This is a genomic window from Alkalihalobacterium alkalinitrilicum, assembly GCF_002019605.1.
Taxonomy (GTDB): domain Bacteria; phylum Bacillota; class Bacilli; order Bacillales; family Bacillaceae_F; genus Alkalihalobacterium; species Alkalihalobacterium alkalinitrilicum.
Map to the genome: position 1 here is coordinate 4,084,875 of NZ_KV917368.1, position 115,343 is coordinate 4,200,217.

Consider the following 115,343-nt stretch of genomic DNA (forward strand, 5'->3'; position numbering starts at 1 on the left):
ACGTATAAAATAGTTAAGAAAAATGGTCCATATGATGTAATACATTGTCATAATGAATTAGAAAGTGGTATTTGTAATTTGGCTGCCTATTTTGCTGGAATTAAAATCAGGATTGCACATGCTCATACAGCTGACGATAAATACTTAAAAAGTAATGTTATAAAGTATATCCTTAAGAAAGGTTTACAAAGCTTAATGAACCTTACAAGTAATATTAAAATTAGTTGTACTAAAAAAGCTTTAGTCAACCTTTTTGGAAAAAGATACTATGAAGATGATAATTCCTTTATTATTCCTAATCCAATTGATACAAAATGGTTCAAGAAAACAAATGATAAATCTATTCGGGAAAAAGGAATTAATATTATTCATATTGGGAGATATTGCCAAAATAAAAATCAAATGCTACTAGTTAATATTTTACCACTAATTGCAAACTCCTACCCTAATATAAGATTGCAACTTATTGGTTCTGGCGATGAGCATAAGGAACAGCTTCAGAATAAAGCAGAATCGTTGGGGGTAACATCTAGAGTGGAATTTTTGCCAGCAGATTCTAATGTTAAAGAAGTACTTGAAAATGCAAGTATATTTGTTTTCCCTTCTATTACAGAAGGTTTTGGTATTGCAGCACTTGAAGCTCAAGCTATGGAGGTCCCATGTTTGGTTTCTGATACAGTTCCTAAAGAGGTAGATTGTGGATTGTGTGAATTTTTACCCCTTTCAGAATCAAGAGAAGTTTGGGCGCAGGAAGTAGTTAATATTCTTAGAAATAACTACAGAATGAAGTTAAATTGGGATAAGCTGCATTCATTAGATATTGAATGTTATACCCAAAAAATAAAATCTATCTATGGAGGTTAAGCATCATGAGAATTGGAACACTTACTTATCACCAAGCAAATAATTACGGAGCGGTCTTACAAGCTTATGCACTGCAAAAGTTTCTAATTAATTCAGGTGTCGAGACTGAAGTTATTAATTATCGTCCTAATCCAAAAGCAAGTTCATTAAAACTACAACGAAGCTTTAGAGATAAAGTACTACATTACTTATTAAATCCGAAAGAGTTAGTTGAAAATAAGTTAAAGCAACATAGGTTTAGTACATTTAGAAAAAGACATCTTAACATTTCAGCTGAAATGTTTATTGGGGATGAGCAAATAAAAATTAATCCACCAAATTATGACTTGTATATTGTTGGTAGCGATCAAGTTTGGAATACTGATTTATCAAATAGTTCAAAGGCATACTTTCTAAATTTTGTTAAGAGTGGGCGTAGAATATCTTACGCTGCTAGCTTGGGGAAAGACAATTTTAATGAAGTTGAAAAAGAATATGTGAGTAAATATTTATCTAAATTTAATGCAATTTCAGTACGAGAAAATTTACTACAACAAAATTTAGAAAAAGATTTTTTAATTAAGGCTAAGCATGTATTAGATCCTATTTTTTTGCTAGATAAAAAGGGCTGGCTTAAAATAGCTAATAAAGTAACTTTACCTAAAAATTTTGTTTTATGTTATATGATGGAGTATTCAGTTGAGTTAATCGAGCATACTAAAAATGTTGCCTCTCAATTGAATTGTACTCCTATTTTTATTTCTCCATCACATTCCAATTTTAGTGGAAAAAAACTTAAAGGATTAGGACCCTCTGAGTTTATATATACATTGGCTAAAGCACGATATATTTGTACAAATTCATTCCATGGAACAGCGTTCTCAATTATTTTCAAGAAAGATTTTACGGTTGTAAAACATTCTAATTTGAACTCTCGAATTTCTAGTTTAATTAATTTAGTAGGGCTTAATAAAAGGACTTTAGACTCTGAAGATTTTTGTATAGATGAAATTAATTACTCTGAAATAGAAAAGAAGTTGAATGTCGAAATAGAGGTTTCTAAAAATTATTTAAATGAACAATTAATAAATTGATATTTTAGTTTAATAATAAAAAAAGAAAGTGGAAAGAAGCATATGCTTAAAAAGTTAAAGGGTAAATTAGCTATATCAAGTACTAGGAAAAATATATTAAAGTTATCATCAGGTACTGGTATAGGCTTTATTATATCACTAGTTACACTACCAATAATTACTAGAATTTATGGTGCAGAAATTATTGGTATATGGGCACTATTCACGTCAATGGCAATTATCATAAATGCACTTTCAGATTTAGGGTTAACGAATACAATTATGGTAGAAGATGAAGATGATGTCGAGAGAAATTACAAGATTATTACAACTATATCTGCAATTAGCAGTATAGTAATAAGCTCCTTAGTTACTTTGTTTTATTTCCTATACTTTAATAGTATAGATATGAATATTATTTTCTTCTATTTTACTCTAGTAATTATAGTTTTTACAACTCAGCAGATACAAATATGTTATACATGGTTAAATAGAAAAAATAATTATAACGTTTTAATGAAAAACCCGTTAATTAACAATTCATTAAATGGTTTATTATCTATTGTATTTGGCTTTTTTGGCTTTATAACCTATGGATATTTTATCGCTAATATGATTGGGCAAGTTGTTACTTTAATCCATATGAAACGTAATCTACCTAGAGGGATGTTTTCGTTTAACTATAAAGATTTTATAGAAGTGATTAATGTAAATAAGAAATTTGTTGTATATCAAACGCCAACAAATATATTAGGAACAATTAAAAGTCAGTTACCAATTTTACTAATCCAAATGTTTTGGGGTACCCAAATGGTAGGCTATTATTCTATATCAATTAGGTTGCTTCAAATGCCTAGTAGTTTGTTAGGATCTGCTATAGGACGAATTTTCTTTCAAACCACTTCGTCAATGAAAAGAGAAGATAAACCCATTGGGCAATACGTATATAATAATATACGTAGAATTATGAATATAGCAATACTGCCAATAGCAATGTTAATATCACTTGGTGATATTATAATTATTGTATTTTTAGGTCCAGAATGGGAAGTTGCGGGCAATTTAGTAAGAATTTTAGCATTATATTTCTTTTTTGGTTTTATCATAACTTCAACAAGAGGCCTAGCTATAACACTAGATAGACAAAATTATACAATGATTTTTACACTTGTACAGCTTTTTATAAGTGCTGTGAGTCTGTCAATGGGTAAGTTTATTTTTGATAATATCTATCATTCTTTCGTTTTAATGGCTATTTTATTTATATTGGTAACTATAATTTTCTTCTGTACACTTTTCAAGGTTATGAAAATATCATGGAAGAAATACGTAAGAAACGTTCTTTTTAATTTAATACTACTATTAATAATTGCAACTATTCTTAGAGTTAGTCTTAAAGTAATGGGTATAATAGACTTAATATATAAATATTAAGTCAGACTATTATAAACAAATTAATAGAAAAACAGGTGGGTATAAATGTATATAAGAGAAAGGATTACTATTTTAAAATCAGATACTCTATCCAAATATAGAACTTTTCACCATTTTGAAAATTATGGAGAAATTAAAACGGCAAAAGATTATATCTTTTACTTAGAATGGGCAAAACAAAATAATAAAGAAATATTTATCTTGGGAAATGGTTCTAATACACTTTTCACAAGAAAAAAAATAGAGACTCTAGTTTTAAAAAATATGATTAAACCTGAAATTACATGTATCTCAGAAGATGAAAACCTATATGAAATTTCAACTAGTGAAATGGCTTCTAAGGTATTAAACTATTGTTATAAAAAGTCATTAGATTCTTTTTACTATCTAGCTTCGGTACCAGCAACTATTGGTGGAGCTCTAGCTATGAATGCTGGAAAAGGTAGAAAAGATAACAAATCAATATATGATTTTGTTGAAAGTGTTACTTATGTTGATAGTGATGGTTCGATTAAAGTAATAAATCGTAGTGAAATGGATATAGGTTTTAGAAAAACAATGTTTACAGGATGTCAAGATAAATTTATATTAAGTGCAGTTTTCAAGTTTCCAAAAACAGAATTTAATAGTGAGAATCCAATTAAAAAAAGGGTTAAATGGTCTAAAGAACATCAAGATAACGTACTACCAAATTGTGGTTCTGTATTTAATACAGCATACGGTCCTATTATTTGGTTAGTAAGAGGTCTAAGAGTAGGTAAGGCGCATTTTTCTTCTAAAACATGGAACTGGATAAATAATCGCTCAAGAAGTCCAATACCGATATTATCACTGATATTAATTGTTAGGATAATTCATTTTGTTTTACTGAAAAAGTGCAAAATAGAGTTAATACGTGTGAAGTAAGGATACTAATTATATTTATAACACTTATTCAATAAATTAAAAGATGGGTGAAACTATGTATAAAATAGCAGTAGCGGGAACGGGATATGTTGGCTTAGTGGCTGGTGTTTGTTTTGCGGAAGTAGGTCACCGAGTAACCTGTGTCGATATCGATGAAGAAAAAGTGAAGCTAATGAAGGCTGGCATTTCTCCAATTTATGAAACGGATCTAGAAGAATTAATGAAAAAAAATTATTCTGCAGGACGTATTGATTATACAACTGATTATAGAAAAGCATACAAGGATGCTGATGCAGTTTTTATTGGTGTAGGGACTCCAGAACAACCTGATGGTTCTGCAAATCTATCATTTATAGCAACAGCTGCAAGACAAATCGCTGAATCAGTAGAAAAAGACTGTTTAGTTGTAGTAAAATCCACAGTTCCAGTAGGAACGAACGATAAAGTGGATCAGTTTATTCAGGATTTTTTAGTCGAAGATGTAAAAGTAGAAGTAGCATCAAACCCGGAATTCTTAGCACAAGGATCTGCCGTTCATGATACTCTTCATGCTGAAAGAATCATTATTGGGACGGAGAGTAAATGGGCTGAAGATTTGTTAACGAAAATTTATGAACCGTTTCAGTTGCCGATTGTTTCAGTAAATAGAAGATCGGCAGAAATGATAAAATATGCATCCAATGATTTTCTTGCATTAAAAATTTCTTATATGAATGATATAGCTAATCTTTGTGAATTGGTTGGGGCAGATATTCAGGATGTTGCAAAAGGAATGAGTTATGACGAGAGAATTGGAAGCAAGTTTTTAAATGCAGGAATTGGATTTGGTGGTTCATGTTTTCCAAAGGACACAAAAGCATTAGATTATATTGCTAAACAAAATGGATATGAACTTAAAACAGTTAAAGCTGCTATTGATGTCAATAAAGTACAGAAAACAACGTTATATAAGAAAGCTAGTAAAAGACTTATTACATTTAATGGCTTAAAGGTAGCTGTGCTAGGTTTGACTTTTAAACCCGGAACGGATGATTTAAGGGAAGCCGCATCTTTGGAGAATGTGCCTTTATTATTAGAACAAGGTGCAGATATTTATGCTTATGACCCTGTTGGAGTGGATAATTTTGCTAAATTATATCCAGAAGGTAAGAAAGGGAAAGGTAGTATCACGTATATCTCCAATGTTGAACAAGCGTTAGACGGAGCAAATGTTTGTTTTATTTTTACTGAATGGGGAGAAATTAAAGCAATAAAGCCAGAAGCTTATAAGAAGTTGATGAGAACCCCTTTAGTTTATGATGGTAGAAATATCTATAGAGTTGAAGAGATGCAAAAGGTAGATGTGGAGTATCATTCAATTGGAAGAAGACCTGCAACTAGAGAGACTATAAAGGAGTCGAAGAAACATGAACTACAAAACTCTCGATCATAGTAAAACATATCTTATTACTGGTGCAGCAGGTTTTATCGGTTTTTACTTATCAAAAAAATTACTAGAACAGGACTGTAGAGTTATTGGTATTGATAATATCAATGATTATTATGACGTAAACCTTAAATACACTCGCTTAAACCAACTTGAACCTTATGAAAAGTTCACTTTCATAAAAGGTGATATATCTGATAAAGAAATGATTATGAATACCTTTGAAAAATATAAGCCTAATGTCGTAATAAACCTGGCAGCTCAAGCAGGTGTTCGCTATTCGATAGAGAATCCAGATGTTTATATTCAAAGTAATATCATTGGTTTTTATAACATACTTGAGGCATGCAGGTATAATCCGGTGGAGCACTGTGTATATGCGTCTTCTAGTTCTGTTTATGGGGCAAATAAAAAGATTCCTTTTGAAGAAACAGATTTTGTTGATAATCCAGTTTCACTCTATGCTGCTTCAAAGAAATCAAACGAATTAATGGCACATACCTATAGTCACCTTTATAAAATACCAGCAACAGGTCTTCGCTTCTTTACAGTTTATGGTCCAATGGGGCGACCGGACATGGCTTACTTTGGGTTTACTGAAAAATATTTTGCTGGTGAGCCAATTAAAATATTCAATAACGGTGATTTTGAAAATGACCTTTATCGAGACTTTACTTATATTGATGACATCGTTGAAGGAATTGAACGATTATTAAGTAATCCACCTGAAGGCGATGTTCAACATAAAATATATAATATAGGGAATAACAGTCCAGAAAAGTTGATGCTATTTATCGAAACACTTGAAAAAGCATTGACTAATGCATTAGGGAAAGAAGTTCAATTTGAGAAGATTTTTGAGCCTATTAAACCAGGTGATGTACCGGCTACTTATGCTTCGACAGATTTGTTACAAAATGCTGTTGGTTTCAAACCTGAGACTTCGATAGAAGAAGGACTGCAAAAATTTGCTAATTGGTACGTAGATTATTATATGAAGAAGTAGAGAGTAAAAATTAAAAGTAATTAATTATAGATTAACTTCCTAAATGTGAGTGATGTTTAAACAAAATCACTCTTTTTTTATGAAATTTTTATATATAGTGAGGTGGAAATATTTATGTCGATATTAATCACTGGAGGAGCCGGCTACATCGGTTCCCATACAGTAAGGTTTTTTTTAGACCAGAATGAAGATGTTGTTGTTGTAGACAACTTGCAGAGCGGTCATAGAAACGCTGTTGATATAGATAATCTTTACCAAATTGACCTTAGGGATCAAGAGGCTTTAGATAGAATATTTAAAAGATATAACATAGAAGCCGTTATACATTTTGCAGCTAATTCTTTAGTTGGCGAAAGTATGGAAAATCCGTATGAATATTACAATAATAATGTATATGGTATGATGTGTCTTTTAAATGTAATGAAGGATAACAATGTTCGTAAAATAGTATTTTCTTCAACAGCAGCTACTTATGGTGAGCCCAAAAATATTCCCATATTGGAAGAGGATGAGACTAACCCAACTAATACCTATGGTGAAACTAAACTTGCAATGGAAAAGATGATGAAATGGTTTGAGCAAGGTTATGGTATTAAGTATGTTTCTCTTAGGTACTTTAATGCTGCTGGGGCACATGAGAGTGGAAAAATTGGTGAAGATCATAATCCAGAAACACATCTTATTCCATTAATTTTACAGGTTCCATTAGGTAAACGAGATAAGATTTTCATGTTTGGTGATGATTATTCAACAGAAGATGGGACTTGCGTTAGGGACTATATTCATGTGTTGGACCTTGCGTCAGCTCACTATTTATCATTAGAGTATTTAAGGAAAAATCATTCCAGTGATATTTTTAATTTAGGTAATGGAAATGGATACTCAGTTAAAGAAGTTATTGAAGTAGCAAGAAAGTTAACTAACCATCCAATTCCAGCTGAAGTAAAAGAAAGAAGAGCAGGAGACCCAGCAGTTTTAATTGCTTCATCAGAAAAAGCTAAAAATGTTTTAGGCTGGATTCCAAAGTATGATTCTTTAGAAAAAATTATAGGTGATGCATGGAATTGGCATGTAAATAACCCTACAGGATATAATAAAAAAATTCCAAAGGAGAGTGTTAGAGGTGCAAGTACGTAAGGCAATTATACCAGCTGCAGGTCTTGGAACTAGATTTCTACCAGCGACGAAAGCACAACCAAAGGAAATGTTACCAATAGTGGACAAGCCTACATTACAATATATTATTGAAGAAGCAGTAAAGTCCGGGATTGAAGAAATTCTCATTATTACTGGAAGAAATAAAAAAAGCATTGAGGACCATTTTGATAAGTCAGTAGAGTTAGAATTCGAATTAGAAGCAAAAGGAAAATATGAATTATTAGAAGAAGTTAGAAAGATCTCTGATTTAGTGAATATTCATTTCATACGTCAGAAGGAACCTAAAGGTTTAGGGCATGCTATTTACTGTGCAAAAAGTTTTATAGGAAATGAACCATTTGCTGTTATGTTAGGGGATGACATTGTTGAAAATAATAAACCTTGTCTTCAACAAATGACGGAAATGTATGAGCAATATAAGACTACTATTCTAGGAGTTCAAGAGATCCCGCTAGAAGATGTTAGTAAATATGGTGTAGTTGATGGAAAGCAAATAGAGGATACAGTATACAAGGTTAACGGGTTAGTAGAAAAACCTGCAGTAGAAGAAGCCCCATCTAATATAGCTATTCTTGGCAGATATGTAATCACTCCAGCAATTTTTGATATTTTAGAACAGACTGAGCCTGGAAAAGGTGGAGAGATTCAATTAACTGATGCTCTTAAAGTGCTAGCTCAAAGAGAAGCTATGTACGCCTATACTTTTGAAGGAAAAAGATATGATGTTGGGGACAAGCAAGGTTTCCTACAAGCAACAGTAGAGTTTGCACTTCGTAGAGAAGATTTACGAGAAGATTTCCTTAACTATTTAGTTAAAACAATTGAAAAAGAAACGAAGGAAGAAAGAGTAGAAGAACCTGTTGGTGTTTAAGTGAATAGGTTCATTGTTATTTTTGATATATATTCTCCGTTGAGCTTAAATGCTTGGCGGATTTTTTTTGTTTAATGACTATAGGTATGTGAATACCTAAAAAATATGTTGACGGGAAAATATAACAAGTGATATTATTAACTTAAGGTATTCACATACCTAACAAGGAGGTGTGTTATGTATAACTTGAATGATAAATATGAAGCCATAATTAATTCGTGTTTTGAAGAACTACGTGGAACTTTTAGTCAAGAGCAGTCATTTTATATCATACTAGGAGTCGCGACAATTTCATGGATAAATATGAATGAAGAATATAATTCATCAAATTTAAGGTATAGAAGGTTTCTAAATGAACACAGTTCATTTATGTTATTGCGAGATGAATTGAAATCGTTTGAGCACCAATTTGAAGAGTTTGATGGGATTTTAACTGGTTTGATGGACAAGGTGTTTATTTACAAAGATAAATCCGAAAATAAAAAACTTAAACATATCTTTCATATCATTGAAAACGTCGAAGAAGGGGAAATAAGAAAATTCATTAACAAACTAACGTCAACCGGAACTAAAATGAGTGGATTTACAGAAACACCAGAGAGTATAAAAGAAATTATCTTAGGAATAACTGATTTCCAAAGAATTAAAAGTTTTGCTGATTACTGTTCAGGTATGTCTGGAGTAGCAGTATATATATTTGAACATAAGGAATCAGAATACAATAGAATAGACAGAGATTTGCATTATTACGGGGAAGAAATAAACACATCTAATTACTTAATTTCAAAATTGCTCATGATCGTAAATGGAATTGAAAATTATGAAATTAACAATAAAGATGTGCTAAGTAGCGATGACGATAGAAACCGAGATTTGAAATTTGATTTTATTGTTTCAGATTTTCCACAAGTTATGAACTATGATATCAGCTTTAAAAGTAATGATTCAAGGTTTAAATATGGTGTGCCGTCCCGCAGCAGTGCAGATTGGGCATTTTGCCAAAATGTGATACACCATTTAAATGATAATGGTATAGGTGTTGTTGTTGGAACAAAAGGAACATTAGTTAGAAGTAATGAAGGTCATATTAGAAGAGGCGTTTTGGAAGATGATCTGATAGAAAGTATTATCACTTTGCCCGACAATCTTTACGAAAAATCGAGTATTGGGACTGAGTTGATAATATTTAATAAAAATAAAGATGAAAATCGAAAAAATAAAATTTTGTTCATAAACGCCAGTGAATACGGATATAGGCTAAATAAAAATCAACATGCCATTAGCTTAGATGGAATTAACAAGGTATTAGAATATTATCATCTTGGAGTTGAAGAGGATCATTTTAGTATTTTTGTCGACTTGGAAAAAATAAAAGAATATAACCACACATTAAATCCGAAAGAATATCTAGACTTCGACGTGTTAAAAAACACATTTGAACGATCTATACCATTAAAAGAAGTAGCTGATATTGTTAGAGGGGTTCAAGTGTCAAAAGGGGATTTAGAAAGATTATCACAAGATCCTACACACTTTCTTCTGAATGTTAAGGATATTGATGATGGAAGGATTTATTATGATGAGGCTTCTCTGCTTACTTATAAGAGACACGATTGGCTAGGTAGATATGATATAGAGCCAAATGATATCCTCCTTACTTCTAAAGGATCGACAGTTAAAGTTGCGATTGTGGAAGATGATTGTGCTCAAGCATTTATTAGTGGAAATTTAACAAGAATACGTGTCGACACTAGTAAATATGATCCTTATGTATTATATGAGTTCTTGCAAAGTGAGGTTGGAATTAAAATGATAGAGGGTCTACAAACGGGAACGACCATAAAACTATTAAATACATCTCAATTAGAAAGACTAGAAATACCAATGTTCGATATCAAGTACATGAATGATATTGGCAATGATATAAAAAGAAATAAGATGGAATATGAGAGAACCATTAGCGAAGCAACCATGAGGTTTGAGAACAATAGAGAGGAACTAATGGGGCGATTAGGGTGGTCCATTTCGAAGTAATAATCTAAAATACGGATGAAATCGAAAGGAGAAAAATATGAAAGAAAAATCGATTCTTACAAGAGTAAATTGTCCAGCATGCAGCAACAAACTAATAGATAAAGGAATAGGTGCAAAAGGTCCAGTACAGCCAAAGTGCTTTAAATGTAGAAGGGTATGGGAAGTAGATTTAGGCACAAATAAAATTAAGTTTATAAGTGGAAAACCTTTTATACCGAGACAAGAAGGAGCCTGAGTAGCTACCTTAAGGGCCGGATAACTGTTAGAAATGATCTAATGGTTATCCGGCTCTTTTTTTGTTTCTGTAAAAAATGGTTCGAAAGCAATTTTAGCATTGGCAAAGTTTTTTCACTTTTTAACACTATACAGAACATACGTTCTTATATAAAATGTAAATATGTAGTGGCAAATAAATTAACAGATGTATTTTTGAACATCACAGTTGGGAGGAAAATAAATGAATATTAAATCTAATATTCAACGAGTAGAATGCCCTGTCTGCAGTAATAGACTTTTAGATAAGGTTGAAGGAGCGAAAGGTCAAGTTCAATCCAAATGCCAAAGATGTAAAAGGGTATGGGAAGTAGATTTAGATAAAAATGAATTTAAGTTATTAAGTGTGATTATTGCAGAGAAAATGAGCCACTTATGCGGAGTTTTGAGCCAGTCATTGCGGCGTAAAGAGCCACCCTTTGCGGAATGCTGCGCCACTATAAATAGAATAAAGAAAAGCCTCCTGTATAATAACCTTGCATGCTAGCAAGCATGACATTATTATACAGGAGGCTTTTTATGGTTAATTACCGTAAGATTCTGGAACTTTATCTTGAAGAAGTTAGTCAAAGAACGATTAGTTCTAGCACTGGGCACTCAAGGAATACAGTTTCAGATGTTGTTCAACGTGCCAAAAAACTTGGTGTAGAAAGCTTGAATGACACCATGACCAATCCATGGCTAGAAGCGTTTCTCTTCCCAGAGAAACAGGCTGTTGAGAAAGGGTACTTCCCAATTGATTGGGAAAGAGTGCATAAGGAACTACAAAAGAAGAATGTAACCCTGTCCCTGTTACATCACGAGTATTCCACAGAGGCACGGGAAGGCGGCAAGATTCCCTATGCCTATCGTACATTTTGTGAAAACTATGGGAAATATGCGAAAAAGTATAAGTTAACTATGCCTATTCGTAGAAAGCCAGGTGAAGTCATGGAAGTAGATTGGGCTGGGACGACACTAAAGATAAATGATCGTTCTACAGGCGAAACGATTCCAGCGTATGTTTTTATTGCGACCTTACCTTATAGCCAGTTCAGTTATGTTGAAGCTTTTTTAGATATGAAATCAGCTAATTGGCTTATCGCTCATATTCATGCATTGGAGTATTTTGATGGAGTTCCTGAAACAATGGTTCCTGATAATTTGAAAACAGGGGTTACGAAAGCACATCGGGAAGAGCCTCTTCTAAATGAAGCCTATCGTGAAATGGCAGATTACTACCGTACTGTCATTGTTCCAAGCCGTGTTCGAAGGCCAAAAGATAAAGCGAGTGTCGAAGGCACTGTTGGATATATTTCCAGACAGATTATCGCTCCACTAAGAAACTATCAGTGTTTTCATCTTCAAGATTTAAACCAGAAAATCTTTGAAAAATTAGAAGAAATCAATACCACTGAATTTCAAAAGCGACCAGGTTCGCGTAAAAAGGTGTTTGAGGAAGAAGAGAAATCCTACCTTCAACAGCTTCCTCAAACAAGGTATAAACTTGCGGAATGGAAAACAGCAAAAGTTCAACTGAACTACCACATCCAAGTTGATCGAATGTATTATTCCGTTCCATATGATTATGTCCGAGAGAATGTCGATGTTCGACTGACTACGGATTTAATTGAAGTTTACTTCAAAGAAGTACGGATTGCATCCCATAAACGACAACATGGTGAAATTGGCCAGTTAGAGACCAATCCAGATCACATGCCTGACAATCACCGATTATATTTAGATCATAATCCAGAAAATAACCGGAAGTGGGCAGAAACAATTGGACCATCTATGACTCAATTTGTCTCTCATATCTTAGAAATGAATGTAGAGAAAAAAGCATTAAATAGCCTTAGCACACTGAGGAATATAGCTAAGAAATACCCAAATGAAGAAATAGAGAAAGCAACAGAAACCTTACTTGAAATTTCAACAAACCCAACGGTTTCTGTCTTTAAAAGTGTAGTAGAAAGAAATAAGAAGAAAAAACAAACTAAAAAAACGGATATTAACAGACCTCGCACTACATCTGACGACTATGGATTTGTCCGTGGAGCTAAATACTTTGGGAGGGATACAAAATAATGAACCAAGAAACTTTACGTAAACTAGTAGAAATGAAAATGGGTGCGATGGCGGAATTATATCAGCAGCAAAAGCAGAATAACGATTATAGGGACATGGATTTTGATGATAGGTTCAATCTCCTGGTAGATTATGAATATGATAGACGTAAATCGAATCGACTTGAACGACTAATTAAACAGGCTACACTCAGCGAACCAACAGCAGCTATTGAAGATATCGAATATCATCCGGATCGTAATTTGGATAAGAATCAAATATTAGAGTTAGCAACTGGGAATTACCTTCAAAATCACCATAACATCATTTTAATGGGCGCCTCTGGGAACGGAAAGACATGGATATCCAATGCCTTTGGGGTACATGCATGTCGCCAATTTTATAAAGTGAAATATATAAGGTTACCAGAATTACTAGATGAATTAGCTGTAGCAAAGTATGAAGCAGATGGCAGCTTCCGTAAGTTAATTCAGAAATACAAAAAGATTGATTTATTAATCCTGGATGAGTGGCTACTAACAGAGCTTTCAGAGGAAAATATACTGCATGTGTTGGAGATTATTGAAGCAAGGCTCAAAAGAGCCTCTACTATTTTCTGTTCCCAATTCTCACCTGAGGGATGGCATTCAAAACTAGGACAGGCACAAATAGCAGATGCGATTCTTGACAGAATCGTTCATGATTCATATAAGATTCTAGTTGATGGTGAAGTTTCGATGAGGGAACGTCATGGATTGAGGGTATCAAAATGATTCCACTAGAAGTTGAAAATCGTACAGCTGGATATTTTCTTCATAGGTATTTACCTGATGAGATACAGAAGGCTCTAGAGGCAACACTATTACCCTCCTGCATTTGGAACGACGAAGAGGATAGGATGAACTAGTTAGCCGGGCTATTGAGATTATTGATAAGGAATTAAGAGATAAGAGATAAGAGATTTAAATAATAATATAAACAGCCATTGGAGCAAGTGAAGTTCCAGTGGTTGTTTATATTATTAACTACTTTGATAAAAGTGGCTCTCGCCCCCACACTTAATGGCTCAGTTGACCGCAAATAGTGGCTCAAATCTCCGCACTAATGGCTCAATCTGTCCGCAATACTCAAAGTGGAAAAGCTATACCGAGACGATATGGAGCCAGTGAATAATAAAAGTCACCGAGCTACCTTAAGGGCCGGATACTATCGATTGTGATGATAGTATCCGGCCTTTTTTATGTTGATTTAAAAGTTCATACCACGATTATACCGAGCGAGGAATCAAAGGAATTACCCAGGCCGGATAGTCGCTTCTTTTTGAAGTGATTACCCGGTTTTTGTGTTCCTTGGATCTTAAATATTTTGTACCGAGCAACGGAGTCGTGGTGAACTACCTAATGGCCGGACAATGGTTAATCCTGAGATTTATTCAGGAAAGCTATTGTCCGGTTATTTTTTGTCTCTTTTTTCCTGACGGCTCCTTGCCGGTCAGGGAGGAAAAAGAGAATGAGTAAATTCATCTATATCGGCAAGGAGAAAGTGAAAGTAAGTGAAGAGATTTACAAAGAGTATTACAGAATGGATCGACGTGAACGTTACATGGAAAAGGATATTAAAGTAGGACGTATAGTTGTTAATCCAGAGGCGGAAAAGGTTGAATATATCCCAAGCAAAGAGGATTCAATCAATCGTTTGATGGATCAAGGTACAGATTTTAATGATGACCAAATAATCGAGGAAATTCTTTGTGATAAAGCAACTCTATTAATCTTGCAGGAAGCTGTTGCAGAGCTAGATCGTGAGGAACAAAAGTTGATTGAGGATCTTTACTATAAAAATTTAACTACAAGAGCAATTGGAAAAGAAATAGGCGTCTCACACATGGCAGTCGTAAAACGCCATAAAAAAATTTTAGACAAACTGAAAAAGTTTTTTTGAAAATTTGGTTTCCAAACAACCAACCCCGTTGGCTAATAAGTGAAGGGCAATATTCAATGTGAGGAGGTGAAGGGGATGACAACACAAGTGAAGCAACAAGGTGTTAATAAAGATATGCAGGAAGAAATGGTTGGTGTTCTTACGGCTATCAGTATTGTTTCTAAAAGGCTAGCTAATCGACTGAGCCAGCTTGATGAACAAAATGAGAAGAAAGGAGAAAAAGCAAATGAGTAAAACGAAACTTGCACTTGATGTAGTGACCGACTTACGAAATCTAGCAGGAAGTATTGAAACATTAGTATTTGCAATAGAAAACAATCAAACGGATTCCGCAGCCCCTGAAGAGAAAAAGGGAGCAAAGGAAAACAAGGAACCGAAGAAAACAACACAACCTCAAAAAGCTAAGCTGCCAACATTGGAAGATGTCAGGGCAAAACTTGCAGCACTTTCTCAAGATGGAAAACAGGCGCAAGTGAAAGAGCTAATTACAAGTTTTGGAGCAAAGAAATTAAGTGACATCCCAGTTGAAAAGTATCCAGAGCTTTTAGAAGAAGCGGGGAAACTTGGATGAAAAACACGGGAGTTGGATCTGTGAATCATTCAGAACGGGCCCATGCTAGTTTAGGGGCCTCTAAAGCAAGACAGTGGTTAGCTTGTACACCAAGCATTCGACTCGGTGAACAGTACGAGGAAGAAACGAGTGTTTATGCCAGAGAGGGGACTTTTATGCATGAGCTGTCGGAACTTTATTTGTCTTATGAATTAAAACAGATGACAAAAGCTCAGTTAAACAAAAAGCTGAAGCAGATGAAACAAAATGAATTTTATAACTCAGAAATCGAACAAGCTGTACAAATCTATGTGGATGTTGTTACTGAAAAAATGAATGAGGCTAGGGCAACAAGTAAGGACCCGCTCATCCTTATTGAGGAAAAAGTAGACTTTAGCCCGTGGGTTCCAGATGCTTTCGGTACCGGGGATGTAATTTTAATCTACGGAAATCGGCTAGAAGTTATTGACCTTAAAGGCGGCAAAGGGGTCAAGGTTTCTGCAGTGGAAAACCCACAAATGCGCCTGTACGCTTTGGGTGCAATAAACAACTTTGGTGTACTCTTCGATATCGATTCCATTTTGATGACGATTGTGCAACCGAGGTTAGACAATATCTCCACCGACGAAATGCAGGTGGACGAACTACTGGAATGGGCAGAAGAAGTGGTAAAGCCCAGAGCGGAGCTAGCTTTTAAGGGTGACGGAGATTTTATTGCTGGTGAGCATTGCCGTTTTTGTAAGGTGAAGGCCTCTTGCAGAGCGAGGGCAGAAGAAAATCTGAAAATTGCTTGTATGGATTTTCAGAAACCTCCGTTACTAACAGATGATGAAGTTGTAGAAGTGTTAACATCCATCGATCATCTGATGAGCTGGGCAAAAGATATACAAGAGTATGCATTTGTTATGGCGATGAATGAAAACAAGCAATGGCCAGGGATGAAACTGGTCGAGGGTAGAGGTAGCCGAAAATATAGTGATGAAAGTGCAGTGATTGAAGCACTTTCTGCTGCTGGATATGACAGTGAAGTGATCTTTAAGAAGTCACTTAACACGATAACAACACTGGAAAAGGAACTAGGTAAAAAAGCATTTCAAGAGTTGCTTGGGTCTCTAATTGCAAAAGCGCCGGGCAAGGTCAAGCTCGTGCCAGAAGAGGACAAGCGACCAGAAATAAAGGCTTCGCCTGAAGCAGATTTTCAATAATGAGGAGGAAATAAATTATGGTAAAAATAACGATTGGTACAAAGGAAAACCCAGTACGGTTCAGTTATGCGAATGTTCATCAAGCAGTCAGCGTTAATGGAAGTGATTTGAAGTATTCATTAAGTATCATTATCCCAAAATCAGATAAGAAAACCATCAAAAAAGTAAAAGATGCTATTCAAAAAGCCACTCAAGAAAACAAGGACAAGTTCGGTGGTAAGGTACCCTCCAACTTAAAAACACCATTACGTGACGGTGATGTAGACCGTGAAGATGATGAGGCGTATGCAGGTTCTTATTTCATTAATGCCAACAGCAAGGTTAAACCAGGAATTGTGGATGCTGATTTAAATCCAATCATGGAACAAAGTGATTTTTATTCAGGCTGTTATGGAAGAGTCAGCTTAACTTTTTATGGATTTAACGTAAATGGAAATCGTGGGATTGCCGCTGGACTTCAAAACATTATGAAGACGGATGATGGAGAACCACTTGGTGGTCGCAGTAGTGCCGAAGATGATTTTGCTGATGACAGTGGCGATGATGAAGATGACATCTTAGGTTGATGTCTATGAAACTATTATCCATTGATATAGAAACTTACAGTAGTGTAGACCTCATTAAATCTGGGGTCTATGCCTATTGTGAATCGTCTGATTTTGAAATTCTTCTATTTGCTTATGCCTTTAATGATGACGAAGAGGTGCATATTGTTGATTTAGCTTCAGGTGAGAAGGTACCAGCTGACATCATAAAGGCAATGACAGATCCAACAGTGTTAAAGACTGCTTACAATGCTAATTTTGAACGAACTTGTTTAGCTAAGCACTTTCGTAAATCAATGCCGCCGGATCAGTGGCGGTGTTCATCCGTTCATGCCTTAATGCTTGGCTTACCTGGAAATCTCGATGGGGTGGCTAAGTGCCTTAGGTTGAAAGTGCAGAAAATAAAAGAAGGAAAAGCCTTAATTCGTTACTTTTCGGTTCCTTGTAAACCTACCAAAGTGAATGAGGGAAGGACTCGTAATCTACCAGAACATGACTTAGATAAATGGGCCACTTTTAAGGATTATTGCAAACAGGACGTTGAGGTCGAGAGACAAATCCGAAAGAAGCTAGATGCCTTTCCAATTCCCAAAGTAGAACAGAAGCTTTGGGAGTTGGACCAAAAGATAAATGATGAAGGTGTCCTTATTGATAATAGCTTAGTCAATAATGCCATACAGGCAGATAAGGCATTTCAGGATAAGCTCTTTGAAGAAGCTGTGCGTTTAACAGGACTCGAAAACCCGAATAGTCCAGCGCAGCTAAAAGGTTGGTTATTAAAACAAGGGTTAGAAGTGGATAGCCTTGCAAAGAAAAATGTTGAAACACTGATGAGTGACGTGGAAAAACCTGAGGTAAAAAGGCTGTTGAAATTAAGACAAGCAATGTCCAAAACATCAGTGAAAAAGTATGAAGCAATGGAACGCTCGATCTGTCCTGACCAAAGGATTAGAGGGTTGTTGCAATTTTACGGGGCGAACCGCACTGGCCGCTGGGCTGGTAGACTTGTTCAAATTCATAACCTACCAAGAAACAGTTTGAAAGATTTACAAATTGCAAGAGAACTATTGGAGTCAGGAAAGTACGAAGCATTGGAGCTTCTATTTGAGAGTGTGTCGGACGTATTATCGCAGTTAATCCGAACGACGTTTATTCCATCAAAGGGCAACCGCTTTGTTGTAGCAGACTTTTCAGCAATAGAAGCAAGGGTGATTGCTTGGCTTGCAGGGGAGCGATGGCGGATGGATGTGTTTCAATCTCATGGGAAAATTTATGAAGCCTCTGCTGCACAGATGTTTAAAGTACCAATAGAAACGATTGATAAAGGTAGTCTGCTTAGGCAAAAAGGTAAAATTGCTGAATTGGCTCTTGGATACGGTGGCTCTAAAGGGGCGTTGATGCAGATGGGGGCTTTAGAAATGGGTTTGACCGAAGATGAACTTCCAGAGTTAGTTTCCGCTTGGCGAGAAGCAAATCCGAAAATCGTGAAACTTTGGTGGGGCATAGAAGCGGCAGCAATAAAAGCTGTAAAGGAAAAAGCGGTAGTGAAGATGCAGTATGGACTGACCTTTCATTACACGAAAGGAATTTTATTTATTACACTGCCATCTGGTCGTTCACTTGCTTATGTTAGACCGAAAATTGGGATAGACGAGCGTTTTGGAAAGGAACAACTCACTTATGAGGGAACGGAACAAGGCTCTAAGCAGTGGGGCAGGATTCCTACTTATGGTGGCAAACTTACGGAGAACATTATCCAGGCCATTGCTAGGGATTGTTTGATGACATTGGGTCTGACCCCCACTAGGGTAAAGCATTAACGCAGTGGGGGACAGACCTTGTTTCGGGATCAATCGTCGAAACAAATAGAAGCGTTAACACAACAACTTCAACACTTAACAAAGCTTTTATATGGCTCTAAGACTGAAAAGTCAAAGTATAATACGCCCGATGGACAACTGTCATTATTTGAAGATGATCCGTCTTTTAGTCATCCTGAGCAAACAGAAGAACAAAGCCAACAGACGATTTCTTATACTGTTGTACGAAAAATTCAAAAGAAAAGAAATAATTCCTTGCGTGATGATGTGGAGATAGAGGAAATTCACCATCACCCTGAAAAGACAGTCTGCGACTGTTGTCAAAATCAAATGATCGAAATCGGTAGTATCATTGCCCGTGAAGAGGCCAAATTTATTCCTGCAAAAATGATGAAAGTGCAACACATTGAACATGCTTATGAATGTAAAAATTGTAAAAGCGACTCATCACTGCCAGCGCAGATTAAACGTGGGAAAGCGCCACAACCAGCTATTCAACGTAGCATAGCAAGCCCTAGTGTACTTGCCAAAGTCATCTATGATAAATTTGCGCAATACTTACCACTTTACCGCCAAGTAAATGAATGGGGACGTTATGGACTGGATACGAATGATAAAAATCTTTCTAACTGGGTTATTCGAGCAGCACATGATTGGCTATTGCCAATTTACGACCGAATGAAAGCCAAGATGATGTCTAAATCTGTATTGCATGTCGATGAGACATATTCGAAGATTATCAATCGTTCGGATGGGAAATCTGGCCAATCGAATGCTTATAACTGGGTATACCGAAGTGTACCAAGCCAAGGCCCCACAATGATTCTATTTCAAAGCTCCTTATCACGAGCTCGATCTGTTCTTGAAAGTTTCACCGAAGGTTATACTGGAACAGTTATTTGTGATGGCTACTCTGCCTATAATAAAATTGGCGGCATCACCTTCGCAAACTGTTGGGCACATGTTCGTCGCTATTGGTTAAAAGCAGACAGCAAAAATGGCCAAACCGGTGTAAAGTATTGTGATGAGTTATATCAACTGGAAAGGAAATTTAAACATTTGTCTCCGAGCAAGCGCAGAAAAAAGCGCCAAAAATACTCGAAACCAATCGTGGAGAAATTCCTTAACTGGGTTGAAACATCACCATTCTTCGGAAAAAATGCACTCGCAAAGGCAGCTGAATACACATTAAACCGAGCAAATGGACTGAAAGCTTTCTTAACTGATGGTCGGATTGAAATCGATAATAATCCGGCAGAGAACGCCATTCGTCCTAATGTTTTGGGCCGAAAAAATTGGTTATTTTCGGTCAGCGAAGCTGGTGCAAAAGCCAACGCTATCTGCTTAAGTCTCGCGGAAACAGCCAAAAGTAATGGCGTGGATTTCTACGAATACATAAAGAAACTTTTGACGGATCTGCCGAACATCGACATCCATCAAAATCTTGAAATTTTAGATCAATACATGCCCTGGTCAAAAGGGATCCAAGCAGCATGTAGCAGAAAATAATATAGCCGTATTTTCGATAAAAAATCGAGATATACGGCTCTTTGTCATGCGTATCGGTAAGGTACGTTTATTTTTTTATAGTTCGGGCTTACCGAAAATCTAAAAAACGCCTACCTATGAAGTAGATAGACGTTTCCTAAGATGAGAAGAAGTTTCATTTAATTATCCTTCTTATTTTTAGTCAAAATTTGCTCCTTTTTGAACATGTTTTTCTCTACTTATATTGTTTTGGGCTTTCTATATCAATAGACTTAATTTTTCATAAAATTAGAAAAACCTACACTTATATATGGAAATAAAGCTATTATGATTATGTCTATTATTAAAACTAATAAAAAAGGAATAATAGATCTTAAAATAGATTCATATTTCACCTTACCGATTTTAGCAGCTACAAATAAACCTACACCTAAAGGCGGAGTGAGTAATCCAACAGACAAATTAACCACCATTAGTACACCGAAGTGAACTGGGTCCATACCAATTCCTAGAGCAATTGGGAATAGAATGGGGGTCGCAATAATTAACGCAGCAATCCCATCCATAAAAGTCCCTAATAGTAGTAAAAAAACACAGATTAATATCATGACTGTAAAAGGTGATAGATTTGCATTACCTAATGCTTCTGCTATATTGTGTGGAACCCTTTCTAAGGTTACCAATCTTCCAAAGTAGGATGCAGTAGCAATGATTAAACCAATAGAGGATGTAGTTAAAACTGTCGATAGAAGGATTTTTTTTAAAACATTATAAGTAATTTGCTTATAAATAAATACACCTACAAAAAATCCATAAACAACAGCGACAACTGATGCTTCCGTTGGAGTAAAAATCCCTGCATATATTCCTCCTAATATTATGAGTGGCATCAGTAAAGCCCAAAAACTTTCTTTTAAAGTTTTTATAATACTTTTATTAGATTGTGCTACATTTTCACCATATCCTTTTTTCAAAGAAACTAAATAAGCAACAAGCATTAATGAAAGTCCAATCAAAATACCAGGAATAATACCAGCAATAAATAAGTCTCCTACAGAAATTCCAGCTATAACGCCTATCAACACCATTGGAATACTTGGTGGTATAATCGACCCTGTTATCCCTCCTGCCGCTTGAATTGCTGAAGCAAAGTTTCTTTCATATCCCCTTTGGACCATATGTGGTATCATAATTGAACCAATCGCAACTATAGTTGCTACAGAAGAACCAGAAATAGCACCAAAAAACATACATGCGACAATGGAAACGTGTGCTAAGCCTCCTCTAATGTTCCCAACTAAACTACTAGCAAATTCAACAATCTTCTGAGACAATCCACCGTATTCCATCAATTTTCCAGCCAATATGAAAAATGGAACAGCCATTAAAGGAAAGGAATCAAGAGATGAAAACATCGACTGTATCAACCTTAAAAGATTTATATCTGAAATCCAAATACTAATTATCATCGTAGAAATGCCAATAGCAAAAGCAACAGGTACATTTATTAAAAAGAGTAATAACATTATAATTAAAAGCAACAATATCAATGTCTTATTCCTCCTGAATCTCCCCATTTTTCCAAAATTTAATTGTTACATCTATTATATTTAAGATTTGTAAAATACCAGCTAGAGGAATTACACTATATATATACCCCATTGGGATTCTTAAATTTGGAGATCGCTGTCCCAGCGTTAAACTTACTAATTCAAATCCTTTGATAATAATTACTATTAAAAAAATAATACATAGCATTGCTACAACCGTTTGAAAAATTTTTTTTGAAGGATTGGATAATCTATTTGACAATAAATCTATGCTAATGTGGCTCCCATATTGAAAAGCAAGGGATGCACCTAAGAATATGATAGCGATCATTAGGTACCTAGCTAGTTCATCAGTCCATACAAAAGATGTATTGAATAACAAACGCGTCATGATTTGTAAAAAAATAAGACAGACCATTGCAATTACAAATACCATCGTAATACTTTCAGTTAAACGATTTAAATTCATAAGAATCCTACTCCAAAATCCCATCTTCTTCACTCCATATAATTACAAGAAAGCAAGATTTCACTCTTGCTTTCTTGTATAATTAACAAAATACAAACTTTACTTTGTATCGTTTTAATAAGTAGCTACTATTTTATCTATGACTATCTACAATATCAATTAAATCTCTATATGTTTCACCATACTTATCGTATACTATCTTTGTTGCATTAATAAACGATTTAATATCCACTTCTTCTAAACCAATTACTTCCATTCCGTTCTCTTGAACATATTTTTCAGCAGCCTCTTCCAATTCTTTATTTAATTGACGTTGTAAGAGTGCATTTTTTTCTCCTATTTCTATTAATAATGCTTGTAATTCAGCGTCAAGTGAATTAAACGTGATCGGACTTATCATAAGTACTGCCCCACCATAGGACATTGGTACTTTAGTGATATAATCTTGAACCTCATACAGTTTAAATGATTGTGCTACACCAAAAGTATCTTGCCCTGCATTAATAACACCTTGTTGGAGTGAAGTAAACACTTCTGCAGCATCCATAGTTGTAGGGTCAGCCCCTAAGCTATTATAGGTATCTACAATAATCGGACTTTCCTGCGCTCTTATTTTCATTCCACGTATATCCTCTGCACTATATACCGGTTTTCCAGTTGTCACAAAATTCTTAAAACCAAAGTCAAGGAATCCTAGACTTTTTAGCCCTACTTCCTCCATTTTCTCTGAAAAAACTTCCCCTAAACCTCCATCTAGTGTACGATGCACATGATCTATATCTTCAAATAAAAAAGGTAAATCTAAAACAGATAACTCGTCCACAAAGTTTGTTACTGGCCCAGAGGATACTATTGCTAAATCTAATGTTCCAACTTGAACGCCTTCAATTAATTCTCTTTGCCCTCCTAATTGTCCAGAGTCGTACACTTCAATTATTAATCTTCCATTGGATGCTTCTTCAATCTCGTTGGCAAATCCTGTTGCAGTTAGTCCATATGAATGTTGTGGTGGTGATGGATGACCTAATTTTAATGTAATTGTTTCCTTTGTATCAGTTAATTTTTCATCTGATGTACCTGTAGACTGATTTGAATTACTACAAGCAGCCACTATTAAAATAAACATAACAAATAAAATTAACATTGATCTTTTTTTCACACTAATTCCTCCCAATGTTTATCTTTCTTACCTTTTTTCACTTTTGGTTAATAATTGAAATAAACATAGAGCAGCCTTACTAGAATGTTAACACTTTTACGGTACAGTAGATTTATTATACCTTTTTAGAAATAAGGAATTTCATAGCTTATAAATTCCATTGACAAATTAAATTTCACTGATTTTCTCTAATTTGTAAATTCCTTCAAGCCAAAATGCCACCTCTTCCACCAAGGCATTTAATATCACCTCACCTGCCTCTGGATTAGCACCAACAGGATTTCCAAAAACTCCACTGGGACTAATTGCTGGTACACCATTTTCCTGCATTATCTCCATCCATCCTGGTTCACCAGTAGTGTAGCCAGCCACTGCTTCAAAAGATCGCACTCGATGTTCTCCTAAAACATGAAGCACCAAACTCGTTTCTATTGCACCTGCATGACTATCTGTAGGTGCTAACTCAAGTCCTGTACTTAAACCAGCTTGATACATAATATTTAAAAATCTCTCAAAATCATCATAAGCCTCTATTTGAATTTCTGGGAAATCATCACCGCATTTTTTTGCATACTCTCCAAGAAAACTAAAATTCCCACCGTGAAAACTTAGCAAACAAATACGAGTTACACCCATATGCTTCAATGCAGTGATATAGGCCCTAATCTCTGCTGCTAATGTCACGGGATCAAGGGTTATAGTCCCTGGAAAATCTACGTGATGTTCTGATAATCCCGCAATAAGAGTAGGTGTTACAATGATAGGTTCCTGAAAACAATCAGAAACTTTAGCCGCCATCACTTCAACCAAAATAGAATCTGTAAATAGGGGCAGATGCGGCCCATGTTGTTCAAACGCCCCAACCGGGATTAAAGCGATTGCACTCTTATCTTGTGCAATTTCCCTAGATTCAGAAGATGTCAAGTATTTTAGATCTACAAAGCTCATAATAATTATTGTCTCCTTCTTCAGTGTTTCACTTCCAATTATAGGACGTAAAACGTTTTATAATTGGAAGTTCCAAAATACGTATTCATTTGTTTACTAATTGTTGATCATTTAAAGATTTAGATTTTTTACCAAGGATCCTACCAAGAATCCAATTTCTTATCACCTCCCATAATTAACTGGTCTGGTTCTTGAATTTTTGATTGTCTATTGCAATTTTTACTGTATTAATATTTCTTGATTATAGTTTAACAGCATGATAATTTCTAATCTGTTCATTAGTTACATATAACAAATAAATTTCAAAATAATTTTTCAATTCTGAATGAATGATAAGTAATTTTTAACTAATTGGTTTATACTAAATGACTATTTTAAGATAGTTAATCCATTTACTCTAACTTAATTTGATTAGTACTTAGCAGTGTTTTTTTATTTTAAATTAATCAAATTATTTGTTGTTGCTTTATTTAAATTAGATTATGATTAAATTATTAATGTTTCAATTTAGTAGAGTTGCGTTCTTACAGATATAATATTCTTAATTAAAAACTTGAATAGAACTTTAAATTACTCCATAATTAAATCGTTTACATTTGCGTGCCATGCAACCTAGATTACGAAGGAAGGAAGTGGTCTTATCCAATTGCCATACGTTGTTGAAGAAGCCTTTCATCCAAGTCATTTCGGGCAACTCCCGCCAGAGGTTAATGAACTTATCAAGCGTAAGTCCTACAAAAAAGGTAGTAATATCATTTTCCAAGGAGATCCCGCAAAAAACTTTTACTATGTACATAACGGCAAAGTAAAAGCAACAATCGTCCGCCCAGATGGTACTGAGAAAGTATTTGCCTTTTCTGAAAGTGGCCAATTTTTTGCTGATGTCCCTTTCTTCCAACAATCCAATCACTGGTATACAGTAGTAGCAATAGAGCTCACAACAGTAAGTGAATTTTCAAAAGACGACATGGAGACAATTATCCGAATTCATCCTGAATTTGTATTTTCCTTGATGCAATCAATTTCTCAAAAAGTTTGGATGCTAAGTAATCAAATGATGACTCTAACTTTCGACCCTACCGAAGTACGTTTAGCTCGTATTATAGTTGAAATTTTAAATCGTAAACCTGAAGGGATTCAATCGCTATCGATTACACATCAGGAGCTATCTTCTATATTAGGTACATCAAGAGTTATGGTTACGAAGATTTTAAATGATTGGCGAGTACGTGGAATTGTTGATTTGCGAAAAGGAGCTCTTTCCATCAATGACTTGCAAGCCCTTAAACAAATAACAGCTTTTAATTTGGAGTAGTAAATCTACTAATGAAAGTTGTACTGACTAGGAAAAAAGTATAAATGGGAAAACGAAGTGAGGTTTCTTCCTCACTTCGTTTTTTTACGTGTATAAAGGCCACCTGTTAAAGAAAATATTCTCTCTTATAAAAAAATGAATTAGCAACTCTTTTGTTAAATTACGTCTAATAAAGCTTCTAGATACGTTAAATACTACTTTCCTTTTACCGTAGAGGCTTCCAAGAAATAATTGCTCCATGAAAAGAATGTTCATATGTATACTTTCCATCTTTATATTGAACATACTCACTTATTGCACTTTCTACATCTGACGCTTTATCGGGGGGTGACAGGCACCATTTTCATGAAATAGATGAATACTACCCTGTTGCACACGAATTACTTGGGAATCTGAAATACTCTATTATTAAACAGATTGTATACTCTGAAGAGCTAACTTTCAAACCTAAAATAAAGATGAGACATTAAGACAAAACATTAAAAATGCTTATTATATTGACCAGCATGTTAGGCCCATAAGTGATTCAGGTGGGTTAAATCGTAAGCCCCCATTCAAACAACGCATATAAACAAGTAGCGCCTCCAGGTACGATATAAGTATCAAATATAGGAGGTGCTTTTCTTATGCCACAACAAAAGTTAACGATCGTCCCCGTTACACTACACTCCGAAAATAAAGCTCCCGATACACCAATTTCTCAAACACCTCTTTCAAATAGCGTTTGCACGATCAAAACGGCAACCGCTGAAATATCCTTCTTCAACGGCATAGATGAGCGAACCATCCAAACCGTAATGAAGGAGTTGAAACATCTATGAGACACGATTATACTAGCGTGAAAAATATCTATATCATTTGTGGCAAAACCGATATGCGGAAGGGCATTGACGGATTGGCCACACTGATTCAGGATTCTTTCAAGCTCGATCCGTATGGTGACTCGATATTCTTATTTTCTGGATGGAGTAAAGACCGCTATAAATGTCTATATTTCGACGGTGATGGCTTCGCCATGCTCTATAAGCGATTGGATAATGGGAAGCTCCAATGGCCAAAGAATGAAAATGAAGTACGCACTCTTTCACAAAAGCAAATTCGCTGGCTTCTCGAAGGGTTATCTATAGAGCAACCAAAAGCGATTCCACCATCTCCAAAAGGGGTGTTCTAAATTTAATAAATCTATTAATTTTATCTTTATTCCACTGTTCAAACTACTTATAATAGAAGGAACGAATCTGAACGAAAAGTGGTGAATGGTGTGGCGAATGTTTCTTCTAAAAATGAAAATCAAAACGAAAAATTAATTCGGCTGCTTGAGGAGCAATTGGCTCATACGAATCAGCAAAATCAAGAGCTATCAAAAAAATTGGATCAATCGTCGAAACAAATAGAAGCGTTAACACAACAACTTCAAACACTTAACAAGGCTACTGGGGTCTGTCCCCCACTCAGCTAAAGTTTAACGCGTTAAAGAGGTAGAGGATAACGAAGATACAAGAGTAGCAAATAGTGGCTGGGTAGCTTAGTGCCATTTTTAGATAATTGAAAAAATAATATAGATAAGTGAATGTATAGGTATAATCGATTTGACAACTACATAAAGCGGATGGGCGGTTGACCATCTCCCAAGCGAAGGGAGGTGGTAAGGTGACGACTTACGAAGCAATAACTGTTGCATTACAATCAAATTTAGTTTTGATAAGTGTAATTTCATTGATTCTAATTATCGTCAAAGAAATAAGAAAAAAGTAACCGTCATCCGCCCGACCAAAGGATAGAATAGGTTACTTTTTCATATTGGTACTTATTTACTTGGTCAGCCGCTCTTCATGCGGCATGTAGTTGTTTTTGGCTGTGTGTTTCCCGCACTTGGCCATTTTTCATTCTATGTTAATTATAAGTATATTATACACTGTAGTTTAATATACAATCAATTCCTGTTTTTTCTCTTTTGATGGCTTTCTCAATCCCTTTTTCCATGCTTTTGCTACGTTTTTGTGAAATTTCTGTAAACCTTTTTCAGAATAGCAGGATTTAGACGAATGTTATAGAAAGATGTCACTGTGAAAATCTAACTGAAAGGTGGGGTGGCCATTGGCACGCAAGCCTCGTGTTTGGTTTCCAGGGGCCGTGTTTCATATTACGAGTCGCGGAAACCGTCGTGCTTCTATTTTTTACGAACCTGATGATCGATTGATGTATTTATCGATATTAGAAGAAACCCGAAAGTTTTTCCCATTTCATCTTCATGCTTACTGTCTAATGACGAATCATATTCACCTTCTCCTCGAAACAATCGATAATCCGACGAAGGATATTATCAAAAAGCTACATTCCCTCTATGCGATTTATTTCAATAAGCGGTATAAAACGAGCGGTCATTTGTTTCAAGGGCGTTATCATGCAGAATTAATTCGTGATGATCCTCATTTCTTAGAAGTTAGTCGGTACATTCATCTCAATCCAGTGGCAGCGAAAATGGTCACACGTCCAGATAGCTATCGCTGGAGTAGTTATGCTGCTTATAATTCCTCTCGCTCTAACCCTCATATTAAAACAGAGCGAATTCTATCTTATTTTCCTCACCCTCAGAAACAAAACTACCAAAAATTCATTGAATCTAAGTAAATAAGGAGATTTACCTATTGGCTGTTTCTGTAAGTAGTATTGGGCTAAAAGGTTTAGAAGGATATGTGATACAGGTGGAGGTTCAAAAATGCGAACATGGTCAGCATGATGAAAGGCACAAAACGACATATTAACAAAAATAATGGAAATCATAAACTAAAATTTGATATACTTTAGGTGAGGTGATGTTAAATGAACATGTTGAGTGAACATGCCAAACAAGAGTTATTTAATGCACTAAAAGGCAGGCAATCTGGAGCTTTTGTAATAGATGGTAAATTAGTTTCTATCGAGATTGAAAATGATAATACGGTTTCACCTAATGATTTAGTAAATGAAGATATTGCTCAAGAGATTGAAGAGTATCCAGAGTTGAAAGAGTCCTTGTCAAGGTATTTAAATAATCCAGGTATGAAAAGGTATTCTGGAAGTGAGTTGAAAGCTAAACGAAATGAAAAAAGAAAATCATTTTAAAGTCAGTTTTACAGAAGAGTTTGACTTATGTTTAGATAATATCCAACAGTTTTTTGCTGAACAAGGTGAAGAAACACTAAACTGGTGGTATACAAAAGAAGATGAAATAATTGATCATATAGAATCGAATCTTTCTGAAAATCCCTTTATTGGTCGAGAAATTCAGAAGGGGAGCTTTAAGGGACTGAGAAGGATAACCTATGGAAAAAGTAAGCATACGATGTTAAATTATATCATTTATTATGTTGTTTATGAAAATGATGGTTACATTGATGTCATTAATATCTTACCTTCGAGGTCAAAACGTAAAAGAATTAAAAAATAAACAATGCAATTCCAAAGGACGTTGTTTCTCACTAGACAACTTCTTTTATTATACGGAAGATTTGGAGTCTGTCCCCCACTCAGCTCAGTAGAAGCGAAAATGGTTACACGACCTGAAAGCTACCCTTGGAGTAGTTATGCTGCTTATATTTCCTCTCGCTCTAATCCTCATATAAAAACAGAGCGAATTCTATCTTATTTTCCTCACCCTCAAAAACAAAACTACCAAAAATTCATTGAATCTAAGTAAATAAGGAGGTTTACCTATTGTCTGTTTCTGTAAGTAGTATCGGGCTAAAAGGGTTAGAAGGGTATGTGATACAGGTGGAAGTTCATTTGTTACCTGGAATGGAGTCCATGCATATTGTCGGTCTTCCTGATGCATCCGTAAAGGAATCAAGGGAACGAGTAATGGCGGCACTTCATTCATTAGGAATCAGCCTTCCTGAAAAGAAAATCATTGTTAATTTATCTCCGTCTGAGCAGAAAAAGAATGGTCCTTTTTTTGATTTGGCGATGGCCGTTGGGATTTTAAAGTCGATTGGAAAAATTGAAGCTAGTATCCCGCGTCATGCGGCTTTTCTAGGTGCATTGTCACTTGATGGGTCTGTACGCTCGGTCACAGGAATTCTACCTGCTGTGTTAGCGGCTAAAAAGGAGAACATCCAAACGGTTTATTTAGCCTATGATCCTACTTTACCTTTATCGCTCATTGATGGAATTGAATTACGTTTTGTTGAGCATTTATCAGAAGTGTTAGATTCGCTAGCGGGTCATGGTACCCTTATGGCCCCAACGCGAGTTGCAGAGAAAGCGACTGAAATGGTGTATGAGCAAGACTTTTCATATATTACGGGACATAAGGGTGCAAAACGTGCCTTAGAAATTGCGGCTGCTGGAGGGCATAATGTTCTTATGTCAGGGCCACCTGGGTGTGGAAAAAGCCTACTTGCTGATACTTTTCCTACGATTTTCCCGCCATTATCGAAAGAAGCCCAGCTTGAAGTCATTAGCTTATACCAATTAGCAGGGAGCAGCTACGTTTCTTCTTCAATACCGCCGTATCGACATCCCCATCATTCTTCCTCAGCCGTTGCCATTATTGGAGGAGGAACTAACCCTAAGCCAGGTGAAATTTCCTTAGCTCATCGCGGTATTCTTTTTCTTGATGAATTAGCAGAGTTTTCGCGGAAAACGCTCGATATGTTACGTCAGCCACTAGAAACGGGGAAAGTAACGATTAGTCGTGTTCACTCGACGGTTACGTATCCCGCCGACTTTTTATTTATCGGTGCGATGAACCCTTGTCCATGTGGTTATTTAGGTTCAAAAACTCATTATTGTACGTGTACACCAAAGCAAGTAAAAGCTTATCAAACTCGCGTATCTGGTCCAATTAAAGATCGAATGGATATCTTACTCGCATTACAGCCTGTTGATCTGCACAGAAGGGAGGAAGAAGAGACATCGGCTGTGATAAGAGATCGTGTCATCATGGCAAGACAAAGTCAGTATGAAAGGTACGATAAGGAGATGACAAATGCAAACGTAACGATGGAGTTACTGAATAAAGTGAGTCCACTTACTACGCGCCAGCAGCTTTTATTACAAGAAGGGATTTCAACCCATCACTGGAGCAACCGTGTTCAAATCAAGATCATTCGCTTAGCACGAACGATTGCTGATTTAGAAGGGGAGATGTCGATTACTGATGAGGCACTGGTCGAAGCAATGACGTATCGACGCTGATGTTTATTAAGGAATCGTCCTAGAGCTTTCTTACCTCACTAACCACTGCCCCCAAGATTTTTCTTCAGCTGTCCTCTTTCTTTTTTCCACCGCTAGTTTCCCAACTACTGTTCCGTAAAAATACTGAATGAAACTCGTTTTTATGAAATTTTGCTTATACTTATAGATCGTTTCCTTGAAGGCTTGTATGATTGGCGGGAGTAAGGTCTCGATCGGTTGTGCAAACTTCATGGAACGGTAAGCCATTGTGATTCGATCCCATAGGGAACAAATGTCCTTAGCTCGATTAAAGAAGGGCTTGACGGTTTTGACGAATGGTTCAGGGACATAAGACGGGACAAACGTATGGTTAAGTGCTTCAAGTGTGATTTCTGAATTTAGTTTTGATGATTGACGAAGATCTTTATCTTTATGCTCTTTAGTTTTAAATAAAGGAGCTTTCGGTGCTTTTTCCAGTGTTGGATTGCTTGGTGTATCTGGTCTTTTAGCTCCTTGACGGTCTGTCAATTGTTGGTCGTGTGCTCCGTCAAAGTGGTGAAAGACATAAACGTTATGAGAGTAACCACCGTTTTGCCTGGTGGTGTGATGAATGCTAATAATACCAAGTTTTTTTGCTTTTCGCAGCATACGCTCAAAGGTCGAGCGAGAGATCACGCCATTATTGGTTTGAGCGGCTTGAACGAGTTTGCAAATTCTTGCGTTACAGATGCCAGGTATTTTTACGCTGTATTGAATTAACGTTAATAGAGCCACCCGTTCTCCTTTTGTGAAGCGGTCCTCGTACTGTTTCCTTACTTTTTTCATTGTTTCATTGAATTGTTTGACGGAGCGGAATTTGCTTAAGTGAGCGAATTGATCGATATGGCCAGATTTCACGGGGGTGCCTCCTTGTTTCGATTGAAGTGGATTGGTTGGTTAGGATTAATTGGCTGGTGCTGTTCTTTGATATGAGGTGATTGATTAAGCTGATGACATGATGACAGAGTTAGCTTGTTCAATGAAAAAAGATGGACAAGCTAACCCATTTTAGGTTGTTCACGCGTAAAGTTAGCTAAAGCTCGGATAATGCGTAAAACGTGTCATGCAGTATGAGGTGCGCTGGAGTTGTTTTTCTATCGTATAGTAAGAGACATGAAGTAATAGTTCTTTACTGTCTATAAAAGTGATAATGGTGTGGGATGGGGCATCGGGATGGCGGTGGATCGACTTGATGTGATGATAGAAAAGCCAGTGGCATTCATACAACTTCGGGGAATGGGTCGGAAACGCATAAATTTGTTCGTGTGGAAGCACGGGAATCGGAACTTTACTGTTGACCCCTGTTTTATGAGTAACAGCTGCGCGTCTACCGTTGTAGTCGGCACCGCCTTCTAAACAAGCTTCTTTGATCAGCTGCAGCGGCGTCTTTTTTACATAATAGCGTTGATCTTCTTCCCAGACGGTCGTTTGATAGTCGTTGTGGTAAGCAGGGAGGAGGGCAGACGTGGCTTTGTTGATTTCGTAGTGATCGAGGATGATTTCAGTCATTTTGGGGGCTCCTTTATGGGGGGAATTTTTTGAAGGATAAAAACTGAAAAGGGGACGAATGAAAATGAGTAATATTACGTCACTTAATCCCCGTTTTTCAGTTAGAATGAATAACTCGAAGGAAAACGAGAGTAGAAGGTAGATATCCTTTCTACTCCTCTTTCTTCATTCTGTCGATATCTTCTATTACTTTGTCTTCTACTTCCTTACAAAGGACGGAAGAATACGTATCAAGCGCTCTTGCTATACTAAAGAGTACATCGAAAGTAGGGTTTCTTAGTCCTCTTTCAATATCGCTAATGTAAGTATCGTCCAGATTAGCTTCTTCAGCTAATTTTTTTTGTTTCATTCCTTTATGTAACCTTCTTAATTTAATAACTTCCCCTAACGCATTATAAAGAATCGGATTTTTCTTCAATGGAAAGCTCCTTTTTAAACAAATTATTGAATTTGCTTAATAGGAGATGAATAGATGATAGTCGAAGTAGAGGGAGAAAATGTAAAATACAGAAAGTTAGTTCAAAAGTAATGAAGCTATTTTCCTTTATTATTATGTAATAATCGAACATCGAGGAACATAGACGATAGTCGAAGTTTGATTAAGAGATTGTAAAGATGGAAGAAGTCTCCTAGTTTGTAAAGTCACAGTGACAACACGAAATTTGGCTAATGTTAATAGGTTGGAAAATCTCTTGAAAAAACGAATTAATAGGCAACTAGTAAAGAAGCAACTGCATTCCTCTTAGATTGAAAAGATTAAACAGAAGAACTCCATATCACAATGACGACTCGGAGATTGACTCAGTAGTCTAGTCGACTAAAATATAAGTGATAGACCAAATATGAAAAAAGCGTAGGTGCAAAAGGAATGTCCATCTGTGATCATTGCAAGGAACTAGAAGCGAAGATAATACTTACTTATGAGCAGGGAACAGAACACTTATGTTTTCGTTGTTATAATAAGATGATGGAAGAAGAGCTTGGGATGGAACTCGAGTCTCACCCTGACTCGTTTTCTGTAACTGATTTTGCAGGGGTTAGTAGGTCCTTTGTTATAACTTCCCGGCTTAATCCTATGGGGATCTACCTTGAAGCTGAGGAAAATACAGAAGATGGTTACAAGTTTGCTGTATATGGTGAAATAGACTGCAATCAATCTGGATTACTTAATCAACTGCTGGATAAAGTAATGCGTGGAGTGAGTACATCCTATCTTACAACCACTACTTTTCCGAGCGGACGACATATAGAGTCCATTGCAGAAGGTAAACTCATTGGCAGATTAGATTATGACGAAACCAATGAAGATACACCTTTGGTTATCGTTGATGGAAAAGCTTATACATGGGAGCAACTCGGTAGAATGGTTAGAGCATTTGAAGGTTTTCAATTTCAACTAAAAATGGTTGATATGACGGATGATGTGGAATGAGGGATTCGGAGGGATTCGGGGTCTGTCTCCCACTAGAGTAAAGGGTTAAAGTAGCATAGTTTAAAAGGAAAAGTAAAATGTAAAAATATACAAACAAGGGATTGGTTTAATAATTCCAACCCCTTGTTTGTATTCTTAAAAAATTTTTTTATTTGTAAATATCCCACGAGGGCCAAGGTCTAATACTATAATAATAAGCTCATCATTATGTATTCGATATAGTAAACGAAGAGAGTGGGTTTGAAGTATTTGTAGAATACTGGAGTGCTAAGCTATCATAAGTTTATCATTTCGCTTCTCTCCATAATTAAAAATAGAGCTATTTGTTATGTACGGATAACCAATCAATTCATCTTCAATCATCGGATTCGTACAAGAGGAACTCAAAAAGAATATCTAACCTGTATGTGGGAAAATTAAAATCAGGAGGGATTGAATTGGAACATAGAGCAGGGTTTTGGATTCGATTTGTGGCTTTACTTATAGATAGTTTTATTTTAGGTATCGTTCAATTGATTATAACTTTTATTTTTAATGCATTTCTTGACCCTGATACTGGAGATGTAATAACCTCAATCATAAGCTTATTCATTACATTTGCATATTTCGTTTGGTTTCAAGCCAAAAATAATGGACAAACATTCGGTAAAAAGCTAACGGGTATCCGTGTTGCTAATTTAGATGGCGAACAAGTGACAATAGGGAAAATGGCATTAAGAGAAATCATCGGTAAGACCGTTTCTACTTTAATACTTTTAATTGGTTTTTTAATGGCAGCGGGAAGACAAAAAAGAGCATTGCACGACTATATTGGTAAGACGGTTGTCATAAGAGCTGAATAAAAAATAACCTTTCCTCATCGTCAGGAAAGGTTATTTTAAAAGGAGGATTGTATCATGGACAAACCACTTCTTGTACATAAACATGAGAATTTAATGTATGGTGTCTGTGTCTTAATTAGTATAACTTTGGTTATATATTTACTTCTCTCAATTATTGGTGCCCTCATTTTATTCATTGTCGGTCTTGTTTCATTTTTTTCCCATGCAATTTCTATGTCTCATATCCAAGTAAACGGTGTTAGGTTAAAAGTAAATCAATTTCCTGAATTATATAACAGAGTTGAAGAAATCAGTAGCAAAATGGAATTATCCAAACTTCCAGAAGTTTATATTGTTGAGTCTGGTGGTTTGTTAAACGCCTTCGCAACAAAGGTATTTAGTTTTTTAGGTAAAAATATAGTTGTTCTTTACTCCGATTTTGTTGATATTTGCCTTAAATCTAATGGAAATGAAATTGATTATGTCATTGCTCACGAACTTGCTCATATAAAAAGAAATCATATTAGAAAATTTTTCTTTATTTTTCCTGCTTTATGGATTCCATTTATCGGGACAAGCTATTCAAGAATGGCTGAATATACTTGTGACCGAATGGCAGCATATTATACCGAGAAACCTGAAGATGCTATTAAAGGGTTGTTAGTTTTAGCAGCTGGAAGACGATTATATAAAGGAGTTAATTTAAAGGAATACCTAGAACAATACAACGATAAAAAAGGTCTATTTGTAACACTAATGGAATTACTCTCTACTCATCCCCCTATTCCTAAAAGGATACAAGAAATTGAAAATTTAATGTATGGAAAGCCAAGCGTTTCCCTAATCAACAGAAAGAAACAAACTTTCGCTATTTTATTTTTAGTATTTTTTTTACTTCCAATAATAGTAGGCGGAGTTGCTTTTGCTGGATTTATGGCAATGGAACATTTTAATACCTTTGATGACTTTCTATTTGAATACACCCCTTTAATGGAAGCGACAGGGGATGGGGACACCGAAAGAGTAATTGAACTAATACATGCTGGAGAAGATCCAAATGAGATGAATGAGTTTGGAGAAAGCCCTCTTTTTATAGCAGTAATGCATGAAGATATAGAAATCATTAAAATTTTATTGGAGAATGGAGCTGATCCTAATATACAAGATCCAGAGGGGTGGGCTCCTCTTATGTCAGCAGTTTATACTGAGAATATTGAAGTAAGTACAATCTTACTGGAAGCAGGAGCTGACCCACTAATAATGGATGATTATGGAATGACGGCGATTGATTATGCAAAAGAAATCGGCAATAATGATTTTATCCGTCTGACCAATTCTTTTATAAGTGATTAGAGCGGATTCGCGGATTCGGGGTCTGTGACCCCTACTCAACTAATAATTACCATTAATGATTTTGATAATGGTAACTCATCTTAAAAAATGAAGTCTTAAGAAAAAGGATGGGACAAATGAAGGAAAAAGAAAAGATGGACAACACTGAACCGACGATTGCAACTGGAATTGACGACGATGAGGAGTTAAGTAGAGAGGCTACAAAGGAAGATGTTGAAAAAGGAGATTATACAAAAGTTGTAACACTCTCTTGGGATGAAGATCCGCAAGACTAATTTAATTCAATAACATTAAAAAAGAGCCGAACAGTTTATTAATCTGTAGGCTCTTTAGAATCTGTTACTGTGACACCCCGAAAAATCTTGTTTCACGAAATGTTTCACGAAAAAAATCAGTCCATACTCACCAGTTTAGTGAAATGGTCTGATTTATACATCATTTATAAATATCTCCACGAGGTCCAAGATCGAGAATAATGATAATCAATTCGTTATTATGTATCGGTACGAATTCGATAATCATCATGATCGGATCCTTCTAAAGGTTTTACATTTTGTATAGCGAAAGGGTTTTCGCAAAGTTGACTAATAACTTCATTGACCCTTGTTTTTAATTTAGGGGGTAATTTTTCATAATACTTTGCAGCTGGTTTCCTAATTTTCACTCTAAATTTAGGCACGTACGTCATCCCAATCAACGAGATCATCGTTTTCAATATCAATATTTGATTGCTTTAATATTTCCTTCTCTCGATCTGTTAATGGAGAATTATCTGCTTCAATCGTAGTTTCCTTTTCATGGTCTTTTTCAATAACAACCTTAATAAGGTCATAAACCAACTTTGTGTCACGTTCATTTACAAGGTCTATCAGTGTATGAAGGTCTTCTTTTCGAATACTCATTAGACCACTCCTTAAACAGGTTTATTTATCATTATTATAAACAATAAAGCTTTTATTTGGAATACATCATTGGATCTCCCCCCTCCGAAAAATCTTGTTTCACAGAATGATTCACGCTGGTGTAAGGAATTTCAACTAGGCGTAGTGAGTTCTGCCCTTACTGTTTAGATGAATAATGAGAGTGGGGGGAATGTGAACTTTAACTCCCTACCAGGTAAGGCAACCTTGTTGTGAATCCAGGACGAAGTTTAATGTCCCCCCAAAACGTAAACAAGGTTCAAATCAGGCCTAGGTAAGCTGATTTTGGATTAAATTGTATATGTTAGAAAAAATCTATGAAAAAATCCCCTATGAACTGGTCGCTTACTGTTTCATGACCAACCACTTCCACCTCCAATTACGCTCCAAAGAAGCATCCATCTCAAAAGTCATGGCCCTGTTGAATAAACGGTATGCGAACTACTACAATACAAAGTATCGTTTAACCGGTCACGTGTTGGAAAAGCGGTTTTTTTCAGAGGTCATCGAAGATGCGACAGGCATGCTTGAAGTGGCTCGTTATATTTTTTTAAATCCTGTGAAAGCACGGATGGTACGCTTCCCTGGACATTATCCATGGAGTAGCTTTCAGTTATACACCAACTCCAACATCCTTCCACCCTTATATATGGATACTGAGCGTCTTTTAAACTATTTTCCTGGGCCTGCTGAAGAGAAAAGACGGCAGATAGTGGATTTTGTAAAGTCAGCAATTCGTTTCTGAAGGATCTGACCCCCACTGCGTTAAGGGGGACAGACCGCTAACTCTAATTCACCGAATTTCCATCAATGACCGTTAATGTACCTTTGATATTTTCGTTATGAAAGCCGTGGTGTTCTTTGCACTCATAACTATACGTCCCTGGCTCTGGATTAATAATGATGAGTCCAGATCTCCCTCGTTCCATATGGACACTGGCGTTTAAATCAGGAAAGCTGAGTATATGACATTTGTTGTCGGACTGATTTTGTATGTGAAAAACAATAGGTTCCCCTGCCTTAACTTCCAATGTTGCTGGCTCCACCGAATCAGGTTTCATTACAATGGTTGGTAGTTGCTCTATTGTATTTCCGTTAATTCCAGAAACCCAATGAAGCTGGGAGTAAAAACTTATGAAAAGGCCCATAACTGTTGCTCCATAAAATAGTCCCTTGACCTTGGGGAGCCATGTAGGTGGCTCGTGACTGTCACGCAGATTAGAAATTAAACCTGTTAAAGAAAAAATGAATATCCCTAAAACAAATATTGCACTTAGGAAACTAACACCCATATAAGGGTTGCTGGCTTCCATCATCGCATTGTATTCTGGGTCAATATTCCTGAACATAGATATTATCAAGGAAGGTACAGTAAGAATGCTAAATATAAATCCGTAAAGAATACCTATCGCTGGTATCCACTTCCCTTTTAATCGGAATAGCAGAAAAGCAATAATGAGGCAAATTATTCCATTTATTACGTGAATAGGTGGAAAATGCCGTAAAACAATGGAACCTGCGAATAATATGGTAATAACTTGTAACAAAAGTAATGTGGAAGCGAATTTTGTGTAACTATTGATCATAAGCTTTCCTCCTCAATCGTTCCTTTTATATCATTTCTATATGCAAATGTATGGGAATATTCATTACGTCACAGTGACAACCTGAAATTTGTCGTAGTCCTACTCTCCCATCACCGTTTCTCCAACCACCGCCCCCAAGCTTTTCCTTCGAAAGTCATCCTGCGTTTTTCTATCGCTAATTTCCCAGCAACCGTCCCGTAAAAATACTGAATGAAACTCGTTTTTATGTAATTTTGCTTATACTTATAGATCGTTTCCTTGAACGCTTGGATGATTGGCGGGAGTAAGGTCTCGATCGGTTGTGCAAACTTCATGGAACGGTAAGCCATTGTGATTCGATCCCATAGGGAACAAATGTCTTTGGAGCGGTTAAAGAATGGCTTGACTGTTTTGACGAATGGTGTCGGGACATAGGACGGGACAAACGTATGATCAAGTTGTTCAAGTGTGGTTTCTGAATCTAGTTTTGATGATTGACGAAGATCTTTATCTTTATGTTCTTTAGTTTTTAATAGAGAAGCTTCCAGTGCCTTTTCGGGTGCTGGATGGCTTGGTGTATCTGGTTTTTTAGCTGCACGACGGTCTGTCAATTGTTGGTCCTGTGCTCTGTCAAAGGGGTGAAAGACATAGATGTTATGGGAAAATCCGCCTTGTTGACGAGTGGTATGATGAATGCTAAGGATACCGAGTGTTTTTGCTTTTCTAAGCATGCGTTCAAAGGTAGAACGAGAGATGACGCCGTTATGAGTTTGGGCGGCTTGTACGAGTTTACAAATTCTCGCATTGCAGATCCCAGGTATTTTGACGCTGTATTGGATTAAGGTTAAAAGAGCGATCTTTTCTCCTTTTGTGAAGTGGTGTTCATATTGTTTTCTTACAACTTTCATCGTTTCATTGAATAGTTTGACGGATTGGAACTTACTTAAGTGTACGAATTGGTCGATGTGGCCTGGTTTCACGGGGATGCCTCCTTGTTTCGATTGAAGTTGGAATGTTGGATTAATAGGTAATATATGTTAGGGGTACAGGGTAGTGTTTTCTTTGGAGGTGTTGGATTGTCTTGTGGATAAATTGTAGACAGAAAGACTTGCACCATTGGTTTATCGGTAGTGAGTTAGTTTTATGGATTGAATATTGTGGGAAGCGAGTAATGCAATACGACGTGCGCTGAAGTTGTTTTTCGATCGTATAGTAGGAGACGTGAAGTAATAGTTCTTTATTGTCTTTAAAGGTGATAATGGTGTGGGATGGAGCGTCGGGATGGCGTTGAATCGACTTGACGTGATAATAGAAAAGCCAGTGACATTCGTGCAGCTTCGGGGAATGAGTCGGAAACGCATAAATTTGTTTGTGTGGAATCACAGGGATGGGAACTTTATTGTTGACCCCTGTTTTATGGGAAACTGCTGCACGTCTCCCGTTGAAGTCCGCACCGCCTTCTAAACAAGCTTCTTTAATGAGCTGGAGCGGAGTCTTTCTGACATAAAAGCGTTGGTCTTTTTCCCAGACGATCGTTTGGTAGTCGGTGTGATAAGCGGGGATAAGGGCAGCGGTGGCTTTGTTGATTTCGTAATGATCGAGGATGATATCATTCATTTTTAGTGGGCTCCTTTATTAGAGGGATTTTATGGAACTGATTTCATTCGTGCAAGTGAGGGTTTTTTTGAGGGACTGTTGTAGAGAAGGAACAAGAAGGGTTATTTTAGTTTATTAAGGTATTGTGGTCCATCTAGTGATCTGGTAAATTTTTTTGTAAATACTCATCTACTTTTTCTTCAGTATCTTTATATAAGGAGTTCATATCGAGGCCGAGCGCTCGAGAGACCTTGAACAAAATAAAGTGAGACGCTGTGACTTCAGGACGTTCAATGCGACCGTAATAGGCACGAGTGATATTAGCTCTAAAAGCTATTTCAGCGGCTGAAAGTTTAAGTTTCTTTCGTTGAGCCCTAATTGTCTCTCCTATGATTTTGTTTACATTCGTCTCTAGCGTTACATCTTCTGGCGATTTTTTTCCTTCTTTCAACGTTCATGCCCCTTTTTACCTACTATAATCAGGTATAACAAAGGGCTTTACGACGTACGATCGATAGCAAAATGGAAAAATAGAATTTTTTTAAGCAGCCGATATCTCAAATCATTGCAGCTAAAGAAATAATGTCGGTTTCTATCAGGCTTTATGCAAATGAGAATCGGTCACTGTGACACCTCGAATAATATTGTTTCACGTTGGTGTAAGGAATTTTTATCTAGGTGAAGTGAGGTCTGTCCTTACTGTGTAGATGAATAATGAGAGTGGGTGGAATGTGAACTTTATCTCCCTACAAGGTAATGGCGACTAGGGTTTGAATTCAGGACGAAGTAAGTTGAGTGTCACTGTGTGACTACCCGAAGTTTGTCGAAATAGTTTGGGTATCTCATTCTGGTAGGACAATTCAAAGGGCAAATTCTATTCATAGTTTACGAAAGCCCGCACCTTTTACTGCATTCTCGTTAGTTTTTATTTAAGTTTAAGGAAAGGAAATTTACTAAGAAATATCCTACCTGAAACCCCAAACCAATTTATCCTTCCTAACATAAGATGAAATAATACTAAAACCAAGGTGATTAAATGAAGTGTAGATGCCATGATTATACTAATCAAATCATTAATTTAGAGAAGATACTAGATAGTATTGAGATTTCATTAAAAAACAAAAGTGGTTTGTCTTTGGTGAGATTTGGACATGGGGAAATTTCATACCTTAGTTGGCCGTTTAATCGAGAACTTGTCCAACATTTTCATTATTGGAGTCAATATGCTGGCTTTCGTGAACCACCAAAAAAGATTTATCCAAAATTACTCGAAGCGCTAAGACAAACTGACATTGCTGGACTTCCTCCAGAGGATGATTGGGATAACCCTATTTGGGATGACCGAATGTGTAAAGTTCTACACTATTTTAATATTTCACCGAAAAAAGTTTGTTCATCCTGGCTTCCGCAGGAGTTGATTCCAGTTGAGAGATTTTGGGAGATTTTAAGAGGGTATAAAATTAGTATAGTCGGCCGTCGAGCCAAAGAAGGAGTTAAAGCTTTTAATAAACAAGGTGTTGAGGTTACTAACACTATTAGTCTTGAGCCAGGTGAAGAAAAGAAAGTTCATTCCTATCTTTGCAGCAAAAATAATTGGGATATTACTCTTGTATCAGCAGGATTCCCTGGGAAGCTAGTTACGCCGAAATTATCAAAATCATCAAAACGAATTGTGATAGATTTTGGCCATGCCTTAGATCAACTAATTGAAGGTGATGAAGTTGATTGGAAACTAATCATATCTATATGGAAAAAAGATAATTTAAAGTAAACCACTAATATTAAATTAGGGACTGGAGCGTATTAATATTACCCTTTTTAACTTTTCGATTCCCTTATTCGATAATCATTCCTGTATTGACTAAGCATTATTACACACTGAAAAGTTGATTATTTATCTATGTCAGACAAACATGCTCTGAATATAATATCTCAAGAAAATTGTAATTTCATAACTCGGTTTATTGAGAATGCATTATACCGTTTTATTAAGAAGGAACTTAGTGGGATGTCAAGTAAAACTATTATTATATATCTAACTCTTCCTCATTTCTTATCCTTAAGAAACTTGTTAAGAGTATACAAGGAGTGAACTTGGTGAAAAAAAAGATTGCAAAGCAAGTCAAAGTATCCCTTGTCAACTCCAAAGGGGATACTTTTCGAATGACTCTGCAAAGACCTGGGTATATTGAGGATATGATTCACAAGCACGGATCATGGGAACCTCATCTTTCAGATTTTCTTAGTAAATTTATTTCAGATGGTAGCGTATTTTTGGATATCGGTGCTAACATAGGATATCACAGTCTTTACTTGGCAAGTCTTTATTCAAATGCAACGGTTATGAGCTTCGAACCGCACCCTAAAATCTATCAACAGTTGAGTCGAAATGTAGAGATTAATAAATTTAAAAATGTGCTTGTTTATAACAAGGCAGTGGGTGATACAAAAGGGAGCGTAGATTTTTATATGCAAGATATTTTCAACTATAACCGAGGCTTATCATGCATTAATTATGATTCAAGTATCGGAAATAAAATTAAGAAGATTAAAGTTGATATTGTTGCATTGGACGAATTTTTAAATGAGGACATTAAAAAGAAAGTTCGTGTACTAAAAATTGATACACAAGGTTATGAATATCATGTTCTTCAAGGTGCATTGAATTTATTACAAAAGTCTCAACCCGTCATTGCATTTGAACTTCATCATAACACTGGACCTCAACTTGAAGATATTTTGAAACTTATTCCTAATTACAACGTTTATAAAATTGAGCCATGGAGCGGAGAAGTCCGTAAGGTAAAAGAGCCAGATCCCCCTAATTTTGCAAACGATTATATATGTGTTCCTCATACTTTGGATGTTTAGCCAAAGCCCATTATGAGAATATAATAAAAGGCTAGGGGGTGAGACCCGCTTTGTTATCTACGACAGTTGTCTAGAGTTTCAAACGTAGACAATTCCTCTAATAGTGGGGTGGGCAGAACCCATTATCAAAGCCGCAGAAATTAAATAGAAAAATAGCGGGATCAGACCTCTTAATTATTAGAAATCTGTCCCGCTATTTTTCATGAGGAGATTCGGGGTGAGATCCACTCTTGGAAATCCGATATCCAAATCCTCTTCCCTGTTGCAATATTTTTTGGTTTTCTTTATCAAACTTTGTCCCGATTAAATCTTTTTCTCTTTAAGAAATTACATGGTCAACGCTGAATTGCAGGGCTGCTTTTTTAAATTGTTATTGAGCCTTATAGAAACTTGGACTTAGTACTGCTGACTAAATAAATCAGAAACTTGATCTCCCTTCTTAAATTTAATATTTATATAATTACTCACTAGTGTTGCATTAAAAGAAACGAAATATTTAAAATACTATAAATCTTCAATTATTGATTGATTTGGATACAAAAAAATCCTTTACAATGGAAGTACAGGTGGTTCCTGTCCAAATCCAAAAGTAAAGGATATCAGCTATGGACAAGAATACACGATTATCTTCATTTGGTAAATGGGTTGCGCCCATAAATATAAAACTTTTTGATGAACAAGTTGAAAAGTATCAACTTGATAAGTACACAAAGAAGCTAAAAACACTCTCTTTTACTAAGCTTTTTCTTTATGCTCACTTAAATCAAATGGAAAGTCTCCATGATCTTAATACAGCACTGGCTGATGAGAAGTTACAGAAAGAACTTGGATTTAAATCAATCAGTGTCTCTCAGCTTTCTCGTAAGAATAGAGCGATAGACCCTGAGTTTTTATCAACTATCTTTCTTGAACTTGTACGTCTGATTCACCTCAAGACAGAAAAACGAAAAGCCATCCGACCGATTAAAATCATTGACTCTAGTACGATGCCACTCAATCTTACTCGTTGTCAGTGGGCCAAATTTCGAAAGACTAAAGCTGGCGTAAAACTTCACCTTAGGTTAGTTTACGTGGATCAGGAATTGGCATACCCAGAAAAAGCCATTATCACAGATGCTTCGGAACACGACCGAAACCAACTTGAAATACTCGTTGATGATAAAGACGCCATGTACGTGTTTGACCGCGGGTATGTTGATTATGAACGATTTGATCGTTATACAGATGATGGTATCTTTTTCCTATCCAGACTAAAGAAAAACGCAGTTATTCGAGAGATTGAAACGTTTAACATTCCAGAAGGTAGCCCAGTAACATCAGACAAAATGGCCTATATCGGCACAACACAAAAGCGATGTGAAAATGTGTTTCGTATTATTGAAACCGTTGATTCAAAAGGACAATTACTACGCTTGATTACCAATCGCTTCGATTTAACAGCTGAAGAAATTGGAGATCTATACCGTTCAAGGTGGGCAATTGAGCTCTTTTTCAAATGGTTAAAACAGCACGTAAAAATTAAAACTTTTTTTGGTTATAGTGAAGAAGCAGTTCACAATCAACTGTTTTTAGGACTGATTACGTACTGCCTTAGTGTACTTATCCAACTAGAAATCAAAAGTAAGCAAACACTTTTACAGATCACTCGATGGTTGAAGAGAACTTTATGGCGGCCAGTCCATGTATGGTTCAGTTATATTAGTCCCAAAGGGATTCCGTAAGAACTTTACTAGCTGACCGTCACTTAAGAACTAAATGTATAATTTTACCAAATGGACAGTACCACCTTTCGCTTGGTGTTGTCTTTTTAGCTCATTTGCCACGAAGTGCAAAATACAGAATATTCTAACTTATAGAATGCAGTTTTATGCAACACTAGTGATAATTACTATAATGGTGATTTCTAGGTTATTTATTTAAATTAGTTCTTAATGGTTTTTACAATTTTAGTTTCCTAAAAATTAGTTCGATTTTCAGTTATAATTTTTTCATAAATCTCGATATAACGATCAGCCATCAATTTCCTACTAAAATTACTGATGGCGTAATCCCTCATTTGTTTAGGTGTTGGTAGATTTTCGTACTTAACTTTTTCAACCATTTCTTCAATGGTTTTGCAAACTAAATCTGGAAAACCAGCCAGAACTTCTTTGACTGCACCATTATCCAATGCAATTACAGGTGTTCCACAAACCATAGCTTCAATCATAACAAGACCAAAAGCCTCATATAATGTTGGAAAAATGAGACATCTTGCATTTTTTAATAAATCGATTCTGTCTCTTCCTCCAACTTCTCCAACATAACTAATATTTCGATTATTTTTAATATATGGTTCGACATTTTTTATAAAATACTCACTATCGTCAATTGGACCTGCAATTATTAACTTTTGTTTTGAAAGTTCTGCTATCTTAAGAGCATGGTGTACGCCCTTATCTTTACAAACTCGACCTAGAAAAAGTAAGAAATCCTGTTTATGATCACAAAATTCAAAATCTGTTGGATTAATTCCGTTATGAATATAAGTTCCTTTCCCTTTTCCTAGTAAATCAAGCATAGTGTTACTAACAAAGATGGGATATTTAACGACTTCAGTATACCACCAAACATGGATGGTACTTACAGTAGGGATAGGCAAATTTAACTTGCTTATTACAGAATCATGGGTATGATCATGTATTAAGTCAATATCACCTGGTAATGTATTTTTTACAAATTCTACTATTTTCCTTGGATTTCCAATATGATTGTATGGTAAAATCTTTGCGCTACTATGACTCCCTTTAAGAGCATAGAGAATTACATCATGACCTCTTTCCATAAGCTCTTCACTAAGGTCATAGACAACTCTTTCTATTCCCCCATATTTTTGAGGTGGAGTGGTGAGGTAATCAGGGGCAACCTGAACTATTTTCATGGATTCTACTTCCTTTCAAAAATTACTAAACAAACTACAAAATCGAAAACACTTCAAGTTTTTATGATTACTTACCACTAGCAACTAGACTTCTAATATACTTTCTTGCTTCATCTTGCATGGTTCGATAAATAGGATGGAAGATAAAGCTATGAAAATGGTTACTATCTTTTAAACACTGTTGGATTTCTTTTTTGGTATAATGTGGGCGATAGCGAATAGACATCGCGTAAAATGGATCTTTTTTCTGTCTTGCCACAAATTCAGCCTCAGCCGTTCTTGGATAAGGCTTCATTTTACTTCCTAGCCTTTTGGCTAAATTTGCGAATACAATTTCGTCAGTTCCCCAGGCTTTTGTATCTAGTATATTTTTTTCAAAGAGTTCAAACTTTTCGTAACTTAGAATTTGATCAACTAGCCCCTTACTATATGTTTGACCAACATTGAATGCACCTAAATATTGATATTTATCTAATTGAAAAATAGGTTTCCATTTTTCCCATTCAGCCTGAATTTCTGGTGCTCCTCCCCAGTTGAAATATTGTCCAAGAAGAACACCCATATAATCAACATTTTGCATTTCTTTTTGGATAAATTCCTCAAAACCTCTCCTAGCAAACAAAGCATCAGAATCAAGATTAATTAAATAATCATAATTAAATTGTTCCTCTTGTAACCACTTCATTACTTCGAGCATATAAATTGTGGTAAAACCGTAATTCAACTTTTTACTAGATGGACACACAGGGTATCCTAAACCTTCACATAGACCTGGATCTCCAGACCCATTATATAAAACAATAAAACTATTCGGACAAAAGTAACGAATGTTTTCTAGCATATTTATTATGATTTCTTTTTTATTATGAACAAGTATAGCAAAACAAATTTTTTTACTGGCTTTTCTCGAATTATTTATGGTCAAGACTATGATCCCTCCTTAATAATTTAAGAATTATTATATTTATATTCATATATTTATTAATCGAAAAGACGTTTATCTAGAAATCGATCAAAATATTTGAGTGCCTGGAGTGCCTGGGGTCTGACCCAATGTCATCAAGATAAGTTTCCAATTAGTTCCCAATTAGTAACTCTCATGAACCACACAGTATTAAAATGAAAAATTCCAAACTATGATACTGAAAACAACTAAAAAAAGACAATAGGATGCCCGGGAGATGTTTTACATTTTTTTACATCACCCTAAGGCATCCTATTTTACTTCGTTAAATGCTATAATGCAGACTTCTGAACTAGCCCGTTTCTATTAGCTCGCAACCCCTTAGTACGTTTGAAACTTCTACCTGGTCTTATGGGAGTACGATTCCTTTTGATTTCGTCAAGCATTTGCTTATATAGCTTTTTACGTCGTCTTGGACTTTCCTCTAATATAATACGGACTAGATTAGCTTTCAGCTTACCGGTCAAAACGTTGGCGTTAGCTGTGTATTCATATTTTAGATCCTTTCCTTCTTGCTCTTTGGCAATCATTTCGTCAGCCTCTTGTTTAACTAGCGAAGCCATGTTTGCTAGAAACATGGTCGCATAAAAATCTTGTTCAACTGAAAGAGGAGTATCACCTGTAAACTTTTGAAGTTGAAGTTTATTTTTTAATTCATCATATTTTGTTTCAATTCTCCACCGCTTAAAATAGAGTGTTTTAAAATCCTGTATCCCAAATGTTTCATCTTCTATATTTGTGATGAGCAACTCATCTTCACCCGATGGCAGTGTAAACCGTATAGCCCTTAAGCGCATCACGCTCCCTTTTCTTTTAAGCTCAATTATTTGGTCAGGCACCGAAGATTTAATACTAGATTTATAATAATTGACAGGTGTTCTAATCATAAATTTTACATTTAATTCTATTAGATAAGCGAAAAAATCTAATGATGGATATCCTCGATCAAAAAGAAAAAGGTCGTTATTGTTCAAGTGATCTTTAAAGCTGTTCATCAGTTTGATAGCGACAGACCGTTCTCCATCTGTACATTTTGTAATCAAAGCCTTTACAATTAGATTATTTTCGGTATCATAGATACAGGATGCCATTGCGCGAGCCAGTTCTAAAGAACTGCCTTTCGAAACGCCAAAGGCATCCCTTAATCTTATGGAATTATTTATTTCCAAGATGGATGCATCGATAGCGAAAATACGAAACCCCATAAATTTTTTATAAGGATTTTCCTTGTAGTACCAATCCACAATGGTATCAAATAATTTTATAAATGCTTCCGGTTTAATCTTCTTTCTAGCCTCAGAAAACGCCTGTTTACTAATACTTTCCGTCCTATTTCCAAGAAGCTTAAAATAGTCATCCAGCTCAATCTGAAAGCTTTTTTTCACGAAATTGAGCATAAAAAGAATAGTGCTAATAAAATTTAATTTGTTTCTCCCTTCACGAGTAAAATAGGTTGGTTTGGAACGTGATTCACACTTAAAAACATAGTCATGTAGGACGTTCTGGGTTACCTCTACAGCTTCTAAAAACAGGCTTTTTGCCACAAAAAATCACCACTTCATCGTTGATATACCAAAAAATGGTATTCAGGTCGATTATTGTGGTGATTTTGAAAAGTCAAGTGGTTTTTCGTGCTGTTAATAATATTTTTATGACAATCTTATCCATTTACATATTTTGTAATCTTAAGTTGATGACATTGGGGTCTAGTATAGAAAATAGTTCAAGGAAATAAAAAAGGCCACCGTTTTCATTGTAAAATAGAAGGACCTACCACAGTACTTCCAGTTACAACACCTTTACTAAAGGAGATGAAAACGATGACTTATACATTATTGAACCATATTCAAGGGAAAAACGGAAGTCAGTGGGCAAAGTTTATAAGAGAAACTGGGACTGAAAACCTATTAATGGTGGCAATTGATGCGGCTAAGTATACACATAAAGCAATGATTTGTACGTTCTATGGGGATATATTAGTTAAACCGTTTGAGTTTGATGCGTCTCTAACAGGGTTAGACATAGTTAAAAAGCATATTCGGGAGGAAAGAGAAAAGTATGGTATGAAAGAGGTTGTGGTAGGAATTGAAACCACTGGGCATTATTACGAAGATCTTGTTCGTCGATGTCATAAAGAAGGATACCGTGTCCGAATCATAAATGCAGCGACAACGGACCAAGAAAGGCAAGCTCTCTTAAATTGGTCTAAAACAGATAATATTGATCTCATGGCTATTATACAGTCATTGATCCACGGGAGAGGAACATCTAGTGAGCTACGTTCAGGCAGTATAGGTTCTTTACAAAAATTAACTCGCGCACGCCGTGAATTAGTTGATGACCGGACTTCTACACAGAACTTAATTCGGATGCATATAGACCATGTATTTCGTGAATTCCAAGGAAAAAGTATTTGGGATAATGGAAAGCGAAAACATGTCCAACCCTTCTCTAAATTGTTTGGTAAAGCCCCGCGCTATATGATGAGACATTACCCACACCCTAACGATATTCTAGAACTGGGTAAAGAAGGGTTACGTGAGTTATCTATTCGTGAAAATTTGAAACTGCGTGATAGTACGATTGAATGTTTACTAGATTTTGCACAAAGCTCTATTTCTCAGCCTAAGGAGAATGTAGAGGTTGATATCTATCTTCTTGCTCAAAAATTAGACCGGTTAGAATTATTAGATAATCAAATTAAACGGTTAGAGAAGAAAATTGAAGACCTGTTTATCGAGACCCCTGGCGCTATTATTTTAGCTGTACCTGGAATAGGAGTTGTTACGGGTGCTGAATTCTATGCAGAAATGGGGGATATCACCGATTTTGACCATGCAGGACAACTAATAAAGCTAGCTGGTACAAATCCGATAGTCAAACAATCTGGAGGCCATAAACCTAGTTATTACGGCATTTCTAAACAAGGAAGGCGCCCGTTCAGAAACATTGTGTACCAGGTAGGAAAATCTTTAGCTGTCAATAACCCTGAGATGAGACAGAGATATTTGGCCCTGAAAGAGCGTGGGAAACACACTCGCCAAGCTTACGTTGCTTTAGGAAACCGTATGATACGTCTAGCCTTTTCAATGATTCGACATCAGTCATTATACCGTACTGATCAAGAAAACTATGTGTTAGTAGAAGTCATAAGAAATAAACTGCGAAGTCCCAATGTAGAAAAATTCTTTGAAAACTTTGTCTCACCAGGACTTACTCAATCTGCTTAAAAAAAGTATTAATACTCAACTTGAATGTATTAACGTTGGATATGTTAAATTCTCGTAGGTATAACTGAGGTCCTTTATAGCGATTTTTGTAAGACATTATCTTTGTCAAAATAAAACTCCCCTAGGACGTTAGATCACATTGTTATTGGTGTCTGAGGCAAAAGACCTCGTGGGTCAGCAGTATGGATCTTGTCCTACAAGTACGAATAATACGTGAAAAAATCTAAGTTTATATTTGCTAGGTGGTATCCTCTGTAGGATGAAAAAGCAAGATCCTTTCACGTTCTAGAGGAGTTTTATTATAAAGTTCTGTAGGTAGATGAATTCTATTACCGTATAATGGGAAAATAGAGTTTTACTTAAGGTCGGTCCTTTTTAGAGAAAATAACCACTTGACTTATTTACCATTATACGCTGACCCCCACTAGGGTAAAGCAATGCGTGGAGGGGGCTAGTGAACTACCCTCCAGCCAAGTGGACAGAACTCTTTTTAGGGGCATGGTGAGTGAATTTATTTGGAGCTATGACTCTGAATAATTTCTATTATCTCTTGACCAAACTGGTCAGCTTTCTTTGGCCCAATGCCATCAATTTCTAATAGGTCCTTCATTGTAACGGGTCTTTTTTGCAAGAGATTTTCTAGCGTGTTATTCGTGAATATGTAAAATGGCTTCACATTGAGTTCTTTTGCACGCCTCGCTCGAAAATCTGTTAGCTTTACCTTTAATTCTTCCAGGTTAGTATCTGCAGACTGAACCTTCTTCGACTTCCTTTGAGGGATAGTCTCTTTATGTTCAGAGCTTAATTGAACTTCGCTATCATTACCGTTCGTAGATGATGTTTCTGGCATTATAGTGCTTTGAATAACCGATAACAGAACTGTCACTGTGACTCCCCGAAGGTTTGTCGAAAGCTCCGAACAGAAAGGGTGCTGGCTCCCCAAGGTTTAAAGGTGATACTGTAAATTGCAAGAAAAAGCGGCCTCTCAGGCCGCTAAAACAGAAAAGCCATATTCCGCAGGCCCAGCATAGAAAATGAGGAAGCAGGAAGAACCGTCCCCAAGCTTCTCTCTTTGTCTAGAAATCGATAAATGAATAGAAGTTGAAAATAAATTGAGCAAAGTTGAAAATAAATTGAGCAAAGTTGAAAATAAATTGAGCAAAGTTGAAAATAAATCCCCATTACTTAAAAATAAAAACATCAAAGTTGAAAATAAACGCTTCTAAATCACAAAAGGGGGGGCAGTTCAAAATCCCCCACCAGAGTAAAGCAATACCGCAGTGGGGAACCCCGCTAATCCCAGGGGGCAGTGCTTTTAATCGATTGTTATTTTGGTACCGTCAAACTTTGTTAACGTAAATCCATCAAAATGTTCATTATAGGTTTTGCTGAAGTCACGAAGGACCTCAATGGCTACGGCTTCACCGAGTTTGATGCCCTCAATTCCGTCAGAACGCCAATGCACACCTGCTGTATCTCTGCCAAGGGCAATATTAGATGCGAGTTTATTCAATTCTCCGCCTATTGTTAACGGAAAGTCTGAGTATGGAACTAATGAAAGTCCGTCTTCGCTAGCTGTAACGGGGTTAGGAATTTCATATGCTTCATTAAAAAATGCCTTGAGGACGGTGACACCAGCACCTGCCAAGCAGGCGTGCCCAGCTGGATAAGCAGGGTGTGTTGGACATCCTTCTGGGTAGGACATCGGGAGAAGGTAAGTCCCATACTTGTTGAACACTTTAGATATCACTTGAGAGTTAAGTAGTTCGTTATGGATCGGGTAATTAGCGGAACCTGTTAAATGATTGTGAACTCGCCCTCCAAATTCTTCAGGTCGTAGACGACGATGAACTAAAAACTTATGAAACCATGCAGCCTCTAACGCTACACGAGATACTTTACTTACTAAATCTAGAATATGCGGTCCGCCGAATGTAATAAAGCCGCCTTGAGTTGCTGATTTCAAATAAGGATTATTGGGGCTGAGTGCGTCTCTTCCCAAATTATTTAAAATCAAACAAGCCGATAGCGAGGGTTGGTAGGAGAAGTCAAAATGAACGTATTCTCCTAAGTCGCGGCCGTTTCGGATATATCGAGGGGTTGGGTCTTTAATAGGTGAAACAGGGGTTCCGCCGTTTTGGATATTCAACCATTCCTCATAGTCCGTCATGTGGTCAGCGCTAGCTAATGTTGTTTGATAACGTTGAGGGATTGTCGTTGAACCAAAGGGAATGTCTTTCAGCAAAAATTGTGAAACAAAAGGTCCCTCAAGATCTCCTCGGGTGTCCCCACGAAATAATGTACTAGTTGTAACACATCCATTCATCTTCGGCCCGCGAAAATCGGAAAATCGCGATAGCTCTGATGCCGCTTCAATGGTAGGCGCGTTGATATCATATTCTTCGAAGTGTACATCGCGAGTTAATGCTCGCCAGTATACTTCGGCCATTTCACTTGCTTCCCGCGCACTACTGAAGGCTGGAGCTGGAGGTAAATCTGTCTGATGACAATCAGCTCCAATAAGATCATAAACATAAGCAGCTTGTGGGTTGGCTAATTTCGTTACTCCCCCCATTGGGATCGCTTCAAATTCCTCTGGCTTCCCGCTTTTTAATGCCTTTATTAGAGAGTCATAGGCATTAACATCAACTTCACCAAGGGAGTTATGGGGCAATGTTTTTGTGAAGTTTGCTATTTTTTTCGAATAACTCTGTTCATCCCCGTTACATCGATGATCGATGAGGTCAAGCTCCCTGTAGTATCGTCCCATATCTTTACGTAAATGATAGGCCTTTTTTCTTCGTTCTTTGCCAGTCAAAGGACCAAGTACACATTTCTTTTTATCTTTCCCCATGCGTTTTCAACACCTTTCACACGGTATACTTTATTTTATAGTAAAAGTGAAAAAAGCTATTTTATTAAAAATATCCTTTTATTATATGCATAGGGGAGTCACTGTGACGCCCCGAAGTTTGTCGAATAATGAGGGGAATCAGGCATTATTTATTTCCAATAAGTTCCACTCGGTTTCTTATCTAATCATAATCCGATATACTAGATTTATCGATTCATGAAAATACATCTAGGTTGGTGTAAGGATGGGGCAGATTAAACAAAGCGATAAAGTAAACAAGCTGTTTGAGATTAATCATTTACTAACAACATCATTGGATATTGGTGTTGTTTTACGCACATTAGTGGAAGAAGCTAGGAATCTATTGGAAGTATCGGATACGGTGATCCTCTATTTATACGACCGTGAGGATAATGTTCTTCGGGTAGCTGAAGGGGTTGGCATTGATATTGAAGTCATGCGCCAAATCGCCTTTGTGCCTGGGGAGTCGTTAACGGGGAAAGCCTATGCGGAGCGGAAATCATATTTATTTGCTGAAGAAGATATTTTAAAACAAAACATGGCCAATATGTCACCAGAAAATTATCAAGCTTACTTTGAAGGAGTCTATCGAAGGCATATCAAGAGTGCCTTTTCGGTTCCGCTTCTTTATCAGGATGAGTGTTTAGGTGTACTCATTGTTGATAATTTTGAAAATGATGGTCAGTTTACCGATGATGACATTCGTATTATTGAAATTATTGCGAACCAAAGTGCCATTGCAATCGTTCACTCGAATTTATTTGAAGATCTGAAGAAAAAGAATGATCAACTCATGCAATCGATTGATATTCATGAGAAATTCACAAAGGCGATCTTAGATGGTGGCGGTATCGATACCATTTTAGCGTTATTAAGTAGAATATTAGCTGTTCAAGTGAAATTTCAAGATGAGAACTTGGAGTCTACTTCAACAGAGTATCCTATTATTCGTGGAAGAGAGACCCTGGGTTCGATTTATATTGGAAAAGACATTAACACGTTGTCTCCTTTAGAAGTGGTTGCTGTGGAACATGCATCAACAGCATTAGCCCTTGAGTTAGTTAAAATTAATGCATTGTATGAAAAAGAGTTACACTTTCGTGAAGAAGTGTTTCAGCAAATGATTGAAGGCATTTCTTATGGGGAATTCAAAAGAGTGCAAAATTATGTGAATTGGAACAGCGACTCGGAATTAGTATGTGTGGTGCTCGAGGGGAAACACAACCCGTTATGGAAATCGGATTCCTTATTAGATAAAGAGAAGTTTATCCGCTCACTTGAAAACATTTGTCAAAATATTAGTAATTCGACCTTCATTTTGTCAAGAACCTATCAAGCTATTTTAATTATCCCAGTAACAAGTGAGAAAGTCGTTGATTTGATTGTCCATAAAATCTCGGATCAGTGGAAGAAGCAAAAGGATATGATTTTTGGAATGGGCAGAAAGGTGACGGTAGGGAAGCTAGGTGATTCGTATCGGGAAGCATTAGATGCCGTCCGATTTGGAAAAACGAGTGGAGATCGATTCGTCGATTACTCGAACTTGGGCTTTGAACGTTTGCTGCAAAACGTGGATCCATCGACGTTAAGTCTGTTTGTTGATGACAAAATGGGACCACTCCTTTCAATGGAACCGATTTATATAGAAACACTAGGAGTCTTCATTCGTTTGAATAAAAATCACAAACGGACAGCCGAACATTTACATGTCCATCCGAACACGCTGTATCAACGAATTAAAAAGATGGAAAGGCTAATGAATATCTCCTTTGATCGTGAAGTCGATTGGATCAATTTAATGATTGCATACAACCTATATGTGACAAGCCACAATGCATAAATGAAAACATTGTGGCTTGTCACATTTCATTTTATTTTTCTGAATATTATAATTACTCAAAAGTATAACAATACAAAAAGGAGTAGTGATCGGTTGGTACAAGTAAAAGTAAGTAATCAAGAAAATTTGCTTAATCGATTGATTGACATTAGACAAGAGTTACATCAATACCCAGAAGTAAGCTCAAAAGAGTTTCAAACGACCAAACGATTAAAGGATTGGTTAACGGAAGCAGGATATACGATACTGCCGTTGGAAGTGGAAACGGGGTTAGTTGCTGAACTTCGCGGGGGTTTACCAGGGCCAACTGTTGCCTATCGAACGGATATTGATGCTTTACCGATCCTGGAGCAAACAGGTCTTCCTTACGCTTCAAAAGTCGATGGAGTGTCACATGCCTGTGGTCATGACTTCCATATGACAATTGCTCTTGGCGCAGCCTTTACTATAGCGGAAAAAAGGGAACAGCTTCGAGGAACGGTCCGGTTTATTTTTCAGCCTGCAGAGGAAACGACCCAGGGGGCAAGACAGTTCATAGAAGCTGGTTTGTTTGAGGATGGACAAATTCAGGCGATTTTTGGCGTTCACAATCAGCCTGGCATTCGTGCAGGTCACGTTGGAGTCACTGATCAACGCTTAATGGGAGCAGTCGATACGATTAAAATCAAGGTGAAAGGTCATAGTGGACACGGTGCGATCCCGCAGCACGCAATTGATTCAGTTGTCGCAGGTTCTGCGATCGTGATGGGATTGCAGTCCGCTGTGAGCCGGAACATCGATCCATTCGAACCTGTGGTCATTACGATCGGTTCCTTTCAATCTGGGACAACACATAACGTGATTGCGGAATCAGCCGAGCTTTTTGGAACGGTACGTAGTTTTAATCCGAATGTTCGCGCACAGCTTCCACATTTAATCGAAAGAATTGCTAGAGATATCGCAAAAGGCTATGGTGCTGAAGCAGAATTAGAGTTTATTCCCCAAGTTCCTGCGATTGATAATGATCAGACGATGACGCAATTGGTCAAAGAAGCAGTGGAAGAAGTGTTTGGAGAAGGTACAGTTGTTCAACCGGAGCCGACACTTGGTGGAGAAGATTTTTCCCTGTATCAACAGTATGTTCCTGGATGCTTTTTCTGGGTCGGTACAGGTGATGAGGAAAAAGGTGTGAACAAACAGTGGCACGATTCAACTTTTTTAGTAAACGATGAAGTCATTCCAGATGCCGTGACGACGGTTGTCCGCACACTGGAAAAAGCGTTAGAACATTTCCGATTGAATATGAAGGAGGAAAAATAAAGATGACTGCGACTTATCAGAATTACATTAACGGTGAATGGGTCAATTCAAAATCAGGGAAAACGTATGCGAGTATTAATCCAGCAAATACAGAAGAAGTATTGGGTTATTTTCAAAGCTCAACGGTTGACGATGTAGATCAAGCGGTTGCAGCGGCGAGTGAAGCCTTTCCAGCTTGGGCAAAAACAGCGGTTCCTACCCGAGGCGATGTGTTATTCCGCTTAATTCAAGAGTTGGAGCAGGAAAGAGAAACCCTTGCTGAAATTATTACGAAGGAAGTTGGTAAGTCACTACGGGAAGCGTTGGGAGAAGTAGAAAAAACGATTCAAGCGATGAAGCAATTTAGCGGTGAAGCGACTCGATTAACGGGCGAAACGATTCCTTCCTATGACCCAGATATCTTCGGCTATACTGTGCGTGAGCCACTAGGAGTTGTCGGGTTGATTGCGCCCTATAATTTCCCGCTGGGGATTGGGATTTGGAAAATTGCTCCCGCGATTGTCGCTGGAAATACAGTGGTGTTTAAACCAGCAAGTAACACGTCGTTAATTAGCATTAAAATCATTGAGTTATTTGAAAAGTCTGGGGTACCAAAAGGAGTCCTCAATATGGTCACGGGGTCTGGTTCTGTAGTGGGAAAAGCGTTTGGAGAAAACCCAACTCTTAAGGCGGTCTCTTTTACAGGTTCTTCGGATGTTGGGATTGCTCTCGGTAAAGCTGTCACAGCTCGTGGTGGAAAAATGCAAGCAGAAATGGGCGGGAAAAATCCTTCGATTGTGCTAGAGGATGCCGATCTCGATAAAGTAGCAGCGAGTTTGGTTGTTAGTGGTTTTTTAGATAATGGACAACGCTGCACAGGTACAAGTCGATTAATTGTTTTAAGATCGATTGCCAAACCATTAACGGAAAAACTCGTCGAAAAGGCGAAAGAACTCAAAATCGGCGATGGATTTGCTGAAGGGGTAGACAATGGTCCCGTCATTGATGAGTCACAGCTCAATGTGTATTTACATTATGTGAAAACAGCGATTGACGAAGGCGGGAAACTCGAGTTTGGTGGCAAACGGTTGACTGAGAATGGATTAGATAAAGGCTATTTCGTTGCACCGACGGTATTTAGCAATATTACAGAAGACATGACGATAGCGAAAGAAGAAATCTTCGGACCCGTGATTGCGGTCATGGAGGTCGACTCGTATGAGGAAGCCATCCGAGTCGCCAATAATACGGAATTTGGCTTGTCGTCATCGATCTACACGAAGGATTTAGAAAAAGCCTTCCACTTTGTCCGCAATATTGAATCAGGTGTGACCCATGTTAATGTTCCATCGAATTATTTTGAAAATCAGTACCCGTTTGGTGGCAAGAAAACATCTAGTATTGGCCCGAGAGAGCAAGGAAGCACGGCGCTAGATTTCTGGACAGATCACAAAACGGTTTATATCAACCCAAATTATTAAGGTGAAAAATTTTACTGAAAAAATAGAGGCGATTGAAATGGAACCAGTAAAAGTCGGTGTCATTGGCTGTGGAGCGATGGGAAGAGGAATTATTAAAAACCTCGTTAAGGGTGGTTATGAAGTTTATGCGTATGACGTGAATGAACAAGCACTGCATTCGGTGGCAGAGCTTGGAGCGCAAACGACCTTTGAAAAAGAACACGTATATAGCCAAGTTCACTATTTGATTACTTCATTACCAACGACTCAGCTAGTCGAAGAAACGATTGTAGGAGAAAATGGTGCCCTTTACTCAATGAGGAAGGGTACCTCTATTCTAGATGTTAGTACGACAGACGTGGAAGTTACACGACAGATTTTTGAGCAAGCGAAACAAAAAGGAATTTCCTTTTTTGATTGTCCATTAAGTGGGGGTCCCGATGGAGCAGAACGAGGGGAACTAACGATCGTTGTTGGTGGTGATGCCGTTCAATTTGAACAAATCTCACCGGTGCTTCGAGTGATTGGGAAAGAGATTGAGTACATCGGGGAGTCAGGATCTGGTCAGGTCATCAAGCTGTGTAACAATATCGTGGTAGCAGGCATTGTCACTTTGCTTAGCGAGTCGCTGTTAACTGGGGTGAAAGCAGGTGTCCCAGCTGAAAAAATCGCAAGCATGCTTCAAAAAGGCTCTGCGCAAACAAAGGTGATGTCTGTATTTGGCCCTAATTTAATCGATGGGGACCATGAAAATGTAAAGTTTATGTTGCAGCACATGTCTAAGGACATAAAATTATATTTGGATCTAGCTACACAAGAAAAGATCCCAACCTTTTTCAGTGCGATGATTGATCACTTTTACACCATTGCAAAAAATAACGGGAAAGGAGCGTTAGATACGTCGGCTGTTAGTCAAGTGTTAGAAGAATTGGCCAACGCCACCATTGTGTCAAAATAATAATTGAGGAGGAATGGATATGTCGAAAGAAAGGAAAAATCTTTGGAAAGACTGGCGGTTACATGCGATCGTTCTTGGTATTGTGTTATTAACAGAGCTTATTGGAACTCACCAGTTTTCGGTTGGACCTGGAGTCATTTTATTATTACCTATGCTTTATGCTATTATTATCGGTCTTGCTTTATACTTCACGCCAATCGTTAAAGAAAAACAATCGAAGAATGCAGAACCGTTAATCGTCTTGGGGGTCACACTATTAATCGCGAAAATTGGGGTTATTATTGGTCCAGCATTACCTCAAATTATTGCGGCAGGTCCCGCGTTATTATTGCAGGAATTTGGAAATTTAGGGACGATCTTTTTAGCATTACCAATTGCGGTTTTCTTAGGGCTAAAGAGAGAAAGTATTGGGATGACCCACTCGGTTGCCCGTGAACCCAACGTTGGTCTGATTATGGATAAGTTTGGTTTTGACTCACCTGAAGGCCGCGGGGTCATGTCGATTTATATTTTCGGTACCGTATTTGGTGCTGTATTTATGGGACTGATTTCTGGATTTTTAGCCACGCTTACCCCTCTTCATCCGTTATCCTTTGCGATGGCATCGGGTATTGGTAGTGGAAGTATGATGGCAGCTGCGAGTGGATCGCTCGTTGCGGCATTCCCTGGCATGGAAGCGGATATTGTTGCATTTGCCGGTGCTAGTAACCTATTATCACTTTCCACTGGTCTTTATATGAGTATCTTTATTGGACTTCCTCTCACAGAAAAGTTATATAACGTATTGACGAAAAGGAAGCAGGCAAAAGAAGATATTCAATCAGGGAAGGGGGCGTAATACTATGCTGAAAAATATTCAAGAGTGGACGTTATTGCTTACTATATTTGGCGTTGTTGCCCTACTTGGAAACTGGGTAGGTTATGATGTATTGCCAATGACTGCAATCCCTGGGATGATTGTTCTTGTTCTCATCTGCCTTGCTGGTTTAATTATCCAAAAGCTAATACCTGGAAATATCCCTAGTGTGGCTTATGTTGCCATTGTTGGTGTTCTCGTTTCGATGCCATGGATGCCAGGATCTGAGAAAGTGATCGAGTGGACAAGTAGTGTCAACTTATTAGCCTTAGCGACACCGATTTTAGCTTATGCTGGGATCGCTATTGGGCGCTCATGGACAGACTTCGTCAAACTCGGATGGAGAGTTGTAGTTGTTGCTATGTGCGTTATGTTAGGAACGTTCATCGGGTCCGCACTCATCGCTGAAATAGTCTTGAGGATCCAGGGAATTATTTAAGTGTAACCGTATCACCTAGAAATGGATCAAGAAGAGTAGACTATGAGTCTGCTCTTTTTTTGGTGCGACGGGCAATTCACATTAACGATCCGTGTTTCTAAGGAAGCAGAAAAAGTAAATTTCACTTATTTACACCCAACCATGAAAGATCTGCGTTCCTTAAAAAGAGCCATGACAATATATTAAAGAAAGTTTTAAAAAATCCACTACTTGTGGTTCATAATAATGCTATAATTAAGACGTAATAATGGTATAATTAAGGCATAATAATGATATGAGGAGATGGGATTATGCCTGAAATTCGTCCAATAAAGGATTTAAGAAATACAACAGAAATCTCTGAATTGTGTCATAAAATCAAGGAACCACTTTTTATTACGAAGAATGGTTATGGAGATTTAGTTGTTATGAGTATGGAAACATACGAAAAGTCTTTAGGGAAATTGGAATTATATCAAAAGTTAGCTGAAGCAGAGGCACAAATTAAAAACGGGGAAGAACTATTAGATGGGGAAGAAGTTTTTAAAGATCTAAAGAAAAAGCATGGTAGAAGATAAATACAAAATTAAACTTACACCAATATCATATGAAGATCTTGATGAGATTTATGATTATATAGTTAATGACCTTCACAATGAAGTTGCAGCTGATAACCTTTTAGATAATATTGAAACAAATATCATGAGGCTCAGGGATTTCCCGTTTTCCTGTAGTTTTGTAAGAAATGAAATATTAAAAGACAAAGGTTATCGAAAGTTAATCGTTGATAATTACATTGTTTTTCATCAAGTCAGAGAAGCTGAAAAAGAAGTTGTTATCATGGTGTACTGTACGGTAAACAAAAGTACCAAAACCTAATTTAGTACAGCACCCCTCGGGGGATCACATCTTACAAAAATTTTTGAATCGACAACCGCACCAGGTTTCATGTAATAATTCGCAAAAATCGTAAGGGGCGTATCTAAGCAGGTTTGAAGCTATTCGTACTGCTAGAGAAATGAGTGGAAAACCTTATGAAAACAAGGAATAAAGCATTTATAATTTTGTATTAATGGTTGAAATTGATGTTGAATATAAAGTGAAAAAAGGCTGCTTTTAAAGCTGTTTTAACTACGCTCGAAGACCAAGTCTCGGGCTTTTTTGCTGTTAATTAAACGATTGATTAAAAGGAGGCTGAGAAAATGAGCGAAGCAATGAATATCCAGAGGGTCCAAATATCCAGGATTAAACCGTCTAAGTACAATACTTCTTAAAGACTTAAAGCTGGGGGGTCCAGCTTATGAAAAGCTGAAACGTTCGATTTCGAGTTCGGCTATGTTCAGATTCCGACACTGTGACGCCCCGAAAAATCTCGTTTCACAACAATATGTTTAACGGAATGAATGATAGGGGAATGGGGATGATCCAATACAAAAATCATAGAATTAATAAAGAGAATTGCTGTCTCAAGCCAAAAGTACTAACTCATTCTATTGTTAATAAGCATTTCAGGGCTTAAACAATTTAATACTTGATTTAAATTGTATGAAGACATGGTAACATAGGAATAATGAACCACCAATCTCCATAAAAGTAATTAAAAGCATATATGGTGGGAGGTTTATGTCATGTCCCAAAAATATCATCTTGAATCTGGTTATATGACTGTACCTGATGCAAATCGAATGGTCCTAAATATGTTAAGAATTACAAATTTAAATGAAAAATCGCATTATAAAAAGATACTTGCGGGAGCAAAAAAGGGTTTATTTGGTGGAAAGAAGCATGGGACGAGGATGTATCAAGTTCGTAAGGATGATATTAATGAGTATGTACTCAAATGCTTACAAGAAGAACAATTAAAGTTGTTTAATATTGAAGTTGTAAAAAGGTTGGATGAAGTTGAAGCCGAAAACAGATTCCCTTTGATTGATAATAGTACGGCAAAGAACATTCAATATTATTTAAAGTACTTAAAATTCTACGGAATCATTTCGGATGAAACTTTCCAATTAAGTGAAAAGAAGTTGGTGTTACGGGTAAACCTAAAGGAATTAAGGGGAAAGTAAGAAAATCACTGTGACGCCGCGAAAAATTAAATATAAAAAATAGCGGGACCAGACTTCTTCATCATTAAAAATCTCTCCCGCTATTCATCATGGGAAAGGAAATACCTTTTGGCTCGCCATTCTTCTTTGGTTCATAGACAAGTATTTCTGGTTCTAAAGGGTTTAGAATATCATCAACTAGTGATCCTTTTACTAAGTGAACACCCATTTCTGGAACACAATGCGGTTTGGGTCCAGGGTCATATCCATCCTTTAGAGCTGCCTCGATATTGTTGTACTTCGCAGTGGCTTGAAGTGGGGTGCAGGGGTCTGTCCTCCACTAAACAATCTATGTATTCTGAAAAATAATGAATATTTTAGCAAAGTAGGATATGAAAGAATTAACAATATTCAAGTTGTTAGACATCACATTGTTATCTATGTACTAACGGGGCAAAAGGAGCAAGAGAACCGCCCCCTTGCTTCCCCTCTATCCGACACACGCTGCTAACCGCGAGACAGCTTCTTTGATATCTTGATCCCTTAAGGGAGCAAAGCCGATGACGAGGCAAGTGCCGCCTTGTTCTTGTTCAGAAAGATCATCTAATAAAAAGCGATGGATCGTATAAATTTTTAGCTTGAGCTGGTTCGCCCGTGCGGTCACATCTTCATAGGTCCGTTCCGTTTTAAAATAAGAGAGAAAGTGAAGGCTGGCAGGAATATCTTGGATCGACATCTTATCCCAAAAGTCAAGACTACTTTCACTTGCCTTAGTTAAGTCCTCGGAAAGAATATTCTCCTTCTTCGCTTTTAAATATTCTGCAAAGTCAAAGATTTTTTACTACTTCATTTTCAGGGATTTGATCGATTATTTTTAGTAAGCGTTCCTTTGCCGTTTTCATGTTTTAAACACACCTCTTCCATGAATATTTTCCTTATTATAACACTTAGTATTAACCTATTGAGAAGACAAGTGCTGAGTGCTAGGGTCAGTCACTCACTGGGGTATTTTTTTAGATATTGTTGGTAACACTAAATTTAATAGATTCTTAAAGTATGTTACATTTTATATATGAATAAAAAGTTTACGAGGATGGGATCGGATGATAAAGATTAGTAGGAATGATGTGTGTCCTTGTGGTAGTGGGAAAAAATACAAAAAATGTTGTGGTGGAAACAATGTTGTCTCGGTTGGTCATTTACTAGATAAAGAAATAGAAGCAGTTCAGGAAGACATAATACATTATGCTATGAGTAATTATGAAGCTGTCATAGGAGAGTATATTGAAGAAAGCTATGACAAGTTTGATTTGCCTGATGAAGCAATGGATATCTTTCACTTCTTCTCCCTATTGTGGGTTATTACTTCAGTGGAAATTGCAAATGGAAAAACGATTTTAGTAGAGTACATCGAACGTAATTTGTATAAACATAAAAGGCAAAAAACAAAGGAAATTGTTCGATCATGGACAAAGGCCAAACCTTCAATCTCGATTATTGTTGATAATGACCAAAATAATTATATTCGTTTAAAAGATTTTTTTACTAGTGAGACCATGACGGTAAAAGCACCAGACGAAGAAAGTGACTTCCGTATTGGCGGACTCATGTTAAGTATTATCTTACCTGAAGGCAATACGAGGAGGTTCTTTATCCATGGAATGGATTTACCACCTGAAAGAACAGAAAAAATGTCTGTAAAAATCCTGAACTTATATAAAGAAAGCGGCATGGAAGCAACTGAATTTGTAGCGAACCATTACTTAGAATTGATTAGTCTTTTTATTTTTGGAGAAGTTGAATTTGGTGCAGAAGAGCTTGAATGGAATACACCTGCTCAGTTAGAAGTGGCAAAACAATTAGAAGAAGAGATATTGGATTATTGGCAAGAAGAAATGGTTAGTCTTGGACTTGTTTTATGGAAAAAGTTTTGTGACAGAAAAAATCCAAGAATTCAAAAACCAGTTCTGTATGTAGTGGGGATGATTTATTTACTAGATAAGTTAGTGCCGTTTGGAAATATGCTCACACAAACCGAGTTAGCAGAGGAATTTAAGATTTCTAGCAGCAGTGTTTCGACAAAGTATAAAGAATTAGAGAATGTACTTTGGGAAGATATTATGGAATTACAACAAAATCTTCTCGATTTTGATAGAGAAGATCTAGTTGATGAAGACGAGATGTTCGAGCAAGGGGGGATCTTTGAAGATGATTTCTTAAGTTCCAAAATGTCATTAGAACGTGAGATGGCTAAAGTCACTCAACTAATACAGGATAAGGACTTGGATTCGATAGAAGAAGTGAACGCATTTTTAACGGAATATTTGGACGGTGGCAGCACCCGACCTAATAGCAATCTCTCCAACAAAGATAAAGCACAAGACTTAATATACGAAGCCTATGAAGCAAAGGGAATGAAGCGAAAAAGGCTTGCAGAGCAGACGTTGAAGTTATATCCAAATAGTCCTGATGCGTACAATATTTTAGCTATGTATGAAGATGATCCAGAAGAACTCTTTTTCGAGGGAATGAAAGCTGGGGAGAAAGAGTTAGGAAAAGCGTATTTCAATGAAAATAAAGGACACTTTTGGGGTCTAGTTGAAACTCGTCCATATATGCGAATAAAGTTGAATTATGCTTGCTATTTACTAGATACTGGTCGTGGGGAAAAAGCGATTAAACATTTCAAAGAATTACTCGAACTAAATCCAAATGATAATCAAGGTGTTCGTTTTGAGTTATTTGTTACATATGTAGAAGAGAAAATGTATGAAGAAGCGAAAGGCTTACTCGAAGAATATAAAGATACGTTATCGGCGAGTGCTACTTATAATCGTGCGTTGATCGAGTATTTACAAAATGGTCCGACCAAAAGAGCAAAGCAATTACTAAATAGGGCAAAAGAAAGTAACCCCTATGTGATCGACTATTTATCTATGAAGAAACGGTTACCTGCCGCTATTCCTAATGCCTATAGTCTAGGTGATGAGAATGAGGCAATCATTTATGCAGATCAACATTTACACCTATGGCATGAGGCTGAGGAGATCATTGAATGGTTAACTCGTAAATGAAAGGGAATAATTAATGGTGGAGAATAAGCAATATAGGATTATGTTTATCAGGGGAGGAATGTCCTGAATGGAACCATTAAAAGAAATACGCTGGAAACAAAGATTTGAGAACTTCGAAAAAACCTATACACTATTAAATAAGTTTTCTCAATAGGAGCTTAAAACAGACTTAGAGAGAGCTGGTATTATCTAATTTTTTGAAATTACTTTTGAACTAGCATGGAAAGTGTTGAAGGATTACCTTGAGGCAGAAGGATTTCTCGTGAAAAGTCCTATAGAAACAATTAAACAGGCCTTTCAAATTGGCTTAATTGAAGAAGGGCATGTATGGATGGATGCCCTAGCCAAACGTAATTTAACTACTCATACTTATGATGAAGAATTAGCCAGAAAGTTTGTCAGTGAAATCACTGAGAAATTCTTACCTGTCTTTAAGAAAATGTACGAAAAACTGTCAGAGGAACGATAATGATGTTTGGATTGTTAGAAAGGGACATTAATTATATCATTAAAGGATTATGTAAATTTACTGAAATCGACCAAGCTAAAATTTTTGGAAGCCGCGCTTTAGGTAACTACAAAAGTGGATCAGATGTTGATATAGCATTATTAGGACAAGAAATAACGGATAGAACGATAGATGAATTAAGTGAATTGCTGAATGAAGTATACCCACTTCCTTATTTTTTTGATATTCTACACTACTCAGCCTTAAACAATCAAAAACTTAAGGAACATATAGATACTGTAGGAATTGAATTTTACCGACGAAATTCGTAAGAGAATAATAGGGCTTGTTCTATCATTGATAAAGTGAGGGCAGGCTCTTTTTTGATTAAGGAAGGGAAAGGTATAATCAATTGGAAGAAGAATAAAAGGGATTAATCTCTAATCTCTAGATGTATGGTATGTCAACACTAAATCAAACAACTTTTTTAAGGGCTAAGTTTCGATATCTTACTGGACTTAAATACCCAAGTGCACTGTGCGAACGGATATTATTGTACCAATTGATATAATCAAAAAGTTCAAGTTCGAGGTGGTTAAGGGAATGGAAATGCTCTTCATTAATTAGTTCTGTTTTTAATATCTTAAATGTCGCTTCTGCCACCGCATTATCATAAGGGTTTCCTTTATCGCTCAATGAACGTTCAATCTCATTTTCACTTAATAATTCATCAATAGCTACGTTTTAAACTCAGATCCGCGATCTGTATGAAAGAGTTTTACATTCTCTAATGGCCGATTAATGGTTGCGAAGGCGCGTTGAACTAAAGCTGCGTCTTTGCGTTTTCCAACGCTATAACCAACTATTTCTCTATTATATAAATCAATTAAAAAACAGACGTAGCTCCAATAATGTCCTACTTTGACGTACGTTAAATCACTAACCAGTACGGACATTTCTTCATTCACTTGGAATTCCTGATCTAATATGTTTCGAACGGATTCTTCATTTGGCTGAGAGCTCATTGGTTTGTAGGAAGGTTGTGCATACTTCGATTGGATTCCGAGCTCTTTCATCAACCTTCCTATGCGACGTCTGGAAACCTTGTGACCCGCTTTTAAAAGCTCTCGTTTTATTTTACGAGTTCCATATACTTTACGGTTTTCATTAAAGATTTTTAGTATTTTTTCTTTTAATTCTTGTTCTTCTGTAGCCTTTTCCTTTTCTTTTTGAGCAGCTACTTCTGTTTCATAATAAAAGGTGCTTCGAGCTATTTGTAGGACTTTGCACATTGCTGATACCGAATAGAAGTGCCGATTTTTCTCAATGACTTCTATTTTCGCCCCATGATCAGCGCGGCTTGCTTTAAAATGTCGACTTCCATTTCTAGCTGTTTATTTCTTTTTCTTAACTCAATCAATTCTTGTTCCTCTGGACTTCGATTGTCTTTCTCTTTGAAGGAACTAGACTGTTGAAACTGAGTAATCCACCTGTCTAAAGCAGACGGAGTTAATTCATATTCACGGACAATATCTTGACGACTTTTTCCACCTTCATATAAAGCAACCACTTGCTTCTTGAATTCTGTGGTAAACGTTCTTCTTTTTTTTGGACATAGTAGATTCGCTCCTCACTCGTTATATGTTATTCTACTAGCCCTTATTTTTATTGTCCAACTAAGTGTAGCCTATCCAGATAACCTTCTATTTATACAGAGGGTTATCCACCTTTTACGAGTTACACACAGGGGTCGAAAGGATTATGGTATTAATGTATAGATATCCACATCTAGTGTCGAGGATTTGTCCCTGGGAATCCGTCACTGTGACTATCCGAAATTTGTCGACCAGAATGTGAATTTAGTTGATGGTGATTTTGGCGGACATCATGTAAATAATGTCCCTAAAAAAGAGATAGTAATCCCTTGACGGGGCTGACACGTAGAAGTCAGCCTCCTTTTTGATTCGGGAAAAGGTGATTTTTTGTGCTTAATACCCCAAAAAATCCCAATACTCAAACCTAATGACAGATTTTTTAACAAACTTATTTGATTAAAAAATTATGATAAATTAATGGATAATGTATACATAATACAGAATAATTTAATAAGGGGGGCAAATACCACTGTTCGTTTTTGTTGGTGTTATTGTAATAACTTTTAAGGAGGTTGAATTATGAAAAAGAATAGTTCTTTTGTTTCATTGGCGTTAAAGATGTTTGCGATAGTAATGATGCTCGTTATCGTTGGGTGTAATAGTTCAAATACTTCTCAGTCAGAAGGTGACACAAGTTCATCTACAGAGGCTCCTGCTCAGTCGCCGGGGCCAATTGAATTAAAGGTAGCATCGAATAATACGCAAACCTCTTGGTATCAATTTAGTGTGGCTTTAAGCGAAGTATTAAAAGGGAGTTCGCCCGCAATGAATGTTGAGGTGTTACCTCTTGCAGGTGGTACGGGGAATGTACAAATTCTTGATCAAGGAGAGGCTGATTTTGCCGTACTTTTTAATGTGACCTCGAAATGGGCTATGGATGGAACGGTTGCATATGAGGAGAAATACGAAGACCTTCGTGGGATTGCTGGGGGTCTAAATGATTATTTTATTGGGATTATTGCTCGCGCTGACTTTTTAGAAAGTAACAACATTGAGTCTATTTCAGATATTAAAGAGCAAGAAATACCAGTTCGAGTCATTACAAATCCAGTTGGAACGTTAGCTGAGTACAGCACTCGACTAACTTTAGAAGCGTACGGATTAGATTATGACATGGTTGAGAGCTTTGGAGGGAATGTTGAGCTTACTTCTAATGATGTTATCAAATCTGCTTTCCAAAATGGGCAAGCTGATTTGCATATTTTAGCGATGTCAAAGGGACATCCTGTTATTACAGAAATGGCTTTATCCACAGACCTTACAGTCATGGCTATGGAGGATGAAATCTTAAATTACCTTGGCGAGTATGGCTTTTCTAACTCGGTTTTCCCAGCGGACGAGTTTAATGGACAAGATTATGATGTCAATACAGCTGGAATGCTAGCTGGATATGTTACTCATAAAGATTTGGACGAGGAAATTGCCTATGCGATTACAAAAGCGATCATTGAAAATAAAGAAGCTCTAGTGAATGGACATAGTTCAGTAGCAGACTTCGATCCGAGCCAGGCAGGGAACGAAGAGGTGATTGGAGTTCCATTGCATCCTGGAGCACAGCGTTATTATGAAGAAGCAGGTTTGCTAGAATAATAGTCTTTCTAGTAATGGGTGTTAGGAAATTAAGAATCATATTTTTGGATGACTTCTTTTTTCCTAACACCTTTTTTAAAGTACAAAATTATTAACAAGGAGAGGGAAACGTGCTGAAAAAATATCTTGGCTTTGCTTCAATTATTGCTGTGTTTTGGTCGCTGTTTCAATTATACCAAGCTGGTGTTGATCCTCTATCAGCACAGGTGCAACGTGCGATTCACGTTTCCTTTGCATTAGCATTAACATTTGCATTAGTGCGAAGAGGTGAAAATTCTAGAATACTATTTGTTCGTTATTTTGATTATCTTCTCGTCTTTTTTGCTCTATTTAGCGGGGCTTATGTTTATAAGGAAGCAGAGAGAATTCAATCGAGAATTGCCTTTGTAAGTGAACTCACGATGATTGATTACACGGTCTGTATTGTCATCGTCTTGATGGTACTAGAGGCTTCTCGTCGAACCGTTGGGAAAGCAATGACGTTACTAGCAGCGTTTTTCCTTATCTATGCTTTTGCAGGACCTTATTTTCCAGGCATGCTGCAACATTCAGGCTTAAGCTTAAAACGAATGATAGAAACGATGTATTTCTCAGTTGAAGGTGTTTTAGGGGTACCGATTGGGGTCGCCACTGATTATGTCTTTTATTTTGTTCTTTTTGCAGCCTTTTTAGAGTTGTCAGGGGGAGGAAAGCTGTTTATCGATCTTTCTCTAAAAGCAACGAATCGATTGAGAGGTGGCTCCTCTAAAGCTGCTATCTTTGCGAGTGGTGGAATGGGTACGATCAGTGGTAGTGCTGTCGCCAACGTCGCTAGTACGGGAGTATTTACGATCCCTTTAATGAAAAAAGGAGGATACTCCCCAAAATTCTCTGCATCTATTGAAGCATTGGCTTCAACGGGTGGACAGCTTCTTCCACCGATTATGGGAGCTGCAGCCTTTATCATGGCTGATACGCTTGGGATCCCTTACACGCAAATTGCGTTAGCTGCATTAATTCCAGCTATTCTTTATTACGCAGGTTTGTATGTCATGGTAGATTTACAAGCGAAAAAGCTTGGAATAACGGCAAACAAGGAACTGGATGCTAAAAAAGAAAGCATTGTGAATAAATTACATCTTCTGCTTCCTCTTGTTCTTCTACTATTCTTGATTTTTAGTGGGAAAACACTACAGCTATCAGCGTTTTGGGCGATAGTTGCAGTTGTTGCCGTGAGTTATTTCCGTAAGTCGACAAGAATGGGACCGACGGCTGTTTTAGATGCCTTAATCAGCGTTGCAAAACAAGCAATCCAAGTGTCAATTCCATGTGCCGTCGCAGGAATCGTTGTTGGGGTGATCACCCATTCTGGATTAGGTTTAAAGTTGAGTAGTTTAATTGTTAGCTTGTCATTAGGCATTAGTTTACTTGCGGTCATTTGAAAATATTCCCTTCGATGAAAATATTACTTATGACACGAACAAGCTCAACAAAATTTATTTAGAAAAGGAAGGGCAACCATCATGACTAAAAAAATTGTAGTAGCTATTACCGGGGGGTCTGGAGCTATTTATGGGATCAGAATGTTGGAAGCTCTCAAAGAGTTAGAAGCAAACGCATTTAATTGTTAGTGACTGGGGAAAAAAGACGATTGCGATGGAAACGGACTACTCATTTCAACAAGTAAAAGAGCTAGCGACGGTCTATCATACCGTAAATAATCAAGCAGCAGCCGTATCATCGGGCTCGTTTCGTGTCGATGGAATGGTGATTGCGCCTTGTAGCATGAAAACGTTAGGGGGAATCGCTTCAGGGTTAGCCTCAGAATTAATTTCACGTACAGCCGACGTCATGTTAAAAGAGCAGAAAAAGCTCATTTTATTAACAAGGGAAGCTCCATTGAATTTAATTCATGTGAGAAATATGGAAACGGCTATTTTAGCTGGTGCGATGATTTTTCCACCAGTACCTGCCTTTTACACGAAACCAGAGACGATTGATGATCTCGTTAATCATACGATTGGACGGGTTCTAGATCAGTTTGGATTTGAACCTACTTGGCTCAAAAGATGGGGCGGACAAAAAGAATCGTAGACGTAAAAAGAATAGCGAAGAAGTTTGTAAGAAAATATGACAGATAATTCTATAAAGATAGAATTATCTATATTGACACATAATACTGAATAATGTATTATGTTTAGTGTATACAGTATCCATAATACCAGGGGGTAGAAACATGAAAAAAGGAGTAGCAGAGCGTCTTCATTCTGAAATAATGGAAGATTTAAATGGAAAATCACTAGTGAATGTTCAAGCCTATGATAAAGAGGAGGATACGATCATTTCGTCAGCCGTATCTTGGGTTTATGCAATTGATGATCAAACGATTAGGTTTGCAATTGATCATAAGTCGGTACTAGCTAGATTAGCAGAAGCTGAAACAGAAATGGTTCTTAGCCTTGTAAGTGGGGAAGCTGCTTATTCAATCTATGGTAAACCGAAGTTAAAGGTTGCAAAAACAGAAGGCCTTTCTTTAAAACTAGCGTTAATCGAAGTTGAAGTGGCAGATGTTCGTAATACTACATTCTACGGTGCAAAAATTGTCCAAAAGCCAGCATTTGTTAAAACCTATGATGAAAAGCTAGTCATAAAGCTGGATACAGAGGTAAGTGAAGCGATTAAAAGCTTATAAATATTTATTACTAGGGGGTAAATGATGAGAACTGGAAAACAGTACTTAGAGGCGTTAAGAGATAATCGTTGTGTTTATATGAATGGAGAAAAAGTAGATGATGTTACGACACATCCAGCATTCAAAGGAATCAGTGAAACGTTGGCTAAGCTATACGATTTTTCTAATGACGAAAATAATGACATGACATATATAACTGAGGACGGGACGACTGCTAATAAGATTTTCATGATCCCTCGTTCAAGAGAAGACTTAGCCATTCGTCGTGAAGCCATTACAAAATGGGCGGAAACGACTTATGGCATGGTTGGTAGAAGCCCAGACCATGTAGCAAGCTTCCTTGCAGGATTTTCAAGCTGGGGAGAAATTTTTGAAAAAGAAGAAAGAAACTACCGTGAAAACGTTGATAATTTTTATAAATACGTAAGAGATAATGACTTGTACTTATCTTATGCTATCATCCCACCGCAAATTGACCGAAGTAAATCGAGTCATGAGTTAGATGAAAAATTCTTAGCAATGGGAGTCTATGAGGAAAGAGAAGACGGCATTGTTATTCGGGGCTCGCAAATGCTAGGAACGGCCGCAGCAGTAGCAGATTATATGTTTATCAGCTGTATCACACCACTTCGACCTGGTGATGAGGACTATGCTGTATCATTTGCCGTCCCTTGTAATGCGCCAGGGTTAAAGTTTTATACTAGACCAAGTTATGCAATGGGCAAATCTAGTACTTACGATTATCCTTTGTCTACGCAATATGATGAAAGTGATGCTTTATTAGTGTTTGATGATGTCTTTATTCCTTGGGATCAAGTATTTGTCTATAAAGATATTGACCTAGCACGTTCTCAGTTTTTTGAAAGTCCAGCTCATGTTTTGGGAAATACACAAGCTCAAACTCGTTTAATGACGAAGCTAAAATTCATTATTGGGTTGGCTAAGAAAATTACCGAGATGAATGGAGTTGCTAAACTCCCACCGGTCCAAGAAAAATTAGGTGAATTGGCCACATTAGTAGCAACTACGGAAGGCTTACTTCTTGCAGCTGAATACAATTGTGAGATTGATAAAAATGGAGTGGCAAGGCCACATCCACGTTACTTATATGGAGCGATGGGACAACAAAATACGCTGTATCCAAAGGTGATTCAAATTGTCAGAGAATTAGTGGGTGGAGGCGTATTACAAGTACCGTCATCCTTCCATGAATTAGTAAATGATGAAACAAAAGGAGACGTTGAGAAATACATTCGTTCTTCATCTGTAGATGCGGTTGAAAAAGTAAAATTATATAAACTAGCTTGGGATATTATCGGAACAGAATTTGGCGGAAGACATTTACAATATGAATTATTCTATGGTGGTGCACCATTTGTAGTAAAAGGCTATGCCTACAGAAACTATGGCTTTAACGAAGCGGAAGCGTTAGTAGATAATTGCTTACAAAGCTATGGCTTACCAGTTGCAGAACTTAATAAATAGAATAGAGAGAATGGAGTGGTACGATGCAGTTTAAAGTTGAGGATCAGTTAATTGAGTGGACCCCGCAAAAAGTAGTCATTGCGGGATATACATCGAAGGATCAAGAATCGTTAAAAAAACATATCGACGAATTAAAAGAACAGTTAGGTGTTGAGCCCCCTAAAAGAGTACCAATGTTATATGAAGTTTCTAATCATTTATTGCAAACAAACTCCGTTCTAACAGAAGTAGGCAATGGCGGAAGCGGTGAAGCAGAAGTCGTGTTATGTGACATTAATGGGAAATGGTATGTCGGTTTAGGTAGTGATCATACCGATCGTTCTCTAGAGGCTGTATCCGTTCAAAAATCGAAGCAAGTAACGGCTAAACCAATAACCGATCAATTATGGCCTTTAGAAACGATTGAACCTTATTGGGATGAACTGGTGCTAGAAAGCTGGGTCGAGGTGAATGGAAAAGAGCAACTCTATCAGCAAGGTAAATTATCAGAATTTATGGAACCGAAACAATTATTAGAAATCATTCAAGAACGTGGTTATTTTAGCTCGGAAATCGTCATCTTTTGTGGAACGCTTCCAATCGTCGATGGAGAGTTTGTGTCAAGTAGAAAGTTTAAAGCTCGTCTATACGATCCTATAAAAAATCGTGAACTCACACTTGCTTATGAAGTTGAATACTTGAAAGATGCTGAGGAGGTATAACGATGGCAGTCAAACCAGAATTGGAATTTTTAGATTATAAAACGTTTGAGTTAAAGCCATTTACGAATGTAAAGGGATTGTCTGAGAGAATCATAGCGCAGGTGCCAGGCACCAGTGTAGCAACAAGAATTTTAGAATTTGAACCAGGGACAGATACGTCACCAAATGGTGTGCAAATTCACGATTTTTGGGAAGAACTTTACATTATCGAAGGGTCCATTATTGACTTGGAACTCGATGAAGAGTTTACAAGTGGGATGGTAGCTTGCAGACCACCAGGGATGAGACATGGACCGTGGAAAGCACCAAATGGATGTAAAATATTTGAAGTTCGTTATTACTCAAAATAGTAATCAATGTAACGATAGCTAGACAGAAGAAAATTTTAAGGAACTAAAAAGGAGCAGTTAAAATGGCAGCAAAACCAGAATTGGAATTTTTGGACTATAAAAAATTTGAGTCACAACCGATTGAGCCAGTAAAAGGATTATCACAAAGAATCATCGCGAAAATTCCAGGCTCAGAAGTAGCAACAAGAATTTTAGAATTTGAACCAGGGACAGATACGTCACCAAATGGTGTGCAAATTCACGATTTTTGGGAAGAACTTTACATTATCGAAGGGTCCATTATTGACTTGGAACTCGATGAAGAGTTTACAAGTGGGATGGTAGCTTGCAGACCACCAGGAATGAGACATGGCCCATGGAAAGCACCAAATGGATGTAAAATATATGAAGTTCGATATTACGCGAAGTAACGAAACGTTTAGTATGGATTGGAGAAACGAATACTAATCTATTACAAGCTGCTTGTCTAGATTAGGTGTGGGGAGGATAGGAGTGACAGGATTTAATTTGAAACCAATAGAGAAAGAAGATACGACGAAAGACAAAATATACAATCAAGTAAAATATGCCATACTCAATGGTAAAATTGATATCCAAGATAGCTTTACTGAGGTGCAATTGGCTGCATCTTTAAATACTTCTAGAACTCCAGTAAGAGCAGCATTACAAGATTTGGTTAAAGAACGTCTAATTGTTAGTATTCCCCGTAAAGGCTTTGAAGTACGGGAGATTACTGTTGATGAACAGAAGCAAATCTTTCTCTTAAGGGCTGCTATGGAAGCAGAAGTCGTTAAAAAGGTAGCACCGAACATCAAAGATCATGAAATAGACTTGCTTAAAAGTATCAATAAAGAGCAACAGCTTGCCATTCAAAACAATAATAGTGTTCGCTTTATTGAGTTAGATCAACATTTTCATTTAAACTTGGTTAGGTTTTCAGGAATGACAATCATCGAAGAGATCCTTCAAAATCTTCTAAACTTGTCCCAGTTAATAGGTTTAAGAGCGGTTCAAAAACAAGGAAGATTTTACGATGTACTTAAGGAGCATGAAAACATTATTCTCAGTTTAAAGAAGAGAGATCCAAATTTGGCATATCAAGAAATGATTCAACATTTGCAAAACACCAATGAAATTTTGCTGCAGTTGGATCATTCCCGTTAACTGTCGATTAATTCCATAGCAAGTGAAACGAATGAAGGGAGATAACCCATGAAAATTGCATCAGTCCAACTTGAAATTAAAGACACTGAGACGAAACAACAGAGAATGGACAGAGTTTTGTCTATGATAGATGAATTACGAGATTATGATTTAATTACTTTACCAGAAGTTTGGGCAACAGGTTATTTTACTTTTGACAAGTATAAAGAAGAAGCAGAGGAATTAGGCGGTTCTTTTATACAAACTTTTTCCGAAAAAGCGAAAGAATTAAACGTGTTGTTGTTTGCTGGTAGTTTCATAGAAAAAAAGGAAGACCGTTACTATAATACGAGTATTTTATTTGGTAATGATGGTTCGATCTTAGCGACGTATCGCAAAGTTCATTTATTTCGTTATGGCTCAAAAGAAGGTGAGATCCTCACTCGCGGTGAGGAACCCGTTGTCGTTGAAACGGAATTTGGGAAGGTAGGCCTCACCACTTGCTATGATCTGAGATTTCCTGAATTATATCGCAAACAAGTTGAAATGGGGGCTGAAATTCTACTCGTTACTTCAGCATGGCCGCACCAACGGTTAGCGCATTGGAATTTGTTTAATCAGGTGAGAGCTTTAGAAAATCAGTGCTTTTTAATTTCTTGTAATTGTGTTGGGAAAACAAAAGGGGTAGAGCTTGCTGGCAATAGCAAGGTCGTTGATCCTTGGGGTGTCGTATTAGCTTCGGCATCCACAAAAGAGGCAATATTAACAGCAGAAATTGATACTAGTGTCATTACGCAAGTAAGAGATGATTTTCCACAATTGAAACATCGTGTTTTCTGTGAAAGTTGATAGTGAAGATACAAAAGGGGGTATATTAAAATGGCTAAAAAACTATGGTTTCTTTCAGTAATTATTGTGTCGATGCTTCTTGCGGCGTGTGGTGGTGGAAACAGTGAAAGCGCCAATACAACAGAGACTAACACGGAAACAGCAAACACTGGGACAGGTTCAAGTGAAGAAACGATTAATTTAAAGATTGCTAATATTACACAACCTGTACATTCATGGAATCAATCTTTGGAAGTCTTTGAAGAAAGCTTACAAGAACAAGCCGATGGAAAGTTTAATCTCGAATTGTTTCCTGGTGGACAGTTAGGAAATGAAGCAGATATGCTACAACAGTTAGATCAAGGGAATATCGATATGATGGTCATTACAACTGCTCAATTAAGTGAAGTATCTGAATCCTTTGCCTCATGGTTAATGCCATTTATCGTCGATACCCATGAACAAGCCTATGATTTGTGGATGAGTGAAGAATCTATGAATTTATTTGATAGTCTTTCGAGCTATAACGTTAAAGGGCTAGGATATTTATCTTCTGGGTTTAGATGGTACTTAATGAGAGACGAAGCCATCAAGTTACCAGATGATCTGGATCGAAAGAGTTTAAGAATTACACCAAGTCCTGCAAAGGTTGAATACTATCGCGCTTTAAACGTAAGTCCAACACCTATGCCGTTAACAGAAGTGTATACATCATTGCAACAAGGTGTTATTGATGGTGTAGACATTGACTCCGAGTCTATCATCCCAGAAAGACTATATGAAACAGGTAAACACTTAACGCCAAGTAACCACATTTATTGGCAGGGAGCTATCCTAATTAATTCTGAGTTGTGGGAAACGTTGACTGAAGAAGATCAAGAAGTCATTAACAGCGCTGTCACAGCAGCTATGAATCATAATGTTGAATACCTAGCAACGAGTGAAGCAGAAAACTTAGAGAAGCTAACGAATGAACCAGGAATGTCTTTATATGAGCTAGACAGAGAGGCGTTTCAACCATTTGTTGATGCCATTCATGAAAATTATGCAGGTAAAAATTCTGATATAGCAGCTTTTCTTGAAAAAGCAGCAGAAATTAGAGGTCAATAAGAACGATCGAATTGCGGCTACTGTATGGTAGCTGCTATTCTCCCATTATTAAACATAAGGGGTTTAGCACATGATGAATTTTCTAGGAAAAATATTAAACCATATGAGTAACTATACAGAAAAGGTCGTTGTGGGATTAAGTTTAATCGGAATCATAGCTCTTACAATAAACTTAATTGTTGCCGTCGTTTTTCGTTATATTTTCAAAGCGCCCATATACTTTGCTAATGAGTTATCGTTGTTTTTATTTGGAATGATTACTTTTTTAGGTGGAAGTTTAGGGGTGAAGAGATCGACTTTAGCATCCGTTACTTTTATTGTAGATAAACTCAAAGGAGTTTCGAAAAATATCGTAGTGCTATTTATTCAATTCAATATTCTAGCATTTGGTATATTAATCTTTTACTTCAGCTATTTCTGGATTACAGATAAAAATATTCTTAATCAGATGGCTTCAACGATGGCTATTCCCTTATGGGTTCCTTATTCGATCATTCCTGTTTCGATGATTTTTATTATTATTTTTAGCCTCGATAATATTTATAAAGGTCTAGCTGGAAGGGAGAAGACTCATGTTTAACACGGCTTTGTTTTTTATACTACTTTTCTTAGGTGTGCCGATTGCATTTGTTTTAGGTATTAGTTCCATTATCTATATCGTGACAACAGGCAATGTCGGTATTTTAAATTCTCTTCCACAAAGAATGTTTAACGGGGTACAAAATTTTGGGTTGTTAGCTATCCCTATGTTCGTACTTGTTGGTGAACTCATGAATTCAGGTGGGATTACGAAACGTTTAATCAACTTTGCCTCTGTAACGATCGGTTCCATTCGAGGAGGGTTAGCCTATGTCAACGTAGCGGCTAACATGTTTTTAGCATCGATTGTTGGATCGGCAAACGCGCAAACAGCGATTATGAGTCGAACGATCGTTCCTGAGATGGAGAAGAAAGGGTATTCAAGGGATTTCAGTTCAGCTTTAACAGCCGCTTCATCGATTGTTGGCCCTTTAATTCCGCCGAGTATGCCATTTATTATTTATGGGGTTGTCGCAGGACAATCGATAGGAAGTTTATTCATCGCTGGTATTATTCCAGGTCTCTTGTTTGCATTGGCGTTTTCTATCCTTATTTATTTCATTTCCATCAAGAGAGATTTTCCAAAAGAAGAACGGGCCGGTTATGGGACGATTCTGAAAACCTTTGGGTCGGTCATTCCCGCGCTAAGTATCCCAATTCTAGTCATTTGGGGAATACTTGCAGGCGTTTTTACACCAACAGAATCTGCTGCATTCGCTGTATTAATTGCCTTAATATCTGGGATGTTTATTTATAAAGAGTTAAAGATTAAAGATCTCCCTAAAATACTGATCAATACTGTATTAACATCAGCAACGGTGACGTTTCTTGTGGCAACATCTAATATTTTCGGTTGGGTTCTTACGTTTGAACAAGTTCCACAAATGATTGCTAGTGCTATTTTAGGCTTTGCAGAAAGTCCACTTGTATTTTTATTATTAGTAAACGTTATTTTACTCGTTGTAGGGATGTTCATTGATGGGCTTGCGGCTCTTATTCTTTTAGTTCCTATCTTGTTACCGATCGCCTTGCAATATGGCATAGATCCAATCCATTTCGGTTTAATCATGGTTATCAATTTAACACTAGGGTTAATGACTCCACCAGTTGGTACTGTGTTATTTATTACTTCATCCCTAGCAGATGTTAAATATGAAAAACTATTAAAAGCGTTAGTTCCATTTTTAGTTGTATCTTTTATCGTGTTACTAATTATCACGTATTTCCCGCAAATTTCAATGTTTTTAATTAATTAAAATGGGATCTATTATTTAATCAAAGGAGGGGAGCAGTCGTGAAAGTAACATACCTTTCTTACCCATTCAAAAATCCTATTCATTTTGTTGAGTCTTCCATTGCGATCGGAAATTTTGATGGAATTCACAAAGGTCACCAAAAGGTCATAAAAACGGCCATCGAAAAATCGAAGAAATATCAGCTTCAGTCGGGGGTTATGACGTTTTATCCGCATCCAAAAGAAGTTTTGGGTAAAACGGGTGTCACAAGCATTACTCCACTAGAAGACAAACTAAGAATTTTTGGAGAACTAGGAGTCGATGTTTGTTATGTTGTGGAATTCAATGAAGCTTTCGCAAAAATTACAAAAGATATGTTTATTCATGATTTCTTAATTCCCCTTAAGGTCTTAGCGGTAACTGTAGGATTTGACTTTCATTTTGGAAGGTTTGGACAAGGAAATCCAGAAGATTTTATTACGGCTAAGCGCTTTTTGTCAGTAGATATTATTGAATCGATTGATGCAAATCATGAAAAAATATCGAGCACTAATATAAGGAGCTTGATAAAAAGTGGCGGAATTGAACACGCAAATTTTATGTTAGGAAGGAATCACAAAATTAGATGTGAGCCCGTTGAAGTTTATGAGAGAAATCGATTGATGAATATTAGTCACTATTCGTTAAAATGCAAAGTAAGTCAAGGGTTTGCCTTCCCGAAATCAGGTAGTTATACGACAATTATTAAGAAGTCAAATGAAATCCTTTGGGGAATTGCATCATTTTCAAATGTTGAAAATGAAAGTGACCAGTCTGATTTGGAAATGATGGAGTTGGATATTGTAGGAGATTTGGACTTCACTAAACCTTATTTAGAGGTATATCTATTACAAAGAGTAAATGTATCGGTTGATACTGAAATCAAGCAGCGCTATATCAATTTTGTCTATGAAGAGCATTTAAGTATGCGTGTATAGGAGGCTTACAATCATCTATGGCACTAAAATGCTCTTTGATACGATAAAAGGAAAAGGCACTATTCGGCAATAATCTCATCTAAAGATTCCCCAGTGGCGGTAAGATGCTCATACATTAAATTAGCCGCTAATGTGGCTTCGCCTTGTTCTAATGCAGAAATAATTTTGCGATGTTCTTCTATTACCTCATCCATTCTTCCGTATTTTTTAATCGCTTTCAACCCTATTAATCGCGTAAGTTCATGTAAGTTAAGTAAAATCTCTTCAATTAATTGATAGCCAATAAAGCGAACGATGGATAAGTGAAATTCTTGATCGATTTCAATGAAGGTTAAATTATCATTGGCCTTCATTGCTTTGATTTGCTTGGCTCTTAGTTCTTTAAAGTAGGCTAATTGTTCTTCCGTAATTTGCCTTGCCAATTGTTCGATGGTTTTCGTTTCAATCGACTTTCGAAGCAGTAATATTTCTTCCTGCTCTTTTGGCGTGATGGTTTTCACTTTAAAACCTTTTCGAGGCGTTGATACAATTAAACTTTCTTTCATTAAATTTTGTAGTGCTTCCCGTACAGGAGTCCGAGAAATATTTAGGGAATCAGCCAACTGCGTTTCAGTAAAAAACTGATTATCCGTAATATCGCCCTTTAAAATAGCCTCTTTGATTTGCCTATACACTCTCTCTTTGGTTGTTTCTTCTTTATGAATGGGTCTTAAATTAAATTCGCTCATATACTCACCTATTTTTAGAAAACTCTAAAGAGTTAAGAGTTGTGTAATGACTTTTACATATTCCTTATAATGGTACTTTTTATTTGGTGTAATGTCAATGTGGCGCAATTCACTGTGACTCCCCGAAAAATATTGTTTCACTTAAAAATCCGTCACTATCTGAAATTTGTCAAAGATAGAGAAACGGGATAAGTGCCCCCTACTAGAAGCAGTGGGGGGCAGATTCGCATTGTTAGAATTAAAAATACAATAAAGGGATCATTGTTCCTGTATTTAGCGGTAAGTAAAGTGAGTATCCGTGTAACGTTTCTTCATGAATACTGAACTCAATTTCAACATAAGCCCAATCGCCACTCATCAGTGTTAACCCGATATAATTGCCTGTATCGTTTTGGATAGTCCCGCCAACTGGCCAAACCGTATTTCCGTTATGCTTTTTCAACGCTACCATTCCATTAGTAATTTCTTGAGGCCAATTACTTTCATTATAAACATAGAAGCTGACAACATGACGGTCACCTCGGAAGAAGCCACTTGTTTGGCTCACACTAAAGTAGGAAAATACCAGTCCAAGTTCTGTATAGACGGGAGGTACATTGTATATATATTCTCTGCCATCATAGTCATCGCTTTTTACTGAATAGTATTCCTCGTTGACTTCAGACGCATCTGATTTTTGTTCTTGTTGTTTTTGGCTTGCTGCTTTTTCTTGTGCCTTCTTTTCTTCCGCTCTTTTTTTCTCTAGTTCTTTTTCTTTTTCTTGTTCTTTTTCTTTTTTGAGTTGGGCTTGTCTCTCTTTTTCTTCTTTTCGCTCTTCTTCTCTCGCTCTTTTTTCTTCCACCGCTTTTTTTGCCTCTTCTTCTTTTGCCTCTTCTGTAGCTTTGATGTCAGCGATTTTGGCAAGTAATTGATGCGCTTCTTCAATTTGGTCATTTTCTTCTAGTACGGTCTGTAATAATTGTTCAGCTTCATTATACTTCTTGCTTTTTATTTTACTTTCTGCTTCTTTGACGAGCTCTTTCAGTGCGTTTTCTACCTGAAGTTTATTTTCTTTCTCGATATATTGGTGAACTTCAGCGATTAACGAAATGACTTTTTCCTCTTCAGGATGATTTTCTAAGATCAGTTCTAGTTCGGTTAGAGCTTCTCCATATTTTTTATCTTTTATGTAGCGCTCAACTTCTTTTAATTGGTTTTTAAATTCCTCTTCTGCAAGTTGTAATTGTTCTTGTTCTTCGATCAATGTATGAAGATTTGAGAGGAGTTCTTCTGCTTCTTTAAGTTCCAGGTTATAGGAGAGCGCTCGTTCTAAGCTCCTGACTGCCCTTTCATATTTATTCTCCTCCATTTGCGTCTGTGCACTTGCTAGCAGTTCAAATGATCGCTCTAGCTTTTGCTCTTCTGTTAATTCTGGAGCGGTAAACCCTACTAAGAAAAGGAGGACTATTGCTGAAATACTGTATGTTATTAAAACTTTTTTTCTAGTTTTCCGCTGTTGGTCCCCCCAACGAATAACCCACCTGGGGCGAATTAAACCAATGACAATAGCGACGATTGAGAGTAGGAATAGTAATGCAAAAATAGCTGTCCACACAAATAACACCTTCCATATAAGTAGTATAATAGTCTTGAAGTCTTTAGTGTTACTATTACATATCTAGGAATTTTATACAATAGATCATAATAAATATGTCTAAAAAAGACAAAAATTAAAGTTTATTACAGTATTATGTAAATATTTGTTAGTTTTATAGATTTATGGTAGTGTAGGCTTTGTGGTTGTGGTCCTTAATACCTATAACACAGGTCTTGTATGATAGTCAGTTTTAAATGATTTATGTCGGACTATTAAAAATCTCGTTAGAAAGGAAGAGACTGAATGATTTCTATCCTATTTGTTCTTACTATTCTTACTTTAATCCTTCTTATCGTCGGTCAGATTAAGCCGAAACTTATTTTCAGACAATCTGTTGGTACAAGCAAATACCCAAGATTACGAGTATTACTTTTGGTTGGATCGACGTTTATCTTACTATTACTCGCTACGATAACGTTTGGAATACATTGGAGTATTTTTATTTTGGCGGTCTCCTTATGTACGTCTCTTATATTTTTCTTATTTTTGCTGTTAGGATTAGTTTCACCTTCACTGGTGCTAAGAAAGGCGCTAAAAAAAACGCGCTGGGCGGTTATTAAAATTCATGGTTTATCCTTTGTTGTTTCTATTATTCTATTTGTTTTTGCTGGCCTCGTTATGGATCGCGTAGAGGAAAGTAATTCTCCGATATCAATGGCTAGCTATGTAGGAGAAAGAGTAAATGGAGAAAAACACGGGCAAGGCGTACTAGCAAATTCTTTTGAGAGTTATACAGGCGAATGGAAAAACGATTTGAGAGACGGAACGGGTACTGAGAGTTTTAAATTAGGTTCTCTGCTCCAAGGCTTTTATGATGGGGAATGGAAAGACGATCAAAAAGAAGGTTATGGTGTAGAAAGCACTCAAGTTTTATGGATGACGAGTAAATACGAAGGGGACTGGAAAAACGGTAAACGACATGGCGCTGGTGAGTTCACCGATAGAAACGGTAATATCTACTCTGGTCAATGGAAGGAAGGGCAGCCTTCTGGTGAAGGAGAATTCATACTAACGAATGGAGAACGGTATGTTTGCGAAGTCGAAGGTTTTAAACGACATGGCTATGGGACGTTAACGAATAAAGATGGTTCAATTGAAGAAGGGCAGTGGGAAAATGATCGACTGGTTGAAGAATAAATCAATAGGAGTGAGTTGATGCAATTTATAAAATCATTACTTTTATTACCTTTTAAAATTCTATTGTTTTTCCTAAAAGTGTGCTGGTGGCTAATCAAGTTGCCGTTTATTATTGCATGGGCAGTGCTGAAAAGCATTTATGTCGTCGTGTTTATTCCGTTGGACAGGGATTAGGGAAGCAAGGGGACGGTTCTTACAGGGGTAAAGTGAAAATAAAAGATTAGATGTAAAAACTCTATACTAGATTAAATTCTAGATAGAGTTTTTTGTTTTTGAGTTGAAATAATAAGAACTATTATTGCACTTGTCTCCAACAAAAAGAAAAAGTAACTACCCACCGATCTGACCAAAGAGTAAGGTAGTTACTTTTTCTAAGTATATTATTTGAAATTTCAGGTCAGCCGCTCTTCATGCGGCATGTCGTTGCATTGGCTGAGTGTTTACCGCACTCGGCCATTCTTTATTCTATGAGAATTATGAGCCCACCAAAACGTAAAAAAGGTTCAAATCAGGCCCTGGTCAGCTGATTGTAGATTAGATCCTAGAAAAAACATGTTATCACCAAAAAGGTGGATAACCTTCTATTTATACAGAGGGTTATCCACCTTTTACGAGTTACACACAGGGGACGAAAGGATTATTGGTACTAATGTATAGATATCCACAGGGAATCCATCACTGTGACACCCCGAATTATATAGGCGAAATGCCCTGTGTCGACCGGAAATTTGTCGAAGTAGTGGATATGGAGGAATTTGGAATTGACGAACAATTCAAAGGACAAATTCTATTCATAGTTTATGTAAGCACGCATCTTATAAGGTGCGGGTTACTCGACGTCTATTTTACTGCATTGTCGTGTGTTTTGGTTTCTGCGGACATTTTTGTTACTAATACGCAGGATAGAGGGTGTTGTCTCTACTACTGAAAAAAAGCCATTGTGTTGTGAGTAGGTGTGTACCATTATAATGGCTTTTTTAGTTGTTGCTTCTTACTCGGTAACGGGGAGTTTGAAGGTTAGTGTTTGATATCATCGAATAATTCACTTTCTAGTTCTATTAAGCATTTCTCTTCTTTATTTCATCCTCATTTCTTCATCATTTTTCAGTATAAACCTCATATTTGTTCATTCTATCTTTTACAACAGGGTAGAAAACACCTTCAGAGGGGTATACTTACGGGCGGGTTCTGTGAACTGCTCCCAAATCTGAAAGGAAGGGAAGGCAAAGGAATATGAAAGCTAACTTTACCTGCCCTGGTTTTTTTTAGTTCTTTGGTAACACGTGTACCATGAATGGGTTATGTTCGAGAGAAGTGTTATTTAGTCATGTTTGTTTGATTTTTTCATTTTGTCCTTTTTTGATGCATTTGGTTTGCCTCCAGAACGAGAAGAGGGGTTTGTTTCGTTAGCATGTTCAACAGCTTGTTCAAGTGCTTTTTTCATTTTTATTTCCTCCCAATTCTTATTAATCTGTTACGGTTATATGCTTACCCAAAAAGTGGTTTTAATTCATCGGGGTGTCACAGTGATACCCCGAAAAATCTTGTTTCACACGATGTTCCACGGTAGGTGGTGCTTCGGCAAATATTTTACAACCTATCTACAAAAACGCTTTCTTTAGCAATTCCCCTGCCTCAGATGCAGGCAGAGGGGGGCTGTAGTAATAACCTTGTCCATATTTACATCCGTTTTCAATTAAAAATTCGGCCTGTTTTTCATGTTCAATTCCTTCCGCTATTAAATCAAAGTCCAGCGTTTTTCCCATTTCGATCATGGTTTTGACCAACGCGGCTGTACAGGAATTGGATGTAACCTCGCTTACAAATGATTTGTCCAGCTTCACTAAGTCAATCGGTAAATTTCCTAAAATACTAAAAGAAGAGTACCCTGTTCCAAAATCATCAATCGAAATTTTGATACCGAGGTTTTTCAATTCTTGAAAAATCGCGGCCGATTGCTTAGGATTTTGCATAACACTCTCCGTTATTTCGAGTCCTAAATATTCAGGCGATAACTTACTTTCTTCTAGAACTTCTTTAACGGAATCTATAAAATATTGATCTTGAAATTGGCTGACAGACACATTGACGGCTACCATAATTCGAATATCAAAAGTTTGCTGCCACTTTTTATTTTGTTTGCACGCCTGTTTAAGCACCCATTTTCCAAGTGGAACAATCACTCCTGTTTCTTCAGCGATTGGAATAAATTCGGTGGGAGAGACGATGCCTAATTCTGGGTGCTGCCAACGAATTAACGCTTCAACCCCGTAAATTTCTTCTGTTATCAACCATACCTTTGGTTGATAATGCAAATAAAATTCATCGTTCATCAGACCACGTTTTAACGAACGCTCTATTATGGCTTTTCTGTCCAAAATGTTTTTATCTTCTTGAATATAGAACTGGTAGGTGTTTTTCCCGCTTTTTTTAGCTAAATACATAGCGGTGTCGGCCTGTTTAATCAGTGTTTCCGGATCCAAACCGTCATTTGGATATAAGCTGATCCCGATACTGGCCGAAGTGAAAAATTCGTGGGCGTCTAATATAAACGGAGTATAAAAGTCAATTATGATTCGTTCGGCAATCGCTTTCGCTTGGGCTTGATCTGAATTTTCAAGTACGACAATGAATTCATCACCGCCAAACCGTGAAACGACATCGCTTTCACGTACACATTGAACAAACCGTTGACTCACCTGTTGTAAGAAAGTATCTCCAATCATGTGGCCCAACGCATTATTAATGAATTTAAACCTGTCAATATCAATAAACAGAACGGCTAGACTTTGCTGATTTGTCTTATGCTGAGACAAGGTTTCATGAAGATAATCATTTAACCTGTCACGGTTCGGCAACCCTGTTAAAACATCATGGTATGCCATGTATTGAAGTTTTTCTTCTAATTGTTTTCGTTCTGTATTGTCATACGTCACACCGTTTAATTTTACGACATTTCCAGCAGGATCAAAGACAGGATTACCAAAGGATTCAATCCACTTGATTGCCCCGTCTTTGTGAAAAATCCTCCACTCACATCTATAAGGTGTACCTGATAACAATGCTTGAAAGTAATGATCGACTTTATCTTTATCCTCGGGATGGCAGACCTCAAGCCAAAGCTCGTAATTTTTCTCAAAATCCCTCTGAGTATACCCATAGATTTTTTCAATTCCTTTTGATACTTTTAATTGTTTATGAATAACATCATTAGACCAAAAAAATATGTGATTGTTCCGAAAAAGACTCTCGAATTCAGCTTTACTTTGTTGCAATTCTTCATTCAAGAATTTTGCCTTATCATACTGCTTACCTAACCACCTGACTACAGGTAGAAGTAAAATAATGAACATGGAATTACGAAATACGACAAGGCTACACTGTTTTCCACATGACGGTAAATTAAGATAATGATCGTAACAGCAATAGTGATTAAACAAATTGATATTCTCCCCGTATATTTCAACATAATTTTCTCCTTAAACATAAAAAAGTGACCTTCAAAGGAAATCAGCTTACATATCCCTTGGTAATTGAACTATTTCACCAGTTTTATTTATTGTGTCCAAGTTGTATGAGATTATTTTCCAAGATGAGAGTTTCACTGTTGGGTCAGACCCCGCTCTTTAATCGATGGTTATTTTGGTACCGTCATACTTTGTTAACGTAAATCCATCAAAGTGTTCATTATAGGTTTTTCTGAAGTCACGAAGGACCTCTATGGCTACTGATTAAGCGAGTTTGATACCCTCTATCCCGTCAGAACGCCAATGAACACCTGCTGTATCTCTCCCAAGGGCAATATTAGAAGCTAGTTTATTTAATTTTCCGCCTATTGTTAACCGTCAGTCTGAGTATGGAACTAATGAAAGTCCCATACTTGTTGAACACTTTAGATATAACTCTATCATCGAACCAACGAACGAAGACGAGGCTATGATGGATGAAGAGGAAGTCGAACAAAAAGTTATGGTTGATGAAGGAGATGGAGTAGCTAAAGAGGAGGAAATAGACGGGAAGAAGCCTATTTAACGGAAATTCGCCAAATCTCATTTTACGTAGGCTTAACTCTATCGGAACAAGGTTGAAGAAGTGGGAGAGTATATGGAAAATATTAATCGTATCATTATGGAAGTGGACCGAAATTTACTTTTAAGAATGCGAGTCATAACTTAAGATTATGACTCGCATTCTTTGTTAAGGATAGTCAATACAACTATCGAAATTATCAGGTCTACAACGTTTCAATCGGTTTTTCATTTTTACAAATCCTTTAATTACTCCGTATTTTTGGATCGAAAGAATAGCATATTGAGAACATGTTGGATAAAATCGACATTTCATTTTAAAGCTTTTTCGTGGTGAAATCCATTTTTGGTAAACTTTAATTGATGTGATAATCAAACTTTTTATCATTTTAATCTACCTCGTGAACGATCTCTTCTTTGTTAATAGCTTTTGAACTGCATTTAGGACACTTATCCAAATCCTGCACTTCCTTCAAGTTTTTTTCTGGAATGAACAACGCTGGTAAGCACCCTGTACAGCACATCATGTTTTTCCCTGTATTACTCATTTCGTTTCCTAAGTTTTGCAACTTTTCACCGAAGTTTTTCGTGACATCTTCTTTGCCGTAATACCATACATTCCCACAAGCTTTACAGGTACACTTTGTTTCCTTTATTTTTTTAGTCATCAACTTCACCCTCTAAAATACCATTTAGGTTATTGTTCAATTAATTTTTTTCAGTATACTAGTAAAAATTTTCATCTTTTTACAGAAAGTACAATAGTGGGATGTGAATTTTAAAAGCAAATTATCCAAATTAATAGAAGGAATGAAGAATTAATGAAGCCCAGTGGTAATATGTCAAACAATAAAAAGTAAAAAAATGGAAATTAAAAGAGGTCAAAAGAAAAAACGACTAAAAAAGGATAAACCAAATAAACCTCACATAATTCATAATTTTCACCTTATATTATGCGAAGCTGGGCATCGAAAGGATGTTGAATAAAAAAGACTTATCCTCTCCTTTCAGGTGGTGTATACAATTGATTGGTGCGTAGTAGCGAATACACCAATCGTACCAATTTTCTTGCGGTTAATATACGAGGAGGTAAACTGATGAAGGTAATGGCTAAAATATTACTTATATTTTTGTTATTTATTTCACTGAATGCATGTGGTGAAGCGGAAGTGAGTCCTGTAGAACAAGAAAAAGAACAGGAGCAAGAAGAACAAGAAAATGCTGCTGAAGAGCTTCAAGAAGAATTGGATGAAGCAGAAGAAGAGCCAGAGGGTGAAGGAGAAACGGAAGAGAATTTATCGATTGGAGATAGTGTTAATTTCAATGATATTGTTATTACTTTAAACGATGTTGCATATAGTCAAGGAAGCGATTGGGAGACACCTAATGAAGCAACTTTTCTACTAGCTGACTTTACCGTAGAAAATACATCTGATGAAAGTTATAATATTTCATCCATGATGAATTTCGCTATATATGATGAAGAGCATTTTAAACATTCTATAACTATCTATACAGATGCAAAAGGTAGCATGGACGGTGAGATTGGACCTGGAAGAACAATGCGTGGAGAAGTGGCGTTTGATGTACCAGAAAGTTCATATTATGAAGTGGTTTTTGAAGAGCCTTTTACGAATGGACAAGCCATTTGGGTAGTTGAACCGTAACAAAAAGAGGCTGGGACATAACTAAAAAGCTCCACTCTAAAGGCGAATAATCGCGGGATAAAGAAGCCAATAAATACAAAAATCCGAACTAATATACTTTTGTCCCAGCCTCTTCTTGTCTTGGACTTGTTTTATGGAAAAAGTTTTGTGATAGAAAAAATCCAAGAATTCAAAAACCAGTTCTGTATGTAGCGGGGATGATTTATTTACTAGATAAGTTAGTGCCGTTTGGAAATATGCTCACACAAACCGAGTTAGCAGAGGAATTTAAGATTTCTAGCAGCAGTGTTTCGACAAAGTATAAAGAATTAGAGAATGTACTTTGGGAAGATATTATGGAATTACAACAAAATCTTCTCGATTTTGATAGAGAAGATCTAGTTGATGAAGACGAGATGTTCGAGCAAGGGGGGATCTTTGAAGATGATTTCTTAAGTTCCAAAATGTCATTAGAACGTGAGATGGCTAAAGTCACTCAACTAATACAGGATAAGGACTTGGATTCAATAGAAGAAGTGAACGCATTTTTAACGGAATATTTGGACGGTGGCAGCACCCGACCTAATAGCAATCTCTCCAACAAAGATAAAGCACAAGACTTAATCTACGAAGCCTATGAAGCAAAGGGAATGAAGCGAAAAAGGCTTGCAGAGCAGACGTTGAAGTTATATCCAAATAGTCCTGATGCGTACAATATTTTAGCTATGTATGAAGATGATCCAGAAGAACTCTTTTTCGAGGGAATGAAAGCTGGGGAGAAAGAGTTAGGAAAAGCGTATTTCAATGAAAATAAAGGACACTTTTGGGGTCTAGTTGAAACTCGTCCATATATGCGAATAAAGTTGAATTATGCTTGCTATTTACTAGATACTGGTCGTGGGGAAAAAGCGATTAAACATTTCAAAGAATTACTCGAACTAAATCCAAATGATAATCAAGGTGTTCGTTTTGAGTTATTTGTTACATATGTAGAAGAGAAAATGTATGAAGAAGCGAAAGGCTTACTCGAAGAATATAAAGATACGTTATCGGCGAGTGCTACTTATAATCGTGCGTTGATCGAGTATTTACAAAATGGTCCGACCAAAAGAGCAAAGCAATTACTAAATAACGCAAAAGAAAGTAACCCCTATGTGATCGACTATTTATCTATGAAGAAACGGTTACCTACCGCTATTCCTAATGCCTATAGTCTAGGTGATGAGAATGAGGCAATCATTTATGCAGATCAACATTTACACCTATGGCATGAGGCTGAGGAGATCATTGAATGGTTAACTCGTAAATGAAAGGGAATAATTAATGGTGGAGAATAAGCAATATAGGATTATGTTTATCAGGGGAGGAATGTCCTGAATGGAACCATTAAAAGAAATACGCTGGAAACAAAGATTTGAGAACTTCGAAAAAACCTATACACTATTAAATAAGTTTTCTCAATAGGAGCTTAAAACAGACTTAGAGAGAGCTGGTATTATCTAATTTTTTGAAATTACTTTTGAACTAGCATGGAAAGTGTTGAAGGATTACCTTGAGGCAGAAGGATTTCTCGTGAAAAGTCCTATAGAAACAATTAAACAGGCCTTTCAAATTGGCTTAATTGAAGAAGGGCATGTATGGATGGATGCCCTAGCCAAACGTAATTTAACTACTCATACTTATGATGAAGAATTAGCCAGAAAGTTTGTCAGTGAAATCACTGAGAAATTCTTACCTGTCTTTAAGAAAATGTACGAAAAACTGTCAGAGGAACGATAATGATGTTTGGATTGTTAGAAAGGGACATTAATTATATCATTAAAGGATTATGTAAATTTACTGAAATCGACCAAGCTAAAATTTTTGGAAGCCGCGCTTTAGGTAACTACAAAAGTGGATCAGATGTTGATATAGCATTATTAGGACAAGAAATAACGGATAGAACGATAGATGAATTAAGTGAATTGCTGAATGAAGTATACCCACTTCCTTATTTTTTTGATATTCTACACTACTCAGCCTTAAACAATCAAAAACTTAAGGAACATATAGATACTGTAGGAATTGAATTTTACCGACGAAATTCGTAAGAGAATAATAGGGCTTGTTCTATCATTGATAAAGTGAGGGCAGGCTCTTTTTTGATTAAGGAAGGGAAAGGTATAATCAATTGGAAGAAGAATAAAAGGGATTAATCTCTAATCTCTAGATGTAGAAACAGAAAGAAACTAGAGGAATTGAAAAATATACCAGACCAAGTTGGAAAAATCTGCGCCAAAGTTAAAAATAAACCCTCTTTAACTCTTAATTAAACGATCATGAAGATGTGGGTAATATTAAATAAGGATTTCTAGCAATTGTAGACTTTTTGAAATTTTTCTACTCCAAAAAAATAAGTAACCACCTCCACTAATTTGGGAGTGGATAGGATGGTTACTTCGTATGAGTTTCTCTGACTAACATTAGCGAATTTAAAGCACCATTTTCTGTCTTCTTTGTAATTCAATTTTATTAAGTAATAGATTCAGATGCTTCTGTTCATCTTTACTAATATCAATAAATTGAACACCGTAGATGAATGTGTCTTTTTGTAAATATTCCTCTTTACGTATGAATTGTGCTTTTAATGTAAAAGGAATGTTTTTGATAGAGAAAGTAATATTGAAAACAATTTTTTGTTTGACGGGTAAATTATATGGACATGTAAATTTCAGTCCACTAACACTGATATCTTGTATTTTCCCAGTAAACTTTTTATGTTTTAATTGTTCAAGTTTTTTATTTTCAAAATATAAAAATTCACTTACACAATCTTCTGTAAGGGTAACTCTAAAATGTTTTCGACGATTGAGGTTTAGGTTCACCTGGTATGACGCTGTTTTTCTTTGATCATTAATCAAGTTGTTGTTGTCGACGTTCATGGGGGTTACTCTGTTCATTTCAATTTTTTTATTCTGTACAAATAAGATGGATAGAGTAGCTATAAATAATACTATTAACAGCAGCATTATAATTAGCTCCAAATCAAGATATATCATAGCTGTACCTCATATAATCTGTTCTAGTAATGAAGGCTTTCCTAATATGAAGCCTTGACCATACTGGATATCTAATGTTTTAGCTACAGCTAATTCGGAAGGAGTTTCAATACCTTCTAAAATCACTGAACAATCGTTTTGTACAGAATAATTATTCAATAGTTGAATATAGGACTGTTTTTTCTTTGAAAGGTGTAAATCTTTTGAAAAGTAGCGATCTAACTTCAGAAAATCTGGATCTAACTCGACGATGCTTTGGGCATTAGAATATCCCTTTCCTGTATCATCGATAGCAATCAAAAAACCAAAATTCTTTAAAACAGCTATTTTTTGCTTCAGTTCGTCCATTTTGTTATTAATCTCAGATTCTGAAAGTTCTAAAACAATTTGTTGACTAAGAAGGACATCTTCAGCGATAATTTTATTAAGAAAAGTTGGGAAATTTGGATGTAAAAGTGTCGATGGAAAGATATTTAAAAACAATTTTCCTTTACTTTTCGTTAAGCCTGCTGAACGGTAGGTGGAAATCGCTTTATGAATGGACCCCGAATCCAATTCATAAAGCTTTTTCTCTTTTCTAGCCTCAATAAACGTAGCTTCAGGATTAGGAAATAGCTTAGATCTTAATAAAACTTCAAATCCCAGTATGCGCCAATTGTTCAAGTCATAAATGGGTTGAAAATGATGATAGAAATTCTCCTCACGTATTAAATTGTTAATTAACACGAGTACGTATCCCCCTTTTTTATGTAAATAAAAAAGATGGAACCCGAAAAATAGGTATCCATCTTTACCAGTTCTTTCGGTAACCCAGCCGTCATAGTATAGTACCTTAGACCTGTGGCTTTGCGTCCTTATTTTTCAATAAGTTTGCCTTTATCTTAAAACTATTATTAATACATGTATTTATGTTTAATACTTTAACCACATTATAAATGAAATAAAAGAACTTTCCAACCAGTATAATACAAATTTTGATAATTTTTTGTGCAATTAGTTCTAAGCTGCCACAGTGAGACCCCGAGATTTGTCGAACATAATCCTTTAATGTTTTCCCGATATATGCGATGAGAACCTGGACTTTCGTTGGAGATTAGACTATATCAAATTACAGGAAGCCACTTTTTCACTTCCTTTTCCTCCTTTATGAACCCTTTTGATAATTACAAATTTATGATTTTTTTAGCAATGTACCTAAAAAATTATTTTTAGGTACATTGTTGTTTTTGTCCCTTTTCCCATATATACATGGTGAAAGGGGGTGAGAACATGCTTACTAATTCTCGCTTAGTGATTGTATTCGAAACAGGGATCAATCAAATCGGTGAGCCGATCTTGAAAACGAAGAGCTTTAACAACATTAAAATGGGGGCAACGAACGAGCAGTTAAAAGCTGTCGCTGATGCGTTAACACCGCTTCAAGGTTGGACACCTTATAAGATGGAACGCAGCAATACGTATAATCTTGAGGCTTAACTTTATGAAATGATGATAGAAAGGAGAGTTTAGGATGACGAAACGACTAGAACTTGTATTTGAAAATGAGCAAGCGAAAACGGTGACACTTTCACTCGACAACCCGGTATATCCAGTTGATCCGACTGCGGTTGGTGCCGCTATGGATGCGATCATTGCAGAAAATGCGTTTACATCAGCTGGTGGAAACTTAGTAGCGAAAAAGAGTGCGCGTGTTGTTGACCGAACAGTGGAAATGATTGAATTTTAATTATTAGCAGGGAAAGGAAGAGGCGAAGTTAGGCCTCTTCCTTTTTTAAATGATGAAGGGAGATTTTGATGATGGAAACGTGGCTACCGCTTTTAAGTGAGTTTGGCTTTCCTGTGATGGTGACTCTTTACTTGTTGCATCGCGTCGAAAAAAAGTTAGACATAGTCAACCAATCGATCGAGCGACTACCCGAAAGCTTAGCAACACTTCAATATTATGGAGGAACGGAGCAGAAGAGAAGTAGTATGTGAGGATGAGTGAACCATCTAGCGTAGGTGCTAGGTGGTTCTCGTCGTTACAAGTCTGTCAAAATTTGATCTTCTATGTCGAGAAATCTTTAAATCATGAAAAGTTGAAAATAAATAAGGTCAAGTTGAAAATAAAAATGCTGTGATCCATCTTCATTCAGTGGTTGCGTAAGTGTTCGTGACTCTCTACTTGCTGCACCGCGTCGAAAAAATAAATGTTCAGGTATAAATAAATAGTCTTAAAGAACTATTACATTTCAAAAGAATGGGATTATAATTATCTAGTCGCGACACAGTTAAATAAGAAGGGAAATTAGAAAAGTGAATAAAAAAATGATTAGTGCAATCATTACTGTGGTGTTTCTAGGTATTAGTGGATATTACTTTTTTCAAAATGCCTCAGGCAATACAGATTTAATGTTAACGTATATTGAGGAAACGAATCACTTAACAGATAATTATAATCTATTACTTTATGAAGAAGAATTGATTGATACAGAAGAGGAATTAGTGACTTTTACTGAAAAGGTACTCCTGCCTTCATTAGATAGTATTATAGCTGAGGCTAAGCAGTATGGAGATAGCATCGAAAATGACAAGCTAAAAGAAGTTCATAATTTGCATGTACAAGCATTGGAGTTACGTCTTCAAGCGGATCAAGCTTGGTTAGAAGGTGCTGAAGCGGAGGCACTTTATGTCGAATCAGATACTTTCTACGAGAAGTACGAGTCGAACTTAAACAGTCTAGCCCGTCAGTGGGGAGTAGAGATTGAATGGGAAGAGACTGAAAATGAAGAATAATAGGATGCCCACTCTTAGGAGTGGGTTATTTAATTTATGATCAAAAGATGCTACAATTTAACTCGTTGGTTCAAATAATTTTCACTGGGTCTCTTTCCGTGAATTTAATGATTAAAGATTGTTCAGAATGACCTTATAGATTTTGTGATAATATAAAAGGAAATATTGGGATGTACATTAAGAAGTGTTTAATACATAAATTCTACATCCTTTCGATTGGGCAGAAAATATATAGTAAAGTGAGTAGATGAAAATGAAGAAAAAAGTAATGGTTGTTTTTGGAACTAGGCCTGAAGCGATAAAAATGTGTCCATTAGTTAAAGAACTTAAAACACGGGACAAGCTGGAAACGGTTGTTTGTGTTACAGGTCAACATCGAGAAATGTTAGATCAGGTATTAAGTGCTTTTCATGTGGTGCCTGATTACGACTTATCGATTATGAAGGCAAAACAGACATTATTTGATGTGACGATAAATATTTTAGAGAAAATGAAAAGTATTCTAGAAGAAGTGAAACCAGATGTAGTATTAGTCCATGGCGACACATCAACTACATTTGTAACAGCTTTAGCTTGTTTTTATTTACAAATTCCTGTAGGTCATGTTGAAGCTGGCTTAAGAACATACAATATTTATTCCCCGTATCCAGAAGAATTCAATCGTCAAGCAGTTGGTGTCTTAGCTCAATATCACTTTGCTCCTACGGAAATGTCAAAGGAGAACTTAGTGAAAGAAGGGAAGAACATAGAAACGATCTATGTTACAGGCAATACAGCGATTGATGCTCTGAAAACGACCGTTCGTGATGATTATACAAACGATCATTTAGAGTGGGTAGGAGATAGTAAACTAATTATGATTACGGCTCATCGTAGAGAAAACTTAGGTGAACCAATGAAAAATATGTTCCGAGCGATCAAGCGGATTGTTGATGAGCGTGAAGACATTAAGGCGATCTATCCAATACATATGAACCCTGTAGTTAGAGAAGCAGCTAATGAAATATTAGGCAATTGTGATCGTGTGAAAATTATAGAGCCTTTAGAAGTATTGGACTTTCATAACTTCCTTTCTAGATCGTATTTAATTCTAACCGATAGTGGCGGAATTCAGGAAGAAGCTCCTAGTCTAGGTAAACCAGTACTAGTGATGAGAGATACAACAGAGCGTCCTGAAGGCATTGCCGCTGGAACCTTGAAATTAGTTGGGACCGACGAAGAAATTATTTATAATACATTTAAGTTATTGCTCGAAGATACAGTAGAATATGAAAAAATGAGCCAAGCAAGTAATCCTTACGGTGATGGCTTAGCTAGTAAGCGAATAGCCGATGTTTTGGAGAGTAGTTAAGGTGTCAATGTGCGTTGCGATCCCAAAAGTAGACAATATAAATTCGGATTTTATTTAGGAGACCAGGTTTGACAAGGCTTGGTTCCTTTTTCTTCTCATCATCATGAAGTGTCTCAGATAGGCGGAAGCCCATCAAGGAAAGCACTTGACAGCCTTCCGCCTATCTGAGGTGAAAGTTGTCAAGATGAGAAGGAGAAAATGTGGCATGTATGCCCTGTGGTTAACTCGCTTTGACATATTGAGCGGGTGTTCTATAATCTAAAACTCCTTGGATTCGATTATGATTATAATAGTGGGTATAATCATGAATGATTTTTTTAGCTTCTTCTAAATCTTTTATTGTTTTTAGTACTTTACGTTCTGCTTTTATAAAGGAGAAAAAGCTCTCAATACATGCATTATCAATGCAATTAGCCTTCCTAGACATGCTCGGATTAATCGTATAAGTTCCCATTAATTCTTTCCATCTATTAGATCGGTATTGCATTCCACGGTCAGAATGAATGATTAGTTTTTCATCAATTACTCTAATTTCCAGTGCATATAAAAGTGAATCTTCTACAAGCTGAACGTCATTTACATCAGATAATTGATATCCTACTATATAATTGTCGTGAAGATCCATTACGGCAGATAAATATAATTTCTTATTACCTATTGGAAATTCAGTCACGTCAGTCACCCATTTTTCGCTTAATTTGGTAGTTGAGAAGTCTCTTTTTAAGAGATTTTCATAAATATGACCAGCGCCTAATGTGTTTTTCCCACTAATAGATTTCCTTTTTTCTTTGCGTGCTTGGCTTTTATAGCCTAACTCTCGCATTAATCTTCTTACTACTTTCTCACTTACATCGATATTATACTTATCTCGTAGTTCTGCGTGTATTTTTCTATACCCATAGTTTTTATCATGGTCATGATAACTTATACCAATATATTCCTTTAACTGTTTATCTTTGGGAGATTCCTTTTTCTTTTTTCTTTTAGTTTTCACATATTTATAGTAGCCAGCTCTAGTAACCCCCAAATTTTCACACATTTTTGAGATGGGGTATTTTGACCTTAATAAATATATAGCTTCGAACTTTAACCTTTTGCCTCCCTTCTTTGAAGTTGTAGGTACTTTTTTAGCAATTCATTCTCCATTTTCAGCTCTTTAATTTGTTGATCTTTATCGATTCCGCGATAGGTTCTAATTTTTCTATTTAAGCCTGCTTCGCCATAAGTTTCATATTTTTCAATCCATATATAGATATAGTCAGGATCTTTAACATCATAGTCTTTCGCAACAGTCTTAACACTTTCACCGGCTAGGACTCTTGTAACAGCCTCAAGTTTTAGTTCGGGTGAATACCTGTTATTAGTTTTATTAGTAGACATTCAAATTCGCTCCTTTTACCCTAGTGATAGTCAAAAGTTCCCGAATTTATACCTGTCAACTAAGAGGGGCGCAATTCACTGTGTGACACCCCGAAATATCGTGAAAATTGTCGATAGAGCGATAGAGAGTAGTGGAAGAGGTTCTGCCTCCTCCTTTTTCATGAAGAAAGAAAGGAGGATTTTATGATGGAGGCATTGCTAACGCTTTTTAAATGAGTTTGGATTCCTTGTGTTCGTGACCCTATACTTGTTGCATCGTGTAGAGAAAAAGTTAGACATGGACAACCAATCGATCCAGCGACTACCAGAAAGCCTAGCGCTGCTTCAGTTTTATGGAAGATCTGATCAAAAGAAAAACAGTAAATAAAAGTGCAACGAAGTAATAACTAGAAAAAGTTCTTTTCTGTCACAGTGACGACCCGAAATTTGTTTATAAAATTTTATGATTAATTTTTGTAACTCCTCTCCACTGAATCCTCAACGCTCAACACTCTCATTTCACTTGATTGTAACTCAAATCAGAGTGTCTTCAAGTATGATTAGCAACCTGACATTTAAATAAAAATTACAAAAGCCACGTCCCTTGTCCCTTGGCAACGTATTTATGGTCATCATTTGGACCTCAGCTAACAAACATTAGGAGGGAGGTAAACGCATAGTCTAATTAATTCCACTTTATTGTAAATTTTTGCTTCTTTTTATAAAATGAAGTATAGATTTTTTTAAGGTGATCTACCAAACGAGGTTGACTTTTCTATTAAACTAATTTTATCAACTTGTTTATTGTTCAGGTTTAAGAGTTTGTTTGTTGCGATCTTATTAGAATAGGGAGCTAAAAAAATAGTAGTGAAGGAGGTGGAGATCAGTGACGGAACGTACTTCAGAAAAAATTAGTAGTATTGTAAGTAAGCTCAATTGTTCAGACTGTAAATTAATTAATTTTGCGAAAGGTGAGATCCGCTGTAAAGCTGATAGTTGTTCATGTGAAAACAAAAAAATTGAGCACAAAACCATACTTGACCTTTATGCTAATCTCTATTTTCATTTAGATAATATTAACTTAGCAGAATTTGAGACGATTATTCAGGATGACGATGGATTGTATCAAAAAATTCATCAAGAGATAAAGGACGCATGGAAACATCATACACGGGAGTATCCGTACGATACATATGATGACAAGGATTTATCAGTTGAAACGAAACAACGATTTGAAAAATCTTTACTGGTATCTTCTAATCTTGAAGAATTATTACTTACGATAGTTAGTTGGTTGTATATATTAGATGAGCACCTTGCTGGAATAGGAGATGATCTAGATCAGTTTCGGTTTGAAATGGAATTGAAAACGGTCCGAGGAATATTAATTCGGAAGAAACCCTCTATTATTACGGAATACTTTTCAGAAAATGAAATTAATCCACCTGTTAATCCCAATTACATTTCTCTAATTGCAAATGTAAAAAACTTTCAGCTTGTTCAATCGAAATATCAATATTATGAAGTAAAACATCAACGAATTTATCCGTTTGAATTACTTCAAGGAAAAACGATTGAAGATATATCCGTTGGTTTCCTACCAGGGAATCTCACATTCGAAGACTATAAATGGGAAGTCAGCAGTGAAGATGAGAACTATAATAAAGCATTTGTTTTTCAAGAAATTATAAACGCAGATTATTATGATCATGTAGAAAAGAACATTGAAAAAGTTTTAACCAAAAAACCAAACTTCATTATTCTTCCCGAACTGGCGGCGCCATGGGAATTACAAACTAAGATTAAAATACAAATAGAAGATCATTTTACAGAGATTGATGCCAAAGGATTACCTGAGCACCTAGCCTTACTTATTTCAGGTTCGTTTCATGAAAAAACAACGTTGATCTTTCCTCATGAACAACACAAGGCTGAAAAGTTTTATAATGTATCATCGATTGCTCTAGGTGACGGTAGTGACTTCTATCATGTATGCAAAATGAATAAGTTTAAAGTTGTTAAGTACAAAGGTTATCAAGGAAGTTTAGCAGCATTTCGAGAAAATCATGGTATTGAAAAAAGCGCATTTGATAAGCGGGAAATTAAGATTATTGAAACACCAATAGGGAGAATCGCCATATTAATTTGTGTTGATTTGCTGAACATTAATGTTGAAGAAATTATCACAGAGCGGCATGTTAATATCCTTTTCGTCATGACATTAACCCAAAGTCCCTCAACAGGGAAATTTTTGAGAAGAATGCAAGAGTTAGGAGAGCGTTCGCAAACAACAGTTATTATCTGTAACAATACGGGTTCTTTTCAGAATAGCGACAAAATTGTTGCTTATTTTCCAGGGATTAAAGAGCCGTTTACAAGTGATCAAGATGGGGAAGTTTATACAATAAAAGAGATGATTGAAGGCGCACAAAAAAACAGTGCTAAAAAAGAGAGAAAGAAAAGATTGCTAAAAAAAGTAAAACTACATACAATAGACAGTAAGGTGTACTATCTGTGTACTAAAAGGGATGCTGAGGAGGGATAGAGATGGAACATAAAGTAATGGAAAAAATAAGGACATTACGGAAGCGTTTAAATGATGATCCAGAGCAAGTTAGCTATGATCTATATAGTCTAGAGAAGTACGTTGCTGAATCGCTACTTGAGCGTAATTTTGCTATTCCCAACAAAGTAAAAAGTAGTTTAGAACGACAATTTGCAAATCAGAAGCCTGAAGATATGCGTAGTTATAATATTGGTAAAGCGCATACGCTCATTGAATTAATTTCAATTATGAAAAAGCCATATGACCTTGACCAAAAAGTGAAAGAACTTAATGATTTAGATAAGAAAATCTTGAAATATATTGCCCATCACAGGGAAGTTACCCCGACAGCTATTCGTAACGAAATTAGCGAGTTGAATGATAACAAGCAATACACAAGTAATGTCTTAAGTAAACTAAGGCAAATTGATATGATTGCAGCCCATCAAGTTGGAAAATATCGCTGGTATTTCCTAACTATATTAGGAGAAGAGATTGTCAATAAGATAGAAAAGGTTGAAGAATTTGAACAGAAACTCAACCAAATAAAGTCTATGCTCGCTCAGAAAAAAGAAAAGCTGTCTAAACCAGTACGTAAACAACCTATTTCCCGTGAACGTGCTTTAAGTCATAAAGGATTTATAGCTCAGCATATGTCGGTAGAAGAGACACTTCAGGAAGTTGCTAGTCTACTTTCCTATTCTAAAGCCAATAAAGAGAAATGGCCATCGGCAGGTAAGGTCAATAATCAACACAAAATGGATTATGAAGCAGGACATTACACTGCTTTGGGTAAGGAAGGGGAGGGAAGTCGTGACTTCGAAGAAATCCTTCAGTAATTTTAATAATTGGTTTAATCATCTTGATTTTGCCTTACAAGCAGAATTTATTGAAGCATTAAAAACAGATGATGTGCTTAACTTTTTCTTAGCTTATGAAGTTGAAAAAGAAATAGAGATTGAGTTTAAAGAGATCTTCACTTTTATCGATCAAAATTTACGACAATTTGATGAAACAAAGACTGCCGAAGGTCTATTAACACAAGGAATTGAGGATGTCCGTTTAATTGCTGATCTAATTGGCAATGGAAAAGAAGGATTAAAAAGGTATTTCTCAGCTAGGTTTCTAAGAGAAACAGATGATGTTTCTTTTCAAGAGATGATAGAAACGGTCATAAGAGAGGTAATTGTCGAAAAAAACTATCGAAGCATAAAATCTTTACTGAAACACTTATCCTATGAAGTACATGCAGAAGATGCAACTGATTCATTTTATACGATCATGAATTTAGCGAGTAGTTTTTGTGTTGAACCTCTCTCTTATGAAGACATTGAGATAGTCATGGTCAAAGATCTTGAGCTGTCTATCGAAAAAATGAACATAATGATAGAAGCGCTTAAAGCTAACCGTGAGGCAATGGAACGTTTCTTTCTCTTTCTAAGCCTTAAAAAGCTAAATCGCAAAATCAATCAACTTGAAATAGACTGGTAAAAAGCAGGGGCGCAATTCACGGTGACGCCCCGAAATACCCTGAAATTTGTCGGAAGAAACTAAATTCAAAGTTCACGTTTTGTTTGACAGTACTTTTTACGTTTTTCTATAATAAAACGTAGTTTGCTTCAGATTTTCTCTTCTTATATTATCCGCATGTTTATCCTCATCTTATTACTTATCACTTTTTGAAAAATTCCTAGTGTAAATACTCTTTGGGAGGGATGTATTTTGTCTGTCGGTGGTGGCCCACTGTATGAGTAGTAGAAGGTGAGTGATTATTGCTGATCAGTTTTATCACATTGTTTGTCAAGGCAACCGTCGGGAGCTGTTATTTCATGATCGCAATAATTTCGTTGAAATCTTATATATGTTAGAAAAGATTTGTGCAAAAATCCCCTATGAGCTACTCTTCTATTGCTTCATGAGGCGTCACTGTGACGACAACACAAACTTCAGCAACGATACTTTGTATCATAATAGTTTCGCATACCGTTTATTTAAAAGGGCCATCACTTTAGAAATCGACTCTTTTTGAGAGCGTAATTGTAAATGGAAATGGTTAGTCCGAAAAATCTTGTGTTCCACAGTGTGTTTTACGGCCGAAAGTTTTTCTGTTAAAATCTGATCTAAAAAATTATATAAAATGGTGGTTTAATTTGTCGTTGAACGAGGTATAGCGTCGTGAAGGTAATTCTAACGGAAAACGACGAATTTTTCTTATTCATTCCACTTAGTTTTATTACTAACTTAGTGGAACGCTGTATGGCTTAATAAAGTGAAATTCTTAAAATGAGGGGTGTTCGTATGGGTCATCGAGAAAATATAGAAATGAGTAAAGAAGAAGAGGAATATTTAAATGAAGAATGGCTCGAATTAGTGGAGTTGGCAGAACTTTTAAACGTATCGAAACAAGAGTTTAAGCAATACTTAAAAGAAAAATCAAAAAACAAAGTGTTGAAAGGTTGAAGGGCGATTAAGTATAAAGTTCTATGATAAAAAGAGTAGGGATAATCTATGAGGGAGTATTGTCTCTATGTATTGAATACTGGATACATATTAAAAGTAGTAAGGTAATGGCACTCTATGATCAGAGGGTTTATTTCGTTTTATAGATTTATTATCTTTACACGATTGCTATGGATAGAGTGGTAGATTATAAGCTGTGGGTAGTATAGAATAAGTACTTGAAGAATTTAAGGAGTAGTTCCTTAGGAGTTAAGAAAAATGTATAAAATACTTGCATGGACAGCCGTTATCCTCTGGATGGCGCTTATTTTCTACCTCTCTCATCAACCCGCAACCGTGTCGAGCGAGTTAAGTGAAGGAATAACAGAGGTTATTGTAACAACAGTTGAAAAAGTTATACCTCATGCAGATTTTGATCTTGGTACTTTCAATCATCTTGTCAGGAAAAATGCTCACTTTTTTGCCTACATGATTTTTGGAGTGTTAACGCTGAACGCGTTAAGGAGAAGTGGTGTAGTTGGCTACCGCAGTATGGGGTGGACCTTATCCATTTGTATCCTTTATGCAATTTCTGATGAAGTGCACCAGCTGTTTGTTCCTGGAAGGTCAGGTGAAGTAAGAGATGTTCTCATTGATACCGCTGGGGCAATTGTTGGGATTGGGATGTATTGGTTGATCGCGAAACTAATGAGAAGACGAAGTACTCGCTGAGTTCATGGTGAAACATGCTTGGCGGGTATTTTTTATATTTATCTACTAAGGAAGTAGTGTCATCTTTTAACGATCAAAGGATTTGTATACATCTACATCCATAGTTACATAAATAATAGACTTTTTGCTAATAAATCTGAACAAGCTGGTAACTAAAGAAAAGGTAACACAAGAACAGTGAATTTTGTGTTGGATCTATCACTAGCAGGATAGACAGTTGATGATTGTAATGGTCTTACAATCACCGAGTAGCCCGAACAATGTCGAAGGTCATTCTGAAAAAAGTCCCAAATTGTCGTAAGAAATTCCTAGTTTGTCTACAAAATTCGCCTTACTTCCACGCGTATTTTTGGTAAAGTGAATGAAAACGTTTACTGGGGTGAATAAGATGTCCTTCGAGTTGTTGCTAGATGCGGTACTAGGTGAGAGAGAACTATTTCATGTTATTGACTGTACAGTTTGTGGAAGCGAAGAAATTTATTATGTTGATCCCATTTCCAAACAACAAATAGGAAAAGCTTGTTCACAATGTGGGTTTGTCCAAAAATTTGAGTTTGACCATCAAGAGTAGTCATTGAGTTAAAGGAAATTGCTACTCAGACTTTTTTCGATTAAAGAAAAGTTACTTAAAGGGCAAACACTTATGGAGACAGATAGGTATTAAAGCTCATTACGAATTAGTAGTGTGCTTTTTTATGTGCTCTGAAAAGGAATGACTGGAAAAAAGATTATTTTTATTGAAAGACAAGCTCAGGACTTAAAACATACTTTACCCTCTTAATTATTTTAGGAAAACAAGTCTATAGTTGTGGTAAAATAGACATAAATCAACATATTTCGTGTGTTGTGATCATTTGTAGGGGGAAAGAAGTTGTTTAGTCAGTACTTACCGAATATTAAAGGCGACGACAGTATTGCTCTTTTTGTTATTTATCGTTACAGCTTGTCAGACGGACGATACCACAAGGGAAACGGTAGTTAGGGAAAAACAACAGGAAAAGAAGGAAACCTCATTAACGCAAATTGCTGCTGAGACGGCCACGAAAGTGAACAAGCCTGTTTCGTGGGACCCAGGAGTGGCAACAACGGATTTAATGCTCCCGTTAGAAAATTCAAGACCGCGTACGACGGACGTTACCCATGTGATGCTTCACTTTATGAGTAATGGGGTGAATCAACCTGACGATCCATTTAATATGAACGATATCCGATCGATCTTTACCGATTACGGGGTTTCAGCGCATTATGTTATTGATCGGAAAGGGCATATTTATCGCTTTGTGGGAGAAGGTCGGGTTGCTTTTCATGCGGGGAGTGGAAACATTTCTGGTTACCCACAATATAAGGATAACATGAATGATTATTCGATCGGTATTGAACTTCTGGCGATCGGAACACGTAAAGAAATGGTAGCGATGATTCCAGGGTTTCCGTACGACTAAATAGCTTCTGACGATATCGGATACACGTCAGCTCAATACAAAGCGGTGAATTCTTTATTGGACGATATTTACATACGCTATCCCACCATATCAAAAAGTCGAAATCATGTCATCGGACACGATGAGTACGCACCAGATCGAAAAATGGATCCAGGGTCCTTATTTAACTGGTCGCGGATTGGGTTTTAATAGAACAACAACAAAAAGAATAAACCGACTACCTTCTGTGAGTAGTCGGTTTATTCTTTATATGAGTGTGAAATTTACTGTAGTTATAGATTCACTATTTATCCAATAAAGTGGGGAATATGGTTAATAAGAGGTATCAAAAGGCTTTCACAAACTCACTTAACGAAAAAATACATCAAAGATCGTTAATCCTAGTGCAATACCGCCGCCAAGCATAATATAAGCTAATACGATGAAAAACACCCAATTTTCGCTAAATATTTTTTTCATAGCAATCACCATGATTAGTTTTTCAAAAAGTGGGGGGAATTATTCTTGCGAAGCATTGGTTCATAGGTAGAACGCGAAATGCCGCTTTAATCATTGTGAGTGCCTTGAACGGGTTTATAATCAGAAGTACATAGTCCAGATCGCTTTAGGCTATGCGAACGAGTCAATCGAACGGAACTGGTTCCCCTTTTGTCAATCGTTCCCCGTATTATTTCAATACGTATGCAACCGATTCGTTAAACTTCCCTTTTTGTAAAAAAGCACTCAATGCTGGGTGCTCGCATGTTAAAGACTAGTGTTTTTATTCAATCTTCAGAAGGACCGAATATCTTATTAAATTCATTTTTTCCGATTTGTTTTAACGTTTCGTAGTCTTCAGTAGAAAATCGATCCTTGACCGTTTCTTTTATCTCCGCGAGGTCCTCTGCAGTAATTCCACTTTTCACTTGTTCAACGTAGGCTAACAACTCTGTTAACGAAAATTCGTTTAGTACTTTTGTGATAGCGTCATCTTTTGATAGTGTTGGATCGTCTTGCTCTTTTATTGGGGCCTCTTCTACAGTTGGATCAGGAGTGAGTTTGGGTTGAGGTACTGAAGTTCTATGTAGGTTTTGTTCTTCAACTGTTCCATTTCCGATCCATTTTTCTGGAAGGAGTTTATCTTCTTCAAAAAACTGATGTTCGGCCATTAAGCTTTTCCCAAAGTTTGTTCCTGTTAATATAAAGAAGGCAATGAAAGCAAAAAGAATTAAGCGTAGCAATGATATTCACCTCAAATTATGTATTGATTATTGATTATTAAGTATTTTAAACGATTCGACTTCGTGTTTTTGGTGTCTCGTCCGTTATTGAAACAGCAGCTATCCACTTGTCACAAATGTAATAAAGTAGAGTATAGGAAAGGATTCCTAGACTATTGATCATCAAGTCGATGAATAAACCTTCTCGATAGAAAAAAGGTTGAGCGAGCTCAGTTCCAGCTGCAAATAAAAGTCCGATCACCAGTGAAAGTTGAATGTTTTTACAAACTTGAATGAGTAGTAAGGCAAGAATGAAAAAGCAGATAAAATGGCCTGCTTTTTGCAAAATAAATGGCAGACTAGGATTCGCATAGATCGCGATATCAAAAAATTGACCAAAGGTTGGTTCTGTTGTCACTTGAAATTGGACAGGTTCTCCCCGCATTATACTAGTAAAATTTTTTGTGCATGTGAGAATGATTAATAAATAAATCCACATGACAAGTAATAAAATATACATTCTGTTCCAGCTTTCGTGTTTTTATTCATAGTGTCGACAGTAATTTATAAATACATACCTGTTACGTAGGGAATAAAGTCAAATTACCCGAATTTTTGATAAAAAGTCCCAAAAATTATATACGAATGGCAGGAAAATCTATATAATAAATAGTGGAATATTGAGTGAGGAGTTTTATATGAAAAATATTATATTTGTTTTGTCGATCTTACTTTGTGTAGGACTTTTAGTATTTGGAAAAATACAATATGATCAAAAGTTGAATGAGATTGCTCAAGATGCGAGTACCGAAAAGAATATAGCTACAAGTTTACAGACTAGTAATCAACCAGTTAGTAATATTAGTCATGCAACAGATATTGAGTCTATGGAAGGGTTAAACCCAGAGTTAAAACAAAAGCTAATGGCAGCAGTAGAAAATAATCAACGTTTACGAGTTGCTTTGTTTGGGTCAAATGCAATGGCTGTTGAGGATGATAGTGAAACGCCTTGGGTAGATTTACTAGTACAGGAATTAAATGATACTTTCGGTGAACACATTTTAGATGTTACTATATTTGAGGTCGGAAATCGGACAACACACCAAGTGCTAGAGGCTGGTTTACATAGTGAAGTAGTTGACTTTCAACCAGATGTGTTAATTTTCGAACCGCTTATCTTCAATGATAACGGGAATGCGACAATGAATATAACATTACCGAATGTTACGACGATTCTTACTGACATAGAGGCAACATCGCCTGATGTTTTCGTTGTTATCCAGCCACCGAATCCTATTTATCGACCAAATTATTATTTGCAACAGGTAAATGAGTTAAAAGCATATGCGGAAGAAAGTGGCTACACATATCTAGATCACTGGGAAGTGTGGCCTGATGTTACAGATGAAGAAATTAATGACTACATTGAGGATTCACGTCCAAATCAAAGGGGACATGAAGTTTGGGCGAGTGCAGTCATTCAATTTTTTACAGGAAAAAATTAAACTAGGAGATTTATAATGTCGAAGCCAAATCCGTTACTTGATATTTTGTTAGATGCCTATAATAAGGGTGAAAAAGATGGCACTGAGTTAAAAGACCTGATGAATGATATTGAGCAACATCTACGTATACTCATTGAGAGCCCTGGAAAATAACGCTGAAGAAGCTACCAGATCGCGTAAGGGCGGATGGTAGCTTTTGTATAGTTTAGGAGTTTATATTTATGTAATTGAGCGTTGTTTTAACCTAGACACTCTCCCTTACATTGCCAAAAACTAACATAAAAAACAGTATAAGCATAGTAATGTAGGGGCAGGCGAACCGTAATCTATGACAAAACTGGTGATTTTATGATGTGATCGATCAATCCTTATAATCCCACATAATTTTCCACTCGCGTTCCTCTTTAGCAACATATACTTCTTGTTTAAAGTAAAACTTTCCGTATTTCCCACGATAAGATTTTGTCACAGTTACGTTATAAACCGTGTCCATCGGCTCGGCATCGTTTGTGATTTTCCATTTTCTTTTTTTGTTTGGTGAACTTAAAGAGTAGGTAAACGAATCAGCACCAAAATGACTCATAAACACATGCGCGCGGTCTTGGATATAGCTTGGCTTTGGGAACCGTCCTTGAATTTCTGGATGCAGCAGTTCCCATGACGAAGAAAACCGACCTTGTTGTTCTAATTTATAAAATTCATTGACGACTTTTGTAGCCTGGTTTGCTTGAGATGGCCATAGAAGGAGGACGATGAAGGCTAATCCTGCAACAGCAACGATAAGTAGTAGTTGCGGTGGGAGTTGTTTTCTTTTAAGCATACAAAAACTCCTTGTCTAGGTGATGTATAGTTCATCTTATTCAGCGATTAGATGAATTAGTATGGACAAATTTGAAGCCTTCATCTGATGACTTATGTATTCTTTACTTTGCATATAATATGGAATGTTATATTAAATGAATGAATATCATGTAGTTGAAGGGAGATGGTATAAAAAATGACATCAGAAAGACACGATTATTACAACCCCTCGCACTCTTTACATGATGAATGTCAAAGGTTAATGTACTATCATGTTACATTAACGATGAATGACGGAAGCACATTTGACGGAATCATTGACAATGTTGGAAATGATCAAGTTTCGGTGTTAGTAGGTGAAGATGTGATGGAAAGGGATGAGGAGAGCGATTCGTATGATCGCCAGTTTGCTCCTTATGGCTATGGATTTCCTGGAAGACGTTTCAGACGCTTTCGCCGTCGTCAGTTTCCCCTTGCTAGCTTAGCTGCATTGGCCTTATTACCTTACATCGTTCCACCACCAGTGTACCCATATCCATATCCTTACCCTTATTATCCGTATTATTAAGTAAATATGGCGATTAATAAGTAATCATTTAGGAGAGGGTCAACATTTCATGTTGGCTCTTATTTATAGTTCGTTGGAAATGGGACTTTGAGGAATGAAGCCCGTGAGCGAGAGAAAAATAGATAGGATTTGTGAATTAACTCTCGTTCATAAAAAACCAGTGATTTCTTCAAAAAAAAATCACTGGTTAATTGAAAAATACTTATTTATGAAACTCGACTAACGCCTTTAACAAGGCATCTGAAGCATCGTTATAGAATTTATCTGTTTTCATCATTTGCGCATCGCTTCGATTGGTAATAAACCCTAATTCTACGAGGATGCTCGGCATCGATGTGTACCGAACAACTGCAAAGCTACCTTCTTTAACCCCGCGGTCACGCGTATTCAAGCTTTGGATTAAATGCTTTTGTGCTACTTGTGCGAGTTTCTGACTTTCCGCGTGTTGATTTGTACGATTCCAAAACGTTTCAGTACCGTGCGCAGTTGAATTCGCTAGTGAATTCGTGTGAATGCTGACAAATGAGTGAGCGCCTGAGCTGTTGGCAACTTGATAACGATTGTTCACCGATACAAATGTATCTGTCGTTCGCGTCATGACCACTTTAGCTCCAGCCGCTTGTAATTTGTCGCGAAGAGCAAGTGATACGCGAAGAACAACGTCTTTTTCTAACAGCCCGTTTCCAACCGCACCTGGATCACTACCTCCATGCCCTGGATCAATAACAATCGTTTTACCTGCTAGTGCATTTGCTGGAACAGAATTATTTGTGGATCCGCTACTGTTTTGGCTATTGTTACCCAAGGTGACGGTAACATGATCGCCATGAACATACGCCCATTGGTTGTTGTACTTAATTTTGAGCCAGTTACCATTGACGTTACGCTCGTAAATGGATATTGTAGCTCCTCTTAATAGACTCCCAACCCGAGTGCCAGAAGTTGATGCAGTTTGACGAACATTCAACGAACTAACATTAACCGTTCCAGTTGCAACGATGGTATTGGAGTTATTATTGTTGTTTGAACCACTGTTGTTTGGGTTGTTTGACTTTACCGTTACATAATCGCTGTGAACGTAAGCCCATTGGTTATTGAGCTTAATTTTGAGCCAGTTGCCATTGACGTTTGTTTCAAAGATGGAAACCGAAGCACCTTGAGAAAGACTGCCTACACGAGTCCCAGTTGTGGAAGCGGTTTGCCGCACATTAAGTAAATTCACATTGACGGTACCAGTTGCAATGACAGTATTAGAGCTATTATTATTATTTGATGAACCACTATTGTTTTGATTATTGTTACTTGTCGTAACCGTTACATAATCTCCGTGAACGTAGGCCCATTGATTGTTCATCTTAATTTTGAGCCAGTTCCCATTAACATTTCGTTCGTAAATCGAAACTGTAGCGCCTCGTGCAAGACTGCCGACGCGAGTGCCAGATGTCGATGCGGTCTGCCGGACATTAAGTGAATTGACATTGACGGTTCCCGTTGCAATTACTGTGTTTGAATTATTACTGCTGTTATTATTTGAAGATGAACCGCTATTGTTTTGGTTGTTTGAATTGGAGCTGATTGTGACAAAGTCGCTATGTACATAAGCCCACTGATTGTTCATCTTAATTTTCAACCAATTACCGTTGACGTTTCGTTCGTAAATGGAAACCGAAGCGCCGCGCGTGAGACTGCCGACGCGAGTTCCAGTTGTGGAAGCGGTTTGTCGGACATTCAACGAGTTGACATTGACCGTTCCTGTTGCAATGACCGAACCTGAGTTGCTACTATTATTGTTTGAGTTGTTGCTATTCTGGTTACTATTATTAGAGACGGTTATGTATTCGCCGTGCACGTACGCCCACTGGTTGTTCACTCTAATTTTGAGCCAGTTTCCGCTAATGCCAGTTTCATAGATTGAGACCTTTGCACCACGTGAAAGACTAGAAACTCGAGCTGCAGTCGTGGATGGTGATTGTCTGACATTGAGTGAGTTCACGTTAACCGTTCCAGTTGCAATAACAGGCCCTATGCTGCTACTAGAGTTGCTAGATGAATTACTAACTGGAGTGACCCTTACATAATCACTATGTACATAAGCCCACTGATTATTCATTTTAATCTTGAGCCAACTGCCATTGACGTTCGTTTCATAGATGGAAACGGTCGCACCACGCGAAAGACTTCCGACGCGAGTCCCAGTTGTAGATGGAGTTTGTCTCACGTTCAGAGAACTTGCTTGAACCGACCCTGTTGCAACAATTTGACTTTGATTTGCACTCGTATGTTTATCGTAACCGACGTAAAAACTAGAAAGAAGAATAACACATAAACACACGATCGCCCATTTACTTCTCACCATAAATTATTCCTCGTTCCTATAATATTTTTATATGAGAGGTTTTAAAAGTGCGGCGAAATGGTGAGAGATCTTGTTGTGGGGTGTTCGATATATTGAACTTCTTGGCACTTTTTGCCCTCCTTTTTAACACTAATCTAGCATTATCCGAAACTTAAAAAATATTTCCAAATCGTATCTAGAAAAATACCTAATCCACCGAAAAAGATTCCGATGCAGGCAATACTTATAGGTGATCCCCATTTCACGTCTTTCACTCCCAGACCTCCTTTCCAATAGTAGAGTAATGCGGAATTTCAGGACGTATCCCCCGAATAACAGTAGATAAATTGAGGGAATATTCCGAAATTCTGTTATGTTTCATCAATATAGGTACAAAAATAGACCTAATGACTGATGGAAGGTATGGTGTTACTAGTAAATAGTAGTTATGCAGGAATATATAGGCATAATAATAATTTTATCGCATGAGACAAATTCCGTAAAGATATTGTCGAACGATAGTTACTTTAGTCATGATCTTGTTCTAAATATTCGACTTCTCCTGTCGTAATTACGGCTTGGCCGCTCGTTAAATTTTTCATCCAGTCAATGAATAGGTCGGTTTGTTGCTTTTCAACGTACGTCTCAATTTCAACTTGTTCTAAATAGTGAATTTCTTTTAAATGATAAGGCGAATGACGCAGTTCATTTTCGACTTTTCCGAGCCAATGATAGTCGATCGTTGTATGAACAATTTGCATAAGGGTACACTCGACGATTCCAGTGGCGTTTAGGCCTTCACTTGTGGCGCTGCCGTACGCGCGAATTAAGCCGCCTGCTCCAAGTTTGATTCCGCCAAAGTAACGAGTAACAACAACGACGGTATCTTTCAAGCCTCTCTTTTTCAATACTTCTAACATCGGAACGCCAGCGGTCCCACTTGGTTCCCCGTCATCATTTGCTTTTTGAATTTCATCATTTTCACCAATGAGATAAGCCGAGCAGTTGTGCGTGGCGTTCCAATGTTTTTTCTTTATTTTTTCAATGAATTGTTGAGCTTTTTCTTCTGTTGTTGCTCGGTCTACGTAGGTAATAAATCGAGAACGTTGAATATTGATTTCGTGTTCGCCGTAGCTTTTAACGGTTCGGTATGAAAGTAACATAGAAACCTCCAAAATATGCTAAGATACGTGGTTATTTGGTATAAATTGTCTTAAAATCATACCACAGTTTTACACATGTTCGAAACAGTACTGTAATAAAAGAATGTTATGCTAATTTTGTCCTTGTTATCCGCCGAGTTATGGTAAAATGATCATAGATAGTAGAAACCTATTTGTGTCAGTTATAGTTGATAGATTATATCTACTCCTAAAAAAGATAGAAGGATCATGGTAAGGTTGGTGGGCGCATTGGCACAATCAGCAGAATTAGAGGTTATTATAAAAAAAACGATGGAAACCGTCGATGAAAGTCGGGAACAAGTCTTTCGAATTGGTGAACAATCACGAAAGGAATTTTCGATCTTAAATGAAGAACTGAGAGAGATTCGTTTGAAGGTTGCAAAAGTGATCGAAGAAAATGATCGTACGCAGTTACACGCACGTTTTTCCAGAAACCGTCTTGCTGAAGTGAGTAAAAATTTTAATAAATATAGTAAAGATGAAGTGAAAGCCGCTTATGAGACGGCAAATGAATTTCAAGTTCAGCTTGCGGTGTTACAACAAGAGGAAATGCGTTTGCGGGAAAAGCGAGACTCGATCGAACGGCGATTAATTTCATTGAAGGAAACTGTCGAACGAGCGGAACGGCTAGTGGGGCAGATGTCAGTTGTATATAACTTCTTATCAAGTGACATTCAACAGTTAGGTGAAAAATTAGAGGAAGCAAAAGAAAAACAAGAGTTCGGTTTGAAAATTATAGAAGCGCAAGAAGAAGAACGAAGACGACTTTCGCGGGAAATTCATGATGGACCAGCCCAAATGCTTGCCAACGTAATGCTTCGCTCAGATTTAATTGAAAGAACATATCAAGATAAAGGTATAGATGCTGCGCTAAAAGAAATAAAAGATTTACGACAGATGGTGAGGTCATCCTTATCTGAAGTACGACGAATTATTTATGATTTGAGACCAATGGCACTGGATGATTTAGGTTTAATCCCAACCCTAACTAAATACCTAAGTACATTTGAAGAACACACAGGTATTGTTATAAGATTTAAAAGTCTAGGTAAAGAACGCCGATTACATCCAAGGCTCGAAGTCGCGCTTTTTCGATTGGTTCAAGAAGCAGTACAAAATGCCCATAAACATGCAGACCCAAAAGAGGTCCAAGTAAAAATTGAAATTAAAGTAAACAAAGTTATAATTATAATTAAGGACGACGGGAAAGGCTTTGATCAATCGATCAAAAAAGAAGGGTCCTTTGGATTACTTGGAATGAAAGAACGAGTCAATATGCTTAAAGGCGGAATAACGATACAATCAAAACTCAATATAGGCACAGCGATTTTGATCGAAGTCCCTGTATAATTAGTTGAACATGTTACGAATAATGAAAACAAGAAATTAAAATTAAAATTGAAATTAAAATTGAAATTAAAATTAAAGCAGTTAACGTTTATGAGAGGTGAAACCAATGAATGTAAAAACAGAAAAACTAATACGTATTGTCATCATCGATGATCACCAACTTTTTCGTGAAGGTGTAAAACGTATTTTAGCTATGGAAGATAATTTTGATATCGTCGCAGAAGGTGAAGATGGGGAACAAGCTTTAGCTTTGGTTGAAGAACACCAGCCTGATGTAATTTTAATGGATATTAATATGCCGAAAGTGAATGGGATGGAGGCTACTCGTGAACTCATTCAAAAGTATCCCGATGTAAAAGTGTTGATCTTATCGATTCATGATGACGAATCGTATGTGACGCACGTTTTAAAAACGGGAGCTGCTGGATATCTATTAAAAGAAATGGATGCAGATGCACTCATTCAAGCAGTGAGAGTCGTTGGCGAAGGAGGCGCGTATATTCATCCGAAAGTGACTCATAATCTAATCAAAGATTATCGTCGCCTGGCGAATGAAGGTGAAAATGATGCGTCTGAAATTGGCTTCCGTGAAGTCGAATACCGCAAGCCGCTTCATATTTTAACACGTCGTGAATGTGAAGTCCTTCAATTAATGACAGACGGCTACAGCAACCGAATGATCGGTGAAGCGCTATTTATTAGTGAGAAAACCGTCAAAAACCATGTAAGTAATATCTTACAAAAAATGAGTGTAAACGACCGAACGCAAGCTGTTGTAGAAGCGATTAAAAATGGCTGGGTCATGGTGCGTTAATTATTCAATAGTAGATATTTGTTAGCGAAAAGGTAACTTTGCCAGTAGGTGCAGGGTTGCCTTTTTTGTTTGTGATAGAATAGGACGGATGAGTTTAAGGGTAGGAGCTCAATTAGGGTTAGTTCTGTAGGAGAATAGAAGAAAGTGGGAACGCAAGAGAGTAAATAGCTCCCGTACAAGGGGAGATTAGGAGAAAACAGGAACGCAAGAGAGTGGATAGTTCCCGTACAAGGGGAAGTTAGGAGAAACAGTCGCCATATGCTCGAGTTTCTAATATAAACAAACAATTAATAGAACTACTATGTAAAATGGGGGATAATATGAATAGAGACACTCAGAAAAAGATTGATGGTATCTTTAAAAGCATTGAGATCGTACCTGAATATTCTTCAAGAACGTTAAAGATCGACCGATTTACATGGAACGGGGATATGAAAGACTTCATCGTTGTCTATTTCGTAGGCCCGACTAAGTTTACCTTTCATTACAATGACGAGATTGCAAATCAACTGGGGATCAAAACAAAGATAGATCCTGTACAGCAATTGGAGCTGGAAGTTAATTATTTAAAAAGAAGGTATGAGCGTGGAATTGGTTCAAAAGAGTATTTTCCTTTTACAAGCTAATATAAAACGACATCCAGTATTAAAGATATCAAGTTATATTACGCTGTTTTGCTCATAGATATGGTTACTGAAAACGTTGCATACATTGT

Annotated in this window: 118 protein-coding genes, 8 pseudogenes and 1 riboswitch (1 of these 127 only partly in view); of the genes and pseudogenes, 88 read left to right on the forward strand and 38 right to left on the reverse strand. The window is 36.8% G+C overall.

Annotated features, from left to right (window positions below; genetic code table 11):
* The 20 genes and pseudogenes from BK574_RS19760 to tnpC form a co-directional block, all read left to right on the forward strand.
* Window positions 1–864: the 3' portion of a glycosyltransferase gene (locus BK574_RS19760; protein ID WP_078429778.1), read on the forward strand. The gene continues 249 nt to the left of window position 1, outside the view; only the last 864 of its 1,113 coding nucleotides appear in the window; its start codon lies off the left edge, out of view; its stop codon occupies window positions 862–864.
* Between the two features lie 5 nt (window positions 865–869).
* Window positions 870–1,937, forward strand: coding sequence for a polysaccharide pyruvyl transferase family protein (locus tag BK574_RS19765; protein ID WP_158211700.1), 1,068 nt, complete (start codon window positions 870–872; stop codon window positions 1,935–1,937).
* Between the two features lie 42 nt (window positions 1,938–1,979).
* A complete protein-coding gene (locus tag BK574_RS19770) occupies window positions 1,980–3,350 on the forward strand; it encodes an oligosaccharide flippase family protein (protein ID WP_078429780.1) in 1,371 nt (456 codons plus the stop codon).
* Between the two features lie 45 nt (window positions 3,351–3,395).
* The gene (locus tag BK574_RS19775) at window positions 3,396–4,256 is read left to right on the forward strand and encodes an FAD-binding protein (protein ID WP_078429781.1); all 861 of its coding nucleotides are present in this window, start codon (window positions 3,396–3,398) and stop codon (window positions 4,254–4,256) included.
* 55 nt (window positions 4,257–4,311) lie between these two features.
* On the forward strand, window positions 4,312–5,688 hold the full coding sequence (locus BK574_RS19780; RefSeq protein ID WP_078429782.1) for a UDP-glucose dehydrogenase family protein: 1,377 nt from the start codon (window positions 4,312–4,314) through the stop codon (window positions 5,686–5,688).
* Window positions 5,663–6,688 carry a GDP-mannose 4,6-dehydratase gene (locus BK574_RS19785; RefSeq protein ID WP_078429783.1) on the forward strand — a complete coding sequence of 342 codons (1,026 nt, stop codon included), beginning with the start codon at window positions 5,663–5,665 and terminating at the stop codon, window positions 6,686–6,688. Before BK574_RS19780 ends, BK574_RS19785 begins: the two co-directional genes overlap by 26 nt.
* 114 nt (window positions 6,689–6,802) lie before the next feature.
* Window positions 6,803–7,825, forward strand: coding sequence for a UDP-glucose 4-epimerase GalE (galE, locus tag BK574_RS19790; protein ID WP_078429784.1), 1,023 nt, complete (start codon window positions 6,803–6,805; stop codon window positions 7,823–7,825).
* Window positions 7,812–8,717 (forward strand): UTP--glucose-1-phosphate uridylyltransferase GalU, encoded by a 906-nt coding sequence (galU, locus tag BK574_RS19795; protein ID WP_078429785.1) that lies wholly within the window; start codon window positions 7,812–7,814, stop codon window positions 8,715–8,717. Before galE ends, galU begins: the two co-directional genes overlap by 14 nt.
* 177 nt (window positions 8,718–8,894) lie before the next feature.
* Window positions 8,895–10,751 carry an N-6 DNA methylase gene (locus BK574_RS19800; protein ID WP_078429786.1) on the forward strand — a complete coding sequence of 619 codons (1,857 nt, stop codon included), beginning with the start codon at window positions 8,895–8,897 and terminating at the stop codon, window positions 10,749–10,751.
* Between the two features lie 37 nt (window positions 10,752–10,788).
* Entirely contained in the window at window positions 10,789–10,986 is a 198-nt protein-coding gene (locus tag BK574_RS19805) for a hypothetical protein (RefSeq protein WP_078429787.1), read from the forward strand.
* A 222-nt stretch (window positions 10,987–11,208) separates the two neighbouring features.
* Window positions 11,209–11,511 carry a hypothetical protein gene (locus BK574_RS19810; protein WP_078429788.1) on the forward strand — a complete coding sequence of 101 codons (303 nt, stop codon included), beginning with the start codon at window positions 11,209–11,211 and terminating at the stop codon, window positions 11,509–11,511.
* 32 nt (window positions 11,512–11,543) lie between these two features.
* On the forward strand, window positions 11,544–13,091 hold the full coding sequence (gene istA / locus BK574_RS19815; protein WP_078427834.1) for an IS21 family transposase: 1,548 nt from the start codon (window positions 11,544–11,546) through the stop codon (window positions 13,089–13,091).
* Window positions 13,088–13,843 (forward strand): IS21-like element helper ATPase IstB, encoded by a 756-nt coding sequence (istB, locus tag BK574_RS19820; protein ID WP_420796988.1) that lies wholly within the window; start codon window positions 13,088–13,090, stop codon window positions 13,841–13,843. The genes istA and istB overlap by 4 nt, the downstream gene beginning before the upstream one ends.
* Before the next feature lie 736 nt (window positions 13,844–14,579).
* Window positions 14,580–15,011, forward strand: a complete 432-nt coding sequence (locus tag BK574_RS19830) for a sigma factor-like helix-turn-helix DNA-binding protein (RefSeq protein ID WP_078429789.1) — start codon at window positions 14,580–14,582, stop codon at window positions 15,009–15,011.
* A 75-nt stretch (window positions 15,012–15,086) separates the two neighbouring features.
* Window positions 15,087–15,245 carry a hypothetical protein gene (locus BK574_RS27920; RefSeq protein WP_169917358.1) on the forward strand — a complete coding sequence of 53 codons (159 nt, stop codon included), beginning with the start codon at window positions 15,087–15,089 and terminating at the stop codon, window positions 15,243–15,245.
* Window positions 15,238–15,582, forward strand: a complete 345-nt coding sequence (locus BK574_RS19835) for a hypothetical protein (protein WP_078429790.1) — start codon at window positions 15,238–15,240, stop codon at window positions 15,580–15,582. Before BK574_RS27920 ends, BK574_RS19835 begins: the two co-directional genes overlap by 8 nt.
* A 20-nt stretch (window positions 15,583–15,602) precedes the next feature.
* Entirely contained in the window at window positions 15,603–16,766 is a 1,164-nt protein-coding gene (locus tag BK574_RS19840) for a DUF2800 domain-containing protein (RefSeq protein ID WP_238458055.1), read from the forward strand.
* A 17-nt stretch (window positions 16,767–16,783) separates the two neighbouring features.
* Window positions 16,784–17,332 carry a DUF2815 family protein gene (locus BK574_RS19845; protein WP_078429792.1) on the forward strand — a complete coding sequence of 183 codons (549 nt, stop codon included), beginning with the start codon at window positions 16,784–16,786 and terminating at the stop codon, window positions 17,330–17,332.
* 5 nt (window positions 17,333–17,337) lie between these two features.
* A complete protein-coding gene (locus BK574_RS19850; protein ID WP_078429793.1) occupies window positions 17,338–19,131 on the forward strand; it encodes a DNA polymerase in 1,794 nt (597 codons plus the stop codon).
* Window positions 19,132–19,167: 36 nt separating this feature from the next.
* A pseudogene (gene tnpC, locus BK574_RS19855) lies at window positions 19,168–20,640 on the forward strand (IS66 family transposase); the annotation flags it as partial.
* 251 nt (window positions 20,641–20,891) lie between these two features.
* Here tnpC and BK574_RS19860 read toward each other — a convergent pair.
* The 4 genes from BK574_RS19860 to BK574_RS19875 form a co-directional block, all read right to left on the reverse strand.
* Window positions 20,892–22,160 (reverse strand): TRAP transporter large permease, encoded by a 1,269-nt coding sequence (locus BK574_RS19860; protein ID WP_338020605.1) that lies wholly within the window; start codon window positions 22,158–22,160, stop codon window positions 20,892–20,894.
* Between the two features lie 13 nt (window positions 22,161–22,173).
* Window positions 22,174–22,638, reverse strand: a complete 465-nt coding sequence (locus tag BK574_RS19865) for a TRAP transporter small permease (RefSeq protein ID WP_158211701.1) — start codon at window positions 22,636–22,638, stop codon at window positions 22,174–22,176.
* A gap of 133 nt (window positions 22,639–22,771) precedes the next feature.
* Window positions 22,772–23,797, reverse strand: coding sequence for a TRAP transporter substrate-binding protein DctP (gene dctP / locus BK574_RS19870; RefSeq protein ID WP_078429796.1), 1,026 nt, complete (start codon window positions 23,795–23,797; stop codon window positions 22,772–22,774).
* 168 nt (window positions 23,798–23,965) lie between these two features.
* The gene (locus tag BK574_RS19875) at window positions 23,966–24,745 is read right to left on the reverse strand and encodes a creatininase family protein (protein ID WP_078429797.1); all 780 of its coding nucleotides are present in this window, start codon (window positions 24,743–24,745) and stop codon (window positions 23,966–23,968) included.
* Between the two features lie 646 nt (window positions 24,746–25,391).
* Between BK574_RS19875 and BK574_RS19880 the strand changes: the two genes are divergently transcribed.
* The 8 genes from BK574_RS19880 (at window position 25,392) to BK574_RS19910 (ending at window position 31,238) form a co-directional block, all read left to right on the forward strand.
* Entirely contained in the window at window positions 25,392–26,060 is a 669-nt protein-coding gene (locus BK574_RS19880; RefSeq protein ID WP_078429798.1) for a Crp/Fnr family transcriptional regulator, read from the forward strand.
* Between the two features lie 626 nt (window positions 26,061–26,686).
* Window positions 26,687–26,881, forward strand: coding sequence for a hypothetical protein (locus BK574_RS19885; protein ID WP_078429799.1), 195 nt, complete (start codon window positions 26,687–26,689; stop codon window positions 26,879–26,881).
* 17 nt (window positions 26,882–26,898) lie between these two features.
* Window positions 26,899–27,231, forward strand: coding sequence for an IS66 family insertion sequence element accessory protein TnpB (gene tnpB / locus BK574_RS19890; RefSeq protein WP_218970598.1), 333 nt, complete (start codon window positions 26,899–26,901; stop codon window positions 27,229–27,231).
* A gap of 78 nt (window positions 27,232–27,309) precedes the next feature.
* Entirely contained in the window at window positions 27,310–27,519 is a 210-nt protein-coding gene (locus BK574_RS27100) for an Ada3 domain-containing protein (protein WP_218970599.1), read from the forward strand.
* Window positions 27,520–28,157: 638 nt separating this feature from the next.
* The gene (locus BK574_RS19895; RefSeq protein WP_078429801.1) at window positions 28,158–28,691 is read left to right on the forward strand and encodes an REP-associated tyrosine transposase; all 534 of its coding nucleotides are present in this window, start codon (window positions 28,158–28,160) and stop codon (window positions 28,689–28,691) included.
* A gap of 192 nt (window positions 28,692–28,883) precedes the next feature.
* On the forward strand, window positions 28,884–29,165 hold the full coding sequence (locus BK574_RS19900; protein ID WP_078429802.1) for a hypothetical protein: 282 nt from the start codon (window positions 28,884–28,886) through the stop codon (window positions 29,163–29,165).
* Window positions 29,143–29,490 carry a type II toxin-antitoxin system RelE/ParE family toxin gene (locus BK574_RS19905; RefSeq protein ID WP_078429803.1) on the forward strand — a complete coding sequence of 116 codons (348 nt, stop codon included), beginning with the start codon at window positions 29,143–29,145 and terminating at the stop codon, window positions 29,488–29,490. The genes BK574_RS19900 and BK574_RS19905 overlap by 23 nt, the downstream gene beginning before the upstream one ends.
* 266 nt (window positions 29,491–29,756) lie before the next feature.
* Window positions 29,757–31,238, forward strand: coding sequence for a YifB family Mg chelatase-like AAA ATPase (locus BK574_RS19910; RefSeq protein ID WP_078429804.1), 1,482 nt, complete (start codon window positions 29,757–29,759; stop codon window positions 31,236–31,238).
* 30 nt (window positions 31,239–31,268) lie between these two features.
* Here BK574_RS19910 and BK574_RS19915 read toward each other — a convergent pair whose 3' ends face one another.
* From BK574_RS19915 to BK574_RS19925, 3 genes are all read right to left on the reverse strand, one after another.
* Window positions 31,269–32,114, reverse strand: a complete 846-nt coding sequence (locus BK574_RS19915) for a hypothetical protein (protein WP_078429805.1) — start codon at window positions 32,112–32,114, stop codon at window positions 31,269–31,271.
* Between the two features lie 171 nt (window positions 32,115–32,285).
* Window positions 32,286–32,765, reverse strand: a complete 480-nt coding sequence (locus BK574_RS19920) for a competence protein ComK (RefSeq protein WP_078429806.1) — start codon at window positions 32,763–32,765, stop codon at window positions 32,286–32,288.
* Window positions 32,766–32,916: 151 nt separating this feature from the next.
* Window positions 32,917–33,183 carry a helix-turn-helix domain-containing protein gene (locus BK574_RS19925; protein ID WP_218970600.1) on the reverse strand — a complete coding sequence of 89 codons (267 nt, stop codon included), beginning with the start codon at window positions 33,181–33,183 and terminating at the stop codon, window positions 32,917–32,919.
* Between the two features lie 450 nt (window positions 33,184–33,633).
* Here BK574_RS19925 and BK574_RS19930 point away from each other — a divergent pair, with 450 nt between their 5' ends.
* The 4 genes from BK574_RS19930 (at window position 33,634) to BK574_RS27925 (ending at window position 36,646) form a co-directional block, all read left to right on the forward strand.
* Complete coding sequence (locus tag BK574_RS19930; RefSeq protein WP_078429807.1) at window positions 33,634–34,197, forward strand: DUF7713 domain-containing protein; 564 nt, start codon at window positions 33,634–33,636, stop codon at window positions 34,195–34,197.
* 437 nt (window positions 34,198–34,634) lie between these two features.
* Complete coding sequence (locus BK574_RS19935) at window positions 34,635–35,039, forward strand: RDD family protein (protein ID WP_078429808.1); 405 nt, start codon at window positions 34,635–34,637, stop codon at window positions 35,037–35,039.
* A gap of 54 nt (window positions 35,040–35,093) precedes the next feature.
* Complete coding sequence (locus tag BK574_RS19940) at window positions 35,094–36,371, forward strand: M48 family metallopeptidase (RefSeq protein ID WP_078429809.1); 1,278 nt, start codon at window positions 35,094–35,096, stop codon at window positions 36,369–36,371.
* 116 nt (window positions 36,372–36,487) lie between these two features.
* Window positions 36,488–36,646: a hypothetical protein gene (locus tag BK574_RS27925; RefSeq protein WP_169917359.1), complete on the forward strand. Its 159-nt coding sequence runs from the start codon at window positions 36,488–36,490 to the stop codon at window positions 36,644–36,646.
* Window positions 36,647–36,864: 218 nt separating this feature from the next.
* Here BK574_RS27925 and BK574_RS19945 read toward each other — a convergent pair whose 3' ends face one another.
* Window positions 36,865–37,050, reverse strand: coding sequence for a type II toxin-antitoxin system RelE family toxin (locus BK574_RS19945; protein ID WP_078429810.1), 186 nt, complete (start codon window positions 37,048–37,050; stop codon window positions 36,865–36,867).
* Window positions 37,043–37,273, reverse strand: a complete 231-nt coding sequence (locus BK574_RS19950) for a hypothetical protein (protein WP_078429811.1) — start codon at window positions 37,271–37,273, stop codon at window positions 37,043–37,045. The genes BK574_RS19945 and BK574_RS19950 overlap by 8 nt, the downstream gene beginning before the upstream one ends.
* A gap of 319 nt (window positions 37,274–37,592) precedes the next feature.
* Between BK574_RS19950 and BK574_RS19955 the strand changes: the two genes are divergently transcribed.
* On the forward strand, window positions 37,593–38,036 hold the full coding sequence (locus BK574_RS19955; protein WP_078429812.1) for a transposase: 444 nt from the start codon (window positions 37,593–37,595) through the stop codon (window positions 38,034–38,036).
* A 43-nt stretch (window positions 38,037–38,079) separates the two neighbouring features.
* Here the strand turns inward: BK574_RS19955 and BK574_RS19960 are convergent, their stop codons facing one another.
* The 4 genes from BK574_RS19960 to BK574_RS19975 all read right to left on the reverse strand — a co-directional run bounded on the left by BK574_RS19960 (window position 38,080) and on the right by BK574_RS19975 (window position 40,903).
* Window positions 38,080–38,877, reverse strand: coding sequence for a cupredoxin domain-containing protein (locus BK574_RS19960; protein WP_078429813.1), 798 nt, complete (start codon window positions 38,875–38,877; stop codon window positions 38,080–38,082).
* A 110-nt stretch (window positions 38,878–38,987) separates the two neighbouring features.
* Window positions 38,988–39,836 (reverse strand): hypothetical protein, encoded by an 849-nt coding sequence (locus BK574_RS19965; protein ID WP_078429814.1) that lies wholly within the window; start codon window positions 39,834–39,836, stop codon window positions 38,988–38,990.
* Between the two features lie 40 nt (window positions 39,837–39,876).
* Window positions 39,877–40,473, reverse strand: coding sequence for a competence protein ComK (locus BK574_RS19970; RefSeq protein ID WP_078429815.1), 597 nt, complete (start codon window positions 40,471–40,473; stop codon window positions 39,877–39,879).
* A gap of 133 nt (window positions 40,474–40,606) precedes the next feature.
* Window positions 40,607–40,903, reverse strand: coding sequence for a helix-turn-helix domain-containing protein (locus BK574_RS19975; protein ID WP_078429816.1), 297 nt, complete (start codon window positions 40,901–40,903; stop codon window positions 40,607–40,609).
* A 585-nt stretch (window positions 40,904–41,488) separates the two neighbouring features.
* Here BK574_RS19975 and BK574_RS19980 point away from each other — a divergent pair.
* From BK574_RS19980 to BK574_RS19990, 3 genes are all read left to right on the forward strand, one after another.
* A complete protein-coding gene (locus tag BK574_RS19980) occupies window positions 41,489–42,223 on the forward strand; it encodes a GT-D fold domain-containing protein (protein ID WP_142248004.1) in 735 nt (244 codons plus the stop codon).
* A gap of 326 nt (window positions 42,224–42,549) precedes the next feature.
* Window positions 42,550–43,323, forward strand: a complete 774-nt coding sequence (locus BK574_RS19985; RefSeq protein WP_078429818.1) for an FkbM family methyltransferase — start codon at window positions 42,550–42,552, stop codon at window positions 43,321–43,323.
* Between the two features lie 605 nt (window positions 43,324–43,928).
* Window positions 43,929–45,044 carry an IS4 family transposase gene (locus BK574_RS19990; protein ID WP_078427739.1) on the forward strand — a complete coding sequence of 372 codons (1,116 nt, stop codon included), beginning with the start codon at window positions 43,929–43,931 and terminating at the stop codon, window positions 45,042–45,044.
* 233 nt (window positions 45,045–45,277) lie between these two features.
* On the opposite strand, the gene BK574_RS19995 is transcribed toward BK574_RS19990, so the two are convergent.
* From BK574_RS19995 to BK574_RS20005, 3 genes are all read right to left on the reverse strand, one after another.
* Window positions 45,278–46,243: a glycosyltransferase family 4 protein gene (locus BK574_RS19995; RefSeq protein WP_078429819.1), complete on the reverse strand. Its 966-nt coding sequence runs from the start codon at window positions 46,241–46,243 to the stop codon at window positions 45,278–45,280.
* A 67-nt stretch (window positions 46,244–46,310) separates the two neighbouring features.
* Window positions 46,311–47,168 carry a hypothetical protein gene (locus tag BK574_RS20000; protein WP_078429820.1) on the reverse strand — a complete coding sequence of 286 codons (858 nt, stop codon included), beginning with the start codon at window positions 47,166–47,168 and terminating at the stop codon, window positions 46,311–46,313.
* A gap of 311 nt (window positions 47,169–47,479) precedes the next feature.
* Window positions 47,480–48,751: an IS4 family transposase gene (locus tag BK574_RS20005; RefSeq protein ID WP_078427785.1), complete on the reverse strand. Its 1,272-nt coding sequence runs from the start codon at window positions 48,749–48,751 to the stop codon at window positions 47,480–47,482.
* Between the two features lie 276 nt (window positions 48,752–49,027).
* Between BK574_RS20005 and BK574_RS20010 the strand changes: the two genes are divergently transcribed.
* Complete coding sequence (locus BK574_RS20010) at window positions 49,028–50,437, forward strand: IS110 family RNA-guided transposase (RefSeq protein WP_078427547.1); 1,410 nt, start codon at window positions 49,028–49,030, stop codon at window positions 50,435–50,437.
* 511 nt (window positions 50,438–50,948) lie between these two features.
* Here the strand turns inward: BK574_RS20010 and BK574_RS20015 are convergent.
* Window positions 50,949–51,323 (reverse strand): HRDC domain-containing protein, encoded by a 375-nt coding sequence (locus BK574_RS20015; RefSeq protein ID WP_078429821.1) that lies wholly within the window; start codon window positions 51,321–51,323, stop codon window positions 50,949–50,951.
* A 429-nt stretch (window positions 51,324–51,752) separates the two neighbouring features.
* Window positions 51,753–53,291, reverse strand: coding sequence for a vanadium-dependent haloperoxidase (locus BK574_RS20020; RefSeq protein ID WP_078429822.1), 1,539 nt, complete (start codon window positions 53,289–53,291; stop codon window positions 51,753–51,755).
* A gap of 244 nt (window positions 53,292–53,535) precedes the next feature.
* On the opposite strand from BK574_RS20020, the gene BK574_RS20025 reads away from it, so the two are divergent.
* The 9 genes from BK574_RS20025 (at window position 53,536) to BK574_RS20065 (ending at window position 62,191) form a co-directional block, all read left to right on the forward strand.
* Window positions 53,536–55,152 (forward strand): helix-turn-helix domain-containing protein, encoded by a 1,617-nt coding sequence (locus BK574_RS20025; RefSeq protein ID WP_078429823.1) that lies wholly within the window; start codon window positions 53,536–53,538, stop codon window positions 55,150–55,152.
* Between the two features lie 93 nt (window positions 55,153–55,245).
* Window positions 55,246–56,451, forward strand: a complete 1,206-nt coding sequence (locus BK574_RS20030) for a M20 metallopeptidase family protein (RefSeq protein WP_158211702.1) — start codon at window positions 55,246–55,248, stop codon at window positions 56,449–56,451.
* Window positions 56,452–56,453: 2 nt separating this feature from the next.
* Window positions 56,454–57,911: an aldehyde dehydrogenase family protein gene (locus tag BK574_RS20035; protein WP_078429825.1), complete on the forward strand. Its 1,458-nt coding sequence runs from the start codon at window positions 56,454–56,456 to the stop codon at window positions 57,909–57,911.
* A gap of 1 nt (window position 57,912) precedes the next feature.
* Window positions 57,913–58,848, forward strand: coding sequence for an NAD(P)-dependent oxidoreductase (locus BK574_RS20040; protein WP_274379436.1), 936 nt, complete (start codon window positions 57,913–57,915; stop codon window positions 58,846–58,848).
* A 19-nt stretch (window positions 58,849–58,867) separates the two neighbouring features.
* Window positions 58,868–59,686 (forward strand): DUF3100 domain-containing protein, encoded by an 819-nt coding sequence (locus BK574_RS20045; protein WP_078429827.1) that lies wholly within the window; start codon window positions 58,868–58,870, stop codon window positions 59,684–59,686.
* A 4-nt stretch (window positions 59,687–59,690) separates the two neighbouring features.
* Window positions 59,691–60,143 (forward strand): hypothetical protein, encoded by a 453-nt coding sequence (locus BK574_RS20050; protein ID WP_078429828.1) that lies wholly within the window; start codon window positions 59,691–59,693, stop codon window positions 60,141–60,143.
* Between the two features lie 290 nt (window positions 60,144–60,433).
* A complete protein-coding gene (locus BK574_RS20055; RefSeq protein WP_078429829.1) occupies window positions 60,434–60,700 on the forward strand; it encodes a type II toxin-antitoxin system Phd/YefM family antitoxin in 267 nt (88 codons plus the stop codon).
* Complete coding sequence (locus BK574_RS20060; protein ID WP_218970601.1) at window positions 60,687–61,001, forward strand: type II toxin-antitoxin system RelE/ParE family toxin; 315 nt, start codon at window positions 60,687–60,689, stop codon at window positions 60,999–61,001. Before BK574_RS20055 ends, BK574_RS20060 begins: the two co-directional genes overlap by 14 nt.
* A 749-nt stretch (window positions 61,002–61,750) precedes the next feature.
* Window positions 61,751–62,191 (forward strand): hypothetical protein, encoded by a 441-nt coding sequence (locus BK574_RS20065; protein ID WP_078429830.1) that lies wholly within the window; start codon window positions 61,751–61,753, stop codon window positions 62,189–62,191.
* A 469-nt stretch (window positions 62,192–62,660) separates the two neighbouring features.
* Here BK574_RS20065 and BK574_RS27650 read toward each other — a convergent pair whose 3' ends face one another.
* Window positions 62,661–62,906 (reverse strand): hypothetical protein, encoded by a 246-nt coding sequence (locus BK574_RS27650; protein ID WP_078429831.1) that lies wholly within the window; start codon window positions 62,904–62,906, stop codon window positions 62,661–62,663.
* Window positions 62,907–63,273: 367 nt separating this feature from the next.
* Between BK574_RS27650 and BK574_RS20075 the strand changes: the two genes are divergently transcribed.
* The 3 genes from BK574_RS20075 to BK574_RS20085 all read left to right on the forward strand — a co-directional run bounded on the left by BK574_RS20075 (window position 63,274) and on the right by BK574_RS20085 (window position 66,024).
* Window positions 63,274–65,244 carry an SEC-C metal-binding domain-containing protein gene (locus BK574_RS20075; RefSeq protein WP_078429832.1) on the forward strand — a complete coding sequence of 657 codons (1,971 nt, stop codon included), beginning with the start codon at window positions 63,274–63,276 and terminating at the stop codon, window positions 65,242–65,244.
* Window positions 65,245–65,446: 202 nt separating this feature from the next.
* Window positions 65,447–65,713 carry an HI0074 family nucleotidyltransferase substrate-binding subunit gene (locus tag BK574_RS28515; protein ID WP_274379467.1) on the forward strand — a complete coding sequence of 89 codons (267 nt, stop codon included), beginning with the start codon at window positions 65,447–65,449 and terminating at the stop codon, window positions 65,711–65,713.
* The gene (locus BK574_RS20085) at window positions 65,713–66,024 is read left to right on the forward strand and encodes a nucleotidyltransferase family protein (RefSeq protein WP_238458057.1); all 312 of its coding nucleotides are present in this window, start codon (window positions 65,713–65,715) and stop codon (window positions 66,022–66,024) included. The genes BK574_RS28515 and BK574_RS20085 overlap by 1 nt, the downstream gene beginning before the upstream one ends.
* A gap of 142 nt (window positions 66,025–66,166) precedes the next feature.
* Here the strand turns inward: BK574_RS20085 and BK574_RS20090 are convergent.
* Window positions 66,167–67,262 (reverse strand): annotated as a pseudogene (locus tag BK574_RS20090) (IS3 family transposase).
* Window positions 67,263–67,866: 604 nt separating this feature from the next.
* On the opposite strand from BK574_RS20090, the gene BK574_RS20095 reads away from it, so the two are divergent.
* From BK574_RS20095 to BK574_RS20160, 14 genes and pseudogenes are all read left to right on the forward strand, one after another.
* Window positions 67,867–68,937 carry a TAXI family TRAP transporter solute-binding subunit gene (locus tag BK574_RS20095; RefSeq protein WP_078429833.1) on the forward strand — a complete coding sequence of 357 codons (1,071 nt, stop codon included), beginning with the start codon at window positions 67,867–67,869 and terminating at the stop codon, window positions 68,935–68,937.
* A 110-nt stretch (window positions 68,938–69,047) separates the two neighbouring features.
* Window positions 69,048–70,358 carry a TRAP transporter permease gene (locus BK574_RS20100; RefSeq protein WP_078429834.1) on the forward strand — a complete coding sequence of 437 codons (1,311 nt, stop codon included), beginning with the start codon at window positions 69,048–69,050 and terminating at the stop codon, window positions 70,356–70,358.
* An 81-nt stretch (window positions 70,359–70,439) separates the two neighbouring features.
* Window positions 70,440–71,010, forward strand: a pseudogene (locus BK574_RS20105) (UbiX family flavin prenyltransferase).
* A gap of 142 nt (window positions 71,011–71,152) precedes the next feature.
* The gene (locus tag BK574_RS20110; protein ID WP_078429835.1) at window positions 71,153–71,608 is read left to right on the forward strand and encodes a PNPOx family protein; all 456 of its coding nucleotides are present in this window, start codon (window positions 71,153–71,155) and stop codon (window positions 71,606–71,608) included.
* Window positions 71,609–71,632: 24 nt separating this feature from the next.
* The gene (locus BK574_RS20115) at window positions 71,633–73,093 is read left to right on the forward strand and encodes a 4-hydroxyphenylacetate 3-hydroxylase family protein (RefSeq protein ID WP_078429836.1); all 1,461 of its coding nucleotides are present in this window, start codon (window positions 71,633–71,635) and stop codon (window positions 73,091–73,093) included.
* Window positions 73,094–73,116: 23 nt separating this feature from the next.
* Window positions 73,117–73,794 carry a DUF2848 family protein gene (locus BK574_RS20120; protein WP_078429837.1) on the forward strand — a complete coding sequence of 226 codons (678 nt, stop codon included), beginning with the start codon at window positions 73,117–73,119 and terminating at the stop codon, window positions 73,792–73,794.
* A gap of 2 nt (window positions 73,795–73,796) precedes the next feature.
* Complete coding sequence (locus BK574_RS20125) at window positions 73,797–74,144, forward strand: cupin domain-containing protein (RefSeq protein WP_078429838.1); 348 nt, start codon at window positions 73,797–73,799, stop codon at window positions 74,142–74,144.
* 62 nt (window positions 74,145–74,206) lie between these two features.
* On the forward strand, window positions 74,207–74,554 hold the full coding sequence (locus tag BK574_RS20130; RefSeq protein WP_078429839.1) for a cupin domain-containing protein: 348 nt from the start codon (window positions 74,207–74,209) through the stop codon (window positions 74,552–74,554).
* Window positions 74,555–74,636: 82 nt separating this feature from the next.
* The gene (locus BK574_RS20135) at window positions 74,637–75,308 is read left to right on the forward strand and encodes a GntR family transcriptional regulator (RefSeq protein ID WP_142248005.1); all 672 of its coding nucleotides are present in this window, start codon (window positions 74,637–74,639) and stop codon (window positions 75,306–75,308) included.
* A gap of 48 nt (window positions 75,309–75,356) precedes the next feature.
* Window positions 75,357–76,136, forward strand: a complete 780-nt coding sequence (locus BK574_RS20140; RefSeq protein ID WP_078429841.1) for a carbon-nitrogen family hydrolase — start codon at window positions 75,357–75,359, stop codon at window positions 76,134–76,136.
* A gap of 30 nt (window positions 76,137–76,166) precedes the next feature.
* Window positions 76,167–77,225 (forward strand): TRAP transporter substrate-binding protein, encoded by a 1,059-nt coding sequence (locus tag BK574_RS20145; RefSeq protein ID WP_078429842.1) that lies wholly within the window; start codon window positions 76,167–76,169, stop codon window positions 77,223–77,225.
* A 70-nt stretch (window positions 77,226–77,295) separates the two neighbouring features.
* Window positions 77,296–77,805, forward strand: a complete 510-nt coding sequence (locus tag BK574_RS20150) for a TRAP transporter small permease (RefSeq protein WP_078429843.1) — start codon at window positions 77,296–77,298, stop codon at window positions 77,803–77,805.
* Window positions 77,798–79,060 (forward strand): TRAP transporter large permease, encoded by a 1,263-nt coding sequence (locus BK574_RS20155; protein WP_078429844.1) that lies wholly within the window; start codon window positions 77,798–77,800, stop codon window positions 79,058–79,060. Before BK574_RS20150 ends, BK574_RS20155 begins: the two co-directional genes overlap by 8 nt.
* A gap of 38 nt (window positions 79,061–79,098) precedes the next feature.
* Entirely contained in the window at window positions 79,099–80,016 is a 918-nt protein-coding gene (locus tag BK574_RS20160; RefSeq protein ID WP_078429845.1) for an FAD synthetase family protein, read from the forward strand.
* A 59-nt stretch (window positions 80,017–80,075) separates the two neighbouring features.
* Here the strand turns inward: BK574_RS20160 and BK574_RS20165 are convergent, their stop codons facing one another.
* Both BK574_RS20165 and BK574_RS27110 read right to left on the reverse strand, forming a co-directional pair.
* Window positions 80,076–80,744, reverse strand: a complete 669-nt coding sequence (locus tag BK574_RS20165) for a GntR family transcriptional regulator (RefSeq protein WP_078429846.1) — start codon at window positions 80,742–80,744, stop codon at window positions 80,076–80,078.
* Window positions 80,745–80,982: 238 nt separating this feature from the next.
* The gene (locus tag BK574_RS27110) at window positions 80,983–82,338 is read right to left on the reverse strand and encodes a tetratricopeptide repeat protein (protein WP_142248006.1); all 1,356 of its coding nucleotides are present in this window, start codon (window positions 82,336–82,338) and stop codon (window positions 80,983–80,985) included.
* A 285-nt stretch (window positions 82,339–82,623) separates the two neighbouring features.
* Between BK574_RS27110 and BK574_RS20175 the strand changes: the two genes are divergently transcribed.
* Window positions 82,624–83,517, forward strand: coding sequence for an MORN repeat-containing protein (locus BK574_RS20175; RefSeq protein WP_078429847.1), 894 nt, complete (start codon window positions 82,624–82,626; stop codon window positions 83,515–83,517).
* A gap of 1,321 nt (window positions 83,518–84,838) precedes the next feature.
* Here the strand turns inward: BK574_RS20175 and BK574_RS28915 are convergent.
* The 4 genes from BK574_RS28915 to BK574_RS20195 form a co-directional block, all read right to left on the reverse strand.
* Window positions 84,839–84,961, reverse strand: coding sequence for a hypothetical protein (locus BK574_RS28915; protein ID WP_274379179.1), 123 nt, complete (start codon window positions 84,959–84,961; stop codon window positions 84,839–84,841).
* A 157-nt stretch (window positions 84,962–85,118) separates the two neighbouring features.
* Window positions 85,119–86,957 (reverse strand): bifunctional diguanylate cyclase/phosphodiesterase, encoded by a 1,839-nt coding sequence (locus BK574_RS20185; RefSeq protein ID WP_078429849.1) that lies wholly within the window; start codon window positions 86,955–86,957, stop codon window positions 85,119–85,121.
* Between the two features lie 757 nt (window positions 86,958–87,714).
* Window positions 87,715–87,933: a membrane protein insertion efficiency factor YidD gene (gene yidD / locus BK574_RS29290; protein WP_078429850.1), complete on the reverse strand. Its 219-nt coding sequence runs from the start codon at window positions 87,931–87,933 to the stop codon at window positions 87,715–87,717.
* Window position 87,934: 1 nt separating this feature from the next.
* Window positions 87,935–88,213, reverse strand: coding sequence for a hypothetical protein (locus BK574_RS20195; RefSeq protein ID WP_078429851.1), 279 nt, complete (start codon window positions 88,211–88,213; stop codon window positions 87,935–87,937).
* 429 nt (window positions 88,214–88,642) lie between these two features.
* Here BK574_RS20195 and BK574_RS20200 point away from each other — a divergent pair, with 429 nt between their 5' ends.
* The 4 genes from BK574_RS20200 to BK574_RS20215 all read left to right on the forward strand — a co-directional run bounded on the left by BK574_RS20200 (window position 88,643) and on the right by BK574_RS20215 (window position 91,281).
* Window positions 88,643–89,212 carry a DUF4352 domain-containing protein gene (locus BK574_RS20200; protein WP_075386896.1) on the forward strand — a complete coding sequence of 190 codons (570 nt, stop codon included), beginning with the start codon at window positions 88,643–88,645 and terminating at the stop codon, window positions 89,210–89,212.
* Between the two features lie 197 nt (window positions 89,213–89,409).
* On the forward strand, window positions 89,410–90,501 hold the full coding sequence (locus tag BK574_RS20205) for a tetratricopeptide repeat protein (protein ID WP_078429852.1): 1,092 nt from the start codon (window positions 89,410–89,412) through the stop codon (window positions 90,499–90,501).
* 202 nt (window positions 90,502–90,703) lie between these two features.
* Complete coding sequence (locus BK574_RS28520) at window positions 90,704–90,970, forward strand: HI0074 family nucleotidyltransferase substrate-binding subunit (RefSeq protein WP_274379467.1); 267 nt, start codon at window positions 90,704–90,706, stop codon at window positions 90,968–90,970.
* Window positions 90,970–91,281 (forward strand): nucleotidyltransferase family protein, encoded by a 312-nt coding sequence (locus BK574_RS20215; protein WP_238458057.1) that lies wholly within the window; start codon window positions 90,970–90,972, stop codon window positions 91,279–91,281. Before BK574_RS28520 ends, BK574_RS20215 begins: the two co-directional genes overlap by 1 nt.
* A gap of 381 nt (window positions 91,282–91,662) precedes the next feature.
* On the opposite strand, the gene BK574_RS20220 is transcribed toward BK574_RS20215, so the two are convergent.
* Together BK574_RS20220 and BK574_RS20225 are read right to left on the reverse strand one after the other, a co-directional pair.
* Window positions 91,663–92,199 (reverse strand): PilZ domain-containing protein, encoded by a 537-nt coding sequence (locus BK574_RS20220; RefSeq protein WP_158211703.1) that lies wholly within the window; start codon window positions 92,197–92,199, stop codon window positions 91,663–91,665.
* 39 nt (window positions 92,200–92,238) lie between these two features.
* Complete coding sequence (locus tag BK574_RS20225) at window positions 92,239–92,955, reverse strand: EAL domain-containing protein (RefSeq protein ID WP_078430927.1); 717 nt, start codon at window positions 92,953–92,955, stop codon at window positions 92,239–92,241.
* A gap of 75 nt (window positions 92,956–93,030) precedes the next feature.
* Window positions 93,031–93,114, reverse strand: a riboswitch (cyclic di-GMP riboswitch).
* A 384-nt stretch (window positions 93,115–93,498) separates the two neighbouring features.
* Between BK574_RS20225 and BK574_RS20230 the strand changes: the two genes are divergently transcribed.
* The 5 genes from BK574_RS20230 to wecB all read left to right on the forward strand — a co-directional run bounded on the left by BK574_RS20230 (window position 93,499) and on the right by wecB (window position 96,355).
* Window positions 93,499–93,705, forward strand: coding sequence for a DUF1659 domain-containing protein (locus BK574_RS20230; RefSeq protein ID WP_078429854.1), 207 nt, complete (start codon window positions 93,499–93,501; stop codon window positions 93,703–93,705).
* A 34-nt stretch (window positions 93,706–93,739) separates the two neighbouring features.
* Window positions 93,740–93,955 (forward strand): DUF2922 domain-containing protein, encoded by a 216-nt coding sequence (locus tag BK574_RS20235; RefSeq protein WP_078429855.1) that lies wholly within the window; start codon window positions 93,740–93,742, stop codon window positions 93,953–93,955.
* 71 nt (window positions 93,956–94,026) lie between these two features.
* The gene (locus BK574_RS20240; protein WP_078429856.1) at window positions 94,027–94,206 is read left to right on the forward strand and encodes a YvrJ family protein; all 180 of its coding nucleotides are present in this window, start codon (window positions 94,027–94,029) and stop codon (window positions 94,204–94,206) included.
* Between the two features lie 318 nt (window positions 94,207–94,524).
* Window positions 94,525–95,004: a hypothetical protein gene (locus BK574_RS20245; protein ID WP_078429857.1), complete on the forward strand. Its 480-nt coding sequence runs from the start codon at window positions 94,525–94,527 to the stop codon at window positions 95,002–95,004.
* 253 nt (window positions 95,005–95,257) lie between these two features.
* The gene (wecB, locus tag BK574_RS20250; RefSeq protein WP_078430928.1) at window positions 95,258–96,355 is read left to right on the forward strand and encodes a non-hydrolyzing UDP-N-acetylglucosamine 2-epimerase; all 1,098 of its coding nucleotides are present in this window, start codon (window positions 95,258–95,260) and stop codon (window positions 96,353–96,355) included.
* A gap of 220 nt (window positions 96,356–96,575) precedes the next feature.
* Here wecB and BK574_RS20255 read toward each other — a convergent pair whose 3' ends face one another.
* Together BK574_RS20255 and BK574_RS20260 are read right to left on the reverse strand one after the other, a co-directional pair.
* Window positions 96,576–97,490, reverse strand: a complete 915-nt coding sequence (locus BK574_RS20255) for an IS3 family transposase (RefSeq protein ID WP_142248007.1) — start codon at window positions 97,488–97,490, stop codon at window positions 96,576–96,578.
* Window positions 97,442–97,735, reverse strand: coding sequence for a transposase (locus BK574_RS20260; protein ID WP_078429859.1), 294 nt, complete (start codon window positions 97,733–97,735; stop codon window positions 97,442–97,444). The genes BK574_RS20255 and BK574_RS20260 overlap by 49 nt, the downstream gene beginning before the upstream one ends.
* Before the next feature lie 220 nt (window positions 97,736–97,955).
* On the opposite strand from BK574_RS20260, the pseudogene BK574_RS20265 reads away from it, so the two are divergent.
* The 4 genes and pseudogenes from BK574_RS20265 to BK574_RS20280 all read left to right on the forward strand — a co-directional run.
* A pseudogene (locus tag BK574_RS20265) lies at window positions 97,956–98,102 on the forward strand (YvrJ family protein); the annotation flags it as partial.
* A gap of 498 nt (window positions 98,103–98,600) precedes the next feature.
* The gene (locus BK574_RS20270; RefSeq protein ID WP_078429861.1) at window positions 98,601–100,259 is read left to right on the forward strand and encodes a nitrilase-related carbon-nitrogen hydrolase; all 1,659 of its coding nucleotides are present in this window, start codon (window positions 98,601–98,603) and stop codon (window positions 100,257–100,259) included.
* A 2-nt stretch (window positions 100,260–100,261) separates the two neighbouring features.
* Complete coding sequence (locus BK574_RS20275; RefSeq protein WP_078429862.1) at window positions 100,262–101,098, forward strand: hypothetical protein; 837 nt, start codon at window positions 100,262–100,264, stop codon at window positions 101,096–101,098.
* Window positions 101,073–101,750, forward strand: a complete 678-nt coding sequence (locus tag BK574_RS20280) for a hypothetical protein (protein WP_078429863.1) — start codon at window positions 101,073–101,075, stop codon at window positions 101,748–101,750. Before BK574_RS20275 ends, BK574_RS20280 begins: the two co-directional genes overlap by 26 nt.
* Before the next feature lie 461 nt (window positions 101,751–102,211).
* Here BK574_RS20280 and BK574_RS28525 read toward each other — a convergent pair.
* A pseudogene (locus BK574_RS28525) lies at window positions 102,212–102,317 on the reverse strand (transposase); the annotation flags it as partial.
* A 240-nt stretch (window positions 102,318–102,557) separates the two neighbouring features.
* Here BK574_RS28525 and BK574_RS27655 point away from each other — a divergent pair.
* From BK574_RS27655 to BK574_RS28530, 4 genes and pseudogenes are all read left to right on the forward strand, one after another.
* Entirely contained in the window at window positions 102,558–102,719 is a 162-nt protein-coding gene (locus tag BK574_RS27655; RefSeq protein WP_158211705.1) for a hypothetical protein, read from the forward strand.
* A 258-nt stretch (window positions 102,720–102,977) separates the two neighbouring features.
* Entirely contained in the window at window positions 102,978–103,430 is a 453-nt protein-coding gene (locus BK574_RS20290) for a VanZ family protein (RefSeq protein ID WP_078429864.1), read from the forward strand.
* A 388-nt stretch (window positions 103,431–103,818) separates the two neighbouring features.
* The gene (locus BK574_RS20295) at window positions 103,819–104,001 is read left to right on the forward strand and encodes an acyltransferase (protein ID WP_078429865.1); all 183 of its coding nucleotides are present in this window, start codon (window positions 103,819–103,821) and stop codon (window positions 103,999–104,001) included.
* A 523-nt stretch (window positions 104,002–104,524) separates the two neighbouring features.
* Window positions 104,525–105,061, forward strand: a pseudogene (locus tag BK574_RS28530) (N-acetylmuramoyl-L-alanine amidase).
* Between the two features lie 575 nt (window positions 105,062–105,636).
* Here the strand turns inward: BK574_RS28530 and BK574_RS20305 are convergent.
* Together BK574_RS20305 and BK574_RS20310 are read right to left on the reverse strand one after the other, a co-directional pair.
* On the reverse strand, window positions 105,637–106,092 hold the full coding sequence (locus BK574_RS20305; RefSeq protein ID WP_078429867.1) for a hypothetical protein: 456 nt from the start codon (window positions 106,090–106,092) through the stop codon (window positions 105,637–105,639).
* A 46-nt stretch (window positions 106,093–106,138) separates the two neighbouring features.
* Window positions 106,139–106,591 carry a VanZ family protein gene (locus BK574_RS20310; protein ID WP_078429868.1) on the reverse strand — a complete coding sequence of 151 codons (453 nt, stop codon included), beginning with the start codon at window positions 106,589–106,591 and terminating at the stop codon, window positions 106,139–106,141.
* Between the two features lie 178 nt (window positions 106,592–106,769).
* Here BK574_RS20310 and BK574_RS20315 point away from each other — a divergent pair, with 178 nt between their 5' ends.
* Together BK574_RS20315 and BK574_RS27660 are read left to right on the forward strand one after the other, a co-directional pair.
* Window positions 106,770–107,576 carry an SGNH/GDSL hydrolase family protein gene (locus BK574_RS20315; RefSeq protein ID WP_078429869.1) on the forward strand — a complete coding sequence of 269 codons (807 nt, stop codon included), beginning with the start codon at window positions 106,770–106,772 and terminating at the stop codon, window positions 107,574–107,576.
* Window positions 107,577–107,591: 15 nt separating this feature from the next.
* Window positions 107,592–107,729: a YwzD family small protein gene (locus BK574_RS27660; protein WP_158211708.1), complete on the forward strand. Its 138-nt coding sequence runs from the start codon at window positions 107,592–107,594 to the stop codon at window positions 107,727–107,729.
* A gap of 208 nt (window positions 107,730–107,937) precedes the next feature.
* Here BK574_RS27660 and BK574_RS20320 read toward each other — a convergent pair whose 3' ends face one another.
* On the reverse strand, window positions 107,938–108,396 hold the full coding sequence (locus tag BK574_RS20320) for a hypothetical protein (protein ID WP_078429870.1): 459 nt from the start codon (window positions 108,394–108,396) through the stop codon (window positions 107,938–107,940).
* 177 nt (window positions 108,397–108,573) lie between these two features.
* Between BK574_RS20320 and BK574_RS20325 the strand changes: the two genes are divergently transcribed.
* Complete coding sequence (locus BK574_RS20325) at window positions 108,574–108,945, forward strand: hypothetical protein (protein ID WP_078429871.1); 372 nt, start codon at window positions 108,574–108,576, stop codon at window positions 108,943–108,945.
* A 202-nt stretch (window positions 108,946–109,147) separates the two neighbouring features.
* Here the strand turns inward: BK574_RS20325 and BK574_RS28535 are convergent, their stop codons facing one another.
* Entirely contained in the window at window positions 109,148–110,299 is a 1,152-nt protein-coding gene (locus tag BK574_RS28535; protein ID WP_238458059.1) for an N-acetylmuramoyl-L-alanine amidase family protein, read from the reverse strand.
* A 79-nt stretch (window positions 110,300–110,378) separates the two neighbouring features.
* On the opposite strand from BK574_RS28535, the gene BK574_RS28540 reads away from it, so the two are divergent.
* The gene (locus tag BK574_RS28540) at window positions 110,379–110,546 is read left to right on the forward strand and encodes a hypothetical protein (RefSeq protein ID WP_238458060.1); all 168 of its coding nucleotides are present in this window, start codon (window positions 110,379–110,381) and stop codon (window positions 110,544–110,546) included.
* A 38-nt stretch (window positions 110,547–110,584) separates the two neighbouring features.
* Here the strand turns inward: BK574_RS28540 and BK574_RS29295 are convergent.
* The 3 genes and pseudogenes from BK574_RS29295 to BK574_RS20335 all read right to left on the reverse strand — a co-directional run.
* Window positions 110,585–110,938, reverse strand: a pseudogene (locus BK574_RS29295) (SH3 domain-containing protein); the annotation flags it as partial.
* Between the two features lie 138 nt (window positions 110,939–111,076).
* Window positions 111,077–111,301: pseudogene (locus BK574_RS29300) on the reverse strand (SH3 domain-containing protein); the annotation flags it as partial.
* Between the two features lie 506 nt (window positions 111,302–111,807).
* Window positions 111,808–112,443 (reverse strand): YigZ family protein, encoded by a 636-nt coding sequence (locus tag BK574_RS20335; protein ID WP_078429873.1) that lies wholly within the window; start codon window positions 112,441–112,443, stop codon window positions 111,808–111,810.
* Between the two features lie 228 nt (window positions 112,444–112,671).
* Between BK574_RS20335 and BK574_RS20340 the strand changes: the two genes are divergently transcribed.
* The 3 genes from BK574_RS20340 to BK574_RS20350 all read left to right on the forward strand — a co-directional run bounded on the left by BK574_RS20340 (window position 112,672) and on the right by BK574_RS20350 (window position 115,254).
* A complete protein-coding gene (locus BK574_RS20340) occupies window positions 112,672–113,814 on the forward strand; it encodes a sensor histidine kinase (RefSeq protein WP_075386915.1) in 1,143 nt (380 codons plus the stop codon).
* Window positions 113,815–113,920: 106 nt separating this feature from the next.
* Window positions 113,921–114,628 carry a response regulator gene (locus BK574_RS20345; protein WP_078429874.1) on the forward strand — a complete coding sequence of 236 codons (708 nt, stop codon included), beginning with the start codon at window positions 113,921–113,923 and terminating at the stop codon, window positions 114,626–114,628.
* A 320-nt stretch (window positions 114,629–114,948) separates the two neighbouring features.
* Window positions 114,949–115,254 carry a hypothetical protein gene (locus tag BK574_RS20350; protein WP_078429875.1) on the forward strand — a complete coding sequence of 102 codons (306 nt, stop codon included), beginning with the start codon at window positions 114,949–114,951 and terminating at the stop codon, window positions 115,252–115,254.
* The last annotated feature ends 89 nt before the right edge of the window (window positions 115,255–115,343 follow it).

Bases quoted from the DNA above. Each gene is read 5' to 3' on its own strand.
- BK574_RS19900 (WP_078429802.1), top strand. From the start codon at position 28,884: ATGAACATGTTGAGTGAACATGCCAAACAAGAGTTATTTAATGCACTA.
- BK574_RS19830 (WP_078429789.1), top strand. From the start codon at position 14,580: ATGAGTAAATTCATCTATATCGGCAAGGAGAAAGTGAAAGTAAGTGAA.
- BK574_RS20295 (WP_078429865.1), top strand. From the start codon at position 103,819: ATGTCCTTCGAGTTGTTGCTAGATGCGGTACTAGGTGAGAGAGAACTA.
- BK574_RS20240 (WP_078429856.1), top strand. From the start codon at position 94,027: ATGGAAACGTGGCTACCGCTTTTAAGTGAGTTTGGCTTTCCTGTGATG.
- BK574_RS19905 (WP_078429803.1), top strand. From the start codon at position 29,143: ATGAAAAAAGAAAATCATTTTAAAGTCAGTTTTACAGAAGAGTTTGAC.
- BK574_RS19960 (WP_078429813.1), bottom strand. From the start codon at position 38,877: ATGATCAATAGTTACACAAAATTCGCTTCCACATTACTTTTGTTACAA.
- BK574_RS20220 (WP_158211703.1), bottom strand. From the start codon at position 92,199: ATGCTGCTGTTAATAGTATTATTTATAGCTACTCTATCCATCTTATTT.
- BK574_RS20275 (WP_078429862.1), top strand. From the start codon at position 100,262: ATGGAACATAAAGTAATGGAAAAAATAAGGACATTACGGAAGCGTTTA.
- BK574_RS19770 (WP_078429780.1), top strand. From the start codon at position 1,980: ATGCTTAAAAAGTTAAAGGGTAAATTAGCTATATCAAGTACTAGGAAA.
- BK574_RS19800 (WP_078429786.1), top strand. From the start codon at position 8,895: ATGTATAACTTGAATGATAAATATGAAGCCATAATTAATTCGTGTTTT.
- BK574_RS20045 (WP_078429827.1), top strand. From the start codon at position 58,868: ATGTCGAAAGAAAGGAAAAATCTTTGGAAAGACTGGCGGTTACATGCG.
- BK574_RS19775 (WP_078429781.1), top strand. From the start codon at position 3,396: ATGTATATAAGAGAAAGGATTACTATTTTAAAATCAGATACTCTATCC.
- BK574_RS19930 (WP_078429807.1), top strand. From the start codon at position 33,634: ATGTCCATCTGTGATCATTGCAAGGAACTAGAAGCGAAGATAATACTT.
- BK574_RS20195 (WP_078429851.1), bottom strand. From the start codon at position 88,213: ATGACTAAAAAAATAAAGGAAACAAAGTGTACCTGTAAAGCTTGTGGG.
- BK574_RS20115 (WP_078429836.1), top strand. From the start codon at position 71,633: ATGAGAACTGGAAAACAGTACTTAGAGGCGTTAAGAGATAATCGTTGT.
- BK574_RS20020 (WP_078429822.1), bottom strand. From the start codon at position 53,291: ATGGGGAAAGATAAAAAGAAATGTGTACTTGGTCCTTTGACTGGCAAA.
- BK574_RS20145 (WP_078429842.1), top strand. From the start codon at position 76,167: ATGGCTAAAAAACTATGGTTTCTTTCAGTAATTATTGTGTCGATGCTT.
- BK574_RS20230 (WP_078429854.1), top strand. From the start codon at position 93,499: ATGCTTACTAATTCTCGCTTAGTGATTGTATTCGAAACAGGGATCAAT.
- yidD (WP_078429850.1), bottom strand. From the start codon at position 87,933: ATGATAAAAAGTTTGATTATCACATCAATTAAAGTTTACCAAAAATGG.
- BK574_RS19920 (WP_078429806.1), bottom strand. From the start codon at position 32,765: ATGACTGAAATCATCCTCGATCACTACGAAATCAACAAAGCCACGTCT.
- BK574_RS20205 (WP_078429852.1), top strand. From the start codon at position 89,410: ATGATTTATTTACTAGATAAGTTAGTGCCGTTTGGAAATATGCTCACA.
- BK574_RS28915 (WP_274379179.1), bottom strand. From the start codon at position 84,961: ATGAAAAAAGCACTTGAACAAGCTGTTGAACATGCTAACGAAACAAAC.
- wecB (WP_078430928.1), top strand. From the start codon at position 95,258: ATGAAGAAAAAAGTAATGGTTGTTTTTGGAACTAGGCCTGAAGCGATA.
- BK574_RS20315 (WP_078429869.1), top strand. From the start codon at position 106,770: ATGAAAAATATTATATTTGTTTTGTCGATCTTACTTTGTGTAGGACTT.
- BK574_RS20120 (WP_078429837.1), top strand. From the start codon at position 73,117: ATGCAGTTTAAAGTTGAGGATCAGTTAATTGAGTGGACCCCGCAAAAA.
- BK574_RS19865 (WP_158211701.1), bottom strand. From the start codon at position 22,638: ATGAATTTAAATCGTTTAACTGAAAGTATTACGATGGTATTTGTAATT.
- BK574_RS20035 (WP_078429825.1), top strand. From the start codon at position 56,454: ATGACTGCGACTTATCAGAATTACATTAACGGTGAATGGGTCAATTCA.
- BK574_RS20310 (WP_078429868.1), bottom strand. From the start codon at position 106,591: ATGTATATTTTATTACTTGTCATGTGGATTTATTTATTAATCATTCTC.
- BK574_RS20140 (WP_078429841.1), top strand. From the start codon at position 75,357: ATGAAAATTGCATCAGTCCAACTTGAAATTAAAGACACTGAGACGAAA.
- BK574_RS20085 (WP_238458057.1), top strand. From the start codon at position 65,713: ATGATGTTTGGATTGTTAGAAAGGGACATTAATTATATCATTAAAGGA.
- BK574_RS20235 (WP_078429855.1), top strand. From the start codon at position 93,740: ATGACGAAACGACTAGAACTTGTATTTGAAAATGAGCAAGCGAAAACG.
- BK574_RS19970 (WP_078429815.1), bottom strand. From the start codon at position 40,473: ATGAATGATATCATCCTCGATCATTACGAAATCAACAAAGCCACCGCT.
- BK574_RS27920 (WP_169917358.1), top strand. From the start codon at position 15,087: ATGACAACACAAGTGAAGCAACAAGGTGTTAATAAAGATATGCAGGAA.
- BK574_RS19955 (WP_078429812.1), top strand. From the start codon at position 37,593: ATGTTAGAAAAAATCTATGAAAAAATCCCCTATGAACTGGTCGCTTAC.
- BK574_RS20290 (WP_078429864.1), top strand. From the start codon at position 102,978: ATGTATAAAATACTTGCATGGACAGCCGTTATCCTCTGGATGGCGCTT.
- BK574_RS20215 (WP_238458057.1), top strand. From the start codon at position 90,970: ATGATGTTTGGATTGTTAGAAAGGGACATTAATTATATCATTAAAGGA.
- BK574_RS20060 (WP_218970601.1), top strand. From the start codon at position 60,687: ATGGTAGAAGATAAATACAAAATTAAACTTACACCAATATCATATGAA.
- BK574_RS20125 (WP_078429838.1), top strand. From the start codon at position 73,797: ATGGCAGTCAAACCAGAATTGGAATTTTTAGATTATAAAACGTTTGAG.
- BK574_RS20055 (WP_078429829.1), top strand. From the start codon at position 60,434: ATGCCTGAAATTCGTCCAATAAAGGATTTAAGAAATACAACAGAAATC.
- BK574_RS20150 (WP_078429843.1), top strand. From the start codon at position 77,296: ATGATGAATTTTCTAGGAAAAATATTAAACCATATGAGTAACTATACA.
- BK574_RS28535 (WP_238458059.1), bottom strand. From the start codon at position 110,299: ATGAACAATCAATGGGCCTACGTTCACGGAGATTATGTAACGGTTACG.
- BK574_RS19875 (WP_078429797.1), bottom strand. From the start codon at position 24,745: ATGAGCTTTGTAGATCTAAAATACTTGACATCTTCTGAATCTAGGGAA.
- BK574_RS20350 (WP_078429875.1), top strand. From the start codon at position 114,949: ATGAATAGAGACACTCAGAAAAAGATTGATGGTATCTTTAAAAGCATT.
- BK574_RS20130 (WP_078429839.1), top strand. From the start codon at position 74,207: ATGGCAGCAAAACCAGAATTGGAATTTTTGGACTATAAAAAATTTGAG.
- BK574_RS19835 (WP_078429790.1), top strand. From the start codon at position 15,238: ATGAGTAAAACGAAACTTGCACTTGATGTAGTGACCGACTTACGAAAT.
- BK574_RS20345 (WP_078429874.1), top strand. From the start codon at position 113,921: ATGAATGTAAAAACAGAAAAACTAATACGTATTGTCATCATCGATGAT.
- BK574_RS19940 (WP_078429809.1), top strand. From the start codon at position 35,094: ATGGACAAACCACTTCTTGTACATAAACATGAGAATTTAATGTATGGT.
- BK574_RS20325 (WP_078429871.1), top strand. From the start codon at position 108,574: ATGACATCAGAAAGACACGATTATTACAACCCCTCGCACTCTTTACAT.
- BK574_RS19845 (WP_078429792.1), top strand. From the start codon at position 16,784: ATGGTAAAAATAACGATTGGTACAAAGGAAAACCCAGTACGGTTCAGT.
- BK574_RS20010 (WP_078427547.1), top strand. From the start codon at position 49,028: ATGACTTATACATTATTGAACCATATTCAAGGGAAAAACGGAAGTCAG.
- BK574_RS20095 (WP_078429833.1), top strand. From the start codon at position 67,867: ATGAAAAAGAATAGTTCTTTTGTTTCATTGGCGTTAAAGATGTTTGCG.
- BK574_RS19950 (WP_078429811.1), bottom strand. From the start codon at position 37,273: ATGAGTATTCGAAAAGAAGACCTTCATACACTGATAGACCTTGTAAAT.
- BK574_RS27925 (WP_169917359.1), top strand. From the start codon at position 36,488: ATGAAGGAAAAAGAAAAGATGGACAACACTGAACCGACGATTGCAACT.
- BK574_RS20110 (WP_078429835.1), top strand. From the start codon at position 71,153: ATGAAAAAAGGAGTAGCAGAGCGTCTTCATTCTGAAATAATGGAAGAT.
- BK574_RS19995 (WP_078429819.1), bottom strand. From the start codon at position 46,243: ATGAAAATAGTTCAGGTTGCCCCTGATTACCTCACCACTCCACCTCAA.
- BK574_RS19810 (WP_078429788.1), top strand. From the start codon at position 11,209: ATGAATATTAAATCTAATATTCAACGAGTAGAATGCCCTGTCTGCAGT.
- galE (WP_078429784.1), top strand. From the start codon at position 6,803: ATGTCGATATTAATCACTGGAGGAGCCGGCTACATCGGTTCCCATACA.
- BK574_RS19885 (WP_078429799.1), top strand. From the start codon at position 26,687: ATGCCACAACAAAAGTTAACGATCGTCCCCGTTACACTACACTCCGAA.
- BK574_RS19990 (WP_078427739.1), top strand. From the start codon at position 43,929: ATGGACAAGAATACACGATTATCTTCATTTGGTAAATGGGTTGCGCCC.
- BK574_RS20075 (WP_078429832.1), top strand. From the start codon at position 63,274: ATGATAAAGATTAGTAGGAATGATGTGTGTCCTTGTGGTAGTGGGAAA.
- BK574_RS19765 (WP_158211700.1), top strand. From the start codon at position 870: ATGAGAATTGGAACACTTACTTATCACCAAGCAAATAATTACGGAGCG.
- BK574_RS19805 (WP_078429787.1), top strand. From the start codon at position 10,789: ATGAAAGAAAAATCGATTCTTACAAGAGTAAATTGTCCAGCATGCAGC.
- BK574_RS20175 (WP_078429847.1), top strand. From the start codon at position 82,624: ATGATTTCTATCCTATTTGTTCTTACTATTCTTACTTTAATCCTTCTT.
- BK574_RS19980 (WP_142248004.1), top strand. From the start codon at position 41,489: ATGAAGTGTAGATGCCATGATTATACTAATCAAATCATTAATTTAGAG.
- istA (WP_078427834.1), top strand. From the start codon at position 11,544: ATGGTTAATTACCGTAAGATTCTGGAACTTTATCTTGAAGAAGTTAGT.
- BK574_RS20155 (WP_078429844.1), top strand. From the start codon at position 77,798: ATGTTTAACACGGCTTTGTTTTTTATACTACTTTTCTTAGGTGTGCCG.
- BK574_RS19785 (WP_078429783.1), top strand. From the start codon at position 5,663: ATGAACTACAAAACTCTCGATCATAGTAAAACATATCTTATTACTGGT.
- BK574_RS20320 (WP_078429870.1), bottom strand. From the start codon at position 108,396: ATGCTTAAAAGAAAACAACTCCCACCGCAACTACTACTTATCGTTGCT.
- BK574_RS19780 (WP_078429782.1), top strand. From the start codon at position 4,312: ATGTATAAAATAGCAGTAGCGGGAACGGGATATGTTGGCTTAGTGGCT.
- BK574_RS19850 (WP_078429793.1), top strand. From the start codon at position 17,338: ATGAAACTATTATCCATTGATATAGAAACTTACAGTAGTGTAGACCTC.
- BK574_RS20050 (WP_078429828.1), top strand. From the start codon at position 59,691: ATGCTGAAAAATATTCAAGAGTGGACGTTATTGCTTACTATATTTGGC.
- BK574_RS20335 (WP_078429873.1), bottom strand. From the start codon at position 112,443: ATGTTACTTTCATACCGAACCGTTAAAAGCTACGGCGAACACGAAATC.
- BK574_RS20025 (WP_078429823.1), top strand. From the start codon at position 53,536: ATGGGGCAGATTAAACAAAGCGATAAAGTAAACAAGCTGTTTGAGATT.
- BK574_RS20260 (WP_078429859.1), bottom strand. From the start codon at position 97,735: ATGTCTACTAATAAAACTAATAACAGGTATTCACCCGAACTAAAACTT.
- BK574_RS20165 (WP_078429846.1), bottom strand. From the start codon at position 80,744: ATGAGCGAATTTAATTTAAGACCCATTCATAAAGAAGAAACAACCAAA.
- BK574_RS27655 (WP_158211705.1), top strand. From the start codon at position 102,558: ATGGGTCATCGAGAAAATATAGAAATGAGTAAAGAAGAAGAGGAATAT.
- BK574_RS20340 (WP_075386915.1), top strand. From the start codon at position 112,672: ATGGTAAGGTTGGTGGGCGCATTGGCACAATCAGCAGAATTAGAGGTT.
- BK574_RS20200 (WP_075386896.1), top strand. From the start codon at position 88,643: ATGAAGGTAATGGCTAAAATATTACTTATATTTTTGTTATTTATTTCA.
- BK574_RS20065 (WP_078429830.1), top strand. From the start codon at position 61,751: ATGTCCCAAAAATATCATCTTGAATCTGGTTATATGACTGTACCTGAT.
- BK574_RS27650 (WP_078429831.1), bottom strand. From the start codon at position 62,906: ATGTCGATCCAAGATATTCCTGCCAGCCTTCACTTTCTCTCTTATTTT.
- BK574_RS27660 (WP_158211708.1), top strand. From the start codon at position 107,592: ATGTCGAAGCCAAATCCGTTACTTGATATTTTGTTAGATGCCTATAAT.